Raw genomic sequence first — 115,343 nt, forward strand, 5'->3', positions numbered from 1 at the left:
TCCCCTGCCTGACAGGTGTAGGTTTTTTACGTTTTGTTCCTAAAACCCTGGTTTTAGGGTGTAAGGGTGTGGGGGTGTAAGGGTGTAGGGGTAGAAGAAATGATGATTAGAGCGTTAGTTTTACAGTCATTACTCATTGCTTGATTAAAAACCTACACTTGTGAGGCCTCCCCTGCTCCCCCTGCTCACCCAAGCGATTGATTATTTTTTTATTTGGAAGTCCCTAGGATCTTGGGGCAGGACGGCCGTATTTAAAAGTAGCCTTGACCAAAACCAATGCTAAGAATCAGCATTTATCGTTTTATTTACTTTCCGAAACTCAAAGCGAGAGCAATAGCCACTCTATGAACCAACTTTTTACCAGAATTGAAGATTTCTACGCACTGCTCCAAAATGGTATGCAGTTTTAAGTTTTGTCTTACTAGAGTGAACGATAAATTACCCTAGCGATCTAAAATGACACTGGTAATCGGCAAACAAATAAGTTCTGTTTATGGCGCGTCAACGCTCGATTTTTTCATTAATTCTGGTATTATTGGCCACATTTCTCATCAGTTGTGGTGGCCCTAATGTCGCAGTTGCACCTCCAACTTATACAACATCACAACTAGAGAAAATTCAAACATACGTTCCGGAAATTGAGGCTGTGCGCGATCGCGCAGAAGAATTGCAAAACTTAATCCAAAAAAAAGACTGGATATTTGTGAGCAATTTTATACATGGCCCCATCACGGAAGCAAGGTTGAGTATGACTTATGTCATTCCCAATCTTTTGCCCAAAGATCAACCCGCAGCACGTAAAATCACACGGGATTTGTTTAATCACCTAGTTAAAATCAATCAAGCTGCTGTCGATCGCGATTCTCTAGTTGCTTTAAATAACTACGAAGCTGCTTTCGACGACATTGACAAATTCCTGCAACTGGTTCCTGAGACAAGCACTCCAGGAGAAGCAAGCTAGGTACGAGGTAAGATAGACGGAAGTGGATGAGGGAGATGAGGAAGATGTTGCTCCCTTATCTCCCCCTACTTCTTCATCTGGCCTCAAAACAGCAATGAGTCATATAGTTATTATCGGTTGCGGTGTTGTTGGGGCGGCGATCGCTTACGAACTAAGTCAACTTAAAGAACTGAAAATCACAGTTATCGACCGTCAGGCACCTGCAAAAGCTTCTACAGGCGCTGCACTTGGTGTTTTGATGGGCGTAATCAGCCAGAAAGTCAAGGGCAAGGCTTGGCAGATGCGACAAACTAGCATCCAACGCTACGAAACTTTGATTCCAGAATTGGAAGCTTTAACAAATCGCCAAATCCCTTTTAATCGCCAGGGAATTCTCAGCCTTTGCAGTGAAGAAGATAATTTAGCAGCATGGGAAAACTTAGTGGCAATTCGTCACTCGCAGGGCTGGCGGTTAGAAATTTGGGACGCGGCGAAACTTAAAGATATCTGCCCTCAAATAAATAACGAAAAAATTACAGGCGCTGTCTATTCTCCCCAAGACCGCCAACTCGATCCAACTGCCTTGACGTTAGCTTTAGTTGAAGCAGCCCAGCACAAAGGCGTAACTTTCAAATTTGGTGTGACTGTTCTGGGTATGCCAACGCCCGAAAACAACAATCTGGAAGCACCTGCCAAATGTACTTTAGTTGAGACTACAGAGGAAAAAATTGCCGCAGATTGGATTGTAGTTGCCGCTGGACTGGGTTCTACGCCACTGACGACCCAGTTAAACCAGACGGTTAATATCCGTCCTGTGCTGGGGCAAGCGTTGCAACTAAGTTTGGGACATACATTAGGAAATCCCGACTTTCAGCCAGCCATCACTGGTAATGATGTTCATATTGTCCCTGTAGGTGGTGGAGACTACTGGGTAGGTGCAACAGTCGAGTTTCCCGCAAATGGGGATGAAATACCACCAAATCTAGAACTGCTGGAGTCTGTTAGACAACAAGCGATCGCATTTTGCCCAGAGTTAGCCACAGCAAACATTATCCGCACTTGGTCGGGATTACGTCCCCGCCCCGAAGGACGACCAGCACCTATTATCGATCGACTGCCAGGGTTTAGTAATATCCTCCTCGCCACCGGACACTATCGCAACGGCGTTTTACTTGCACCCGCAACAGCTCGTGCAATTCGTGAGATGATTATTCCTGGGAATTCTTAATAAAAAACGTCAGAATTCAGGAGTCAGAATTCAGGAGTCAGAATAGTTAAAGAATCAGGAAAACATTTGATAAATAAATGTGCTAATCATACTGGATTCCTTCTAAATTCTGGCTTCTGACTTCTGGGTACTGAATTGTTACAAAAAACCTTTTTATCTTTGCGCTTTTGCATAAGGCGCTGACATTCAAAACCCAGGAAAATAATAGCGTGTCTTTAACAGAACATAAAATCACAGTAGATTCTCTAGAATGGTTTTATCGGGAATCTTCACCAATTGGCAGAACTGACTTGTTGCCTGTAGTGTTACTACATGGTTTAGTCTCACAAAGTTACAGTTGGCGCAATATTTTACCAGCTTTAGCAAATCAGGGGACAAGAGCGATCGCGCCTGATTGGATAGGCTATGGCTTTTCTCAAATGCCAGAAAAACGAGATTTTGCCTACACTCCCGATGCATTTATTACAGCTTTAGAAGGATTTATTCAAGCATTAGAAATCGAGCGTTTTTCTTTAGTTGTGCAAGGATTTTTAGGCTCTGTAGGGCTACAATATGCCTTGCGTCATCCCGAACAAATTGCCAACATCGCTATTCTTAATACACCAATTTCAACTACTGCCAAATTACCCTGGAAAATCAAACAAATGGGTTTACCTTTAGCAGGTGAAGTGATGACACAAGACCCTCTATTAGTCGATCGAACTCTAGAGGGTGGTAGCCGTTATCGCATAGAAGATAAAGATTTAGATGTTTATCGAAAACCATTTTTGAAAACTTCGGCTGTGGGACGCGCTCTTTTAGCAAGCATTCGCAATTTGCAACTTGAGCAAGCAATGACAGAAATCGAATCTGGCTTCAAACAATGGCAACAGCCAATTCTTATTCAGTGGGGTATGATTGACCCTTGGTTATCTATAGACATAGCACAAAACTTTGCTGATTCTGTGCCAAATGCTGAATTAATAAAACTTAATAACGTCGGGCATTACCCTCAAGAACACTACCACAAAACGATTCTAGAAGACCTTTTGCCCTTTATACGTCGCTCTCAATCCAATTAACTTATAATTTTTAATTCCCTGAAGTCAAAGGATACGGGTAGTTTGAATTTGAACTAAGGAATAATTTATCGGCAAGAATTTGTCAATAAATTACTTACGATTGTCATGCTAATTAACACTTCTTCATTTATCTACAGTATTGGCATTTGTTAGCGCAAGAGGTTTTGCCGTAACCTGATAATGAGAGGACTTGTAGTAATTTAGGCAATTGCTAAGTCAGAACGAATTGATAAAGGCAGGTTACGATTCATGGCTTATTCCTGGTTTAAAGCGTTTCATATTATCGGGATTGTAGTTTGGTTTGCTGGGTTATTCTACTTGGTACGTCTTTTTATCTATCATATTGAAGCTGACCAAGAACCCGAACCAGCACGCACGATACTGAAGAATCAGTATCAGATTATGGAAAAACGCCTCTACCGTATCATCACTACCCCAGGAATGTTGGTGACAGTAGCAATGGCAATCGGTTTACTAACTACTGAACCGGATGTTTTAAAAGAGGGTTGGTTACACGTCAAACTCTTATTTGTTGCCCTTTTACTTGCTTATCATCATTATTGCGGTCGTCTGATGAAGCAGTTAGCAGCAGATGAATGTCGCTGGAATAGTCAGCAGATGCGTGCCTTAAATGAAGCACCCACAGTGATGTTGATGGTAATTGTGTTGCTGGCTGTGTTCAAAAATAATCTACCTACAGACATTACTGCTTGGTTAATTTTCGGCTCGATTATTCTGATGGCGGTAACTATTCAGCTTTATGCTAAAAAACGCAAGCGCGATAAAGAGAAGCTAACAGCACAGATAGGACAACCCCAACAACAAAGTTAGACAAGATTACCTGAGATATCCTACATTAAGAAATGTTGAAAAATAAATCTTATATCTCAGGCGTAAATATGTCCAGTAAACCAGTCCAATACAGTACTGAACCCTATTGAGTTATATCCAAGCCGATTCTGGGGGATGTAAGCAAAAAGAACAGAGCTTGTTTGTCATCTAAATCATGAGAGACAATAGGTATTTCCCCTAATTCAACCTCACGCGCACCCATAGTCGTCCTTCACCAGCTACTAGATCGTACCCCCCATCATGCAGTGGACGAAACAAAACTGGTTCCAAAATGCTATGCTCTGTGATTGACTGCACTAATTGGGACAGCTTTTCTGGGTCGAAGTAGCGACGTCTTTGTTTGAACTGTTCTTGCTCGGTCAGGACTTAATGCCCATTAGGCTTGCACTGTCCCTTCAGGCAGAACTTGAGATTTTACATGATCATGTTTTGCTCTCTCTCAAGTTAGGCAAACAAGCTTGTGGATACAAGGGAGATTGTTGGAGTCGGTGGGGAAGGTGACTTGCCCGTCTCTCCTACAGAACCGTGCATGAAACTTTCGCCTCACACGGCTCCTCAAGCTTATCCCCTATCTGTCTAGTTTCCTCTCTCTACCTTGCACCACTTCGTCGTGCTGCACGCTCCTCATTCTTGTGTATCTTTCTACGTCTGAATCGATGAATTGGGTGTTAGTCTTCATAAGATGTAAAAGCAGCTTCTGATATACTGCGCTTTTGTCTTCCTTCAGCTTGCCACTAAAATACTGGTCTAAACTTTCTTCAGTGTTACTATCCTTTGAGCGCTTGTTTATCATAGATGTCATATATACAGCCATATTCAAGCCCAATCCCCCTGCCGCAGTTGGGAGACCTAAGTTTGTTTGACCAAAGAAGGCCATAACAATACCAAAAGTATTGATAATTGCGCCTAGTACAGCAAGTTTTCCTAATAAGCCGAATAAACTTATTTTAGGTCTGTATGAGCTTTGATTTTCTTTTCTTTCTGCTATTTCAGAAAGAAGTATAATCTTATATATAAAATTATCTAAACTTAAAAGTTTATTTCTATATAAAGGATGAGCATTTTCATATGATTTATCACTATCAATAATATAAACAAGAGCATCTTGTTCGAGATTTTTAAAGCAAAAGGTATAGGTATGCAATTGCGGAACAATAACTAAATGAACAGGAAAACCAAAATTACCTATTTGATCGCGTAAGTGATTAATACTCTCATCAATTTTTCTAGCTAAATCTGATACAAATAACTCAGTTAAATAAGAATCATTTTCTGATTCTCCAACATGCACACGAGCAAAAGCTATTGCTTCACCCCTGAACTTGATTTGAAAATGCAAGTTACCTGTTTCCTTCACAAATTTTTTAAAAATACTATCAGTATTTTCATTCGCAGATTTCTTTAAAAACTTATTATAAGTATTAGTGCTTTTTTTGTTGGATGTAAAAAAAGATATAAGTTCTTCAACTGGCTGAGTTATCCAGATTTTAAAATTCTCACTAATCTTAATTTCTTCCTCCTTTAACTGGATATACTTGCTACTCTCTTCTTTAAGAATTTCAAGAGTCAGTTGTTTAATTTGAGTAGACAATTGGGTAGGTAAAGCCCTGTTATAATACTCTAGATTGTTTATGTCAAACATAATTTCCAGAACTCCTACTTAGTTTCAAATTGCCAAGTGTACTTCCAAATCAAGTCTTGATTATCGGAGTAGTGAGATAAAGTTTTATACCTAAGAAAACCAGACCCTTTTTGACTAGATGGGTCATTGACGCGAACAAACTCTTCCTTATTCGATATTTCATAACCTCTTATAATAACAACGTGTCCATTTTTCCTACTATCCATATAGCCAATTTGGATTGGTCTCAAGTGATCTATTTCCTTTCTAATATCTGAAAATGTAAGCTTACTGTCATCAGAATTTTCACTAGTTCTTAAAGTGCAGGTTATATTATATTTATTATATAAATATGTAAAATCATCTAATTGACACCAGTAGTTACAATCTTCTCCTTTTATATGAGAGCTACAACACTTAGGCCCAAATATTTTACGAAAAAATCCGTTAATAGGATTACGGTCATATAATAAATGTACCAATTCACACTGACGAGTAATTCTTTGTGTATTGTTATCAACATCTCCTCTATTGAAGGAATTACTCAAATAATTTACAATCATCAAGATACACGCTGCCCAGCACCATCGTTCTTTCTCTTGGTTCATTAGCTTTATAGGTAAATTATTGTTATTTCTACTACTTGGATTAGCTGTGCTTGACATCGCGGGTCTAATTATTGCTTTCAATTCATTTTTGGCTTTTTCCGGATTTAAATTACTAGTTACTTTACTTCGGTGTCGGTACTCCTACTACAGCCCCAAATATTACGAGGCTATTAAAAAGAGCGATCAAAATCCCTAAAAACCACTGGTCATAACGCGGAGATGGCTTTTCTTCCTTTAAATTAGAAATAGCTATCACAAGACCAAACAGAATACAAAACAGAAAGGGTATCCATTTACTGTTTGCCCACGAAATCGGAAGTTGCTGCAAAGATAACCATGCACCTTTTACTAATAAAACTAAACCTGGAAAGGTTAATGATTTAACGTTCGTAAAGATTGGTACTTTATCTTCAGTAAGTTGTTCCTCAAGAGGGTTTTTCTGCCCAAACCTTGGTTTTAACGAGATCATGGTTAGTTTTGCTAGCCAGTTTGTCATGTTGTTATGTGGTAAATACTTATAGTATGTAAAAAAATACTAGCACGTAGTATACTAGTGAAAATCTCTAATAAGTTGCGTTTTTTTAATTTATTAGGATAAAAATAGCCTAAAAGGAGGAAGTAAATACTATCTGATTGCACAATCGGCAGAAATCTAATGGATTCACCTGGTTCAATTACTAAGAGGCTATATCTAAAGAAATGTAAAGAGTAAAAATTAAGCGTTAGCATTCTAGGAGGATAGAGAAGAGATTAATTAATGATGTCAAAAACATGACACAAAAGGCGTATTCATAAAACATAAGTGATGTAGAATGGGAAATCATAAAACCGTTGTTACCACAAGCACAACACATAGGTCGTCCGCGAGAAGTGGATTTGCGCGAGATAGTGAATGGAATTTTTTATGTTTTGCATGAGGGATGTACGTAGCGAGGTTTCCCACATGATTTACCACTACAGCAAACAACCTATAACTATTTTCGGCTTTTTAGCTCCTAAATCCTTTTTAATATGTAATAAAATTTGACAAAAGAATGCGATTTACAATCCAAAATCTCAAATAGTATTTTTTGTGAAAAAAAATCTCCTGCTGTTATCTAGCAGCGAGGAGATTATAGAGTTAAAGTTCGTCAGGTGATCGGAATAGTTATTTATTTAATATTTATAGTAGCTAGCTTAATTCCTCCATTAGATAGAGAAATAGCTGGACATAATCCTCAAGTAGTATCCAATAAAAAAAACTCTTGCCTGTGAACAGCAAGAGTGTAGTGGTATGGTGTGAGGAGCAAACTGAATGTTTACTTAAATTCAATGTAACAACGGAATATGACATATTTGTCACAATGATATGAAAATTATGCGATCGCCTTCAAAAACCCAGCAGCCCCAGTTTGGTAAGAGAATCAAAGCATTTTTTCTAGGAACTGCTTAGCGCGATCGCACCGAGGATTGCGGAAAAACTCGCTAGGTGTAGTATCTTCTGCTAAACTCCCTTGGTCGAGGAACATAATCCGACTAGCGACTTCTCTAGCAAATCCCATTTCGTGGGTAACGATGGCCATCGTGATTCCAGTTTGTGCCAAAGCTTTCATCACCTCCAGCACATCCTTCACCATTTCCGGGTCTAAGGCAGAGGTGGGTTCGTCGAATAAAATCATCTCTGGTTCCATCGCTAACGCGCGTGCGATCGCTACCCGCTGTTTCTGTCCCCCCGATAATTTAGATGGATAGACATCTGCTTTTTCCTCCAAACCCACCTTAGCTAGTAACTCCAATCCCTTAGTTTGTGCTTGCTGCTTGCTTAACCCTCTTACCTTGATAGGTGCATAGGTGACATTTTGCAGCACACTCATGTGGGGAAACAAATTAAAGTGTTGAAATACCATTACCAAACGTTGGCGAACTTTGGCGATATTAACCTTCGGCTGAGTAATTTCTTGTTCGTGAAAGTAAATCCGTCCTGTGGTTGGGCGTTCTAGCAAGTTCATGCATCGCAGAAAGGTAGACTTACCCGAACCAGAAGGCCCCAAAATAGCAACGACTTCCCCCCGTTCGATTTGTGTGGAAATATCTTTGAGTACATCGAGTTTGCCAAAGGATTTACACAAAAATTCTGTGCGAATGACTGCATTACTCACTTTGCCTCAACCTCCTTTCTAAAGCAGATGCGCCAAAAGTCAGACCCATAACCAGAACGTAGTAAATTAAACCTGCAAATAACAAAGGTTCAAAATAAATATATTTATTTGCACCAACAATTTGGGCACTGCGTAAAATTTCGACTACACCGATGGTTGATACCAAAGCAGAATCTTTCAGTAGTCCAATGGTTTCATTAACTAAGGCGGGAAGAATGTTCTTCAATGCTTGGGGTAAAATAACATCCCACATCATCAACCGATAAGGCACACCCATAGACATCGCCGCTTCAGCTTGTCCTTTATCTACCGCTTGAATTCCACCCCGGATAGTTTCTGACATATAAGCCCCAGAATTGAGTGTAAAAGTTAGCACTCCTGCTTCTAAAGCCGAGATATCATAGCCTGTTAGCTGGGGCGTGGCGTAATAAACCAAAGCCAACTGTAAAAGCAGAGGTGTACCTCGGAATACGGAGGTATAGGCATTTGCAATCCAAGTAAGCGGCTTGATACCAATAATCTTTAACAGGGAAAGTACAGTTCCCCAAATTAACCCCAAAAATACGGATAATAGAGTGAACAATAAAGTTATAGGTATGCCCTTAAGAATAAAGGGAATATCTGGAAAGATTCTAGTGAAGTCGAGATTCAGTCCGCCTTTAGCAGGAGGTGAAGATGCAGCAGTGGTGGTGTTCGTAGAAAACCACTTGGTTGCTAGTTTTTCTAATTCACCCTTGTCTTTCATTTGTTGAAGGACTTTGTTAAAAGGTTCAACCAAGGAAGAATTTTTAGGAAAAGCGATCGCTGAGCCACTTTGCTCTTCTGAGGGAATCGCATTAAACTCTAAGTCTGGGTTAGCTTGGGCAAATCCCTTAGCTACAGTATCCTCAACAATTGCTGCATCAATTCGTCCAGATTTCATTTCCTGAATTATTTCTGGAACTTTGTTGAGTTGCTTGAGTTGCACGCCCGTCACTTTTTCGGCGATTTTCTTCGCATTTTGCTCTTGGATAGTTCCTAGTTGCACCCCGACCTTTTTCCCTGAAAGGTCTTTTGGCTGCTTTAGATTGCTACCTTTAGGAGCGACAATCGTATCTTTCGCTTCGTAATAGATAATTGAAAAATCAACATTTTTTTTGCGTTCTGGAGTGGGAGTCATCCCAGCCATCACAAAATCTGCGCGATTTGCCTGGAGTGCTGGAATTAATCCATTGAAATCAGACTCCATCACCTTCAGTTTGAACCCTAGTTGTTTCGCAAGGGTATTAGCAATATCAATATCAAAGCCAACTATTTGGCGATCGCCTCCTTTGGTGTCATAAAATTCGTAGGGAGGATAATCTGGCGAAGTAATCATTGTCAGGGTATCTTTGCCTACAGAAGTTGCTTGTAGGGGATTGCTACGATCGCCTGTAATCATACTGATTGCCACCATAGCAGCAAACAGGATTGTCAATAGCCATACTCTTCGTTTCTTCATTGACTTATTGATTATGCGATGCACCCTTAATATTGGAATAATTTTGGGAACTATATCACTGTAACTTTTGATTCTTTTTTCCGGAAACAGCCAAAAGCAAGCTGTATAGGGATATATACTGAACCCTCTATACAGAAAATGGGGCATTACATCTATGAAGCCCCGAATGCAAGAACAACTCTCTCCAAGCCGTTCCAGATATCTCTAGAGCGGCTTTTGCCTTTTATGGTTAATTCGTAATTAAATCTTAAACTTTACTGGGCAAATAAATTTACAAAATAACCTGAATGTTCTGTTGGCAACTGAAGTTCAGAGTTGAACCACCAACTCCGATCTGCCAATATGAAACGTGCCAAACTAGAAGAATTTCGGATTCCATAAAAATAAATAAAATCCCTAGACACAATTTTCTTAACATGAATTGATAAGAGAATGGGTCTAGAGATGTATTCTAAAGTAGTTACTTGATTATGAATGAGTACAAATTACTAAAGAACTAACTCAAGAATCAATTCAAAAGCTTAAGGTGATATCTAGCGAAGTAAATAAATCTGCGATCGCTTTTACTAAAACCTTCATAAAGCAATGCTTTCAGCAATTAACACCATAATTAATGCCTCTTGGCAAACAGCGCAATAGCGATCGCAAGCTTGAGGCGATCGCATTATTCATACTTCAATTATGTAACGCCAATAATTTTGAAGTTTTTAAGACTATGGTGTTTTAGGATATTTATTTATTTGAAAGTCTCTTGCCCAGCACATTCAATTCTGTATAAATTCTATGACAATCTACTTCTACAGTACTCGTGAAGAATATGGCTGTTTCTCCAACTTTTCGCCCCACGGCTTCGAGTTGGATAATTTATATTGGTATACTAGCGAACATTATTTTCAAGCACAAAAGTTCGTAGGGACGTTTCATGTAGAACAAATCCGTCTGGTAAAAAGCCCTAAAGATGTAGCAAGAATGGGGCGTGAAAGAAGCCGTCCTCTGCGTCCAGATTGGGAGCAAGTGAAAGACGACATTATGCGGAAAGCTGTGCTACGCAAATTTGAAACCCATGCAGATATTAGGGAAATTTTACTCTCTACAGGTGATGAAGAAATTGTTGAAAATTCACCTATTGATTATTACTGGGGTTGTGGAGCCGATGGTAGTGGTAAAAATCGTTTGGGAATTATTTTAATAGAAGTCCGAGAGATACTCCGCCAAGCTGATGGTGCAGAGATTGGGAATAGTACTGTAAAATAGTATGGTTACAGTGAATGTTTACTCTTGTAGATGCCTAAAATAGGTAATTAAGGGAAAGCAGTCTAAAGGCGTGAAATTAATCTTCATAGCAGCAGTTTTTAGTAGTGCGTTACCTTGCAATAGTGTTTTGCAACACTTAACTTTTAAAGGAACGCTCACCTAGACTTACGGTAAGTAGATTTTTACACTGCTTGAAAGTAGCAGTTTCCCATAGGAGTCAATCAATTATGTCTCTATCAAAAAAGATCGAGAAGTATTGCAAATGGTTTTGGGATGAATCTCTTGGTGGTGAATATGATGCTTGGGGTACTAGTACCTACTTTATGGAAGTGAGTGCTGATTTGTTTCCCGTAAGACAAATAGAGGTCTATGAAAATGGGAATGTATTGTTTTATGATGGCAACCACGTGGCAGATAATTTTGGAATGTTATGCGATAAACCCTTAGTTGAAGAGGACATCCGAGAATTTGGAATTAGCAAAGCGGAATTTGACCAAGTGTGGAATACACGAACACCAATGAATATGATGAAGCAGGCTGGCTGAAGAGTGTTGTTATTTGTGAGTTGTCAGTTGTTAGTTGTTCGCGCGAAAATCACACAACAAGGGCATAAAAAAGTTGCTTCCTTACTACGTACTCACTATTTTCAAGACAGCTAATCACGAGAAAAACACACAACAAGGACATAAAAATGTCTTTACTTTAAACCCTTACACCCCTACACCCATTTTCAAGTTAGTTTGTCCCCACCTAACTATCTTTGGTCGTCATCGATAGTCCAATTTCGTTCAGCCGTCCAATGGCGATCGCTTGATTGATAAACTTTCACCCCAACTAAACCAACAGTGGAAATTAACTGATTCACCTCATCTAGTGTGAGTGCGGCGTGGAGAGAATCACGAAATAATTTTTTCTGCTGAGCATCATATGCATTACCAAGACTTTCAACCAAGGCGTTCATTGTCACTTCATCAATTGGTCGAAATAAATCGCGGATGAAAATACCGCTGTTTGGTTTAGTAACGCGCTTCAATTCGCTAAAAAACGGCAATGGATCGGGTAAGTGGTGGATGAGGCTATTCGATATCGCCATATCAAATACTCCATCTTCATAAGGTAAGTGTTTGGCATCTACCAATTCCAGCCGAATTTGCTTTTGCAAACCAGCTTGTTCAAAATGTTGTGCAGCAATTTGCAGCATATTTTGAGCTAAATCAATAGCAATAAATTGCCATTGGGGACGCATTTGACACATCAAAACGGGAATGCGACCAGGGCCAGTACCAGCATCTAACACTAGACCTTGTGCTGGCGGGCCGAGGGCGATCGCTTCTTGAGCAAAAGCAGTATTTACCTCAGTGAAGTCCATCGCATCATACTCAATGGCTTCTTCCCAGCTATCCATAACTTCTGGTTCCAGCAGTCTTTGCATTGCCGATCTCTTTATCAATTCACTCATGAATCAACACTAGCAGGGGAATCATTCTTCATGAAAGATGGACTCTAGTTTTGGGAACACTAAATCTATCAATTATCAGCAAACGTAACAGGAATTGGTCGATGTCGAACGGTGAATCGAACCACAGAATCAAAAATACATTTCCCGTGCAACTACCTGCAACATACCTGAAGCAAATCAGGCGCAACACAATTACCCATGAATTTGACCAAAGTTCGCCAGAAGATGAGCTGCTTCCACAGGAAGATGACGAGCAATTATCGGAAGCATCCAAGCTACTGCGACTGGGAGTTCAACAGCAGCAAGCTGGTGAATTAATTGCTGCGTTGAAGTCGTTACAACAATCCCTAGAAATGTTTAGGGCGCTTGGGGATGTACAACAACAAGAGCAAGCACTTTCTTTTTTAGCACTGGTTGCTTACGCCTCTGGGGATTACAAGGGTGTGATTTTTTACTCCCAGCAGTGTCTAGCCTTGGAAAAGACTACTCCAGATTTACTAGTGCAGATGCAAGCACTTTCTCACTTGGGTAATGCTTACCGTCACCTAAACGACCATAACAAAGCAATAGAGTATTTAGAAGAGTGCTTGATAATAACGCAGAAATTGCAAGACAGGCGCAGTCAAGTTGCTGCATTGAATAATCTGGGATTGGTGTATAAAGCTTCGGGCAACTTTGTACGGGCAATTGCGTATCAAGAGCAAAGCTTAGAAATTGTCCGAGAACTGCAAGATAACTGGGGCATAGAACAAGTACTCAAAAATCTAGGTAATGCTTGGTATGCTTTGGACAATTACCCAAAAGCGATCGCTTACTACGAGCAGTGTGTCAAAGTAGCACGCACCCTCAACAATCCTCGCAGTGCTTCGCAAGTGCTGAAGAATTTAGGTAATGCTTGTTATGCGATCGGCGATTATGCCAAAGCCATTATTTATTATGAGGAGCGTTTACAACTCGCCAGAGAACTGAAAGACAAGCGTAGTGAAGAACAGTCTCTCGGCAGTTTAGGGGTTGCTTGTGAAGCTTTAGGTGACTATACCAAAGCAATTAAATACTATGAAGAACGCTTACTATTAGCTAGAACTATTAAAGACCACCGCATTGAAGAACAAGCCCTTGCGAGTCTCAAAGTCGCTTGCTACGCTTTGGGCGATTACGCTAAAGCCATGCAATATCAGCAGGGAACATCTACAAATAGTTAGAAATACTTGAGAACAAAAGGAGGAAATATACAGTAGCTGTAACAAAATTGCTTTGATAATAACTAAATTTTAGTTCAAATTCACTGATATAATAAAACTTATGCCCATATTCAGTATTCAGCAAACAAGAAATATGGCTTTTAACAGCTGGTGCTGAACCCAACATTACAATTTTCATGAGCAGTGAAATCCAACTCAGCCTCTTTGATGACTCGAATCCTAACCAAAAAGAGCTGATTCCCACAGACGCTAAAATTCCTATACTTCATGGAACTTACGCCAACATGACCGAGTTGGCACAGCATTGCAATCAGTGCCACCGCTGTGAATTAGGAGACACTCGTACTCATGCAGTTGTCGGTCGGGGTAATCTCCAAGCACTAATCATGATTGTTGGCGAAGCACCAGGTCAAAACGAAGATGAAACAGGTTTACCATTTGTAGGTAAATCAGGGCAGCTGCTAGAGAAAATTTTGGCATCTGTGAACCTGAGTACAGAAACCGATGTATACATTGCTAACATCAACAAATGCCGTCCACCCAATAACCGTGTTCCTACTACTGACGAAATGACGGCTTGTAAACCCTACTTGTCAGAGCAAATTCGCCTAGTCGATCCGAAAATTATTCTGTTAACGGGTGCAACTGCTCTCAAAGGTCTAACTGGTGATAAACGGGCGATTACTAAAATTCGCGGTCAGTGGATAGAGTGGGAAGGGCGTTTATGTATGCCGATTTTCCATCCTTCCTACTTGCTGCGTAACCCTTCTAAGGAAAAAGGCAGTCCTAAATGGTTGATGTGGCAAGATATACAGGCAGTGCGTGCCAAGTTTGATGAAATTCAAAACAAATAGAGAGGAGGTATAACATAGTGCAAACTGATGATAGTTTAAAGCAAAGGCTAGTTGAAAAAATTAGTCGAATGCCTCCCGAACAAATTTTGTTAGTTGAACACTTTGTAGACTCTTTAATCAATCATTCAAAGTAATACATGGGCTTATTGGAATAAATTATCTAATATAGATTATCCATCTTTTAAGTGTCTAAATGGTATTGATTCTAATACAAAACGATGGGAATTATGTCTTAATAAGTCAATACATGAACTTAATGAAGCAATTTATGAAATTAGAGAATTACCTTTAATGTATGTAGATGAAGATTTATTATCATTTTCTTCTTATTTAATGGAGTATTTTTCTCAAGGAATTGTAAAATTTAGAAATTTACAAATTTATATAGATAGTATAAGTTATATAGATCCTCTTAATTTAGCATATGCTTTTCTACATGGAATTACTTTAAACTTGCCTGCTATAAATGATATTCATAATAAACATGAATCAAAAGAATTGGAAAGGTCTGAGTTGATTTCAGAACTAATTAACTGGTCAAACAAATCTTCAGAAATACAGATAACAGAACAAAAGATTCGTAAAACTCTTTCGCAAAGATACGGTAAAGAATTCTTTGCTTTCTGGTAATCTGTTTTTATTTCTGGATTTTAGAATAGAAAAGCTTACGTAGTAGCGGTGGAATTATTAGCACATAAAAAATAATTAATGAAGAAAGAAATGCTTAACTGAACTGTATTGGATTTTAACTTCTTAAATTTGTAGTAGGCATACGTACACTTCCCGCCTGACAATCCCGCAACCAAGCTTTAACTCCTTGGGCAATATTACCATTACTGCTATCTCGTGGGGGCGATGGTGGTTCTTGTTTTGGATAAGAATCAGTTTGAGTAAACATCATCACCAATCGCCAACCATTTTTAGTTTTCGTCAACAACAGCCAGTGAAATTCTTGTAATTCCACTGCTTTTTGATTGATATACTGCCGTTCTAAGGTAGTAAAAAAAACTTGCTCTACTCCTGTGGCAGCACTTTTTTGCCCATCTGCGGTATATCCTCCTGGGTTAAGGGGCAAGGGCTGAAATTCAGGTTTTCCTGCCAGCAGCATATAGCTATAAACTTCACTGCTTCTGCTGCGACGGCGGGCACGTTGACTAGCACGATTGGCATAGCTAGGTAAATCACGCAATAGCTGAGTAGTTAATACTTCTAAACTTTGCTCAGAACAAGAAGACTTCACCTCCTTTACAGCCGGAGAGGAGATGAGGTTCTGCGAGAATGCTGAGTTATTGGTACTTATGATGACAAACCAGAAACTGCAAGCTAAAATCCACAATCCATAATTTTTCTTCCTGACTCCTGGCTTGAAAGTGGGTGTAGGGGTGTAAGGGTGTAGGGGTGTAAGGGAAAACCAGATTTTCATGCCACCGTGGTTAACTCTTCAGAAATCCTCTTCCAAGCTAAGTTAGGCTCAGCAGCAGCGGTGATAGGACGACCAATCACTAAGTAATCGGCACCAGCTTGGATAGCTTGTACTGGGGTGAGCGATCGCTTTTGATCTACTTTATCTGCCCAAGTTGGTCGTACCCCCGGACAAACTAGGAGAAAATCATTTCCACAAGTTTGCCGCAGCTGTAATACCTCTTGGGGCGAACAAACTGCCCCATCTAATCCAACTTCTTGAGCCATCAGTGCCATTTCTAGGATGTATTCTGGCAACTCTAAGGGAATTTTTAAATCAAAAGCTAGTTGTCTAGAAGAAATACTTGTCAGCAAGGTAATCGCAATTAATTTAGGTGGTTCTACACCTGTTTGTGATGCGCCTACCTGTACCGCCTCAGTGGCAGCTTTCAACGCATCTCTGCCAGCAGTAGCATGAATGGTCAGCAAATCTACTCCATACCTAGCCGCAGCCCGACAAGCACCAGCAACAGTATTGGGTATATCGTCAAACTTTAAATCTAAGAAAATGCGCTTTTGCCGCGACTTGAGTAGTTCCAGAATTGTTGGCCCGGAACTAGTAAACAATTCTAAACCGACTTTCCAGAAACCTACTTGCGGCAGCCGATCGACAAGGGCGATCGCACTTTCCACATCCGGCACATCCAAAGCTACAATAATTTGTTGTTCTGCGTTCATTGAAAGTTTTCTACTCCCCATTTAAGGTATCAGTCGGACAAACTTATTTTTACCAACTTGCAAAACTTTACCGTGCAATTCACTAGGCTGCTGGAAAGTGGTATCGACATTGGTGATGCGATCGCCATCTAAGCGTACTCCACCCTCTTGAATTTTCCGCTTGCCTTCGCCAGTACTTTTACACAAAGCAGTAGCACCGAGAATATAAGCTAACTTGGCGGGAAACTGTGACACCCCAGCTAAAGAGAATTCTGGCACTGCACCTTCTTTGCCGCCGGTTTTCGCTGCTTCTTTGGCTTCATTAGCTGCTTGCTCGCCGTGGTATTGTCTGACTACTTCCCATGCTAGAAGTGTTTGGCGATCGCGGGGATTTTCTGGCAGTTTGTCTAAAGGTAAATCCGTCAGCAGTTCAAAATACTGTTCTAGTTGATTATCTGGAACTCCTTGTAACTTCTGATATTTTTGTGCTGGGTGTTCCGACAAGCCCACATAATTACCTAAAGACTTAGACATTTTTTGCACGCCATCTGTACCAATCAAAATAGGCAACAGCAACCCAAATTGGGGCTTTTGCCCAAAATAACGTTGCAAATCTCTTCCCACAGCAATGTTAAACTTCTGATCGGTTCCCCCTAATTCCACGTCTGCCTCAACAGCAACAGAATCATAGCCTTGCATTAATGGATATAGGAACTCATGAATAAAAATTGGATTCTCTTTTTTATAACGTTCGGCAAATCCCTCCTTGGCTAGCATCTGCCCCACCGTCATAGTAGAGAGTAACTCCACAATTTTACCTAAATCAAGTCGGGAGAGCCATTCGGAGTTATAACGTACCTCTAGCCTGCTTGGTGTGTCAAAATCCAAGATAGGACGTACTTGATCGAGGTAAGTCTGGGCATTCTGCGCTACTTCTGCTTCTGTCAGCTGGCGACGCACCTCAGATTTACCCGTAGGATCGCCAATGCGAGCCGTAAAATCACCAATAATTAGCACCGCTGTATGACCAGCATCTTGAAACGCTCGCAGTTTTCGTACTGGTATGCTATGACCAAGATGAATATCAGCACCTGTAGGGTCAATTCCCAATTTGATCCTCAAAGGTCGGTTTGTAGTTTCTAAGCGTTTCTCTAAACTTTCAGTTTCACTGTCAGCATCAGTTGGTTGTGGGAAAATTTCTACTATCCCACGATGCAGCCAAGAAAATTGCGTCATACTAGTAGATTCGCTATTAACTACGTTTTTTACGTTAGAAGTTAGGTTGGTTATATTCACTGGCAACTTGTCCGTTCTCTCATCTGCCAAACTAATATAATTGCAAAAAATTAACCACCATACTTCATTCAATGAATTACATTTATATTTACTAGTGAGGAAGTGAGATCGCCGTGTCGTCTTCTAGGACTTTTGAAAATAAGCAGCCACAACGTCGGGCTTCATCGGGTTTTGATTTTTTGAAAGGAGTAGGTCAGGTAACTGGCGGTACTCTGTTATCAATCACGATGTTGACAAGCTCTATTGTAGCTGGAGGGCTAGTTGGTTTAGCTATCAGTTTCCGCAATTTGCCGGATGTAAGACAGCTACGTAACTTTTTGCCGTCGGAAACGACTTATATCTATGACATCAAAGGCAAACTGTTAACAAGTGTCCACGGAGAAGCTAACCGGGAAGTCGTACCTCTAGATAGAATTTCTCCAAATCTGAAACGGGCGGTATTAGCCAGCGAAGATAGTCATTTTTACTCTCACCATGGTATTAACCCCACTGGCGTTGGACGTGCTTTGGTAGTCAACGCGGTAGCAGGTGGTGTGCGGGAAGGTGGTTCTACCATCACCATGCAGTTGGTAAAAAACCTGTTTTTGTCTCAAAAACGTGCCTTTACCCGGAAGTTAGCTGAGGGTGTGCTGGCAATTCGTTTAGAGCAAATTCTCAGCAAAGACCAAATTTTAGAAATGTACCTCAATCAAGTTTATTGGGGTCATAACAACTATGGCGTTCAAACGGCGGCACGCAGTTACTTTGACAAAGCAGCAGAGACTTTAACCCTGGGCGAGTCAGCAATGATGGCGGGTTTAATCCAAGCGCCAGAGGAATTCAGTCCTTTTGTGAGCATGAAGCTGGCAAAACAGAAACAAAAGGAAGTACTGGGGCGAATGCTGGAATTGAATTGGATTAGCCAGCAAGAGTATGATGATGCTCTTAAGCAAGAAATCAAGCTTGGTAGAATTAGATCGTTTCAAGGTAGTGCCCTACCTTATGTCACCAATACCGTAGCACAGGAGCTGCGTAAGAAGTTTGGGGGTGAAGCCCTTACTAAAGGTGGGATGCGGGTGCAAACTACAGTTGATGCTGAATTCCAAAAAATGGCAGAACAAACTGTAGTTAAGTGGCACAAAACATTACTAAGTCAAGGATTATATAAAAATCAAATTGCCTTAGTGGCAATCGATCCGCGCACGCATTTTGTCAAAGCACTGGTGGGTGGCGTAGATCCCAAAGTCAGCGAATTCAACCGTGCAACCCAAGCTCAGCGGCAACCTGGATCTTCTTTTAAACCATTTGTATACTATACTGGCTTTGCCACTGGTAAGTTTGCCCCAGATTCAACGGTGGTAGATGCCCCAGTCAGCTATCGAGATGGTAATGGTTGGTACTTTCCGAGAAATTATGATGGTGGATTTAGTGGTGCGATGTCAATTCGTACTGCCCTAGCGCAATCGCGTAACATTCCCGTGATCAAGGTTGGCAAAGCTGTGGGAATGAATAGAGTCATAGAAACCTGCCGTACCTTGGGAATTATGAGTCCTATGGAACCTGTGACTTCTTTGCCTCTAGGCGCTATCGGTGTCACACCCTTGGAAATGGCTAGCGCTTATGCTACCTTTGCTAATTATGGTTGGCAGTCGCCCCCAACTATTATCACCCGTGTCACGGATAGTAGTGGCAATGTGTTGCTAGATAATACACCCAAGCCCCAGCTAGTTCTCGATCCTTGGGCATCAGCAGCAATTATTGATGTGATGCAAACAGTAGTTAGTAGTGGTACTGGCAAAGGTGCTGCTCTAGACCGACCAGTAGCTGGGAAGACGGGAACAACTTCTTCAGAAAAGGATATTTGGTTCGTGGGTACTGTGCCGCAGTTAACAACAGCTGTTTGGGTAGGTAGGGACGATAATAGACAATTGGCTAGTGGTGCTACAGGTGGCGGTATGGTTGCTCCCGTCTGGCGCGATTTTATGCAGAAAGCACTCAAGGGTGTCCCTGTGGAAAAATTTAAGTCACCTTCCAAGTTTCCCCGACCCAAGTCAAATTAGAGGTATTAGGGATTAGGGATTGGGAATTATTCCAGCACCCAGTCCCTTTCAAGGCTGGTTTTCTAGCTCAGTTTTCATCCTTTGCAGGGTTAAATGCATTTGGTCAAACATCTGTTGCGGAGTCACACCAAACTGACCAAGTTGAGTTTTTAGCTGTTCCATAGTCATTTGGGCCATGAAATCTTCTGATAGCTCGAAGCGCTTCATAAAGACGCGATAGCGATCCATCATGGCTTCCATCTGCTCAATAAACAGCTTTTTGCCTTCGCGGTCAAATTTGCCGTAGCTACTACCAAGCTTAATTAATGCTTGATAATCCTCAAACAGCTGTTTTGCTTCTTGTTGAACTATATCAGAATCAAAGAATCCCATATTATTTATATTCAACTGAGTAATGGCACTCAGCAGCTTATATTTTTGCCCTATTTTTATTTTAGTCTAGGAGACTGATCTAGAGAACAAGCTACGGTTTAAGTACGGTTTTTTACCTAGATTTCACCACTTGACTGGATCTGATTTCTGTTTTAAAAATAAATCTACTTAATAAAGCAGCAACGCCTACAGCTTTTCCCATAGATTTCGGATTGGTAGTTTCATGTGGATTAATTTTTAACTGGGTAGCATTTTTCAAAGCGAGTGACTGTTGCGGGTTCAGTTTTAATGCTTGACGCGTATAAACTTTTGCCATTCCTGGAAAATTCTGTCGCAGATGAACGAACCCTAGTAAGGCATAGTAATCACTGTTATTTGGCTCTAGCTTGATAGCATCGCGCAGTTCTCCTACGGCTAGTGCCCATTTGGCTTGCCTAGTATACTGAATAGCTCGCCGATAGTGATGTTGAGCGTAGTTTGTCGCTACTGGTTTAATATTTGTTGTTTGCTCTAATGTCAATTTCAGTGACTGGGATTTAACTTCATAAATGATAGAAGTTGGTGTTTTAGGAATTAATGGTTCAGGTAATTGCAAGCACAAGTATGCTAAGTTCAACTTACTTAACTGTTGAGTTATCTGATAGGCTTCGTGAAGCGATTTATATTGGGCTTCTGCGTAAGAAGCGATCGCTTCTTCATAAAAGACCTCAGCTTCCAGTGCAGACATTGCCATGAGTTCTCCAGCCACAGAACTTTGGAGAGATAACGTGTTTGGGTGCAAGGCGCGTGCCTCTAACCTTAGCGTTGCGATGGTTTCAGCGCGTTTTTGTGTCTGTTTCAACTGCTCGTAAGCTGGATTAATTAAACAGGTAAAAATTGTCTTCGCCAATTCCTGTTCTCCATTGTTGCTCTTAGTATGGCGATCGGGATGCAGCAACTTTGCTAAAGCGTGATAGCGTTTAAGAATCCGACGCTCATCAGCAGCCACAGAAATTCCTAGCACAGCATAGGGATCGGAAAGTTGTTTCAGCCATTTTGCTGAGAGAGCGCTCTGTGACATTGGATTAATATTTGCAGATAAGAACTTTAAGATAGCATCAAAGAAGACTGGGTATTAGTTGTCAGTTGTCAGTGGTTAGTTGTGAGCCAGCGCGGTCTTGAGGGTTTCCACGCCACTTGCTACCCTGCGGGAAGGCGTTCCGCCTACAACGGGGGGAACCCCCGCAACGTAGTGGCTCCCCATGAGCGACTGGCGTTAGCGACGCAGGAGCATCACCCGTAAGGGTCAGTTGTCAGTTGTCAGAAGGCACAGAGAAAAGGGAAAAGGTTAAAGGTTAATAGTATTGGGAAAAGGGTAAGGGGAAAAGGTGAGCCAGCACGGTGAAGCACTTGCTGTCTTGGTAGTCTCCGTCACGATGGTAAAGTGGCGTTAGCGAGTCCTCTCCCAAGGGGAGACGCTACGCGACCGAGCGTCGGAACGAACGTCACCCCGAAGGGGAATTAAATAAAGTTTTCCCCTTGCTCAAGACGAAGCTTGTCTCCCTTATCCCCAATTCCCTCATGAAAGGTTCTGTCTGAATTAATAGAATGGATTCATATGTTGGTTGCAAGCAGGAATTCTACAATGCTGAATTGATCGAGAGGCGTTGCTACTATGGCTATCTTATTGTAGGAACTTTGATAGTGGTAAATTTATCGAGAATATGTTAAATAAGCGCAAAAGCCGAAGTGTTGCTGCCGTTCTAGCTTTTTCTGGCACGCTGACAATTTCAGGATTACATAAGTTTTATTTAGGACAGCCGTTGTGGGGCGTATTGTATGTTCTGCTTTCTTGGACACCTATTCCCAAGGTAGCTAGCGCCATTGAGGGTGTCTGGTATTTAGCTCAAGATGAAGAAGCTTTCGATCGCAATTTTAATTTAGGTAAGTCAGCAGTAAAAATTTCACAACAAGCGAGTAATCAAGTAGGAGCGATCGCAGATGCTTTGCGAGAATTAGATGCTCTGCGTCAGGATGGACTGATTTCTGAGTACGAATTTGAGCAAAAGCGTCGCCAGTTGCTCGACCAAATTTCTTGAAGCAAAAATGATGAACAACTGGCTACCTTTGAATCTCAAGTTGCAAAAACTGCGTGCCAAACTCCTCAATGACCCCTACTATCGACTACAGTCTGGGGAAGAAATTCAGATAGCAGCAAAATTGGGTATCCGTATTGATGCTAATCAAGCAACTGTAGATGATTGGTTGCGTTTACCTGGTTTATCGATTCACCAAGCGCGATCGCTTGTGGAACTTTCGCGATCGGGCGTTAAATTTTACTGTATTGAAGATATCGCTGCGGCTCTGAGTATGCCAGTACAGCGACTTGAGCCATTAAATCCTTTGCTAATTTTCAGTTATTATGACAACGAATCTTTAGATAAACCTACGCAATTACTTAATCCAAACACAGCAACAGTTGAGCAGCTAGCTAAAATTCCCTTTATGGACTTGTCTCTCGCGCAAGCAGTAGTGCAAAATCGGCTATCAGCTGGACATTACCAGAACTTGGCTGATTTCCAGCAACGATTGCAGCTACCTGGTGAGGCGATCGCCCAGTTGATGTATTATCTCCGCTTTTAAGTAATGAATACTCACAACTGTCCATTCGCTCATTAAGAGATGACAAAAAGAATTAATCTTAAAACGGGTGTACAGATGAGCAGTGAACGAGGAAAAATCATATCAAGTTCGGATAATCATTTATGATTCAAAACTCTCCGCGTCCCCGCGTCTCCCGAAGTTTGCTCAAGGGGGGAACACATAAGAGCGACTTCTCTTTGGATGCAACTTCTTTCCGTGTCCCCCTGTAACTATTAACTATGCATCTTCAGGATTTAACTGCTTCAATTCCTCGGTGGTGTATGCCCCAATAGGACTCCAAAGGAGATAGGGAATAAGTAATAGTGTTGCTAGTCCAGAAATTGGCAAAACACATACTGCCAACACGATGGCTGAAATCAAACCGATTAATCCAATAATTTCACCAGTTTTGAGACTGCGAAACCTCAGCATTAGAGGTATGTAAGCAACAGTAATTATTTCTACCAAAAGGTATAAACCCATTAGTAGCCAGGTAATTACGCTTCCTGGATTTTTTTGCCAAATAATATTAGCTGAAGCGGCACCGCAAATAAAAATTACAGTCCAGATGAGCGGGATAAAAGGTTCAAAAACTAGCCATTGGGGGCGACTCAACTGTGCAAACCATTTGACATCGCGGGGCGTAATCAAAAAACTACCAATGGCAACTAAGAAAGTTACAGCTGCGATCGCTATCCAAGATGAAATCATATCTACACCCTTACCCCTATCTTTTGTCAATTCTTACACTGCAAGTTTGACAATTTAAGGTGTAGGTTTAATCAGTCGTTGGTTTGAATTTCAACATCTAAAATTACAGTAATTTTCAGGTATATGGACCACGGTTAGGCTAGGCAGTGGTGTAATTGCAAAACTGACAGCTAGACCTGTCACAATTAAGCAAGAAAACATTAATGTTTACATTCCTATCACCAGTCTGGTAGAAAGCTACTACAACTCTTTGGCAAAACCAGTTATCGCAATATTGTGAAGTATTTCACTTTGACGCAGATATCACCCAAAAGTTGGATGATAAATTTGTATTTACATCAATGGTGCGATCGCTTGGTTTAGCAGTATCCAAATCTTTCAAAATCACCTGTGCCAAACAAGTCTTAAATTTTGATTTTTCCGGGGAATCTCCAAATACATCCTCAAAAGCATTCCTTAAGACTCAGTACGGCATTTAGATTTAACTAAACTTCTTTGCTAGTTCCGTACCTTATTCAAGCTTAAACACATCTGCTAGTACACTGCTATCACCCACCAGCCTAGCTTTTGCTGGAGAGTCATAAACAACCAAAAGTGAAGGTATCCCAGTTACATCCTGAAATAGAGTCATACCTTCAGCATGGTCATCCCGATTTCCATAGGGAATTTCTTGTACAAGCTCTGGATTGTTGAGGACATTTTCTCGTAAATTGACACCATTTTTCAAACGATAAACTTGCACAGGCCCATCTAAATCCATTGTTGGCCCAGCTAAAATCAACAAATCTTCACCATGAACGAGTAAATCTCGAATTCCTAACCCATTCAACCAGATAAAATGCTTTTTATATCCCTTCTTTTCTTCTCCAATTTTTCGCAGTTTCATCAGCCCTGGGTTAGAATTTTCCAACTCGATTTCTAGAATGACAGCCCAACCCCGTACAACTGGCCCGCGTAAACCTAGAAAAATGCGGTTTTGATAAATGGCTAACCCTTCAATATCAAAGCCATTATCTTTTCCCGGAATTGCTGCTTTAATAAACAAACCCAAATGGGTGTCATTTGCTAAAGCTGCCATCAGCAAGTTACCTTGATTTGTTACCTCTAGTTTCGCAGCACTTAACTGTACATCTGAATTTTGAGGGTGTGGACAAGATGAAAATAACTTTCCATCCACAAGGGGAATTCTTCCAAGAATGTAGCGGTTGAGTTCTGATTCAATTTTTGCTAACCTTGAAATACTTTTTTTATCGTTATTATTGGGCTTAGGTTTTTTGCGTTTGTAGCTATGAGAACCAACTAACCATAAGTAATAATCAGCATAAGCCAATCCTTCAATATCAACTTCTTCATCCTCTGGTGCAGGTAAACCAATGAATTCTGCCACTCGAAATTGTTGATGGTCTGTAAATTTATCAGTATCAACTAAAGAAAGACGTTCAATCGTTGAAGTTTCATCTGACCCCAACCATAAATGATTATCAGAAGTCAGCAGTAAAGCTGAAAGATCTTCCCTGTGTTCTTGAAAATTCTCAGCAAACGTTAGGGAAACTTGATGCAGTAAATGCGAATTTGACATGTTAGCTAGTCTCTCAGGTTAGGAAGTTGTTAATCCTGATATTTTAGTGTGTGATTTAATACTCTGCAACGAAAAAATGTTTAATGACCTAACCTACATGCAACTCGGCAAGGTAAATATGTCATTGAAATTTATGATAGCACCTGTATAATTTTCATAAGAATATCAAGTATCAATGGTAATAAAAATACTTACACCCAAGGATAATGTTAAAAACAAATATCAAAAGATAGATGGAATTTTTTAACTAATGCTATTATGCAATAACCTGATTAAGTAGGTCATTGCTATCAATTATGAAATTAGCTACAGAATTATCAGTAAAAACTCTAGGAGACTACGCTTACCAGGCGATCCAAAAACACTTTAAGAAAGCCTCGAAGTGGGAAAAATCAGTTAAGAAAGATGAAGATCCGGAAGCACTGCATCAAATGCGAGTGGGGATGCGTCGCCTACGTACAGCCACAAGTAGGTTTGAAATAGCACTAAATTTGCCAAAGCCAGCCAGAGATAAAAATATCGGTAAAATTGCTCGTCGTCTTGGTAGCCTCAGAGACTTAGATGTGCTAAAAGAAGCTTTGGAAAAACTTTATCAACCACATTTGCCTCGCAAAGAACAGGAATCTTTGCAAACAGCTTTCGATGCTTTGGCTAAACAACGTAAAGATGCATTCTCTAATGTACAAACAACATTAAAGGACGAGTCTTACAAGTCTTTAAAACAAGCATTGGAAGAGTGGTTGGATAAACCAAGTTATCAACCCGTGGCTTCTCTACCAATTCAGCAGGTACTACCAGATTTATTGTTACCTGAAGTGAGTCGTTTCTTGCTACATCCAGGGTGGCTAGTTGGTACTCGAGTTGTGGATTCAGAGGTAACAGTCAACACCAACTGGAAAGCAGAAAAACTAGAACAACAATTGACAACTCAAGGTGACACTATTCATGATTTGCGCAAACAAGCTAAACGCGTGCGCTACCAGATGGAGTTATTTACTGACTTATATGGCGAGTCTTACGCTGCTTATATTGCAGAAGTGAAAAGTATTCAAGAGATTTTAGGTACGCTGCAAGACAGTGCAGTTATGAGTGAGTGGCTTGTGGATGTCTTCAAATCAGAAATTCACACATTACCAACACTTACTGCTTTATTAGCGGAAAATCGTTACAAATCGTGGCAACAGTGGCAACCTTTGCAGGAGAGGTATTTAAAAGCTGAAAACAAACACAGTTTTCATTTAACAATACTGCATCCCCTTTAGGAAGAAAAGATAAATTCTAGAAAATAAGTAAAGTGCGGACTATTTTTCTGTTCGCTGCTGAGCGCTTTTTGGTGACAATTATTTTCCACTAGATTTATCCAGAGTCACCAGAACCGAGATCGTTGCTGACTTGTTTCTTTATTTAGTGAGATGGAAACTAGCGGTGAGCAGACAAACTAATAGGAGCCTCAAGGGACAACACATAAACACTGCTCTGGGGAATCTGCACAACACGAGTATTTTCTGGGGAGCGCAAGCCAGCAAGTAATCCTACAGCGCTTCCCAGCATTGCTCCTCGGTCAAACTGATCCGGATCGCCTTGGTTCAAGAAGCCTAAGGTACTTCCGCCAATTCTACCCCAAATGGAACCATTTTCTACAGCTTTGTCATTAGCTCGCTTATGAGTAATAGTAGTGCCAGGAATTGTTTGACTTGATGCTTTGATCGAGACAATTCGACCATTAATCACCAAAGACTGCGCCAAAATTTTAGCACCTCCATCTGTTGGTTTGAGGACAATTGTTACAGGAGTGTTTTCAGCTGCTATGGTGTTACCTTGAGCATCTTTAATCGCATTAGCTAAAGGAACTGTGAGGGGATAATCCTTTTTTTGCCCAACATCTATGGTAACAGACGCGGGAAATGAGACAATAACCGCTGTATCTTGAGGAATGCTAATCTCTTCACTGATTGCTTGGGGCTGAGGTTGCGGCGCAGACTGAGTCGGAACTGGTTGGGCACTAGCTGGCAGTGTAACTGCACCCAACAAAGACATAGAACAGGCAAGATTCAATAACATCTGCGTTTTCATAACCGTTTCTCCCTTGGATGTGAGTAGTTTGTTCTGGGCTTGAACCCTTCACTCAATCAATAGGTCGATTATTGTTGGTTTATGCAGTCTGTTTTGAGAAAAATGCTAAATCTTTTGTACTTAGGCTATATTCCGTAGGTGCGATCGCCAAGTATTGTGATAATATTCTGCTTTGCTCTGGCGACTATGAACTAAAGATGCCAGAAGCTACAACTTATACCAATTCATCCCCAAAAACTATATTGAGTCAGACTTTCTTAATTACGAATTACGAATTTTTATTACCTATTATTGTCTTAAACTTATTTGCTGAACCTAAGGAATAATCTTCTAACCTGAAATCCGCAAAAGGTTTATTCTCTAACCTATCTTTTAAGGCTTCATCTAAAATTACACCTGCTGAATCTTTTTTAACACCAATAATAATTACACTTCTGTGATATGCAGTTAAATCTCGATTTACTTGACAATTATTCTGCTGAAATTTACCCAGATTTAATAAACGATAACCTTTAATACTGGGTGAATTACTAAATAGCTTTTTGGCTAAAAGTTGTACCTGCTTAGAACGCTCCAGAGCTATGCGTTGTGCGCTTGCTACATTACCCTCACAAGCAGATGTACCTAAAGAAATAATTTCACTAGGATTGTCCATTATATTCTGTATACCTTCTTGTTCTAATTTTAATTTTAAAACTTCAAGACTAATAATTTTATCTTTATATTTGATTTGGAAATTGCTGCCTAAAAGCCATTTATATTCTACTGACAAAACAGCTATATTAAATTTGGCAATTCTACCTTGACTATCCCTACCTTCTTTATAAGGAAAGTAATCAACCTTGCCTTTTCTTTGTGGGTATTGCCCGTAATTGGAAGATGTAACCAAATTTGGATAGCCTGTAGCTAAGCATATTACATTGAGTAATCCTAATGACACTAACAGCGCTGCAAATAGTGCTGGTAGAGGTAATTTTTCTGGCTGCTTTGCTAGTAAAGGTAAAGTTGTATGAGGTTTTAGCTGGGCTATCTGTTCAGTTTTAGAAATACCCAATGCTTTGATTCCAGCTTGATACTGTTCAACGTCTCCTACGCGCTGCAAAGCAGGACGGTTTCCCACCTCCGACATCATGAGCTTTTGTTCTAATTTAGAAGCGTCGATTTTTTCCATTGCTATGCAGTGCAACACCAAACCATTTCTTGTTTGATGCTGGAAATAGTCATAGACTTTAGGAATGCCAGGATGATTTATCTGTCCCAACACATCTGCCTCTTGCCGAAACAGTTCCACTGTTTTAGCGTCGTTTGCTAAATCTTCGTTGAGCACCTTTAGAATTATCGGCGTGTCTTGTTCGTATGCCTGATAGACTTTGCCAAAGCCAGTTTTGTCGCTCAACAATTCCATCACGCGATAACGCCCTAGCAATTCCAGTGGGGAACCACAATTTTGACAAAAACGGTTTTTATTATTGTTAGGGTTATTGGGTTGCGGACAAACTGGATTGATACAAAGGCTCATGACTGGCTGAATCTGTGGTACAAAGTAGCGATCGCTCACCTATATTCTTTTGCTAAGAAAGCTGCTACAGTCCGGTTAAATGACTCAGGACAGGTCAAAAAAGGCCAATGATTACCAGGAACTTGGCACAGACGTAAGTTTTTGAGATGGGTTTTGTAAGGTTGGAGTTGCCAATCTTGACGGTTAACGCCTTTTTCTGGTTGGATGAAGAGTGCAGGGATATCAAGGGGAATTGTAAAACCTGGGACTCGCATTACTTCCTCAAAAATCTCATCGCGGGCGGCAACAGTAAACTTGCTACCCCAACTACCATCTGATTTTTCTTCGATTCCTGCTTGAAAAACTTGCTGCTGTAAGGGAGTCCATTCTTGATATTGGCTTAACTGACGCGCTTGTTGTTCGGCTGCTTCGTAACTTGTAAACGGCCCCATGCCTTTGAGAAAAGGTAAGACGCGGTACAAAATCGGAAATGTCAACTTCAAAAAACTGGGCATCTTCCAGATAAAAATCGGGTCGACCAGAATCATACTCCGCAAACGCTTGGGGTTTTGCCTTGCCCAAATAGCAGCTAATTTACCTGTCCAAGAGTGACTTACAACATGGGCAGAAGACCATCCCAAATAATCCATGAGTGCTTCTAAATCTGCGATCGCACTTGCAAAACTGTAATCTTTCTCTGGCTTGCTGCTTTCACCATGACCGCGCATATCCGGCGCAACTATGTGATAGTCTGCCGCCAAGTAATCACCTAAGCTAGACCAAACAAGGGCGTTGTCAGCTAAACCATGTAACAGCAGCACAGGTTCCTGACTTTGGTGCCACTCTAAATAAGAAAGTTGAATATCAGACTTGAAAAAATTTTGACGTAGAGGCATCGTCATACATCCACCCTAGGGGAGATAATTTTGCGCTTATATGTTACAGCGAAAGCTTTTGCCTACCAAGGGTAAAAATAAAGCTATGAAGGTATCAATCACGCTTATTTGTTCGCGATAAATTCGAGGGCGATCGCTGGGATAAAAAAGCCTCAAATTCTTGCATTGTAAGAATTTGAGGCTTTTGCTCTGAAAAATTCCTGATTGATTACTCAATCACTGTTTTAGTTCGTCGCAAATAAGACATCAACCCAGTAGTTACTCGACTGATAGCTGGAGTTGGGAAATGCAGGGGTTGAACTATAGTTATAGACACCGTTACCCCCACTAACTCCATTGCCTAGAGCATGCAATGGTGGGCTATCTACGCCAGCGTTAGCAAAGTATCCCTCATCTACAGAGTAGTGTCCAACATTAGTGTGGTAGGACGCAACATAAGTAGTATTGGCAGTAATTGCTACGGGAGTAGTAAAGTTGACTTGCTGCCAACCTGATGCCGTCTCGTTGGTGAAAGTTGCTCTTGCTAACTGTGTACCAGTGCTGCTCCACAAAGTGCCGACGTGAGTACCCGTATTGCTTGTACTCTTATAAAATCGGATGCCAGTAATTGACCCGTTGACATCTGAGCGGAACTTGACACCAACCTCAATAGCAGTGTTATCGGGATCTGCCACCACAGCAGGAGTTATTGTATTATTCCAGATACTAGACGCTCCTGGTGGAGTTGTGGTGGCAGCCGCCGTAGTAAATGACCAAGTGAAGTTTGCTGCTAAAACATTGCCAGCTTGGTCTTTCACCCGTGGATCGGTACTTCCACCTCTGATGGTAGCAGTATAGGCTGTACTGGCTGTCAGTGGGCTGCTTGGTGTAAGCGTTGCCGTGCGGCTGTTAGTGTTGTATGTAACAGTGGCTGCTACCAGGACATTGTTCGCTCCCCGCAACTGAAATGTATTGGTATTAACTGTTGCTGAGTCTATAGCCTCGCTAAAGGTAGCCGTAACGCTCGATCCCACACTTACGCCTGTAGCACCGCTACCGGGAGTTGTTGCACTCACCGTCGGTGGGGTTGTGTCAGAAGGTGCGGTAGTTGTAAAGACCACATCGACCCAGTAGTTGCTTGACTGGTAAGTTGAGTTAGGGAAGGCTGGAGTCGAGCTATAGATATAGACACCATTAGCTCCATTCTCCCCATTGCGGAGAGCGTGCAATGGTGGGTTATCGACTCCAGAAGTATCAAAGAAGCTACTATCAGCAGCGTAACGCCCAACATTGGTGTGATAGGAAGCTACATAAACCGTGTTAGCAGTAATTGCCACTGGAGTATCAAAGTTGACTTGTTGCCAGCCCGAAGTCGTTTCGTTGGTGAAGGTTGCCCTTGCTAATTGCGTACCTGTGTTGCTCCACAAGGTGCCGACATGAGTACCTGTATTGCCAGTACCTTTATAGAAACGGATGCCAGAGATGTAGCCGTTGCCATCTGAGCGGAATTTGACACCCACTTCAATTGCATCAGTATCGGGATCTGCGGCTACAGTAGGAATCACCGTGGTATCCCAGATACTACACGGACAGGTGCGCGATCCAATTGTGACGGTAACACTTGCTCCGGGGGTCTCAATATTACCGCTATCATCGATCGCACGACTCCTGATGGTGACTGAACCGGATGTATTGGCTCTCCAAGTATAAGTCCAATTAGCGCGACCACTGGCAGGATGCCATGTCGTTCCACCATCTACTGATACCTCAACCCCACCTACAACGCCGCCACCCATATCAGTTGCGGTACCGGTAATCGTGACTTGTGCACCGCTTTGCACGGTTGCACCAGTAGTGGGTGAGGTAATTGTTGAGGTAGGAGTGGTTGTGTCGCCGGAAGCAGTGGCAGACAGCAAACCAGTCTGCAACGTGGCCGGTTGCACGCCCATATCAGCTAATAAGTTAACTGTTGCCTGCTGCATCTTTGGATTCGCAGGCGAACTACCTCGGTCGTGATTGCTATCTAAACCCCAAGACCACTGTATTGTTCCAGCACCAAAAACCAGTGCCCCACTACTGTGCTTATACAATGTCAGGTGGTGAATTGCTGTACCTGTAGTATAAGTAGACCCGTAGTCCTGTAGAATCTCGACATTATTAGCCGTAGTCGAGGACAAGCGAATCAAGCCAGGAGGTCGGAACCCGTTATCAGCGTCTTCATCCCATTCGTAACCCAGGGTACTAGCGGTTAGTGTGGTCGTGCTAGTTGCTGTAGCAATGCTGGTGTTACGCCAAAAGCGCATCTTGCCATCCGCCGCAGGTACTTGGATAGCAGTAGTTCCGCCATTGACCTTGAATATTGTTCCAGACAGGGCGTTCTCTGGACGACCACCATCAGCTGGGGGGCTAAAGCGTGGGTCGCGCCAAGTACCTGTCCAAGTAGGTGGGTCTTGCGGATCGATAACTGCATTAGCCTTCGTCTCCTTATATGTCACCAGAGTCCGATAGGGTTTTGCTGACGAATCAATACTGTTTTCCCAACGAGTTTTCCAAAAAATTTCGTTGCCACTAAAGAATGCCAGATGAGTGCCTAGATTCCGGGCAGCTTCGACGTTGGCTCGTTGCGTGTTCGACCAGTACTCGTCATGCCCGACCGACAGAAAGGCCTGATGATTGCGGATTAGATTACCACGGCGATCGCTATCCACACCAGTGAAGTAGCTGACATTGTAACCGTTAGCCTCCAACCAGCGAACCATTGGGTATTCAGCGTTAAATAACCAATCTTGACCGTTGTCAACTATGCGGGTGTTGAACGGACGGTTGTAGCTGACTTTGTATGCCCGACCAGCAGGCGATCCTGTATAAAGGCTATTCCCACCGTAGTCATTGTACGCCTGCCAAGTTGTATCAGAAGTCTGGAAAAGCAGATCGGAAGTGCTAGCATCGTCCCGAACAATAAAGACAATATGGCTTGCCCCTCCAGTATCCGAACGCACAACTTTCGCGAAGTATATCCCCGATGTGGCATCTGTTGGCACAGACCAAGATGCAGACACTGCCCAGTTACCGCAATCAATCAGTCCAGTTGTTGCATTGCTAAGGCAGCTCGGTTGGTTCTGTGCCTGTGTTAACGAACGTTGAACAGTTGCTACCTTACGGGCACCATTACCACCGTAGTAGCCCATGCGGTAGATATCAAGGCGGTAATTAGTAGCGTTAGTTTTAATCTTAAAAGAAATAGTCTCTCCTCGATTGATACTGATATCAGTGGCAAAGCCCTGGATAGTCGAGTCACCGATACCGCTGATATCCCATTGCGTGGAGGGGTTACCTGCTTTACAGTTCTCAGCAACTATCGAGTTGGCTGGAGAAGCACAGGGATCGGCCGCTAGCACCCTCTGCATCAGCGGTTGAAACCCCACGTTCAGCCCTACTGCCAAAACTATCGTTAGCATCATCAGGATCATCATGCGAATGAACCTGTTCATTTAGCCTCCTTCAAAGAACAATAAAAGGTATAAATGATAGAAAATTTATTCAGTTTTAAAAATTAGGCTAATAAATTTGGTTTAAAACCTGAATAAATCATGAAATAAATGCTTCCTTTCTTTATCTCTCGTCTTTCCAAACCTTCTCCTCCCCAGGGGAGGAGAAGGTTTCGCTCTTCCTACCAGCCAGTCAAACTTTTTCTAATGCTTATCCTCAAAGGAGACGGACACAAAGAAGCAACATAAGGTGGCTGGAGGATAGATGTGTGATTCCTGAATCAATGCACTAGTTTGTAGTAAATACAACATCGACCCAGTAATTGCTCGACTGATAGGTGTTGTTTGGGAAGCCACTAGCACCATACTTATAAATTCCATTGCCCCCACTCACCCCATTACGCAGAGCGTGCAGTGGTGGATTATCAACTCCAGCAGCAGCAAAAAAACCGCTATCAGCAGCGTAACGTCCGACATCAGCGTGATAAGAAGCTACGTAAACAGTGTTAGCAGTAATCGCCACTGGGGTACTAAAGTTGACCTGTTGCCAACCCGAAGCTGTTTCGTTGCTGAAAGTTGCACTACGTAACAACGTACCACCGCTGCTCCACAAATTGCCGATATGAGTGCCTGTGTTACCGCTTCCTTTATAGAATCGGATACCAGTAATCGAGCCGTTGACATCTGAGCGGAACTTGACTCCTACCTCGACAGCATCAGGATCGTTCTCCGATGGGTTTGTTGGAGTTGCCGAACTATTCCAGATACTCACAGAGGATTGTGTTTCTGCCGTGGTGAAAGACCAAGTATAGTTCGCAGCTAAGGTGTTGCCCGCTTGGTCTTTCACCCCAGTTGCTCCGCCTTTGACAGTGGCATTATAAGTCGTCAAAGCTACCAGTGGGCTGCTTGGTGTTAGCGTCACTGTGCGGTTGGCAGCGTTGTAGCTAACAGTAGCTGATACCAGCGCATTGTTTGGTCCCCGCAACTCAAATGTACTAGTATTAATCGTTGCTGAGTTAATTGCTTCGCTGAAGGTAGCCGTGACACTCGTCCCAGCGTTTACTCCTGTAGCACTGTTAGCAGGAGATGTTGAACTCACTGTTGGTGGGGTTGTGTCCGAACCTGTATTAGTTGTGAATACGACATCGACCCAGTAGTTGGTCGATTGATAGGTGTTGTCTGGGAAGCTAGTAGCACCATACTTATAGACCCCATTACCTCCATTTTCTCCATCGCGGAGAGCGTGCAGCGGTGGATTATCAATTCCAGAAGCCGCAAAGAAATTGTTATCAGAAGCATAGCGTCCCACATCAGTGTGGTAGGAAGCTACGTAAACAGTATCAGCTGTAATTGCTACAGGAGTATTAAAGTTAACCTGCTGCCAGCCCGAAGCTGTTTCGTTGCTGAAAGTTGCCGTCGCCAACTGCTGGCCACCACTACTCCACAAGTTACCAATGTGAGTGCCTGTGTTGCCGCTTCCTTTATAGAAACGGACACCAGTAATGAAGCCGTTGATATCTGAACGGAATTTAACTCCTAACTCGACAGCATTGGTATCAGAGGATGATGGGTTTGTCGGAGTTGCGGAACTATTCCAGATGCTTTGAGGGGGTAGCGTACTTGCAGTAGTAAATGACCAAGTAAAGTTCGCAGCTAAGGCGTTATCCGCAAAATCTTTCACCCCGGTTGCCCCACCTTTGATAGTGGCGTTATAAGTTGTTGAAACTGCTAGTGCGCTACTCGGTGACAGACTGGCAGTGCGGGTTGCTTCGTCATAGCTAACGGTAGCTGATACCAATGTATTCGCCTGATTTCGCAGTTCAAAGTTGCTGGTATTGATAGTTGCTGGATCGATAGCCTCGCTAAACGTAGCTGTAATAGTTGTGACGGTATTAATAGCTGTAGCACCGTTGGTAGGGGAAGTAGAACTTACTGTTGGGGGTGTCGAATCCTGAGTATATGTGACAACATAGGAGCCAGCATTACCTGGGAAGAAAGCATACTCAATGCCTTTAATTCCTTTTGGTGTGTAAATAACAGGGCTACCATTACGCGTAATGCTACTAATGGCTAAATCGCCAAAGCGATTTGGTAGCATTGCTTGCAGACCATTTGTACCTGTACCTTGGGTAATTGTAAAGTTTAGGGTGTTGTTGCTCCATGCCAACGAGCCAAAAGATGAACTGTTGCGACCGTCGAGCCATTTCAACAGTTGTTTGGCAGAGACAATCGGTATACTACGGGTTTGTGCAGAGGTAACTACCGCATTGGCAACATCTGAGGTGGGAGCATCAGTATGGGCATTAACATTGAAAATCCCGTAATACCCCTCTTCGCCAATGGCGCGATCGAGTAGAGTATCGATTGAGGAAGGGTATGTTTGTCCTGACTCATCAGTCAATTGGGTAGCCGAGTTATAGACATCAATCATTGTCCCGTTCTGGTTGGCTAAACGCATTGCCATACCAGAGCCTGTAAAGAATCCTGGGCGGTTATTAACCCAACTAGGCGGCCAATAGTAGTAGGTTGTGTCGAGCCTGATCCCGTGGTTAAGCTCAACTTGTGGTGTGGTAAACCAGTCACTCCATACAAGGCAGTGATGTCGTTCGGTGGTAGGGGCAGGAATGCTGGCGTACTTGTTGGTAAAGTCGCTCAATTGTTGTGTATAGAACGTCTCCAGCGTAGAGGGTGTGAAATTTCCACAGCCAGTATTGACATGCAACGATATCTCAAAGCCATCAGCGGTGTAATTGGCTGCCTGCTGGCTCGTCAGCGGCGAATTGGGATAGATATATGAGGTACCTCGAATACACTCCCAATCATCAACTGAACAACCGGCTGGACTGTTGGCTTTAAATTGATCGAACCGAGGTGCCGTTCCTCCATTGGCATGGTCGTCACCGGTCATGAGTACAACCGCCTTTTTACCATGTGGGAAATACCAAAAGCGCGGTAGCGGTTTTTTCTCAAGATTCATTTTAAGGATCAGGTTTGCCAGCAGGCGCTGTTGCTCATCGGCTTGAGGAATAGCCACCTTATTTAAATCAACCCAATCTGGTTTGACATCACCGCTGGCATTGCCAAAGAACAAGTCATCAGAACGGATAGGCGCGAAACTATCGCGTTCCTGCGCTGCCCAAGCTGAATTACCTTGGCGTGTGTAAATTACTGAACGCGCAAGGTCGTAGGTAAACGCAGCAGCCTGACCGCCATTGCTGCCGATGCTACGCAGTGTAACGGCAGGATTGGATGTAGTCGTTGTCGCGTTTGTGTAAAGATTAGCAATGCTGGAAGCACCGTTTAGTGTGTAGCGGTCAGCAGTTCCGTGGAATTGAATAGTCTGGTCTACAAGGCCATTACCGACATCTGTTGAGGTGTCTACACGCAAATAGGTATTAGAGAGCGTAGTTCCTGCATCAGTTAGCCCCAGCAAGCTAGCAAGTTGCTTGTCAGGGTGCATTGCGATTAAATTACCTCCACCTGTAACCCAATTGCTGAATGTTGTCACCTGAGCAGAGGTTAGCGCTGTCTCAGCAAGGATGACCAAATCGTAATTAGCAAGTGTAGCTGCCGAAACTGACGAGATATCGCTGACACTGAAATCGTTGAGTCCTTCATTTCGCAGAATCTCAGTGTAGTAGTTGCTAAAGGGGTTGGTAGCATTAGTTACTAACAAGATTGGCCCGCCAGGTGGTGGTGGCACAGCCGCGATAAGAGTTTTTTCACTAGGACTCAAGCTGGCTTTGTTGACTGAGCTAGCATTTGTCTGGTTTTTCAGACTCTTTTTAAGATCTAGATCGATGGGTGATACATCAGCTAGCTTCTTGATTACTTGGACAGTTCGCTTCAGTACACGAGTTTTCGAGTCCCAAACTTTAATCTCACCATTTTCGTCTGCACTGACTAAGTTAAGTCCATCAGGGCTAATAGTCAGACCTTTGATAGAGGCATTATGTCCGATTATGCTGGCGCTTAGGCTCCCAGTTGTTACGTCCCACTGATAAATCTTTTTATCATCACCACCAGCAATCACGGTCTTTCCATCCTTACTGAAGGCGACTGTCTTGAGCGTTTTAGCAGCTCCACGTAGAACCTTAAGCTGTTTGGGATTTTTTACATCCCCCACATCCCATATTCGAGTTGTGCCGTCATCGCTGACACTGGCTAAGATTTTTCCGGTCGGACTAAAGGCAACTTCGTTGACAGTATCGGCGTGTCCAAGCAGGGTTTGAATATTTCGACCTGTTTGTGTGTCCGACAGTTCGATCAGACCTTGCTCGTCTGCGCTAGCCAATATCTTGCTGTCTAAGCTGAAGGCCAATCCTTTAACAAAGCTTTTATGTTCCTCGATGATATATTTCAGTTTGTTGGTCACTGCGTCCCATACGAAGACTTTGGTATCTTGTCCTCCAGTAGCTAAGAGCTTCCCGTCTGGACTGACAGTAAGTGCTTCAATTGGATTTTCGTGTCCTGTGAGGTTCTGAGTTAGTTTGCCAGTTGCTGCATTCCACCGACGCAGTACGGAGTCCTTACCAACGCTATTCAGTACCCCATCTGAACTGAAGACGATTCCAGTGACGGGGGCTGCTGCTGAGGTAGCCGACAGAGTTAGTTTGTCCTTGCCAGTTGCTGCATCATAGGCGATGACCCGACCATCTTCAGTACCGGTGACCAGGGTATCTCCATTCTGGTTATAAGCGATCGCAGTAACTGCATTAGAATTTTTTGTGGATTTGGACGCGCTATCCTGAGCTGTAACATACTCATTGCTCTGACCTAAGAAAAATATCAGTAAGACTGTGAAGAGCGTACAGCAAAATAAAATGATGTATCTCAAACGTCGCTTCATCGTTTCATAATCCTTGCTTGATAGTCGTTATAAATTTGTGATTTTTAAACTTACAGCCTCCTAATATGTAAATCAACATGTTTGAAATCATCCATTCCGTAGGTTAAATCGGCAATTTTGGTATTTGTTATCAATCATGTCAAACAAGGATTTTAGTCATGACAGACGATCAAAAATGCTAAATTTCTGTCTTGATTGGGTGCAAGACAATTTATAAAATTCTGATTGTGACGATATAATCCACGGAATGGTTGGTATTTTTAATTGTTCACCACGCAAACACTTGCTTTGTAGAACTTTTGCTTCCAGATGGTTCTCAAATTGTTCTTTGCTAGTAGCGAAAACTTCGTGAAACTAACCAGAATGCGGATTGTTCTATTAACAGCATGACAGACTGATTCAAGACTGAATAAATCAGTCTGAACTGCTCCAAGACAATTGCTTATTGACAATCAAAATCGCCGATCCATCAATAGAAAATACCCAGCACAGCAGAGTATTTTTAATGGTTAAAGGTAGCGTAAACGCTTACTGAGAGCGGTTTACGAAGTTAGCACAGTGGCTTTTAGCCAGACATTGCTATGGAAAAGAGGAACATCATCCATTGTTAACAAGGTCTCATCTTTAATAAACTATCAAACTGTATAAAAGCCGCCATTAATAAGGAATACGAGGTCTTGTTACCCTTTATTGTTAGGTTAACTAGTAGATGTTTTTGAATAGGGAACCACAGCAAAGAGGTCTTTTTACTTAGAGACTGTTATCTTTGCTATTCACACTTAATGAAAGTTTTTATACTCGAATTATTAGTATAATTTTTTTCTAGTTAAATATACTTAAAGTTTTGATGAATTTTTCAACAAGGTTGATATTATGCTAATACACGGTTACTAGTATTACTTTATAGTGCTTTTGATAAATGGCTGTCTTCCATAGCAGCAATAACTGCCAGTCCAGCAATTTCATGTTCTTTGATTTGATACCACTTGTCCTCAATCCGATTCCACTGACAACACAATACAAGCATTTTTAGTTTATTTATCTACACCTAGCTTGAAAAAGTGCTAAAAGCGGAGGTAGGCAGCGCAAGTGTTTTGCTGTACTCAGAAATAATGGCTGGATAGCAGACAATGAAACCAGAAAAATGATTGAGTGAATCAGGATGCGACTGCAATCTCAGTTAAATTAACTTGATAACCAAGCTTTTCTAACTGCTTGACTAAGCGCTGTTTCTTAAGTTGAAGTTTTTCCTAACGCTCAAAATGAGAAGCGCCTAAGTCAGAGTAAGGCTCTCATCGTTCGCGCAATAAACAGTTCGAGCCTGAAAGTCAGCTTCAACCCGATACTCATTCAAGCACAACCAAATGTAGCAAGTGTGGAGAATCAGCGACGCAAAGCACGAAAGCTAGATTAGCTGACTTGAAAATACTACTTTGACCAATATCGATGCAGACTCCCCACTTCCTATTTTTATGTGTTCTGGTGTACGCAGTTTATGATGGCTACTTCTTATTTCTCTGATAGCATTGCGTAAATTTCCCGTTTAACCTGCTCTAGTAGCTCGCGCACTCGATTGATTCGCTCTACATTGCCACTACGAGCAACCTGTACAACAACAGCAGCTAACTCTCCTGTCACATTCCGCAACTCTATAAATTCTTGAGGTTTGCCTTTGACAAAGTTTTTGAAGGTATCCCAAGGAGAGTCTGAAGGTTCCTGTTGGACACGCTCAGCCAGGAGTTGTCTGCCTTCATCTGTAATTGTGTAAACCCGCTTGCCGCTTTCTTGTTCGCTCGTCAGATAGCCTCCTTCTTCGAGCATTTGGAGCGTTGGATACACCGAACCAGGACTGAGACGACGAAAACCACCATAGCGGACTTCCATCGCTTTGATCAGATCGTAACCATGACTGGGGCGCTCAGATAACAATTCCAGCAGCAGGAACTTGATATCACCCCGCCGAGTCCGATATTCGTCTCCCCAACCACGACCAAAAATTTCATCGCCAAAGTGCTTGCCACGCTCTCGATCGTGATGCCTGCCGTGCTGGAAGTAATGACTAACAGGCAATGACTCGTCCTGACTGACTCCTGCCCATGCAGGTGCTGGAAAGCGGAACCGAAAGTGTCTAAACATAGGTAAATTCTCAATCAACTTTCTTTAATATACGATATATCGCGATATATCGCTATGAAGTTTAGATTAAATTTTTCGATAGTTGTAGGACTTACGCAGTGAAAAAACTCAAGGGTTGGGACAAGGTGCGTGAGGGTGTAGGTAATACCGTTCGGTTAAGGACTGCGGCGAAGACAGTTCAGGTGGACTTTAAACACAATCCTCGATCGGAGACCAATCGAGGTGAGGGTTGTGGAAACCTTAAAAGATGCCAAGTAAATATGCTTTAGCTGACTTAGACTGTCAGGATCAGAAGGGAAAGAGTAAAAGGTAATTTCTTTTGAACTTCTCCTTTTGTTCAACTTCCCACGACAGGAGGTTTAATTTTGACGAAGTTGAAAGTTGGCATTAACGGATTTGGTCGTATCGGGCGGCTTGTGCTTCGCGCTGGCATGAATAACCCTAACATTGAGTTTGTAGGGATTAACGACCTAGTACCACCAGACAACCTCGCTTACCTATTAAAGTACGACTCAACCCACGGTAAGTTGAAAAATAAGATTGAAGCGAAGGATGACGGCATCGTTGTTGATGGGTATTTCATCCCTTGTGTGTCGGTAAGAAATCCGGCAGAATTACCTTGGGGAAAATTGGGTGTAGATTATGTTGTAGAATCTACAGGGCTTTTCACTGACCACCAAGGAGCAGCAAACCACCTTAAAGCTGGTGCAAAGCGAGTAGTAATTTCTGCTCCCACCAAAGACCCAGAACATGTTCCTACTTTGCTAGTTGGTGTTAATCATCACCTATTTGACCCCAGCAAAAATACGGTTGTCTCTAATGCTAGCTGTACCACAAACTGTTTGGCTCCCATAGCTAAAGTCATCAATGATAATTTTGGATTGACCGAAGGGTTGATGACCACAGTCCATGCCATGACTGCTACCCAACCAACTGTAGATGGGCCGAGTAAGAAAGACTGGCGGGGTGGTCGAGGTGCAGCCCAGAATATTATTCCTTCCTCCACTGGTGCAGCTAAAGCCGTAGCACTAGTTTTGCCAGAATTGAAGGGCAAGCTGACAGGTATGGCATTCCGAGTCCCCACTCCCGATGTCTCTGTAGTTGATTTAACCTTCAAGACTGCCAAAGCTACCAGTTATAAGGAAATCTGTGCTGCCATGAAAGAGGCTGCCGAAGGTTCGCTAGCAGGTATTTTAGGATACACAGCCGAAGAAGTGGTTTCCACTGATTTTCAGGGCGATAGTCACTCTAGTATCTTCGACGCAGGTGCTGGTATTGAATTAAACTCAAACTTCTTCAAAGTAGTTGCTTGGTACGACAACGAGTGGGGCTATTCAAATCGCGTAGTTGACTTGATGTTGTCGATGGCACAAAAAGAACAACTTGCCCCAGCAGTTGCCGCAGTTTGATTAATCAGGAGTTAGGAGTCAGGAGTTAGGAGTCAAGATAAACAAAGGACACCTAACAACTGACTACTGACAACTAACTAAAAACTTTTGGGATTTGGGACAAATGGTACATACCTGAACACAGGACTGTATAAAAAAGCATTTTCACTTAGGAAAGCAGTGATATGAAACACCTGCAATATGTAGCTACGCGATCGCAACCAGTGTCAGCATCCATATGGCAGGTTATTCCTTAACCTCCCAATCCCTATGCGTCGAACCAAAATTATCTGTACTGTCGGCCCTGCGACATCGGCACTTGAGCGGCTGCAAGCCTTGGTAGAAGCTGGAATGAATGTGGCGCGGCTGAATTTTTCTCACGGTGCTTATGAATTCCACGCCCAAACTGCTAAGTATCTCAGACAAATTAGTACTGAGCAGCAAAAGCCGATCGCCATCATGCAAGACCTATGCGGCCCGAAGATTCGCTTGGGCACTTTACCACCAGAAGGGTTAACAGCTGAAGCTGGCGATGAGGTGACTTTTGTATTACAGGAGAAAGGCGCTAGTCTGGACGAACTGCCTCTGCCATTGCCGACTTTGTTTGCGATGGTGCGACCTGGCGAACCGATTTTGATTAATGATGGTCGAGTAAAATTGATTGTCACCGATCGCGATGCTGATAAAATTCGGGCGCTGGTGAAAATTGGCGGGTTAATTTCCACTCATAAAGGAGTAAACCTCCCAGAAACTCCTTTACCTGTGAGTTCCATCACGGAAAAAGACTTGATGGATTTGCGCTTTGGGATACAGTTGGGTGTGGATTGGGTGGCAGTATCTTTTGTGCGATCGCCACAAGACTTAGAACCTGCCCAGCGAATGATTGAAGCTGCTGGTGCTTCGATTCGTTTGATTGCCAAAATCGAAAGAGCAGAAGCAGTTGAGCAGTTTGACTCTATCCTCAAGGTTGCCGATGGCATTATGATTGCCCGTGGCGATTTAGGGGTGGAAATGCCAATTCATGAAGTGCCGCTGATTCAAAAAGACATTATTCGCCGTTGCAATCAAGCTGGCAAACCAGTGATTACTGCCACGCAAATGCTAGAGTCAATGATTAGCGCTCCCGACCCCACCCGCGCCGAAGCAACTGATGTTGCTAACTCCATCTTGGATGGTACGGATGCGGTGATGCTCTCTGGTGAAACTGCGGTCGGACAATATCCTACTGGTGCTGTCCAAGTGATGCACAATATCGCCATACGCACGGAACAATCCTTGCAGGAAGGTAGCAGACATTCATGGTGTCATGACGCAGGTAGTCTCAGTGTCACAGAATCTGTGGCAGAAGCGGTGTGTCGCATCGCCTATGAAACAGGCGCGCGAGCAATTCTTTGTAACACCTCCTCTGGAAGTACAGCGCAACTAGTGTCGAAATACCGTCCGACTACACCAATTATTGCCCTTACCCCTGATGAAACTGCTTATCAGCAGCTAGCCCTTTCTTGGGGTGTGATACCCTTACTCATCCCACCCGTCTACAATGCGGAAGAGATGTTTACGAACGTAGTAAATACAGTCGTGGAGATGGGTTTGGCAAACGACGGTGATAAAGTGGTTATTACCTCTGGCGTGCCAATTGGTAAATCGGGCACAACAAGTTTAATTAAAGTGCATTCTATTGGACAGCCAATTACCGCATAGGACATCTAGAATGAGGCTGGGGCTTGTGAGCGCAAGCAAATTTAGGCAACAGTTAAGAAAAGTTGCCAAAATCAGAATTGTAAGGAACAGGAACGAGTTTCAAGAATAGGGAATGGGTAAATCCTAAACAAACATCGCGGAGTTTTTTATGTCTAAAAATTTACTAGAACAATTGCGCCAAATGACTGTTGTGGTTGCGGATACGGGAGATATCCAAGCAATTGAGAAGTTCAAACCTCAAGACGCTACCACCAATCCCTCGTTGATTACTGCTGCGGCGCAAATGCCAGAGTATCAAGAAGTTGTCGATCAGACTTTACTTCAAGCTAAGAAAGATGCCGGAGTCGAAGCTAGCCAAGCTGATGTGGCTTCTTTAGCTTTTGAGCGTTTGGCAGTTGCCTTTGGATTGAAGATTTTAAAAATCATCCCCGGACGAGTTTCTACAGAAGTAGATGCTCGCTTGTCCTACGATACAGAGGCTACTGTTACCAAAGCACGGGAAATAATTGCCCAATACAAAGCTGCTGGCGTTTCTCGCGATCGCATCTTAATTAAAATTGCCTCAACTTGGGAAGGCATTCGGGCTGCGGAAATTCTGGAGAAAGAGGGTATTCATTGCAACCTTACCCTCCTATTTGGATTGCACCAAGCGATCGCCTGTGCAGAAGCTGGCGTTACCTTGATTTCTCCCTTCGTCGGACGGATTCTCGACTGGTACAAAAAAGATACTGGACGCGATAGCTATCCTGCTGCTGAAGATCCAGGCGTTGTGTCAGTTACCCAAATTTACAATTACTACAAGAAATTCGGCTATAAAACCGAAGTTATGGGAGCTAGCTTCCGCAACATTGGCGAAATTACCGAACTTGCAGGTTGTGATTTATTGACAATTTCTCCATCACTGTTAGGGGAATTGCAAGCAACTATCGGGGAACTGCCACGTAAACTTGACCCCGCCAAGGTAGCAAATTTGGAAGTTGAAAAGATATCCATTGACAAAGCTACCTTTGATAAGATGCACGCAGCTGACCGCATGGCATCTGACAAACTAGCAGAGGGTATCAAAGGTTTTACAAAGGCATTGGAAGACCTCGAAAAACTTTTAGCAGACCGACTCAGCCGCCTTGAAGGAGAGGTAGTAGCTAGCCATTAGAAAGTAATAGTTATTAGTTAGTGGTTAGTATGACGACCAATAACCACTAACTATTAATAATTGATTAGTTGCCTCAATTGCGATCAATGTAGTCGTATATAGATTGGTCGTCTATATTGTGAGTCTCTATAAACTGGTCGCCGTCTGTTCCATGAGTCTCTATAAACTGGTCGCCGTCTGTTCCATGAGTCTCTATAAACCGATCGCCGTCTGTTCCATGAGTCTCTATAAATAACTCTTCCTCTATTGTGTGAGCCTCTATCAAATCTTCGTCTATCGTGTGAGTCTCTATCAAATCTTCGTTTACGATCTCTCTCAGCAATCAAAAGCTCTCCAGTTTTACCTTCAACTAGATTTGCCTCTGCTCCGACTTGCTGTTCATTGAGAGCATTACTTAGAGGACTAGCCTTCGCTTCAGCCAATAGGGGCGGACACACGAAGGCACATAATAATATTGCTATTGAGGATAGCTTTCTGAAACCTTTCATGTTTTTGGTTACACTAAACTTTTGGTGATAAGTTTATTAAACACCTTAAAGGTAATAAATCATATGTCAATACAGCTTTTTTTAACTTTAATCTAGATTTTTTTACCTTTATTTAAGTGTTATGTATAGCAAAATTATATAGCAATATCAGCCTCAAGATAGTTGCAAATTTTGTAAGATAGCTTATAAAAATAAGCCATATTTATTAAATTAAAAACTTTAACAATAAATAAATTGATATTAGCTGTTTATCTGTCTTTAAAAAATATTTACTATAGTAAGTTCAAGATTACAATTTGTATTTTTTCATCAGTAGTATAGCTATTTTGTTATGAAGATACTTGTACTCAATGCTGGCTCAAGCAGTCAAAAGAGTTGTCTGTATGAGATTGCAGACAAGGCTCTCCCGAAGGAAGCACCTCAGCCCCTCTGGGAAGGTAAAGTCAACTGGACGCAAGACCGGGGTGTAGCCGAAATTGAGGTCAAAACCGCTATGGGTGCAACGCTGCACGAATCTATCTATGGTGACTCTCGACGTGCGCACGTCGCCTATATGCTCTATACGCTCAGTCGCGGTGCTACCAAGGTGGTTAATCAGTTGTCAGAAATCGATGTCGTAGGACATCGTGTAGTACATGGTGGGCAAGATTACCGAGAACCAGCAATTATCACTGAGGATGTTAAAAAAGCGATCGCTCGTTGGTCTAATCTAGCTCCAGCACATAATCCAGCCGCTTTGGAAGGGATAGAAGCCATTGAGCAAAGCTTAGGAGAAGTCACCCAAGTAGCAGTTTTTGATACCGGATTTCATGCCACTCTACCCGATGCAGCAGCCATTTATCCCGGTCCCTATGAGTGGATAGACCAAGGTATTCGCCGCTACGGATTTCATGGCATCAGTCACCAATACTGTTCTGGACGTGCTGCTGACATCCTGGGTAGAGATTTAGCATCCTTACGGTTAATCACCTGTCATCTAGGCAACGGTTGCTCTTTAGCGGCCATTAAAGACGGTCGCAGCATTGATACAACTATGGGATTTACACCTTTGGAAGGATTGATGATGGGCAGTCGTTCTGGTTTAGTCGATCCGGGAATTCTAATTTATCTATTGCGGTATGCTAATTACTCCGCAGAAAGCTTGGACTATATGCTAAATAAAGCTTCAGGATTGCGAGGAATTTCGGGAGTATCAAGCGATGTGCCCAAGGTGATGGAAGCGATCGCTCAAGGTAACTACCGCGCTAAACTGGCTTTGGATATGTACGTCCATCGCTTGCAGTCTGGTATTGGTGCGATGCTGGCTAGTCTCAGGGGATTAGATGTTTTAGTGTTCACCGCAGGGGTAGGCGAACACTCTCCAGAAATTCGCCAAGCTGCCTGTGAAGCCTTTGAATTTTTGGGCTTAAAAATTGACTCCCAGAAAAATCAGCAGCAGCCTGTTGATGAAGATATTGCAACCCCTGATTCTACAGTACGGATATTAGTAATTCACACTCAAGAAGATTGGGCGATCGCTCAACAATGCTGGTATCTCCTAAAAAAGTAAAAAACAGTACACCTTGGCTCAATTTAATATTCATCCTTCATCCGCTATGTGAAGCCAATAAACGACGCATAATGAGTTTACCTACTTGAGGCCAGATAAAAGCTAAAAGGCGTTTGCAAACTGGCGGTACAAGGGGTGATAAAACCATCATAAATAATGCTTGATAACTATTAGTAGTGGCAATCTCGATCGCAGGAATCAGACAAGTGAGTTCCCATGCCAAGTAATCTAAATATTTAGAGTTAATAGCAGTACGTCTTTGCAATTGATTTAACAGCCCAGAACGGAAAGTAGCAAGTGATATAGTTGTTCCTAACCAAATAGCTAATGATAATGTCCAATTTGCTAGATGCAGATTAATAGCTAAAACACCCGCAGGTACAAGCGAAGCTAGTTCCCAAATTAGGAGATTAAAATTACTCCGAAAGTAGCTCATTACTTGTTCAACTAGCCAGTAATGAGCAGAGATAACTGTTGAAAATTGGGAATTCGTTTCTAAAAAATCTTTTTTAATTTTATGAAAAACATCGCCATTGAGAAAAATAGTACTTTGCAAAACTGGTTCTTTATCTGTATTAGTAACTTGCTTTTGTCTATAGTAAGAATTAAAAGTAAATTCAGTTTGTAATATTATTTCTTTACGAAAACTTTTATTGAGAATTAATTTTAAAATATTAAAAATAATAATACTGTAGAAAATCGGAATTTGTATTTTTGTATGATGATCTAAATCGGAATTTTGATTTTTTTCTCGTCTCCTACCTTTAAAGTTCTGAGAGTAAATATCTGCAATCTGTGGGAAACCCTCCCGAAGCACTTTCTCACTATAAAAGCGTCTAAGGATTTTTCTCTGCTTTTCTTTTTCCCATATTTGTGCAACTTCAATAGCAGGCTGTTTGCCAGTAATTCCTTCTTCATTTTCTGGCACAACATTATAACTAATACAAGTGTAGTACCAAAGAGGAATTAGTAGACTTGGTGGAATATACAAGGTACTACCTGTTTTTTGTGCCTGCTGAATCTGTTTAACAATAGTTTCGCTTAGATATAAATTATACTGCGATTCTTTGATCTGGATTTCAAAGCGATCGCCTTGAGGAACTTGCAAAATCAGAGAAATGGCAGCATCAGCTGAATTATGTTTTGTACTAACTGCGTCCATTAGAAGATAAATTCGCAATACCCTGTACTAAATTAATCAAGAAACTGAATGTTCCACGCCACTGTTTTTCTCCAGCAATTACTCCTTCGTTATGTGCTTTCAAGATTAAATTTTTAGCCTCTTCAGATAATGCAAACAGGTCTTTATGATATCTCGTAATAATATCTCCATCTAACTGCATCACAGTTTGGGCATAAATAATATCAATTTCCGTACTATGAATGTCTCCACTATCAAGTGCAGCTTTGAGTTCAGACATTTTACGCAAAGTCCGCACAAACCTACCATTATTCAAAATTTGTTGAATTTCTTTGCGATTTTCTCGCCATCTTTCTTGTTTTTTTAAATTATCTTCTGAATTTAGATCGTCCAAAATAGGAGATGGAGGAGGTAGTATTGGTTGAGCTAGTGAAACATATTTTGGATCTGTTTCAACTATTTCTCCATCTTTTTGTTTTTTTAGCCATTCTAGACGATTCTGATACCTTTCTATTTTTTCTTGCTGCTCTGAATTCAAACTTTCTTCGGAATCAATGAGAATGTAAAAATATTCTCTTTCTAGTTGTGCAAATAAATTTTGATAGCGCTGATGCAGTTCTTCAGGAATCCCTTTTTCCTCAAAGTAATCTTTATCATTTATAGAATAGATTCCTTGATACGCCTGCCAAGCATTAAATTTTGCAGCACTAATTTTATCCACAACCATTGTATTCACTTCCAACGCTGTGATATCTTCAACTAATGTCTGTACAGATGATACTAATTTGTCTAATAAGTTTCTGGCTTTGTTTTGAGCTTGAATACTATTTGTAGTTTTAGTTGGCACTATATTACCATTAGACATAGTAAAATCCCTAAAGTTATGAGTAGCAATCCAAGCCGATTAACCTACAGATTGCTTGAGGTTCCTGTAGGTATTTGAGTTTATCTATCAGTACAAAAAAGCCTAAAAACGAGATCCAGATTCTTGTGTGTTTTTACGAGATTTCGACATTTCTACCAAAATGTCATAAATTTTATGTACGGTTTCTATATTCTTTTGAATAATCTCCCGACTTTCTTTAACTTGACTTAAATGAAATTCCCGAAGTTCTGCATAAGGGCCACCGCCAACAAATTGACTTCCAACTTCATTTTGGATATCACCATTTACCATATTAATTATGGTATGCATTCGATTGCCTGATTTGGGAACTTCTTGTCTATTTAGTAGTTCGTTACCTAAGTCAGGAGAAGGTTCTGAAACCCAAGTTGTGATTTCTAATTCAACAACTCCAACTATTGCTTTCTTGATAGCATCAGCAATATCATCAAAATTAAATCCTTTTCTATCGGCATTCAGATTAGTAACTATTGTTTCAAAATCACCAACTTTTGTTGTAATAGCTTGGCCGTTACTTTCCCTGTTTTCTGTAAGAGTAGATTCCATAATATTCTGGTAGTTGCAAGTTTGAATACAAATAAAATCTAATTCTATATCATGTTGTCAGCATCCGCAATTTTACTTAAAAAAAGTAAGTAAACTCAAAACAACTTAATGATTGGAGGGATTGGTTGTGAATCCAATTAGGGAATTTTAGGAGCCATAAATCTTTCAAAATAAGCTATTTGAGCTTCTACTACTGAAATATAATAACTATTGCTTAATGTATAAATTAGTACTTAATATTTGGTTGGAGTCTACCCAATTAGATGTATTCTGTTTCGCTTGGATTGAAGAAAGTGAAGAGTAAAAATTTGCATAGTTTAATTAGTTGAAACAATTATCAGCTTTCCATATTTTTCTACTAAGGAAGAATGAAAATTACTTTTACTGTCCCTTGTGACTTGTTCCCTATTTGCAAAATAAATATAGTGCATACAATGAGGTAATCATACCAACAAAGACAAAAAATATGTGGTTATTATCTCGTCAAGCCGTTTTCGGGTCTTTTATAGTCTGTTTATGTATGTTAGGAATTGGACTAATTCAATTTCCCAAACTGCAAAAATTACTAGATAGCCAACAAGTTACCTCCTTGGAAATTTTAGAAAAAGATGTCAAAGCAGAAAATCTTAGGCTCAATTTTCTTAAAACAATGCCTAGTTTTGGTTATGATAACTTGATTGCAGATTGGGTGTATCTCAATTTTTTACAATACTTTGGCGATGAGGACGTGCGTGCCAAAACAGGCTATAGCCTCAGTCCAGAATATTTTGAAGTAATTATAGAACGCGATCCTCGATTTTTAGAAGTTTATTTAAGTCTTTCTACTAGTACTTCACTATATGCTGCTATGCCAGAAAGAACTATAAATCTGATAGAAAAAGGTTTAAAATCGCTATCTCCTCAAGTAGAGGACAAAGCTTATTATGTGTGGCGTTATAAAGCAATTGATGAGTTATTATTTTTAGGAGACTCTCAAGCTTCCCGAAAATCTTTTTTAATGGCGGCAAAGTGGGCTAGTCAGTTTTCTGATGAAGAAAGTAAGTATGTAGCAGCTACTTCCTTGAAAACTGCTGAATTTCTCAGTCAAAATCCTAACAGTAAATACGCACAAATAGCGACTTGGGCAATGATATTAAGTAATCAAGTAGATAAATATACTCGTCAAAGAGCAATTAACGCAATCGAAGCTTTGGGAGGAAAGATAGTGACAACTCCAGAAGGTAATCAAAAAGTTATCTTTCCTCCAAAAGATTGAATTATAAGTAGAGACGCGATTAATCGCGTCTGTACAATAGTCAGTGGTCAGTAGTCACAGAAAAAATAACTAATAATTAACAACTGATAACTGACAAATGACAAATGACAAATCAAATTTTTTGGTACAACGGCAAACTAATTAAATCTCAAACCCTTGAATTAGATATTAACGATCCGGGGTTGCTCTATGGGGCAACGATTTTTACAACGCTACGAGTTTACAACAACTCGCTTGATAGTAGTTTAACTAACTGGCTCTTGCATTGCGATCGCCTCCTGTTTTCTTTGCAATCTTTTGGTTGGCAGCAACCAGACTGGAACCGCGTCCGTCAAGGTGCAGAAATTCTCTGCATGCACTTCCCCATTCTTAGAATCACCCTATTTCCCGATGGACGAGAATGGATAACTGGGAGGTTGTTACCACAAGATTTGACAGAAAAACAAAACAATGGCATTACCACAACTTTGGCAACATCAGAACTTTATCGCTGTTTACCCTCTCATAAAACTGGAAACTACCTCAGCGCTTGGTTAGCAAAAACTAGCGCCCAACAGTTGAATGCTCAAGAAGCGATTTTAGTGGATGCCGCAGGCAATTGGCTAGAAACTACCACAGGCAACCTCTGGGGGTGGCACGATGGCAATTGGTGGACACCGCCGCTAACAGCAGGAATTTTACCGGGAATTGTGCGATCGCAACTAATTAATTGGCTGCGAAACCAGGATTTAGTAGTGCGGGAAGAACCTTGGACTGGAGAATTAGTTCGGGGTTTTGAAGCGATCGCCTACACTAATAGTGTGGTAGAAATTATCCCCATCCATACCGTTCGCCAGCCTACAGAATCGTTACAATATAATCCCCACCATCCGATTTTTCAGCAAATAAGGGTTTTTTTAGCATGACAGGAGTGCCATTCTGTTATACCTTAAGATAAGTTAACATAATTCTTAATAATGCCTTTCTCTTTTAGAGACGCTACGAGAACGCACAAAAAATACAGGAGGATAGACCTCAGTGAATAAACGATGGAGAAATGCGGGGCTGTACGCGCTGCTGTTTATTGTTGTAATTGCCTTAGGAACAGCATTCTTTGATAAGCAACCTCAACAAAGAGATCAATGGCGGTATAGCCAGTTTATTCAAGAAGTTGAAAAAGGCAGAGTCGAAAAAGTCAGTTTGAGTGCAGACCGGGCTACAGCTCTGGTTACACCTAAATATGACCCCAATAAAAAGTTAGTAACTTTGGTCAACGACCCAGACTTGATCAATACTCTCACTAAACAAGGCGTTGATATTTCCGTTTTACCCCAAACCGATGAAGGTTTTTGGTTTAAAGCATTAAGCAGCTTATTTTTCCCTGTATTACTTTTGGTTGGCTTATTCTTCTTGCTACGCCGCGCTCAAAGTGGCCCGGGCAGCCAAGCTATGAACTTTGGCAAGTCCAAAGCCAGAGTCCAAATGGAACCCCAAACTCAGGTAACTTTTGGCGATGTCGCTGGTATTGACCAAGCCAAGTTGGAATTAAACGAAGTAGTAGACTTTTTGAAAAACGCCGATCGCTTTACCGCAGTTGGTGCAAAAATTCCTAAAGGTGTATTATTAGTCGGCCCTCCCGGTACAGGTAAAACCCTCCTAGCTCGTGCTGTCGCTGGTGAAGCTGGCGTACCATTCTTCTCCATCTCCGGTTCGGAATTCGTAGAAATGTTTGTGGGTGTGGGTGCATCCCGCGTCCGCGATTTGTTTGAGCAAGCTAAATCCAATGCTCCCTGTATCGTCTTCATTGATGAAATTGACGCTGTAGGTCGGCAACGGGGTGCTGGTTTAGGCGGCGGTAACGACGAACGCGAACAAACCCTCAACCAATTGCTTACAGAAATGGACGGCTTTGAAGGTAACACTGGCATTATTATTATTGCCGCTACCAACCGTCCTGATGTACTAGATGCAGCACTGTTGCGTCCTGGTCGCTTTGACCGTCAAGTTGTCGTAGACCGTCCCGACTATGCCGGACGCAGCGAAATCCTCAAAGTTCACGCCCGTGGTAAGACCTTGGCGAAAGATGTGGACTTGGATAAAATTGCCCGTCGCACTCCAGGGTTTACAGGTGCAGATTTGTCCAACTTGTTGAATGAAGCCGCAATTTTAGCAGCGCGGCGCAATTTGACAGAAATTTCCATGGATGAAATCAACGATGCCATCGACCGCGTGCTAGCCGGGCCAGAGAAGAAAGACCGGGTAATGAGCGAAAAACGCAAAACCCTAGTGGCATATCACGAAGCTGGTCACGCTTTAGTTGGTGCTTTGATGCCAGACTATGACCCAGTACAAAAAATCAGCATCATTCCTCGCGGTCGCGCAGGTGGTTTAACTTGGTTTACCCCCAGTGAAGACCGGATGGACACTGGTTTGTACAGCCGTGCTTATCTAGAAAATCAGATGGCAGTGGCATTAGGCGGTCGTATCGCCGAAGAATTAATCTTTGGTGACGAAGAAGTTACCACTGGTGCTTCTAACGATTTGCAACAGGTAGCGCGAGTTGCCCGTCAGATGATTACAAGATTTGGCATGAGCGATAAACTCGGCCCAGTCGCCCTTGGTCGTCAGCAAGGCAACATGTTCCTCGGTCGGGACATCATGTCAGAGCGCGATTTCTCTGAAGAAACCGCAGCTGCCATTGATGAAGAAGTCCGCAAACTTGTGGATGTAGCCTACCAACGCGCTAAAGATGTGTTGGTAAGTAACCGCCACATTCTCGATCAACTAGCGCAAATGCTGGTTGATAAAGAAACAGTAGATGCTGAAGAATTGCAAGAAATTCTGTCGAATAATGACGTGAAAACTGCTGCATTCGCCTAACGATTGTAGAGACGCGATTAATCGCGTCTAATGGTAAAATTTGGGGTAATTCTGGAACTTTCTAGAGTTACCCTAATTTTTTGCGATCGTTTAATCAAAAATGATATTAATTTCGACTTAATACTTGTGTCATTGTCGCGCTTCGTTAGATATTATTATCTTACGCGTACATAAATTTGATAGAACCTTTTAATTCAATTTTTCAATTAATAGAAAAAATTACACATTATGTTCTCAAGAGAAACTGACCAGCGTTGCTAATACTGCTTGTTATTTGTTTTTAGACCAAGTACTTCAGAAGAAAATGGAGAAAAAACAGATATGTTAATTTATATAAATATGACTTTCAGAATGCTTTTGAAGAACCTCTTCAGGGTAAAGTTCTCAACGCTAAAGTCTTAAAACTTGAAACAACTAAATGGGATCAAGAGAAAGTGCAATCTTGTTGATTAACTGCTTATTCCATCAAAATCAATCGCAGGGAGGTTAAACGAACTTACCACGGCAAAGGTCAATTGTTCATTGTTTTATCCTATACCATTAATACCTTTTGCAAAGATTTTTGTAACTAACTAAACTATATGTATGCTAATACATTTGTATGCTAATTAAGGTTGCGATCGCTACCACCATAATTGTGGCTATACTATTCAACTGTTCATCAGCAGATTGCTTTGCCTCATCCCAATTTTGGGACTCTGATAAATAGTATTTAAAGCTACTATTTCTTGAGGTAAAAATTTATTTTTTAACTTAATTAATGTGACATTTTAATTAAAATCATTTTTGTCTAAGCTAGATAAACTTTAAGTTAACTTTACTAAAAATTCAAACTTAATAAACAATATCCCTCCGGAAAAGCAAACTTTTCTAGGAAAATAAGAATGTCGGGAAACTTGAATACTTAAGTAGCCATTATGAACTGCGTACACTTGAACGAATGAAAATTTATCTTGCTGACTCATCGACTTTTACCTAGCACTCAACACTTTTAAGTCAGAGTCACGATAAAAATGTTTAGACAATACTTTACTGACCATAGTCTCAGAGTTTTAGGTAAATATGCTTAACACAGGTTTATTCAAATCCTTTACCCAACCAGTTGTGGGTGTGGCTTTATTGACAGCTTTTAATGCTGTTGTTCCGTCTGCCAGCCTAGCTCAGGGACAACCAGTCTTTCCTAGTACACAACCAGTCTTTACTAATACTCAAAACTTTCCAGAAAATACACCACCAATATCGCCAGCCATACAAGCAGTAGATACAAATTATTTATTAGGAGGCGGCGATCTCATCCGTGTAAACGTATTTGAAGTACCCGAATATACAGGTGAATATCAAGTTCCTCCAGGCGGAGCGATTAACTTACCTTTAATTGGCAGTGTACCTGTCCTCGGTCTAACAACAGAACAGGCTGCTGATGAAATTGCTAGAAGATACGCTCGCTTTCTCAAACGTCCCTTGATCTCAGTCAACCTTTTATCGCCTCGTCCCATAAATGTTTTGGTTGCTGGAGAAGTAACACGTCCGGGAGCTTACACTTTGAGCTTAAGTGGAGGCGCAGGCAATAATCCAGGCGTTCAATACCCAACTGTGCTAGCTGCCTTGACAACAGCTCAGGGAGTTACTTTGGCAGCAGATGTATCTCAAGTTAAATTAAAGCGTAAGACAGGACGCTCTTCTGAGCAAATTGTGACTGTCAATTTAAAAGACATTATCCAAACAGGTAATACAGCACAGGATATTACTTTAAGGGATGGAGACACCATCATTGTGCCAACTGCAACTACCTTCAACATAGCAGAAGCACGCAATTTATTTGCAGCTAACTTTGCTGCCAGTCAAACTACACCCCGTACAGTAGCAATCATTGGTGAAGTTAATCGACCCGGATCGTATCTTGTCTCTCCAGGTACTACCCCAGGTGGCACAGAAGGGGCAGCGGGTGGAGCTGCCGGCAGCGGTTTGCCAACTATATCACGGGCTGTTCAATTAGCTGGGGGAATTACCTCACAAGCTGATATTCGCAATATCAAGCTACGACGACCTACAAGAACTGGCACAGAACAAACAGTAGATATCAACCTCTGGCAATTATTACAGAGTGGTGATGTCAATCAAGACATCATCGTACAAGACGGAGACACAATTGTTGTTCCTACCGCCACAGAAATCAATCCCGCAGAAGCCACTCAATTAGCTACTACTACTTTGTCTCCTACAACCATTCAGGTTGGTGTAGTCGGTGAGGTAAAAAGACCGGGAGCCGTAGAAGTTCGACAAAATAGTTCTTTAAATCAAGTATTGCTTGCTGCTGGCGGCTTCAATGATTCTAGAGCTCGTAAGGCGACTGTAGAATTGGTTCGCCTTAATCCTAATGGCTCTGTCACCAAACGCGAAGTAAAAGTTGATTTCTCCCAAGGAATCAACGAGCAAACTAATCCCATACTCCGCAATAATGATGTTGTAGTAGTTAACCGTTCAAGATTAGCCAAATTTGGCGATGGTCTCGGTACTGTACTCAATCCTCTAGGCAGTTTATTAGGGGTGTTCAGGGCTATATTTACTGGTTTTTAGAGGTCGTTTCTAAATCTAACGAAGATGTTTCGTTTGAAGTTGCTTGCGATCGCTAGTTAGTCACAGCAGCTTCAAACCTAAAACAACAATTAATTGATAAATCAGGAATCAAAAACAAAGCCCAGCTATTTCATAATTAAAAAGCTGATATCGTATCATAATTTATTATTTAATTTTTTCCTTAAACAAATTTACATAATTATTTAGTTAGCAATCATACTATTACCAGCTGAGTCTAAGTCGTCATATAGTACTGAACTCACATATCCTACCTGTCTCAACAAGGGGACGCAAAGACGCAGAGCGTTCAGTTTGGTCAGGTCGGGAAACCATGTGCGGCAGTTCCTCTTTGGGGAAACCACCAAGACCAGACTGCCTCACCGCAGTGGCTCCCTTTGGGAGAAGACTCGCGCTTCGCTGCGCTATCGCAACCGACGGGAACCGCCAGGATTGCGACTGCCTCACCGCTACGCTAACACCACGCAATTGGCTCCTCAACGTACTGTCTCCCCAACGGACTGCTCACCGCAACGCAGTGGCTCTAAAATCTCAGATCCAAAATGGTATAAGTTTGAACTTTCAGAGAGTCCATATAAATTACAACTGGTAGGTAAGTAAACTTAATTACAAAAATACTCCTTGCCAGTATGTAATCAAGGTGCTTTAATAACGATCGCGTTCTGCCAAATAGTCCTGTTGGCAAAAGATGCACAAACCCATAGAGCCTTGTTATGAGACGTAGCTGCTGTGTTCATAAAATTACAGACTCGACACATTAGACTGAAAGGAACGACAAGGTAGTACCATGTCCTTTAAACTAAAATTTCTCTAAAAGCTAAACTAATTGGAGCATATATGGAGCCAATCATTGCTATTGTCTTAGCCCTTGTAGGCTATGCCTTAGGATCTGCAAAAATTATTAACGAAGGAAATGAAGCTTTAGTCGAACGCTTAGGGCGATATCATCGCAAACTTACACCAGGTCTTAACTTTATAGTTCCGCTAGTTGATTCCATTGTCATGGAAGATACTACACGAGAACAAATTTTAGACATTAAGCCGCAGAACGTGATTACAAAAGATAACGTTTACCTAGAAGTTGATGGCGTTGTCAACTGGCGAATTACCAATATGGAAAAAAGTTTTTACAAAATCGATGATATTCAGATTGCATTGACAACCCTGGCTCAAGTTGAACTCCGTGCTAACATTGCCGATAGAACTCTATCGCAAACTATTGCTTCTAGAAACGAGGTGAACCAATCCCTGTTACGGGTCTTAAACGATACAAGCGCAGAATGGGGAGTTCAAATTATTCGGGTGGATATTCAGAGCATTACACCGCCTGAGAGCGTACAGAAGTCAATGGCAGAGCAGCAAGCTGCTGAAATCAGAAAACAAGCTACTATCAGTACAGCAGAAGGAGATTTGCAAGCTGCGATTAAGAGAGCAGAAGCGACTAAGGAATCTATTCGCATACTTTCGCAAGCTATAACTTCCAAGCCAGAAACTAGAGAAATTCTCAAATATCTTGTAGCTCAAGAACATCTCGAAGCTAGCCAAAAACTTAGTGCCAGTACTAATGCTAAAATCGTCTTTCTCAATCCAGCATTATCAGAGGGGGCATTAGATCAGATGATTGGCGAGGCCGCAAGTCATGAAATTGATGACAATGGTTCTGAGAAAAGTTCTATTTAGTCCCAAGGCAATACCCACTCCGATACTCAATAACAATAGGTAGTATTAATGGAGATTGCTGTAACAGACCTTTGGTAAGGACTTTTAATCCAAAATCCAAAATTGATATACTGTGAGTTTTCAACCAGGTTGTGGCAACTGTCGAAACAGTGCATCAGCAACCAGTGAAACATCACGCATTTCTTGAACATCATGAACTCGTAATATATCAGCGCCATTAAAAATAGCAGCACAACACGCCGCTGCTGTTCCCCAAACTCGTGCTTTTGGCTCTGGTTGGTTTAAAATGCGACCAATAAAACTTTTACGGGATGCCCCAACTAAAATAGGGCAGTTGAGCGCTCTTAATGACTGCAAGCGGCGAAAAATTTCTAAATTTTGCTCATAATTCTTAGCAAAACCAATACCAGGATCGATGATGATTTTCTCTCGGTCAATGCCTACAGCAGTCGCCGTCGCTATTTGCTTTGCTAGGAAACTATAAATCTCCCCCATTAAATCTTGATAATCAGTCATTTGTTGCATCGTCAGCGGTGTTCCCCTGATATGCATCAAAATAATCGGCACATCTAAACTTGCGACTGTTGGCAGCATCTCTGAGTCAAACGTCCCGCCAGAAATATCATTAATAATATCCGCTCCAGCTTCTACAGACGCTTTGGCTACAGCAGCCCTAGTTGTATCCACAGAAATCGGCACTGAAATTTTTTCTCGTAGCACCTGCAATACAGTTAGTACCCGGTCGAGTTCTTCTGCAAGAGTTATTTGTTCTGCCCCTGGCCGAGTTGATTGACCACCTACATCGATAATGTCAGCTCCAGCAATCACCATTGCTTGCGCTTGTGCCAAAGCCGCAGAGGCAGTTTTAACCTCACCTCCATCACTAAAACTATCAGGGGTTACATTCAAAACACCCATTAAGTAAGTACGCTGTCCCCAATCGAAACAGCGTCCTCGAATTATCAAATTGCTGGACATAAATATGCTCTTATTTGGAGAGACCAAGGAGCAGGCGAAGCAGGGAAAAAGGGGACACAGAGAAAATTATTTAACAATTCTCTCCTCTGCCCCTTTGCCCCTCTGCTCCTCTGCCTCCTGACTCCTGACTCCTCATACATGAGATTAGTGATAGTTCACAATCCGAGCGAAACTTTCTGGTTCTAGACTCGCTCCTCCCACAAGAACACCATCAATTTCTGGTTGAGCCATAATCTCATCAATGTTACTTGGCTTTACTGAGCCACCGTATTGAATTGGTACATTTGGATTCTTCAGCTGACTGCGAATTAAGCCAATTACCCGATTTGCCTCCTTTGTTTCACAGGTGTCACCAGTACCAATCGCCCAAATCGGTTCGTAGGCAATCACTAAATTTTCCTGATCGACATTGATTAGCCCTTTGTCCAACTGGCTGATAATCAGTGACTCAGTTTCTCCAGCATCTCGTTGTTGTTTAGTTTCGCCTACACATAGAATCGGGGTAAGACCAAACTTTTGAGCACCTTTGAGGCGCAGATTAACGGTCGCGTCCGTTTCACCAAAGTATTGCCGACGTTCGCTATGACCGACAATTACATAACGTACACCAATTTCTGTTAGCATCGGGCCAGAAATCTCACCTGTATAGGCTCCAAATTCTGCCCAATGGACATTTTGTGCCCCCAGTTGTACGCGGCTACCATGTAAATTTCTGGATAAAGCACTGAGGTCAGTGAAAGGAGGGCACAACAGTATTTCTCGCTCTTCAGGCGTTTCCTGTAAATGAGGCAGAAATCCTTGTAAAAACTCTTCGGACTCTGCCTGAGTCTTGTACATTTTCCAGTTACCAGCAATAACGATTTTACGCACAGGCAATTTAGTCAAGTTCCTAACGCTACTAGATGCATTTTTCAGTTTAGGACTTTTTGGGAGTCAGTTGTCAGTTGTTATTCTTCCTCTGCTCCCCTGCCTCCTCTGCTCTCCTAACTCCCCAATCTCACCAATACACTGCTAAAAATAACTAGGATAAGAAATAGGGTGAATCTCAAATCCCAAATCTCAACTTGCAAATTGATATGACTTCGACTTTGCCCTTGCCCGATCCTCATCAAAGTGATTCAGCTAACACTGATGCAAATTCTCTCAACTGGGAGGAAGAACTAGATAGTGCCATTTTCAGCTTTGAAGACATTCAAAAGGAACTCAACTATAAACAAGCACAAACGGCGCTGCGGAACTTAGTAGCCAATCTCGACCTCACCCCCCAAGAAAAATCTGGTTTAGAGGGGGAAATTGCTGATTTGGAAACCATGCTGGGTAAGTTGGATCGCATGGTAGTACAGATTGCTGCTTTTGGTATGGTAGGACGGGGTAAATCTTCTCTACTTAATGCCTTGGTTGGACAAACGGTGTTTGAAACTGGGCCTTTACATGGTGTCACCCGTGCTGCACAACGAGTTAATTGGAGTATTAATGAGGAGGCAGTTGGGGAAACTGAACGTGCTGCCTTGCGGGTTACTCTTCCTGGAATCGGTCAATCTCAAGTGGAATTAATTGACACTCCTGGGTTAGACGAGGTGGATGGCGATACTCGCGCGGCATTAGCTGAACAGGTGGCAAAGCAGGCAGATTTAATTCTGTTTGTGATTACTGGTGATATGACAAAGGTCGAACATGAAGCCTTATCGCAGTTGCGGGAAGCAGGTAAACCGATTGTTTTGGTGTTTAACAAAGTAGACCAGTATCCAGAAGCCGACCGGATGGCAATTTACCGTAAAATTCGAGATGAAAGGGTGCGGGAGTTAGTCACACCCCTAGAAATTGTGATGTCTGCGGCATCACCACTGGTGAAAACGGCAATTCTGCGTCCTGATGGTACTAGGGGCGTGCAGTTGCGTACAGGTAGTGCCCAAATCGAGGAACTGAAGCTGAAAATTTTAGAGATTCTGCACCGTGAAGGTAAAGCTTTGGTTGCTCTCAACACCATGCTTTATGCTGATAGCGTAAATGAGCAATTGGTGCAGCGAAAACTAATGATTCGCGAACAGAACGCCAATCAGTTAATTTGGAAGGCTGTAATGACAAAGGCAGCTGCGATCGCTCTCAATCCTATAACTGTAGTAGATATACTGAGCAGTGTAGTAATTGATATAGTTCTGATTTTGGGTCTATCTAAACTCTATGGCATTCCCATGAGCGAAAGCGGTGCAGTACAGTTGCTACAAAAAATCGCCTTGAGTATGGGCGGTATCGGTGCTAGTGAACTAGTGGCAAACTTGGGCTTGAGTGGGCTAAAAACATTACTTGGCATCTCTGCATCTGCCACTGCTGGGGCTACCCTTGGCCCGTATATATCGGTGGCACTCACTCAAGCAGGTGTAGCTGGTGTTTCTTCTTATGGCATTGGACAAGTTACCAAGGTTTATTTAGCCAATGGAGCAACTTGGGGAAATGATGGTCCCAAAGCTGTCATTACTAAGATTTTGGCAACCCTTGATGAGACTTCTATTCTTAACCGCATTAAAGATGAATTGCAACTGAAGTTAAGATTCAAAAGATAAAAAATAATGGCTCTTTCAATAGCTCGTGGCATTGATCTGCGGTAGCAAGCATCTTCCACAGTGATAGGATGTCCAACATGGGCGAATTGTAGCTTTGGGGAGGGGTTTGCCCATGTGTTGCATTCTTTTTTAAAATTAATATTACTACATTTTTACTCGGTTAATCATCATGCCGAAATTCTATCTTCACCGAACTGGGAAGATTCTGACTGCTATTCTACCCCTTTGTCAAACAAACGGCTTTCCCTCAAGGCAAACATAAGCCCAGTCTACTTCAAGGGAAAATTATTCAAGATGTTCAAAACAGTGCAATGTCGATGTATAGGATGATTTATATTGCATTAGCTCCGCTCGCCGTAGGCATCGCTGACCGTGAGCGGTTACGCCATCGCTCGTCTGATTCGGGACTAGCAGCAATTGAGTAAACCTTTAGATCGACTCAAATAGGCGTACAGGAACGTTCAAAAAATGTCAACTTTATTATATTTTGTAATTGGTTTTTTTGTGCTTTTGGTGATTGTAATTGCGGCTTATCTCCTGACTGCCCGCAAGTATCAATCCTCAGCCACAGTCGCTAATTCCTACGATCAATGGACTCTTGACGGCATCGTAGAGTTTTATTGGGGGGAACACATTCACCTCGGTCACTACGGTTTACCACCGCGACGAAAGGATTTTCTGGCTGATTTAAACGCTGTCACTTTATGTGATATCTGCGGTTTGAACTACCTCCTACACATCGCAAAATTAATCAACAAACAACATACTTTAAACTGAGTTCGGGATAAGGAAAAGGACAGGTAGTAAGCTGAAAATTCAGAGTTTTAAGATATAACACAAAATTGACAATGTAAATTAGTAGCTAGTATCAATTTACGAGCATTACAGCTACAAATCAATCTCCCTTATTATCCCCTGCTCCTTGCCTCTGTGCCTCTTTGTCCCTCTATCTATACTTAAGGATGCTGTAGATGGTTGCCCAAATCCAAGAATTAGATGCCCTACATTGGGTGAAAACTCGTTCCTCTCTTGACTCTACCCAATCTACATTCCTAATGTGGACAGGTAAAATTTATAGTTTTATTCCCACAGAGAAAAGAAAGCTTCTGTTCAAGATGCTGGGTTTGAGTATTAGTAGGTGCATTCCTACAGCGGAAGATAGCTGGAATTTTACTTCTAGGGAGCTAACTTACTATCTTGACCCTGAGACAGGTGAAATGCTGCGAAAATGGGAAAATCCTTGGACAGGTGAGATCCTACCAGTAATACACGTTGCCAATAATCCGGTACAGGGTAAGTTTCAGGGTAAATTTCCTGCCCATGTAGAGGGAGATACTACAACCTTTGTTTTTGATATTTTTCCCACTTACCCGAATATCCTGGCAGAAGATCCGAAATTTGCTGAATACAGTCCCTATGCAACATATCAAGCAGCGGAATTATTTAAACTAACAGTGCCAACCGCAGATTTATTCAACTCAGAACTTCTTTCAGTTTCTCAACTCAGACTGAGTTGGGATAGGATTGGTCAGTGGCTTCCTTGGATGAAGATGGGCGATCGCTCTGGTAATCTCATCTATAGTGCTAGTGGGAGTAAAGTAGGTGGTTTAACAGAATTGCCCCAGTTGCTGCAAGATGAAATTAATAACCGCATTCCTTTATACAAGCAAGCTCCAAAAGCTTACTTAGATGGCGAAGATATGACCTCTTGGCTGTACTTCCAAAAACACTTTCAGGCTTACTTAGCTGGCGAAATCTTCCCACTTCCCGAAACAGAAGATTTTTGAACTGGGGACTGGGGACTGAGTTAGGAGAGACGCGATTAATCGCGTCTGTACAAGAGTTAGGAGTTAGAGTTTTATCTTTATCCTCCCCTGCCCCCGTGCCCCTCTGCCCTCGTGCCTCCTGTCCCTCCACCTCCAGTCCCTCATGCATGTGGAAATTTTTCTCCTATAGAAAGGCACAAATCATACCTAAAGGTAGATCGGTACTTCAGCTATTTAACAGAAAATCTAACATAACGTCCGTTATATAGCCGATTAGCAAATGCGATCTCCTATATATCAAATCACCAAGCTTAAACAGACAGCAGCGCTTAGAAAACTAGAAATAAGCAAACTGATTTGTGAACTTCGACAATTGACAATATTCAGCCAAGAGCAACTTACAACTGTATTAGGTGTTGCTGACGGTACAAGCGATCGCCGGGAAAACGGCCATATACAACCATCTCCATTAGCACTCAAGCAAATTAAAACAGTATCAGAAGATTTGGGAAATTCGCCAGAGCTAAAGTTGCACAAACGCAGCCAACATCTCCTCACTAAATATTTTTTAGAAGCGGAGTAGAGATTGTGACGGGTGAAGCAAAACAGATTGTTTCCACAGTGAATTTTCAATCACTATTTGAATCATTACCTGGTGCATATTTGGTGTTGGCACCAGACTCACCAAAGTTCACAATTGTGGCAGTCAGCAATACTTACCTACGGACAACTAATACCAGACGAGAGGAAATTCTTGGATGCGGTATCTTTGAAATTTTTCCTGATAATCCTGACGCTCCCTTGGCGACTGGGGCGCAAAATCTGAGGCGATCGCTCTTTACAGTGCTGCAAAATCAGAATGCGGATGTCATGGCGTTGCAGAAATACGACATTCCGCGTCCAGAATCAGAAGGCGGTGGGTTTGAAGAACGGTACTGGAGTCCAGTAAATTCGCCTGTTATAGAAGCAGCTAACAAAGTCGCTTACATTATTCATCGTATCGAAGATGTGACAGAATTTGTGCAACTTCAGCAAAAGCACAACGAACAGGAGCGGGAAAATCAAGCATTGCGAGTCCGCGCTGAGGAAATGGAAGCGGAAATTTCTTCTAGAGTCCAGGAATTAAAGGAGGTCAACCGACAGGGACAAGCTGCAAATCAACCAGTAGCGGAATTAGATCGCACCAAAAACATTTTCTTGAATATTGAAACTGGACAAGTTCAGACAGTTGACGAACCAAAGGAGCAATTTTTAATTCTAGATAGCAAGTGGCGCTATACCTATGTCAACGATCGCGTAGTGGAAATAGTCGGAAAACTTAGAGAAGACTTGCTGGGCAAAAGTATCTGGGAATTGTTTCCCGATCTCGTCGGCAGTGAATTTTACACCCAAGCCCATCGGGCTGTAACCGAGCAAAGACCCGTACAATTTGAATATTTCTATCCGCTATGGAATCGCTGGTTTGAGAACCGCATCTACCCCACTAACAATGGAGTCTCAATTCTTGTAACAGAAATCAGCGAACGCGAACGAGCCGAAGCAACGCGACAGCGCAGTGAAGAACGCTACCGAGCTTTTGTTGACCAAAGTTCGGAAGCTATCTGGTGCTTTGAAACCGAATTACCATTACCGATTGACTCACCTGAAGAGGAGCAAATCGAACATTTCTATCGGCATTGCTACTTAGCAGAATGCAACCAAGTAATGGCGCAAATGTACGGCGCGTCCTCTGCTGGTGACTTGATTGGAGCAAGGGTAGCAGATTTGCTAGTACAATCAGACCCCCGTAACCTGGAGTATTTGCGTGCCTTTATTCGGTCTGGTTATCGACTGGTGAATGCGGAATCCTATGAGGTGGATCGACAGGGCAATCCAAAAGTGTTTTTAAATAATCTGGTCGGTATTATTGAGGATGGAATGCTGCTACGAGCTTGGGGTACTCAGCGCGATATTACAGATCGCAAACGAGCCGAAGCAGCATTGCAAGAAAGTGAAAAAAGATTCCGTCAGATGGCACAAACCATTCAAGATGTCTTCTGGATTACGGATTTCGATCGGCAGCAAATTCTTTATGTCAGTCCTGCCTACGAACAGATTTGGGGACAATCCTGTGAAAGTTTGTACCGCAACTTCGGGCAATGGATTGAAAGTATTCATCCAGAGGATCGAGAACTGGTGCAAAGTGCTGCCAATCAATGCATGGAAAATGGGAATTTGAGTATTGAATATCGAGTTGTGCGTCCGGATGGTTCGGTGCGGTGGGTACGCGATCGCGGTTACATCCTTCAGAATGAACCGGGACAAACTCGGCGCATCGCTGGCATTGCCGAAGATATCACCGAACGCAAACATATAGAAGCTGCTCTGCAACAAAGTACGACGATTCTCAATGCCATCAATCAAACTTCACCCACTTTGATTTATGTCAAAAACCGAGAGGGACAAATACTGATGGCAAATCCAGCAATGATTCGGTCCATCGGTAAACCAGAGACAGAAATTATTGGCAAAACTGATATTGAGTTTCACATTAATCGAACCGAAGCCGAACAGATCGTAGAGAACGATCGCCTGATTATGCAAACCGGACAATTACTGGTATTTGAAGAAATCCTGGAAGTAGCTTCAGGTAGGCGCACTTATCTTTCGACAAAATCGCCTTACCGAGATAGCCAAGGCAATATTATTGGATTAATTGGCATTGCATTTGATATTACTGCTCGCAAACAAGCCCAACAAGAACTCCAGCAAACCTTACAAACCTTAAGCACACTGATTAAAGCTTCGCCACTGCCGATTGTTGCGATCAAACTTAACATGACGGTACAGCTTTGGAATCCGGCAGCAGAGCGGTTATTTGGTTGGAGTGAAACTGAGGTTTTGGGTCAACTGATTCCAATTGTTCCAGAAGAAAAACAAGAAGAATGCCGTCAGGTAAGAGCAGCTGTGGCCAAGGGAGAAATTTTTGCTGGTGTAGAAACTTATCGCCGTAAGCGTGATGGTTCAAGGGTATTCGTTAGTATTTCAGCAGCTCCGCTCTACGATGAATCTAGCAGCATCAATGCGATCGTGCTGATTTTTCAAGATGTTACCGCCCAAAAAGCTGCCGAAGCCATCCTGCGGCAAAGTGAAGAACGCTATCGGTATTTAGCAGAATCGATCCCGCAACTAGTGTGGACTGCCAACGCTGATGGAATGCTCACCGATGTCAATCAACGCTGGTTAAAATACACGGGATTAACCCTTGCCCAAGCTCAAACCGCAGGCTGGCAAGCGATTATACATCCTGACGAACTACCTACTCTCAGCCAAAATTGGGTAGCCGCGCAACAAGCCGGTACAAACTATCGAGCCGAAGGGCGGATGCGACGAGCAGATGGGGCGTATCGCTGGCATTTGCACCAAGCGGTACCGTTGAAAAATGCCCAGGGTCAGCCAATTAAATGGTTTGGTACAGCAACAGATATCGAAAATCAAAAACAACTAGAGCAACAGCGCCAGCAGCTACTAGAACAAGAGCAACTTGCTCGTGCCGAAGCCGAAACAGCTAACCGCATCAAAGATGAATTTTTAGCTGTTTTGTCTCACGAGTTGCGATCGCCCCTTAATCCAATTTTAGGTTGGACAAGTCTATTGCGTCATGGTAGGTTAGATGCTGAAAAAACGGCTTACGCACTAAAAACCATTGAACGCAATGTAAAATTACAGGTGCAACTGATTGAAGATTTGCTCGATGTCTCTCGCATTCTGCGGGGTAAACTCAGCCTCATCATGATTCCTGTGAATTTAGCATCGACAATCGCAGCTGCTAAAGAAACTGTGCAGTTGGCGGCTCAAGCCAAATCAATTCAAATTCAGACAGTCCTCGATCCAAATATCGGGCAAGTTTTGGGAGATTCTGCTCGTCTACAGCAAGTGATTTGGAATTTATTGAGTAACGCCGTGAAATTTACTCCATCAGGCGGACGGGTGGAAATTCGGCTGTCACAGTTACTGGTGACTGGGGGACAAGAGGGACAAGGTGGACAAGGGGACAAGAAAACAAGGGGAGTAACTACAGACTTATGCCTAATCCCCATTTCCCCTAATCCCCAGAGGGGGCCCCAAGTTCCCCAATCCCTAATCCCCAACTATGCTCAAATTCAAATTAGCGATACGGGTAAAGGCATTCATCCTGACTTTTTGCCGCACGTGTTTGAGTATTTCCGTCAGGAAGATGGTGCAACCACCCGTAAGTTTGGGGGGTTGGGGTTAGGGCTGGCGATTGTCCGTCACTTAGTCGAACTACATGGTGGTACTGTTCGAGCCGAAAGTCCAGGAGAAGGGCAAGGGGCCACTTTCACTGTCAAGTTGCCGCTGTTAAAGCAGGATAAAACTATAAAAGATGAAGATAATTCTTCACCTCCCACACCTGATGCCTCACCCCTTGCTGGTATACGAGTGCTTGTAGTCGATGATGATGCGGATACAAGAGAGTTAATAGCCTTCATCTTAGAGCAGGCTGGAGGGAGCGTTACCAGAGCAGTTTCGGCGATGGAAGCACTCGAAGTTATGATACAGACTAAACCCCATGTGCTAGTAAGTGACATCGGGATGCCCGATATCGATGGCTACATGCTAATGCGACAAATTCGCGCCATGCTACCAGAACAAGGTAGCCAAATTTTAGCGATCGCTCTCACTGCCTACGCTGGGGAAATGAATCAGCAACAGGCGCTTGCCGCAGGGTTTCAATACCATATCGCTAAGCCAGTAGATGCCAACCAGTTAGTGCAAGCTATCACAAGTTTTCTGGGCGTAAAAAAGACTTAACCAAGAAATTGAAAGACAAGGGGACTTCCAAAGAAAAATATCCAATCGCATTGATGAAACAGGAGGATTATGAAAGTATTGAACGTTGGTGGGAAATAATTTTTAGTGCCTATCTTTTAGTTAGCATTCAAGCAACCTATTGTTAACTCGATCCCCAATCAAGCCCAACATATACTTCCGGGCGTTGCATAACAGTGGGATGAATTGGAGTAAGCAGGGGAAGCAGGGGGAGAATTTTAGAAGTTGCTAAATCATCCCGTAACTATGCAACATATACTTCCGAATTATCGTCCTCAACTGACTCGAATATTTCTCAACATAGTCAACATTCTAATTGGGAGTCTGGTACAACATGGAAGAGTGCTTGGAATAACCTGAGATTGATTAGTCAACCCTATATCTTTTACTGTTTAATTCGACCTTGGCTAACAGTATTTAACATTCCTGGTATGAAACGTTGCTTTTTGAAATTAATTGACTTCATGAATGATTGACTTCATGAATGATTTTCGGGCTTCTCTGGTCAGTTTTCCTCTTACTAGTTGAATATTTACTACTTTTTTATCTTCCTAAAGTAACAAAAGAAGGGTTATATCATAATATTAAAGCCCCTTTTTTAAGGGGCTTGGAGAAATCATCTATCTATAATCTTGGTTTTGAATATTACGCAGACGTGCAGCATCACGAATATTGTAGTCAGAACGAGTAAAGCGATCGAGTTGCTTTTCAAAGAAATCTCGATTGGCTTGTAGGTGTTCGGGATTGGGGTCGTCTAAAGGATGTAAAAGTGCTGTTCGCAAAGCTTGAATTACCGCAGAAGTTACACAGTACATTGACCTTTGAAAACTAATACCTAGCTGAATCAACATATCATCTTCACCACGGCAATATTTGCTATAGTAATCAACAAGATAAGGTGGCAGGAAATGCAACATGTCTTGCATTAACAATGTCGGCGGAATGCCAGCCGTACCTACTGGAAATACATCAGCATAGAGAATGCCATAGTGGAAATCTTTCTGGTCTTCTGGTATTTGACGCGCTTGAGCATTATAAGATTTTGTCCCCCGAAAAGGAGCAGTGCGGTAGAAAACAGCTTCTACATAGGGTAATGCTGCTTCATACAGCCACGTAAAACCCTTGGATTTAGGAACAATTTCGTAGCATTGACCGCGAATATAAACATGATGGTAAATCGGACGATCTGCGATCGCAAATATCCCATTGACTATAAAATTCATTGCCTCTGGAATGCTGGCGATTGTACCTTCATCATAGCGATCGGACATTTCAAAAAATACAGGTGCCATGACTTCCCAGAATAAGCCCAGATTAGCGTAGTAAGACATCTGGCGGCATTGTTCTAAAAACATATCTGGGAACAGCTTGTAAAGTCCCAGCATTACCGGGTTACCTTGGAAGTATGCTTTAATTGCCCTATCGGCATTGGCTTTGTATTCTTCAGAATCTAAGTAAGGGTCAAATTTTCCACCCATACCTCTATGCCACAGCATCGCCCGCATACAAGCTTCGGCAAATTCCATGTTAATGCGATCGTGGAACAAATGATGTAATAACTTCGGCATTTTGAAGGTTTCACCTTTCTCAAGAAATGCCAAAAGTTCTGGATGGGCAGTGGCTTCGCCGCGCCAAACTCGTAAATCGGCATCATCGCCAGCGTAATGATTATGCAGTTCTAAATACTCTTTGGGCAAGAAGTATTTAAAGAAAGGAAACGGGTCTAAAAATACATGTTCGGCAATATAAAGCAAGTCACGCCAGTAAAAGTCCATCGGCACTGCATAAGCTTTATATAAACCGATGATTTGCATTAAATTTTCTGGAGTATCCGGCAACATTGCACCGCCAGCTTCTAAGCGATGAATGACTTCAGCAAATTCATGTTTGGAAGGAGGTAATTTAGTTACTGTCATATTAATCGATAGTTGGTGTAATTAATTGTTGACGTATTTTCAAAGCATGGAAAATGTTCAAAACATCTGTAGTCAGTTGTTTTCTAATAGCCACTGACAACTGACTACTGACTATTAACTACTTGAGAGATTACGGTTTTTTCCGCTGGGAGAATTGCCGCTACCATTGCTGTAGTTGTCGGTTCACTCCAACGCACCAACCAAGTGGGTTGTATTCCCAAAAAGATGATAAAAGCTGCCAAAATTAAGGCTGGTATTTTTTCAGACCACAAGACTTTCGGATAGTAGGCTAAGTTGTTATCGAGTTTGCCAAAACAGGTGCGATTGAGGAGGATAACAAAATACACTGCGGTTAAGCCAGACGCTACTACACACAACAGTGTGGAGATGGGAAAGACAGAGAAACTACCTTGGAAGACGATAAATTCAGCGATGAATCCTGTTAAACCGGGAATACCAGCGCTAGCCATGCCGCTTAAAACTAGTAAGGCGCTAATCAAAGGTAAACCGCGTATGGGACTCATTAAGCCGTTGAGTTTATCTAACTCGCGGGTGCCGACTTTCGCTTCCACGACTCCAACTAAGTGGAAAAGAATTGCCAGGATGAGTCCGTGGCTAAACATTTGGGCGACAGCACCGACAAGTGCCAGGGAAGTACTAGCAGCACTAGCTAGCAATACATAGCCCATGTGACCGATGGAACTGTATGCTACCATGCGCTTGATATCTTTTTGGGCGATCGCAACTACTGCCCCATAAATGGTGCTAACTGCTCCCCAAATTGCCAAGGTCGGTGCGATAATGCTCCAAGTTTCAGGAAACATGCCCATACCAAACCGCAATAGTCCGTAAGTTCCTAACTTGGCTAACACCCCACCCAAAAGAATGGCAATTGGTGCTGAAGCTTCAACATAAGCATCCGGTAACCAAGTATGGAAGGGAACCAGGGGAATTTTAATTCCAAAACCTAACACTATCCCCGCTAGTAAGAGGATTTGCATTCCTGTTGATAGGGTTTGGGTAGAGACTGCATCACAAGCAAAACTGGTAGAACCAGTTAGCCACACCATACCCAAGAAGGTTGCCAGAATTAAAGCCCCCGAAACAGCGGTATAAATTAGAAACTTGATACCAGCGTAAGCCCGCTTTTCTCCTCCCCAAATGGATATCAGCAAATAGAAAGGAATTAATTCTAGTTCGTAGAACAGGAAGAATAGTAGCAAATTCTCTGCTAAAAATGCACCCGCAACGCCGCCATTCACCAATAAAATCATTGAGTAGAATAGCCGAGGGCGTTCGATTTGTTTACTACTGCTGTAAATAGCAATCCAGGTGAGTAGGCTATTTAATACCACCATCAAAATTGATAGCCCATCAACTCCTAATTGATAGCTCAAACCTAGGGTTTCATTCCAAGGAAGATATTCTTGAAATTGCATTCCTGGATTTTTGATATCAAATTTTAACAGAATAAACAAATTCCAGAGTAAGACGATTCCAGAAAAGTATAATGCTCCTAAACGAATACCATTTGCCGGAATCTTTTTAGGTAGTAATGCTATAATAGCTGCCGCGCAAATGGGGAGCAAGATTAAAACACTCAACATGGCAATTTGGAGTTTGGTAAAAGTTGATTTCTGACGGTAGACTGTTAGCGGTTAACAGTCTACTTTGATCAATGTGCAATGCTTTTGGCGTAAAAGCGTAATAGATAACTAATGAAATAAGACACAAAAGTTAACTAACTAGGCTGATTTTGCCAGTATCTAAATCGTAATAGCCACCAACTATTTTTAGTTTTTTAGCTTTGATTAATTCCGATAGCACGGATGAAGATTTAAGCGTTTCAATTTGTGCCAAAATGTTAGCTTTACAGGCCTTTTCTAATCTATCTCCTGATTGGTCTTTATAACTTTCTACATTTGGTTTAATTGCTTCTATCAATTTGCCAATTTGTCCGGGTACTGAACCACCTTTGATAGCGGCTTCTACCGCCCCACATCTTTCATGACCTACTACCAGAATTAGCTTGGATCCTAATATTAAACTACCAAACTCTAGGCTGCCAATTTGCTGTGGTGTGGCGATATTACCCGCTATACGGCAGACAAATAAATCTCCCAGACCTTGGTCAAAGACAATCTCGGAAGGAACTCGTGAATCTGCACAACCGAGAATAGAAGCAAACGGCTTTTGACCTTTGGCGACTTCCTGCAAACGTGTAAGGTTTTGGTTAGGATTTTTACGTTTTCTTTTGACAAAGCGATCGTTACCATCCAACAATTCTTGCAATGCTTTATCGGGGGTAAACTCATCTTTAGCTGGAGTTTCTTCGGCTATAACTAAGTTAGAACTAACTCCTGCTGTGACGACTCCTGTAGCGATCGCACCTGCACTGTATTTGAGTAAATTTCTTCTGGAAAGATAGTTTGTAGTCATTGGATTCTCCTTACTGGATCGAAAAAGTAGAGATTTAATTACAAAGAATTCAAGAGTCAGAATTCAGTATTCAGTATTATTTTTGGAAGGTTTGCAGATGAATATCCGGGTTTCATTTCCTTATTAATTGATTCTGAATTCTGTATTCTGGATTTTGCCTTCTAAATTCTGTATGCTTCAAAACATCAGATTTAAAAACAGATTTCCCCAGTATTGCCAAGTCAGAAATCCTCCTAATATACCTACTACTAAGAGAATTGTGAAAGCATAAAACTGCGTTTGTCCGGTAGTGCTGTACTTGAGACTTTCGCCACTGAACAGCGAAAACAAACCAACCATATTCACGATGCCATCGACTACGAAGCGGTCAATCATATCGACAAGTTTGGAAAGTTGGGCAACGCCGAAAATAATAGTCATGCGATAGAGTTTCGGCGTGTAAAAGTCGTATGCCAGCAAATCTTGTAAACCTTTCCAAGGTAGGCGAATCGGTTTAGGAATATTGCTTAAATAAATCACGCCAGTGACGCTACAACCAAAAAGAGTTGACCAAATTAACAGTAGTGCGACATCTTTGTTAAGGGTTACCCAACTGGGTAACAGTGATAAGCTTTGCAACACTAAGGGAAGATGCAGAGTAAAGCCAAGTAAAATCATCATTGGTAAAACCATCGGCCAGTGAACTTCAGGCGATCGCTCGCTCATTTGTTTAGCTTTACCGCCAAAAAGTAAAGCGAATTCTCTGGTTAAACTCACGGCTGTTAAAGCATTTACAGTTATGATTACTCCGACTAACCAAAGGTGAGTTTCCCATAGCCCATCTGCTAGTTCCATCAAGGCCCAAAAGCCACCGAGGGGAGGAAAACCAATTAATCCCAAGGTTCCCACGATAAAGGCTAAGCCCGAAATCGGGCGACGCTTCCACAATCCGCCTAATTGAGTTACGTCTTGAGTGATGCTATTCCAGATAATTCCGCCGGTACTCATCACCAGCAAAGCTGCGGCTATGGCATTAGAAAGTACCAACAACAAAGCGGCTTCGTCTTGCTGCATTCCCACAGCAATGAACACTAAACCCATGTAGGCACTTACAGAATAAGATTGGCAGCGTTTGAGATCGATTTGGGCGATCGCAATTAAAGAAGCACCCACCGCTGTCACCGCACCAATCGCCACCATCGCTGAAGAAACTATCGGCGACAAATTTAACACAGGTTGGAGTTTAATCAGCACCCACGCACCACTAGCAACTACCACCGAGTTCCGCAAAATTGTACTGGGAACAGGGCCTTCCATTGCCTCATCCAACCACAGGTGCAAGGGAAACTGGGCGCATTTACCCATCGGCCCGGCAATTAATGCTAAACCGACAAGCGTTATTACTGTTGGGTTGACGTTTGCAGTAGTCGCCCACTCTGCTAATTCTGTATAATTCCAAGTTCCAGCCAGGGGCCATAATGCCAACACCCCCATCAGTAAGAATAAGTCTCCCACCCGCTTGGTTAGAAAAGCATCTCTCGCACCCGTGACTACCAATGGCTGACTAAACCATAACCCCACTAGTAAATAGGTTCCCAGAGTCAGGACTTCCAGAATTACATAGCTGAAGAACAGGTTATTACATAGTGCCAGGGCACACAATCCCGCTTCAAACAATCCCAATAAAGAATAGAAGCGTCCCCAACCCCAGTCCATTTCCATGTAACCTATGGCATAAATCTGCGCTAGCAAATTTAAGCCAGTGACTACCGCGATCGCACCGACACTCACTGAGGAAATTTCTAATGTGATGGTCAAGTTTAAACCAGCTGTAGATAGCCAAGGAATAAATACTTCTTGGGCTGGTTGATTCCAAGTTGCTTGTAATGCTAAGGCAGCATGAACAAATGCCAAAAATGTCATTACCAAGTTGAGATAACCTGCTGGTCTTGGCCCGGTTTTATAAATTAAACCCGGCGACCAAGGCACGGCTAACAATCCACCTATTAAGGCATAGCAAGGAACTAGCCAAACAGTCTCCAATAGAAACTGAGCCATTAACTTACCTCTAGATTTTCATCAAAAATTTGCGATTTTGAATCAAGCAGCGTTGATCCCAGTCGATCCCGCTATTGCAGATATTGCAAATTTATCTTTGTTTAATTTTGTTAAAAAACAGCTTACCTTTATATTTGCCAAAAGGGAATTACTATACCTAAATAAATCTGAGATATTTACTCTAAATAATTCTTATATAACGTGACTATTTGATTACTGAATAATAACTATTATTCTTTATCTATGAATAATGTATTGGTGCAATCAATAGAAATCATTGATTTTAGCAATTGACATAAATGACAAAAGACGCAATCAGTTGCGTCTGTAAAGGTTGGCTAAATGTAATTTATATTTGGGTAGTTTTGTCAATCTGCCATTGGTATATGGCGATAGCAGGTGCGGAATTTAGTTGGCTAATGGGGGCGGGTTGCATATCTCGGTAGTCCAGCAGTTGGACGAGGATGAGGTAGGCGATCGCTAAGATAATAGAAATTGCACCTGTTATAATGGCAACTATTTTTGAGCGGTTCATAAATATTTCCTTTAAACTAATCTAAATCGGGTTCCACACCAAGCGAACGTAATTGTGCTATCAACCTTTGTGTGCGTTGTCTTTCTTGTTCAGCCCGTTGTCTTTCCTGTTCAGCCCTTTGTCTTTCTTGTTCCACAGAAGTAGATACCCAGTTGTCTGTGCCATCGTACCAGCGCAACCAAGGCTGTTCGACATCTTGATAACTGCCGTGCCACACACCCAAACCTAATTTCAGTTCCGGTATCCAAAAGCGCGATTCAGACAGGGCTACCTCAGCATAACGCCCCCCATCTAATTTAAACATCCTGAACTCATATTTGTAGCGATCAAATACAGCGTAATAGGGAACGCGCAAAATTTGTTCGTATACTTCCCATTTTCCTGGTGGTTGTTCGATATCCCGTAATGTCTGTCCTAAATCTTCAGTTTCAGTCCCAGGAGATAATAGTTCTACCACCACATAAGGATCGACTCCCTCTTGCCAAAGCACGTAACTTAAGCGTAAATGCCGTTGTTCGTAGAGACGAGGAACACCCAAGACAGCAAACCAATCTGGTCGCTTATACCACAGTGGATGCTGCGGATCGTAGTAAAGATTCAAATCGCTAGCAACAAAAATGCGATCGCTAGGGTAATTTGGTGGACAAAAAGTTTCGTCTAACAGACGAGGTTGCAGTATATGAAACTGATCGGGCAAACCTGGTTCCTCTGGGTCTTCACTAGGAAGATCGTACATGGTAGGTAAGACATCTTTTGGGGAACGTGGCGGGTCAGTTTGATACATTATCAAGCAGTCCTGACGATGAGACTCTCAGTTCTATTATGAAACTTTGTTCGTATAGCCGCGAATTCCATTATCCACATTGCTACAGACCACTTACTTACTGATATACATCGCTGCGATGGGCTATCAGCAGAATAGTAATTAGAAGTTGCGCTTCATCTATCTGATAGACAACCCGCCAGTCGACAACTCGATAACGTAAAAGTCCTGCAAAGGAACCCTTAAGCCGTTTAATATTGGGATGCTCGTAAGGATTCTCTCGCAGTTGATCGAAGCAACGATTCAGACGTTCTGCTAGCGATGCATCTACTTCCTGATAAAACTTCTGGGCTTTGCGAGTTAACAGCAGTTCATACATGGCGACGCACGCTATCAAACGGCACCACTTCCCCAGTTTCAGCTTGCTGCAAAGCTTCATGCAAAGCTTCTTCAAAACCAGGAATATTTAACAGTTCTGCCGTTGCCTCATTTTCTTCTCTTTCCTCCAGATAAGCCATAAAATCACTCACTACCCGCAGCTTTTCTGGAGACAGTCGCCGTAAACGTTTCTCGGCTTCCTGAAGAATAGCAGCATTATCTTGCTTGGATTCCATTGTCATTTATATACCTAACGCTCTTTATTATCGATTTATTTCCTTATTTATATGCTAAAAGCAGCGAGTCAACAGATTTAGCTCTAAGTTATACGATGCCAAAATCAAAAGTCTTCTAGAGCGAACTCTAAACTGGAGCAAAATAGAAAAAAGCAACGAACCATTGCTATGAAAACCAAATAAGCTATATTTGACGCAATTGAACAACTGCCAGAGCAGCACCTTGCAGAGGTGTTGCAGTATGTTCAACAAATTGCACAAAATGTTAAATCACCAACATCAAACTCATCCACCGAAAGCAGCGATCCTCTTGCAGACTTTATTGGTGCAACATCTCACGGTTCTCTAGCTGCTAACTTAGACAGCGAATTCTCTCATCTATTGTTACAGTTTGCAGGTATTCTCAGCGACGAGGAAGCAGCACAGTCGCAGTCTTTAATTTATCAGGAATTTGAGTAAATTGACTCTCATGGCAGCTCAACAATCAGCCTTTGAACCTCGGCGATGAGCCTCTGAACCTCAACGTTGCGCCTTTTATCCTCGAAGTTGCGGCTTTAAGCCTCGAAGTTGCACCTTTGAGCCTCAACGTTGCGGCTTTTATCCTCAAAGTTGCGTCTTTAAGCCTGGACATTGCGGCTTTAACCCTCGAAGTTGCGTCTTTAAGCCTCGAAATTGCGGCTTTTATCCTCAAAGTTGCGGTTTTGACTGTCGAAGTTGCGGCTTTAAGCCTCAACGAACAAATCTATCTCACTATTCCTGAACATATAAGCTTAAGCGTGTAGTAAAATTTGCTCACCTGTGTAAACTGGAACATGGCTTTAGACTTCTCCGGTCAAAATCTCCGAGGACGCAACTTCAAAGGTAGACAAGACCTTGCGGGTGCAAACTTTAGCTATGCCGACATCCGAGGGGCAAACTTCACCAACGCTAGTCTGAGAGGAGCAAACTTCAACCATGCCAAAGCAGGACTGCAACGACGTTGGGTAATTGGTTTAGTTCTTGTCTCATTCTTCTTGTCGGGATTGTTAGGATTTCTCTGGGCTTTCAATGCTTACTTAGTGTTGCAAATATTTAACTCATCCAACATAGGGAACCAGATTACGAGCTGGGTTGCTTTAATCATATTAATTGCTTTTTACTTCATCACAATCCGTCAAGGATTCACAGCTAGTTTAGGAGGCGTTGCTTTCGCTTTCGCTATCGCCGCAGCCTTTGCCTTCGCCACCGCTGGAGCCGAAGCTATCGCCATCGCTGGAGCCGGAGCCTTTGCTGGAGCTATCGCCATCGCCGGAGCTGGAGCCTTTGCCGGAGCTATTGCCATCGCTGGAGTCGGAACTTTTGCCGGAGCTATCACTAGCGCCGGAGCCGGAGCCTTTGTCGGAGCTATCGCCAGCGCCGGAGCTTTTGCCGAAGTCTTCATCTTTGTCGGAGCCTTCGCCGGAGCGATCGCCGGAGCCGGAATGTTACTGAGCATTTACATCGCTTGGCAGGCGATGAAAGGAAACGAAAAACATTCCCTAGTTCGTAATGTTGCTATTGCCTTTGCAGCTACAGGAGGTACAAGCTTTCGTAACGCTAACTTAACCAATGCTAATTTCTCCGAAGCTAGACTCAAAAGTACAGATTTCCGCAACACTATACTCACCCGTACTTGTTGGCATCAAGCCAAAATGCTTAACCGTGTTCGCCCTGGTTTCGCTTATCTGCAAAAGCCACAAGTACGTCAACTGCTGGTTACAGGACAAGGACAGAACAAAAACTTTGACCGTGAAAACCTACGAGGTATTAACTTACAAGAAGCTAACTTAGCAGATGCCAGCTTTATTGGTGCTGACTTTAGCGAAGCCAATTTACAAGATGCCGATTTGTCAAGAGCAAAGCTCAAGCAAACGCAACTAGACGGTACAGATTTAACAGGTGCAACCCTCACTGGAGCTTACATTGAAGATTGGGGTATTACAAATACAACTAAATTGCATGGGGTAAGGTGTGAATATATCTTTATGCGCTTACCCACCAAAGAAGACCCCGACCCTCTCCGCAAACCCGATAACAAGCAAGAGGTATTTGCAGACGGCGATTTTGCCGACTTTATCAAGCCAATTTTTGATACCCTCGACCTTTACCACAATCAAGGCGTTGACCCGCGTGCTGTTGCCATTGCTTTCAAAAACCTCGCACAAAACCATCCCGAAGCCGAGTTAGAAATCGTGGCAATGGAGAAGCGCGGCAATGATAAATTCTTACTCAGAGCTAAAACCGTAGCAGGTAGTGATAAATCTCAACTAAGTGCAGAATACTTTGATGACTATAATCAACTCAAAGCTTTATCGCAGAGTCAGCAATTATTGCTTGTAGAAAAAAGCGATCGCATTCGTAGTTTAGAAAATATGATAACGACTGCACTCCAGCAGCCCAAATATTATACCCAAGGAGATACCAACGTGTCTGATATCAGCGGCATCAACATTCAAGGCAGCAGTAATGTCAGCGGTATCGCTGGAGGTAGTTCTGTTGCGAATCTCGGAACCATCAGCGGCAATGTGAGTATTGCCATCAATCAATTGCCTGATTCACCAGAAGCAGATAAACCAGGAATTAAAGAATTGTTGTCGCAGTTGCAAGATGCAATTACACAGTCCTCACATTTGCCAGAAGAAGACAAAGCCGAAGCATTAGAACAGGTGAAAGCTTTAGCACAAGCAGGTCAAAATCCCCAAGAATCGACAAAGCAAAAGACTGCAAAAACAGCAATCACCATGTTGAAAGGTTTATTTTCCGGCTTACCCGCAGTTGCCACATTAGCTGAAGCTGCTAATAAATTATTGCCTGCGATCGCCAAGCTATTTGGTTTGAGCTAAAGATAAAAATTTCCCGTCCCCACTCCCTATTCCCCCTCAAATTTCTCTCCGCATCTCTACGTCTTCGCGTCTCCACATCCCCAAATTTCCACCGACTACATTACCGCTCTTTGAACTGGCACACGAGGTATTTTTGACGAAGGTCATTAAATGGTAGGTTTATCGTGGCTCAAGTTCAGAGTCAATAAACAAAGTTAATTGAGAACGGATATTGCCTTGAGGATTAAAGTTTTGAAAGTTTCAAGCGATCGCAATGCAATATCTTCAGGTCTTGTAAATTCAGTATTTCTTGCCAAAATACTCGATCCGCTCAGAAATTGAGTTTTGGACTAATGGCAAAAGTTTGTTCGAGCAGACTAAAAATCTTATTTTTAGCTGTTTAGAATCGAATTTAGCCTTTGGTGCGGTATTTACTCTATTAAAAAGCGGCAATCTTCTACAGGCTTTGACAATCAGTCTATTTCTCTCGAAAAATATCTGAACTAATTCGGAATCAAGAAACTGGCTATTGTAGATCTCTATGTTCCTGATAAAGTTAACTTCAAGACAAAAATGTTAATTATTTTTTAAAAATTGAAATGCAAAAAAATAAGACATTCAAATTAATGACAAGTAGAATTTTTCATTTGCATCGCCCGATCGGGTGAATCTAATGGGTGAAGAGCGAATTGCTTTATCAATGGTAGTGTGAGCTTATCGTCCAAAATTCGGCAAAAACTTGAGTTTTGAACTTTTTTTATTCCAAGCAATATATATCAAACCTTTGACGGAGCCTTGAACGATACATACTTGGTTATTGTTTAAGTAAGGCGCAGAGGAGACAGTTAATTTTCTAACAGGAGTGGTAGGGTGCTTAGCAACATTTTTAAATTATTTTCCGCACGTCAGTTGCCAATTACCTTTTTTGGCTTACTTTTTACCCTTGGTATTGTGGGTGAGCAGACTAGGCCCGTGCTGAGTAACGAAATACAAAAGGTACCGACATCCGCCACATTGACTACCAATTTCTCAGAATCGACAAATCAAAGTGAAGAAAGTGACAATAGTAACAAAACTCCTCTGTTGTCGCAGTTAAGAGAAGTTAGAGAGCAGAGAAGTCAACTGCGTATGGCTTCTTTTGATAGTGAGGCTTATGTCAGTGAGAATCTAGAAGAGAACTTTCAACAGCAGCCAGAACTAGTTTCTTCTGCAACTTTATCGAAGAATGTAAAAGCAACACCCACAACCACGACAGCAATGGTTGTGGACAATCAAAAAGCTACAAAAGAGCCAGGAGTTAAGCCAAGAGCGAATTTCCCTACAAAAGATGGGGTTTATCTCTATGGTCAATCACCACAACCAAATCAGCTTGGCCAAGGATATGTCCTATTTCAAAAGCAGCAGGGTAAGGTAACAGGTGCATTATATATGCCCCAGTCAGAGTTTAGCTGCTTCCAGGGCACACTGGACAAATCAGGAGAGTTGGCAATGACGGTTACTGGCTCACCAGATGAAAGCAATTCCAATGATGTCGCTACAGCCAATAGACTACCTAGCTTTAATGAAGATGAGCTAAACACCTATGCTTACTCGGTAGCACTGCAAGATTATCATCGGCTCAATTCTATTAGTACTAATGACCAACGCATGTTGCAGATGTGTAATCAATCTTCCGCAGGTATCTACACAAAGCTAGTCAAGTAAAAGACTTTCAAGAACTGGTGACTGATGGCTGATGAATGATGAATTATGGATTTTAACTGTTTTCATAACTCGTCATTTATCATTAGTCAATAATTATTTAAGCGGACATGATATCAGTTGTCCGCTTAAATAATTATTGCGAATGCAACAATTGCTTTGTTCCACTCGCAATGACATATAATAAGTGACTTGCCGGACATGATATGACAACTAACATCAATACTCAATCCCTGGTTGCGCTTTAACACCTTGATCGCGAAAAGGATGCTTAACTAGAGTCATTTCTGTCACTAAGTCGGCTCGCTCAATTATTGCGGGTGGTGCGCCTCTACCTGTAAGAATAACGTGTTTGTTAGGTGGTTTTTCTGCTAGGCCAGCTAACACTTCTTCAACTTCTAAATAACCCATTTTGAAAGCAATATTGATTTCATCCAACAGCACTAGCTGAAAGTCAGGATTGCGGATGTATTCTAATGATTTTTCCCAAGCAGCGTTGGCTTTGTCAAGGTCGCGATCGCGGTCTTGGGTTTCCCAGGTAAAGCCTTCACCCATAGCGTGAAATTCTAGCTGGTCTTGCCAATGGCTGAAAACCGCTTTTTCAGCAGGTTCCCAGCCTCCTTTAATAAATTGGACGATCGCTACTTTATATCCATGACCAAGCGATCGTAACACCATCCCCAACGCCGCAGTAGTTTTGCCTTTACCGTTACCAGTATTTACAATAATTAATCCTTTTTCTGGCACAGCTTGTGCTATCCGCCGCTCCTGCACTTCTTTACGTCGCTGCATTTTCTGGCGGTACTGCTCATCGGTTAGCTCAGGTAGATTTGAGGACATTACTTCGTCAATTAAACGTTCAATCTCTTTATCTGAGTTTAACTCTTCTGGTGTATCGCTTTTCATTAACCTATAGGGATACTGAAAATAACTGTTACAACTGAATACAAGCAAGCACAATTTTGTTGTTTATACAATTTTACATAAAGTGTTTTTTGTAAATGTCCAGCAATATCACTTTGAAAAACGTTGATACTGTAATAGCTTTTTTATCATTATTTTTAGATCGAGAGGCAAAACTATATGATATACAAACCTGAGGGGGCGGCATGAAAGCTAAAAGGTAGACAAAATAAGCTCCATAGCCCTCATATCTCGTAAATAATACTCTAATTTGATACGATTTAATCTTATTAAGCTTTGAACAATACCCCAGTAATTATCTATGAAACTCACCCAAGTTTGACTATATAAACCAACATAAAAACTGCTATGTCTTCTTGTCAATCGTCCATATTCTTTGACTCTAGCAACATATTTTTGAATGCCAATACGCTTAATTTTCTGTCCTTAAAAGGTGGCCATACTATAAATAAAAGATATTAGTAAAATTCTAGAGGGGAGACAGGCGCTCCACAGCCAATACAGTTCGGTTAAGCTCTAAGCGGTATTGAGTATAGAAAAAGTGAGTGTTTCTAATTTTGCTCCTTGACCAATATGTATCGGCTTGTTTGAAGGAAACTTAGCTCTAGTTTTTTTGACAACACGGGGATTACTTCTTCCTTCGGGTTCTGGAATCTGCTCATCCAAAATTTCCCTTACAAGCCAGGTGAAAAAAAGGGTATTTCTTCAGGTTGTAGACGTTGAAATTTGGGAACAGCCCGACGGACAATATTAAGCGTCCCAGAAAAGCTCAATCGGAAAGGAGATATTTGAGCGCGATCGGCAACTTGGAACATGAGGGAGCGCACAGCTCAATGTCCAGGAAGCTAGCCATAAATCTCCTGAACAACTTCACGTGGATTGAAAGAACGAATCAGAGTTTTGCGTCCTAAAAGATGAACTCCAAATACCCTTGCATTCGTCACAGTATCTGGAATATCAAATTTAGTCTAGGTTTCTGGGTTTGGCTCTGTATCATTATTTTTGGGAAATGGTATCAGAGGGTCTGTGGTTACGGGACTCGGCTTGGGTTTCGAGATAGCTGTTTCTGTCTGGGCTATGGCTTGCTCATCTAGTAAGGAAGCATCTGCAAGTGTGCTTAATGGGTTGAGGTTGAAGCTTGAGAGCGCTTGCTGTGTTATTGATTGCTACAGACTTTTAGTACATAACGACAGCAAGACAATTAATAGCCTTTGCCTAGTTTAGAATTAGCTAATCTATAATTTTTAATTTGCTGAGGTAGCTTTTCTAATCGCTGCAAAATTACTTCAGTAGTTGCTGGACGTTGGTTGAAGAACTATATTAGAAGGCTTTATATCTCGATGAAAAAAATTGCAACGGTGTACTTCATGAAGAATTTTAACTAGTTGTTTCAACCATCCCCTACAACATAAATCAAGTACAGCAAGCAGATAAAAATTAGTTTGCCTAATAGCAATTGCTGCTTGCTGTTTTTAGCTCACCAATTTTACATCTTGCCGTGTTGCATCACTTCTTGCAGATGATGGCGAATTTGTTGTGCTTGCTCCATATCAGATTGCCGTAATTTTTGGAACAATTCTACACAAGGCTGAGAGTTAGCTTCTTGTGCATCCTTGATATAAGTATCGTATGCCTTCACAGCTTCAGCTTTATTGTGCAACACAGTAATAAAATCGTACTCTAGGTTGCTAATGGGTTCTTGAGAATGTCCGTTACCTGTAGTCATAAATTTTCCCTGTCTAAGGTTTCTGATTAATTTTTACTTACTTGAATAGAGTTATTCATCTCCCCAAAAGCGTAGAAAAAAACACAAAGGCTGCTTACGCAGCCTCAATCAATAGTAGTTCTAGATTGCGACTCATGGCTGAGTTTATCTAGCTAAAGAATGACCATCTATTGGCTTATTTGTAACAGAGAAACCCATGTATCGTTCACAAACTAGAACTTCATATGAAGAATCACACAACGGTGGTATGAAAATATCTCTTCCCCACTCCCTTGTACAGACGCGTAGACGCTCGTAAGAGCGGCTTCTCGTAAGAGTATAATCGCGTCTCAACTCAGCACTTTTACCCTAAAGGTTGATGCTCATCATAATGACGTGAATACTGAAATTCCAGTTCGTTGTGCCGTTCTTGACTTCCTTTATGGACAATAGGGCATAACTTGGTGTTTGCACTTATGCAATCCATGTGTGGGGTTTTAGCACACACTATTAATAACCCACCCAGAATTAATAATAAGCCACAAATTGCAGCCGTATGAATTCCTGAAATTTCTAACGCACCGTGAACAACTACTTCCCGTAGTACAGATACAATTGTGACTTCAACTGCTACCCCAACAGCAATGCTATGCTCTTGCAAATAAACCATTAAAAGTCGAAATAACTCAACCAAAATCAACACAAATAGTATTTTTGCAGTCACAGCTTTGTAGTCTAGTGGCTGCGTGAGGGCAATAAGTATTCCCCACAACTGTAGCAGCATGACGGCAAATAAACCCAAACAGAGGATAATCACAATTAGGTCTTGAAAAGCCTCCATGTTGCGAACAATTGCATGGCGATCGAGCCAGCGATCGCAAAATAAAAATCGACTCTTGAAGCGCTTTTGCATGTACGTTTCCATTTCAATTGGGACTAGTTCATTGGACAAAAGGGTGTAAGGGTGTGAGGGTGTAAGGGTCTTAATCACCTACACCCCTACACCCCATACCCCTCCTGAAACCACACCAGCCAATTCACCCAATAATCTTATGTTACGCAATCCGCAAGCGATCGCGCCTCAGCGAGGATAGTAATTTAAATTTTGTGCTTGTTGCAACAATTGTGCGGCATTATTTGCCCATTGAGGATTATTTTGAGCATTGTATAAATCTCTGGCATATTGAAATACTTGCGCTGCTTCTGCAAACTGCTTTTGCTGCATAAAAACTAATCCGGCACCATAATAAGCATTAGGATAGTTGGAGTTAGCTTGGGCTGATTTTCTAAAAGCTTCTAATGCCTCTTGTAATTTGCCTTTACTAAACCAAATTGTCCCCAGATTATAATGAGCTTCTGGATATTTAGGATTAATTTTTAATGCCTGACGGAATGCTTCTCTTGCTCGATCGAGTTTGCCTTGCTGGAGATAACATATACCCATATGATAGGGAGGCTCAGGCGCATTTTTACTATATTCCATTGCTTTTTTAAAGGACGCGATCGCTTTTTCCCAATTCCCCTGCTGCTCTCGTACCAACCCTAAGTTATAGTGAGCAAAACCCAGTTTTGGTTCGAGTTGCAGCGCTCGTTGTAAGTAATCGTTCGCTTGTTGTAAATTATTTCCTTCTAACAATGCTCCGCCTAAATTGGCAAAGGCTAATGCAAAATTGGGATCGGCTTGGGTTGCTCGATAAAATGCTTCCGCAGCTGGTTTTAATTGCCCCGTTTGTCGCAGTGCTAGCCCTAAATTATAATGTGCTGCCGCTAACTTAGGATCTAGTTGGGTTGCTTGGTTAAAAGCAGCGATCGCATCTTGCGCCCTTCCCGCTTGAATTAACTGTAACCCTTGGTTTAACCAGTCTGTGGCAGTTTGACTTCTAGATTGTACCAGCCTTGCGGAGGGGCGGAGGGGCAAAGGAGTAGGGGGAGCAGGAGAAGCAGGGGGAGAGAGGAGATTACCTGCCATTAATAGCAAACTTATAATCCCTACTATACGATATTTATATAATGATAATCTCATTGATTCTTTGACTTGCAACAGTTTAAGTTACGTTTACTTCATACAAAGTTTTTTTACCAATAAGGTGTTCACAAAATTTATTACATTCTCCATCAAATTTTGTAATACTTAACTTTTCTTAAGCTAATTCTTACGACAAACTACAATTTTTTTTGCTTGTAATTAAAAAGAGGATAATGGCAAGTTAAGGAAGGGATAACCTTTCCCCCAGAGAAGAATTATCGATCCTTGCAAACACAGAATCATGCGGGTAAGAGTGACTTACCGCAAAGGAGGTTTTATGAACGAAAAAGTAAAATCGGGTTCGCGGAATGTTGCAATTGTTGGTCCTTATTTGAGTGGAAAAACTACATTACTAGAAAGCTTGTTATCTGTCACAGGGGCGATTTCCCGCAAAGGCAGTGTAAAGGATGGTAACACAGTCGGAGATAGTGCAGCAGAATCGCGCGATCGCCACATGAGTGTAGAGATTAGCGCGGCTAGCACCGACTATGAAGGGACTCGTTTCACCTTTATTGATTGTCCGGGTTCGGTGGAATTTGCCCAAGAAACATACAATGCTTTAATGGGAGTTGATGCGGCAATTGTAGTTTGCGAACCCATACGCGATCGCGTCCTCACCCTTGCTCCTCTATTTAAATTCTTAGACGATTGGGAAATTCCCCACCTTGTCTTTGTCAACAAAATGGATCGGGCAAATATTAACGTCTTGGAAACATTACATGCCATCAAAGCAGTTTCCAGTCGTCCTCTGGTAGCGCACCAATATCCCATCATGCAAGGGGAACAACTCACCGGCTTTATTGATATGGTGAGCGAACAGGCATACGCATATCATCCAGGCGCACCTGCTGATCCCATACCTTTTCCCGAAAACTTAAAAGACGAAGAACATGCAGCACGGGCAGAAATGCTCGAAGCCTTAGCAAATTTTGACGACCATTTACTCGAAGAACTTTTAGAAGATATAGAACCACCTCAAGAAGAAATTCTCAAAGATTTAAAAATGGAATTAGGGGCAGATTTAGTAGTGCCCGTCTTCTTTGGTGTAGCAGAACAAGATTATGGTGTTAGACCTTTGTTAGAAGCTTTGCTAAGGGAAGCACCCGAACCAGAAACCACAGCAGAACGTCGCTTAAAAAATTCAAAAGGCAACACACCCTTAGCACAGGTACTCAAAACTTATTACACTCCCCAAGGTGGCAAACTTTCTTTAGTGCGTGTTTGGCGGGGTAAATTAACCGATGGTATCGTCCTAAATGGCATTCGCGCTGGTGGAATCTATCGCCTCATGGGACAACAACAGCAATCAGTTAATGAAGCTGGTGCTGGTGAAATTGTGGCCTTGAGCCGTTTAGAGGGCATCAAGACAGGAGAGATACTTTCTACAGAGCAATCGGCGCTGGAATTACCCAAAGCTGAACAATTGGAACCAGTGTATGCTCTGGCCATTACACCAGAAAAGCGCAACGATGAAGTAAAACTCAGCAGTGCCATTACCAAACTGTTAGAAGAAGATCCTTCCCTGGCTTGGGAACAGCACGGCGACACCCACGAAGTTATCCTCTGGGGTCAAGGCGAAATTCATTTGCAAGTTGCCCTAGACAGACTGCGCCGCAAATATAACTTGCCGATGACAACCCACTTGCCACAAGTACCTTACAAAGAAACCATTCGTAAACCTGTGGCATCAGTTCACGGACGCTACAAGCACCAAAGCGGTGGTCACGGACAGTTTGGCGATGTTTTCCTGGATATCAAACCTCTACCACGCGGTGAAGGTTTTAACTTCAAAGAAACCATTGTTGGGGGTGTCGTTCCCAGACAGTACATTCCTGGGGTGGAAATGGGTGTGCGGGAGTTTCTAGTACACGGGCCTTTGGGCTTCCCCGTCGTGGATTTGGCAGTCACCCTAACCAACGGTTCTTACCATAGCGTCGATAGTTCCGAACAAGCCTTTAAGCAAGCTGCCCGACTGGCAATGCAAACGGGGATACCCCAGGCGCAACCTACCCTGTTAGAACCGATTTTGCGCGTCGCAGTGACAACACCCAGCGAATTTACTTCCAAGGTGCTGCAATTATTGAGTGGCAGACGGGGACAAATTTTAGGCTATGAGGGCAGAAACGATTGGCAAGGCTGGGATAATATAGCTGCATACTTGCCGCAAGCAGAGATGCAAAACTTTATTGTAGAGCTGCGATCGCTAACCCTCGGTGTTGGTTCTTTCCACTGGGAATATGACCATCTCCAAGAAGTGCCGGAAAAACTAGCCGAACGTGTCCTTGCTAGCAACGGCAATGGTAATGGTAACGGCAAGTAATTTGAGATTTGAGATTTTGGATTTATCTAGAATCTAATCTATTTTCTTTGTAGGGACACTCTTGATGGGTGTCCTTGCTTGTAGTTTATTTAAACATTCACGAATATCAAAGACTCTCGCGCGAGTATCAAAGACTTGTTCACGAATATCAAAGACTCTCGCGCGAGTATTAAAGACTTGTTCACGAATATCAAAGACTCTCGCGCGAGTATTAAAGACTCTCGCACTAATATCAAAGACTCATTCACGAAGCTCAAAGCTTCATTCACAAACTGGGATTAGTATAAAAACCTGATATACTCTCAGTAGTTTCTAGATGTGGAGTGATGGCGCGATCGCTTCGGGTAGCCTCAGAGTATCTTGAAAAAGTTAAGTCAGCACTTCAGCATAATGGCTATCCTAGCCAGCAGTCTTTAGCTTATGAAATAGAAATTTCTCTCTCCACAGTCGAAAGCTTTCTCAATGGTCAACCTGTTGACTATCTGAATTTTGTAGAACTTAGCCAGAAATTAGGGCTAGACTGGCAAGAAATTGCATACAAAGAACCAGAAACTCAACTACCTCGAACCTTGAGTGCAGAACAACAATTTAGATTAGAGAAGAAACGAGACGGACTTCAAGAAGCGTGGAATATCCAACACGAAAAAGTCAGCCGGATCAGGAGAGGGTTAGTAATTGAGACTGGAACGACAAATGAGTTTCAATTAGAACAGCAGTTGGAACGAGAAAAAGCTAAATTAGCAAATCTGGAAGCTGAACTTAATCAAATTGAAGCAGCACTGCAATTAGCTTTACAAACCCAAATATTAGAAAACCAAGTTCAATCTCCACTTAAACTCCAGCAAACAAATAAAGAAGCATCACCCTTCATCACAGGCGCACCCATCACCCAGCCGCGTTACTTTTTTGGGCGAGACAAGGAACTGAAACGCCTTTTCAACTTACTCAAACGCCATCCCCTGCAAAACGCTGCCATTATCGGTAAAAAACGCAGTGGTAAAACCTCTCTACTGCACTACTTAAAAAATATCACCACCACGCCAGTAGAACAGCTGCGTCCTGAGCAAAAATCTGATTGGCTATCGCATCCAAAAAATTATCAATGGGTATTCGTAGACTTACAAGACACACGAATGCAAAGCCGAGCAGGACTGTTAAAGTACATCCTAGAATCACTGAAGATGGAAGTCCCGACACCTTGCGATTTAGATCGTTTCATGGATGTAGTCAGCGATAATTTGTCTTCTCCCACAGTCATCTTATTGGATGAGATTAGTGTTGGCTTGCAACGCTGTTCAGAATTAGATGATGGCTTTTGGGAGAGTTTGCGGTCTTTGGCAACTAACCACACAGGCGGAAATTTGGCGTTTATCTTAGCTACCCCCGAATCACCCATTGAACTGGCGCGAAACACGGGACATAGTTCGCCTTTTTTCAATATTTTCGGCTACACCGCATATTTGAAAGCATTGACTGAGGCAGAAGCGCGAGAATTGATAGCGAGTTCGCCAATTGCTTTCACTGATGAAGATGTAGAGTGGATTTTGACACAAAGTTGCTGCTGGCCACTGTTATTGCAAATTCTGTGTAGAGAAAGATTATTTAGTTTAGAAGAAGGAGAGAATGATGATAATTGGCGTGAGGAAGGGTTAAGACAAATGAAATCATTTGCTCATTTATTAGATCACAAATAGCAGAGTAACTATGAAAGCACACCGAATTGAAACAAAATTAACTAAAAATGGAACTTTAATTCTTGAGGATTTACCATTTCAGGAAGGCGAAGCAGTAGAAATCATTATTTTAGAACGTTTTCCCAAACCTTCAGAATCTAATCCTTATCCTTTACGGGGAACAGTTATTCACTATGAAGATCCATTTGAGCCTCCTATACCTATAGAGGATTGGGAAGTCTTGCAATGATAAATCTAAATTGTCATTGCGAATGGAGCTAAGCGGAATGAAGCAATCGCAATGCCTCGCAGTGACCGTAAATATTTTTGTCCATCTACTTATAATTTTGCAGCGACAAATATCACAAAAATTTGTTATGACTGAGTTTCTATCACAAAGAAAGATTAGAAATGAGCGAGCAATATTATTTGTATATCATGACAAATAAATATAATACTGTCCTATATACAGGAGTAACAAACAATTTACAAAGGAGAGTTTATGAACACAAAGAGAAAATAATAGAAGGATTTACTAAGAAATACAACATTACTAAATTAGTTTATTACGAGGTATTTGAAGATGCTTATACAGCAATTAGTCGAGAAAAACAAATTAAAGCAGGCTCCAGACAAAAGAAAATTGATTTAGTCAATAGCATCAATCAAGAATGGAAAGACTTATATGATGGATTGTAAATTTTACTGGTGTGATTGCGATCGCACTAAAATGCAGCGTCGTAATCCTAGTCTTTGCGATTGCTTCATTCCGCTAGCGCTGCATTCGCAATGACAGAGTGTGTCATTGCGAGGAGGAACGACGAAGCAATCCCAGCCTTTGCGATCGCTAGGACATAGAGTTTTAAATAGGAGTGCAAAAACGTTGACCTCGCCACAACTACCCCCCAACGCCTACACCGATGAACCCCAGCAGCACCCCAACTTAATACTCGGTAGCCTGCAACTATTGTTCTGGCTTGTTTTCCGTCCTTCAGCTTGGCGTAACCATCTCAAGCGCATCGACCCTATTTTAGACACTGACTCCTCTTTGATGAGCTTGTTGAGACAAGGGCTATGGCGAAACCTTGCTTTGTGGAAGTTCTTCATCCAGGGATACTTCATCTTACCTATCCTATCTAACTTACTGCTGGGCTTAGTGCTGTGGGCATTGGGTGAACCAATCGCAAATGTAGCTTTTCGCGTGGCGGTAGGCGTGGCGTTCGGCGTGGCGTTCGGCGTGGCGTTCGGCGTGGCGGGAGGCGTGGCGGGAGGCGTGGCGGGAGGCGTAGCGTTCGGCGTGGCGTTCGGCGTGGCGGTAGGCGTGGCGGTAGGTGTGGCGGGAGGCGTGGCGTTCGGCGTGGCGTTCGGCGTGGCGGGAGGCGTGGCGTTCGGCGTGGCGGGAGGCGTGGCGTTCGGCGTGGCGGTAGGCGTGGCGTTCGGCGTGGCGGGAGGCGTGGCGTTCGGCGTGGCGTTCGGCGTGGCGGGAGGCGTGGCGTTCAGCATGGGGGCAACTATTAACTCTTGGCGGCCTGTTCTATCCTTTCCATTTTTCACCGTCTGGAATTACCTCCTCTATAGATTAGACAAAGGAAGTAATAGTAAAAGCCCTTGTTTATTGCGCTATCACTCCGCCTTCTGGGATGAGTGGCAGCGTTTACATCTGCCCGTCTTGGATAATCATCTCCTCTTTGTAATCGCACATAACCCAGTTGAAGGCAAAGCCGCCCTAGAATATCTAAGTACCAGTCCCCAACGCTGGGCAGCGCAAGCTGCACAAATTGAACTGAATGCACGCAGTTTAGAAGCTTGTACAAATGTAGAAGCTATCCGTCAAGTTCACCACAATTTGGTTATTGGTGAATTACAAAACCCAGCTAGCCCTCTGTTACGTCTTGCCCAACGTATCAGCCAAGATGTAGATGCTGCTCTCAATCAAGCAAGTGCTTACAACCAGCGCTTACTTCTCAGAGATGTTGCAGATAAATTAAATCTACAGTTGCAGGATTTCACTCGTAACAGCGATAAATACACTATTCGTTTCCGTCCAATAGCCAAAAGTTGGTATGAGATAGTAACTAACTACGCAGAAGAACTAGCTAAGATTACCGAACTCCGCCAAGAAATTGACTCACCTTACATCATTGGCGTACCTTTGACACTAGAGCAAGAAATTTTCACAGGGCGTGATGACATCGGTTTACGCATCGAGCAATTATTGCGCGATCGCCGTCGCCCACCTCTGCTACTCTATGGTCAGCGACGTATGGGTAAAACTTCCCTGCTCAACAACATCGGCAAGTTATTACCTAATACCATCATCCCCATGTTTGTAGACTTGCAAGGCGCGCCCTCATCAGCCAGTGACTATACAGGGTTTCTCTACAACCTTGCCAGAGGAATGATAAATTCAGCCCAAAAACACAGCTTTACCTTGCCACCCCTCAGCCGGGAAATTCTTGCCAACGATCCCTTCACCCGCTTTGATGAATGGTTAGACGAGGTAGAGCAGAGACTCGAAGAAAATACAGCATTACTGATGCTAGATGAATTCGAGGTGTTAGACAGTGCCATAAGCAAAGGTCGCTTTGACGAACAAGATGTCTTGGGAATGCTGCGTCACCTCATCCAACATCGTCCCCGCTTCAAGGTGTTACTGGCTGGCTCCCATACTATCGAAGAATATCAATGCTGGGCTAGTTATCTAATTAACGTCCAAGTAGTGCATATCTCTTACCTCAAAGAAGAGGAAGCACGGCAATTAATTGAACGTCCCGTTAAAGATTTTACCCTCCGCTACGAACCGGACGCTGTTGAGCGAGTTCTGCAACTCACCCGCTGTCACCCATTTTTAGTACAACTACTCTGCGCGGAAATTGTCGTTCTCAAAAACGAGCAAGATCCCTCTATCCGGCGATTAGCAACCTTAGCCGATGTCGAAGCAGCGATACCGGAAGCTTTGCAAAGTGGGGGCTTTTTCTTTGCCGACATTCAAAACAACCAAGTAGACACCACCGGACAGGCTATGTTACGTTTTATCGCTGCTCAAGGGGAAGGGGCTATAGTCAGCCGCCAAACTCTATTGCAAGAGTTCTCTAGTGCTGATATTACTCTCAACTTGCTGTTGCAACGTGAGTTAATTGAGGAAGTTGGCGACAGCTATCGCTTTCAGGTGGAGTTGATTCGCCGCTGGTTTACCCGCTAGAAGCTGCTTGCCTATATGTATCAACCTGAAAGTAAAACGGTATTAGGTGATAAGTAGATGAACAAAAATATTTACAGTCATTGCGTTGGCGCAGCTTTCCCGGTACGAAGCGAAGCAATCCCAGCCCTTGCGATTGCTTCATTCCGCTTTGCTCCATTCACAGTGACGTTGTGTAATTAATTCTGTTCGACTACTGAGGTGTTGTTCTAACCAATCCTCTAAATCAGCCAGTACCTCTTGATAATTTAGATCGTTCTGAAGCTCGTGATAGGCTTCAGGATAAACTATTCGCAGCTTATCTGCGTAAGTTACCTGCTGATAAAAGATTTCGCCTCCCTCTGGCAGCGTCACTCGGTCTGCGCCACCGTGGAGAATCAATAGCGGCAATTGCCAATCAGTGACATGGGCATTAACCCAAGCGGCTGTGGCAAAGAATTCTGTTGCCAGACGGGCACTGCCTAACGTATGGCGTAGTTCATCTTGGGCATAGGCAGCTAAAACCTTCTCATCTCGCGAACCGGCAGATAAATCCATACCAGTACTCAGGGTGAAACGCGGCCAAACTCGTGAGAGTAGATATCCTAAGATGAGGCGGGTTTTTGACACTCCAACTTTCCCTAGGGCTGGCGCTAAGGCAATTACACCTTGCAATGCAGATGCTTCTTGTGGATAACGTAGAACGTAGTCTAAAACAATCACTGAGCCTAAACTATGACCCAAAATAAAAATAGGGCTTTCTGGTTGCTGGATTTTAATTAACTGGAGAAAAGCTTGCAAGTCTTCGCGGAACTCAGCCCATGAGTTGATATGACCTCGCTGACCTGGTGAATGTCCATGACCGCGCAAATCGAAGCTGTAGACAGCATATTCCTTGGGTATTAGATGTTCAACTACGTTACCGTATCTTCCACTGTGCGCTCCGATTCCATGCACAATAGCTAACACTGCCTTCACCTTAGCCTCTGGATACCAGCTTTGGTAATACAGTTCCAGTCCCTCAACACCTCTAAATGTGCCTTCTTTGTGAGACACTTTGCAAACGCTGTGGTCAATCATACGGTTAATTCTTGACGTTTTTTCCCAGCAGACTACTAGCTTATCAAGATACATAGCTTCTAGCTGTGGGAGGAATCACTGGTAACTTTAGTTGTTACACATCGAAATATGAACAAAACAATTAAATTTTAAAACCACAGCTTATAACCGTAGGTTATTTCATATTTTGCGCTCAAGAATTATGATTTGTTCATGAATTCAAGGTGGATGTTATCAAAAGTTCTTCTAGCGAATCTTTTCGGGAAGACCTAGCTGATGGGGTAACTTCCCAAATTCATGCCGATGAAAAAACAACCAACCTGACATCTAACTATCAGCAGGAAAATGGTAGACCGTCAGAAACTTTGATACCTTTAACTGCTGCAAGCATCAAGCGGGTGCAAGAGGGTGTGGCTGCGGCAGGCGATCGCGCTGTTCGCCATACAATAGAATCAATTCTCCATCGTCTGGAAGCCATCGATCGCGAGCATCCAGAACCTAGAGTTCATGCTATCGTGCGGCGGTTTGTATTGCGATCGCTCATTCATATCCTTTTTAGGGTACAGGTCGAACACCTCGACAAGATTCCTCAAGAACCAGCAATTTTAGCAGTCAACCATCTCCACCACATCGATCCTTTGCTACTGCTGGCAGAACTACCCACCCAACCCCACTATTACATTCTGGGTGATGCTCGCACCCTTTATAACAAGTGGTGGAAGCGCCTCATCTTACGTTTGGCGGGGGGTGTCATTCCATTAGAACGGATATGGAAAGAAGAAGTCGCCGTCATCGCAGCAGCTAAAGCAGGACGGCAAGACCTTGTTGATTTAGCTACAACAATTGAAAAAACTGTACCCACAGGCGGAGATATACAAACACTGCGACAAATAGACCGCATTGTGTTGGGAATTCTGGCTAGCGGGGATGGGATGGTTCTCTTTCCCGAAGGAAGACTGGGAAACACAGAGAGTAAATTGCATCTCCCCCTCAAGCGAGGGACTGTAATTTACGCCTTACGCGCTGGAGTACCGATAGTACCAGTCATCCTCATCGGGACTCATGACCTTTATCTAGGCAAAAAGTTAATTATTCGATTTGGTGAACCTTTGCATTTTTCTCAAACCACCAGACCGAAGCGACAAGAAGTAGACTTAGCTTTGGAGACATTACAGAAGGCAATGCTTGATTTATTACCAAATGATTATCAGGAAAAAGCAGGAGTAAAACTATTTCGTTATTTCCTCAATCACATGTTGTGGTAAGTAGAAGGCAGAAGGCAGAAAGTAGAAAGTAGAAAATTAAAAACTTCATTTTCTCTACAAACTTTTTCATTCGTTATTGGTTCATGTCGTTTATAACAGCTACTTCAAAGGTTATTTCTCTAAAAAGTTTGTAATTTTGAAATTTGAAGTTCCTTCCCAACAGTGGTTCAAAAATGCACTAACCTGAGCATTTGCTGAATCAGCCAATTCTCTAGAAGCGTTAAACTGCACTGCTGTCACAATGTATTCAAAAATAATTACAAACTGTTTTTGAGGTGAAATTCTTTCAACTACAATCGTTTCACCTACCTTGGGAATTTGAGGTAGATTCACCACAAATGTCTCAATTTTCGGTTTATCTAATGGATTTTTGAAATTGAAGTATTTACAGTAAACAATAATTTTCACGTAGAAAACCACCAATAACGTTTAACAATTTAATATTCAAACTTCCAAGTTTGAAAACTAAAAATTAAATTATAGCGGTTCTTGACTACCTGTAATACGTTAGTCGTTAAGTAGTCAGGAGGTAGAATAATGATATCTCCTGACTCTTGAATTGTAAAAATATTTGAAATTGAAAGTTCAATGTCTACTAGCTTTCTTTCCTCCTAATAGCCCTTGGAAAAAATAAAAAATATTTACAAATATCTTTTCGAGCCAGAGCATAGCACGATCGAGCCATTCTAAAAGTAGCTCTAGAGGGTGCTTCTCATAGCCCATTGAAATTGCTTTAGTTTCTATCCAATCCGGCTTTGCCTCAACTTCAGTGCCTAGGCGATGCTGTTGAGAAATTTCTCCATTATGACTCTCACTTCTAGATCGAGAAATACTAGCTGTTGTTTGTCTAGCAGAGGTTATTTTTCCAGATGTTCTTTGAGTTGAGGTGCGATCGCGGACTGATTTTTGATTTTGCACCAATCCAGATTCAGATTTCGGTCGTTGTATCAACTTTTTGGGCGGAAATATCGGTGTTGATAGACCGGGAGCTAGAGGAGGATTTATACTTGAGGACGGTATGACTAACTTGTTAGCAACCGTCCCATTACCAAACAAGTCATCCCAATTTAGCCAAGGATCTACTGCTAAATCATCATTCTGTAACTGATTACTTTTGGGCAGAAATACAGAACGGCGATAAGCTAAAAGTTTAGCTTGTGACTGTCCATGAGGGTCGCTCGTCTCTAGTTTTTTGCCTTTGCTAACACCAAAAAAATAATTTAGCGCCGCTTCAAGTAAAGCCTGAAAATCCAGTGTATGAGGTTCCAAATCATCAGCAGTAACTGTTATGTTTCCTCTATCAGCTAACTGTTCTTTTCCATAAATAAATATGTTTAGCTGAGTTTGGGCAACTTTAACAATTTCCTGGCTGCGCTGTTGCACGGGTATGATAGCATTTGCTTCCAACTTGGCAACAAACGTGTCGATAAATGCTAACATCCTGTCAGTATTAAGTAAATCTTTTGGTGTACCTTCAGCTAAGGCTGGCGTGTTATCTGTATTTCCGCCAGTAAGCTTTATCAATAACTGGTTAATTTCCGGTAATAAATTTGTTTGTTTAGCTTCAGCCAACCGCCAATAATGCCAGTAGTTAGCAACTTCACTAATAATTCTGTCTTCTAATTTTGACTGTTGTTGGGGTGTCAAAATATCCAGAATCTCATTGTTGGCGCAGACGAGTACCAACTTACGATTCTCCAAATTTGTGGCAATTCCCTGCACCACTAAAGGATTATGCTTGAGAGCATCCTCTGCCTTTGAGGAGTTGAGACTTCCTGCTAAGTTATCTGTAATTGTTAGGGATTGAGAAAGACTAGGGTTGGTTGTGGGATGAAAAAATTTTTGCCACCAAGACACTAAGGTAATTGGGGACTGGAGAACTCGGAACCCTCTCTGGGGATTAGGGACAATTGGGAACTTGGAATCCTCTCTGGAGATTAAGGGCAATGGGGACTGGGATGAAAAACTTACATCTTTTTTTCCAATCCCTAGTTCTAGAGTTTTTAAGGAAGTAACAGTAGACGGCAAATTCTGGACTGACTCTAGTACACGCTGAATGGCGATATCAGGATTTGGGGGAGTTTCAGGCTGGAACTCGTTATCATTTGGTTGTAACTTCAGCCGGGATTGTGATTCTTTTGCAGATAGTGTTTTCCCTGCCGATTCAACTGACTGAAACAGTTGATATACACGGGCAAGTAGTACTTCCACACTCCATTTACTGGCAACTTGCAAATGCCGAAAGGTGTGTTCCCACTTTTCTGTCAACCGCCGAGATTGCTGGTGGACAAAGTTAAAGAGTCTGCTTTGATAACGACCAGAAGAACCAGAAGACATGGTGATGATTTTTTAGTTTGAGTCTTGTTTAGTTGTGAGACTCCCGCCAAACAATAAAAACTACAATCTGTTAATTATCGTAAGTGCCCTCATCTTAGCGAAAATATGACCTCTATTGGATCTCAATCTCATACTGAATTCATCTTGCAAGCAATTGAGCAATTACGCTCTTGTTCTCAAGTTAATATTCAATCTACTTGGTTATATCAAGAATCTAACCAAGCGATCGCTGATGTTATTGCATCTGATTTGTCTGATTGGCAACCAGCCCAGCTAAATGCCAAAGGTCATATTGCTTGGACAGGCGGCAAAAAAATGCTATGGCTGGTGCAAAGATTAGTAGTTCCCCAAGATTTACAGAGTTATTCCCTAGCAGGGTTGTCTTTGCGACTGGCACTGGTTTGGTGGGCAGATGCTGCGGAGATTTACGTGAATGGCAAGTTGGTGCTAGAGGGAGATTTATTTGATTGTTCGCCAAGAGTGCTTCTCAGTCGAGGGGTAACACCTGGTGAAGAATTTATTGTGGCTTTGCGGTTAGTGAGTCCGGGACATTGTGATGGTGCTTTAGTGCGATCGCTCCTTATTTATGAATCTATAGATGATAATAAGCCCGATCCGGGGTTTGTGGCTGATGAGTTGGCGGTGACACAACTTTATTTAGAAAGGTTTGCGCCGGAGAGGTTAGCTGTTTTAGCGGAGGCGGTAGGGGAAATTACGAACCGCCAAGACGCAAAGGACACAAAGGAAGAATGTGAAAGGAAACTTTCTGCTATTCGCCAACACCTCTCTCAATCCCAAATCCCAAATCTAAAATCTAAAATCTATTTGTTGGGTCATGCTCACTTAGATTTAGCATGGCTTTGGCCTGTGAATGAAACTTGGAATGCAGCCCAAAACACTTTCGCATCGGTTCTCAAGCTGCAAGAAAATTTTCCTGAGTTAATTTTCTGTCATTCGACTCCAGCGCTATACGCTTGGATTGAAGAACATCGCCCGGATTTATTTCAGGCAATTCAAGAGGCGGTAGCTGCTGGACGTTGGGAAGTAATCGGCGGTTTGTGGGTGGAACCGGAACTCAATCTGATTGCTGGTGAATCGATCGCCCGTCAGCTATTGTATGGTCAGCGCTATATTCAAGAAAAATTTGGCAAGCTTTCGACTATTGTCTGGGTTCCGGATACTTTTGGCTTCTGTGCAACTTTACCGCAGTTTTTCGCTAATGCAGGTATTGAGTATTTTGTCACGCAGAAGTTGCGGTGGAATGATGCTAATAAGTTTGATTATGGAGCTTTTTGGTGGCGATCGCCCGACGGTAGCGAAGTGTTTAGTTTGATGTCTGCACCCATTGGTGAAGGTATCGACCCGGTTAAAATGGCATCTTACTCTCTGGAATGGCAAGCCCAAACCAAGTTACCAGAATCTCTTTGGCTTCCTGGTGTCGGCGACCACGGCGGCGGCCCTACACGTGATATGTTAGAAATCGCCCAACGCTGGCAAAAGTCTCCTGTCTTCCCAGAAATAGAATTTACTACCGCTGAAAAGTATTTACAGCAAATCAGTGGAGTAAAAGCAGAAAGTGAAAACTTCCCCGCGTCCCCTACCTTTCCTACTTGGAACGATGAACTATACTTAGAATTCCATCGCGGTTGCTACACTACCCACGCAGATCAAAAGCGTTGGAATCGTCGTTGTGAAGGATTATTATATGAGGCTGAATTATTCGCTACTTTAGCAACCATTAGTTGCGGCGTGACATATCCCAAAGCCGAAATCGAAGCCGCTTGGAAGCAAGTATTATTTCAACAATTTCACGATATTTTACCTGGTTCTTCGATTACCCAAGTATATGTAGATGCGTTACCCGAGTGGCAGCAAGTCGAACAAGTAGGAACGAAGATATTACAAGAGTCACTGCTAGCGATCGCATCTCACACTACCATACCAGAACCACCACACCCTGAAGCCCAACCGATATTCATCTTTAATTCTCTCAATTGGGTGCGATCGCAGGTAGTGGAAATTGTATTCCCAGACCTAGAACTTGAGCAAAGCTTTGACTGGCAAATTTGCGACCCACAGGGAAATGAGGTATCCTCTCAAGAGCGTTTTATTGGGCCAAGACGTAGACGCACTGGTGAAACGCCCATAATGTCAGTTTCTTTTTTAGCAAATGAGATTCCTGCTTGTGGTTATCGTATCTTTTGGCTTTGTCCGTGTAAACCTTCGTTGCAATCCTCTAACCCCCTTGGAGAAGAGTATGTTCTAGAAAACGAATATCTACGAGTTACAGTTGACCAACTAACAGGTGATTTATCTAGCATCTTTGACAAAATTCATCAGCGCGAAGTTCTTAGTGGTTTAGGTAATCAACTGCAAGCTTTCCAAGATAGTGGACAATACTGGGATGCGTGGAATATCGATCCAAATTATGCCCAGCATCCTTTACCACCCGCTAAACTATCATTTATTTCTCATCTAGAACAAGGAATGTTACGCAGTCGCGTGCGTGTAGTGCGAACAATAGGTCAGTCAGAATTTCGGCAAGATTATATCCTAGAAAAAGGGTCTGCTGTTCTCAAAATTAAAACACATGTTGATTGGCAAGAAAATCAGGTTTTAGTGAAAGCTGCTTTTCCTCTCACCGTCGAATCAGACTTTGCTACCTATGAAATTCCCTGTGGCGCTATTCGTCGCCCAACTAAACCCCAAACCCCCGCAGAACAGGCAAAATGGGAAGTCCCCGCTTTACGTTGGGCTGATTTGACTGGGGAGACAGAACAGGGTATGTACGGTGTAAGTTTACTCAATGATTGTAAATATGGTTACGATAGTCAGCCAAATCAACTACGTTTAACACTACTACGTAGTCCTAATTGGCCAGACCCAGAAGCTGACCGAGGCGTTCACGAATTTACTTATGCTTTGTATCCCCACACTAATAGCTGGGAAACAGCCCATACTATACGGTGTGGCTATGAATTGAATACACCATTGCAAGTAGTAGTGAATCCACCAAACATTCAACACCCAGTACTCAGCACTCCTGAAGGATTGAGTTTCTTGGATTTGTGCGCTGAAAATTTAATCTTGATGGCTTTGAAGCCATCTGAAGATGATCCTCAAGAATTGATTCTCCGGTGTTATGAATGTCACGGAGAAACAGCAGAGTTATCTTTACAAAGTGATTTAGGTTTGAATCTAGGAGATACAGTAGATTTGTTAGAGCGTTGCTCCTCGATCGCTGAATTCTCATCAACGAAACAAATCTTGACGATACAGCCTTGGAAAATCGCTAGTTTCAAACTGATACCAGCGGATAATTCCGTAGGTAAATGAGCTAATGGTCAGTGGTCAGTAGTTTTTGCTACTGACCACTGTATGGGTGCAAAGTCTTGCGTCCCTCCTGACTAATTACTCTTGATTCATCTAGTCTTCGTGGTCTTCAAAAGGGTCTGCCAGTTGCTTGCTAGGAGGTCCAAAGGAAGTATAAATGGCAAAGCCTGTGATGGCAACCAGTATGACACCTACGGAAATGCTAAGAACTATTGCGGGTTCCATAAATTAGAGATAGATTATGAGTGCTATTCTTATAGAATATTACAGAAGATTAAAAAAAGCTTTGGCAACTAATCTTAGGTGAACTATGGCACAACGGACTAGGTTGGGAGATATCCTGAGACCTCTGAATTCTGAGTATGGTAAGGTCTCCCCAGGTTGGGGTACGACCCCTGTAATGGCTGTTTTTATGCTGCTATTTTTCGTGTTTTTGCTAATTATTCTGCAACTTTACAATAAGACAATCTTGGTTCAGGATGTTCTTGTCGATTGGCGGAGTTTAGGCAACTAACTGATACACAGCGATTAAGCTGGCGTAATCAGCAAACCTACACCCGGCTTGTCCGGGTTTTTTTATTGGAGGTTAGTTGGTAGTTGTCAAGTGTTTTTTGCTTTACTACTGACCCTTAACCAACGATCGCTAACTATTGACTAGACTACATATGTGAATTGATGCAACGATTTGAGATACAGGAGACACAAAAATGAACATATTTGGTATCGGTCTGCCAGAAATGGCTCTAATTATGGTAGTAGCATTGTTAATCTTTGGACCGAAAAAGCTACCAGAGATTGGGCGTAGTTTAGGCAAAGCAATTCGCGGTTTTCAAGAAGCTTCTAATGAATTTCAAAGCGAGTTCAAGCGGGAAGCCGAACAACTGGAACAAGCTGTGAAAACTACTGCTGAAATTGAACCCAAGCAAATCGAAGCAGTAAAATCCGAGCAAGATACCGCTGGTTCCTCCCAAGCGACTTAGGATGCAGCGAATTGATTAATTGTAGGTAAATGACAGAAGCTGTTACGCAACCAGCTATAGTGATTCCCCAACTAATTGTCGGGTTGGGGAATCCAGAGCCTAAGTATGAGCAAACACGTCACAATATTGGCTTTGCTGCTGTAGATGCTCTCTCGCGGTTTTGGCAAATTCCCATAGCGGAAAATCGCAAGTTTCAGGGTCAGTATGGCGAAGGTATGGCACCGGGTGGAGGTAAAATCCGTTTACTGAAACCACTGACCTATATGAATCGCTCAGGACAGTCAATACAAGCCGTGACGAGCTGGTATAAATTACAACCAGAATCTGTGCTGGTGATTTATGACGATATGGACTTGCCTTTGGGAAAGACTCGCCTACGCTTATCTGGTTCTGCTGGCGGACATAATGGCATGAAGAGTGCGATCGCACATCTTAGCACCCAAAACTTCCCCCGTTTGCGAATCGGCATTGGTAAACCCAAAGATGCCGCTAATGCTGATAACTCCGAATCTATTTCCCATGTGCTAGGAAGATTTTCTGCTGCTGAAACTCAATTAATGTCTCTTGTACTTGAGTTTGTAGTTGAGTGTGTAGAACTAAGCCTGAAACAGGGAGTAGAAAAGGCAATGAATCGTTGTAATAGCCGCACTATAGAAAACGAGCAATAATCTGTTGTCAGTATTATTCTCCTTGTCCCCATATCTTTGCGTCCCTGCTCAAAACAAGATACCCGCACCCTAGTCAGGGTGCGGGTATCTTGCTTAATTTTATGTAAAAATAACGACAACGTGGTATTGCTTCTTTAAGGGCATCTCCTTTCGCAACGCCACTACCAAACCGAATAGGTTTATTTAAAACGTCGTTTGCGTCTAGCTGCCACTGCCTTGCGTTTACGCTTTTCCAACGGTGTTTCAAAGTGCCGATGATATTTCACGTCAGCTAGTATACCAGCTTTAGAAACCTGGCGTTTAAACCGCCGCAGAGCTGAATCTATTCCTTCGTTTTCTCCTAGAACCACTTGGGTCATTCTTGCTTTTTCCTCAGAATCGATAGTTTCCATTGTAATAGTAGCCTCAAACTTAGCCAAACTCCCCCTATGCAAAAGCCGGGATGAAAGGCGATTCATTTGTTTGAGGCAGGTTATGTGTACTTCTTGTTCGTGAAATTGGCAGTTAGCTAAAAACTAATGCCAATGCCCTCATGCACTCGCAGCGGCAGTAGAAAATATAGAAGAATTATAATACTAAATTTCTCTGACTGCACTAAAATCCAGAAAAACGGGTAATCTTGAGTACTAACAAAAATGAGCAATTGCTATTATTCCTACTTATTTTAAAAATTAATCCTGCCTTCATTTAATAATTTATATCCAACTGCTAATGCAGTGAAAGCAATAAAGAAATTCCATAAACTAGTTGGTCTTAAAATAACTCCGCCACTTAAGAAAACTAGCACAATGCCAATGCTTAATAAAATCCATCCTAAGTTACCAGTATCTCTGCGAAAAAAGACTAATGCGAAAATACCAGCCATGATTGCCAAAACCGATCCACTAGCAGGTAAGCTGCGGTAAAAATATGAATAATAACCGCTAACAAATATGATATTCTGACCAAAAAAGTAGATGCCTGTAAAAAGTAAAATAATTCCTATAAGTTTGATTAACAGACGACCCATAAGATTTTTGTATTTTTAATGGCTGAGTATTTTCACAAGATCGTACTTTCATTTTTAAATACTAGTGGATATGTTATTAAATTTTAATTAAGTGAATATACTGAAATAAAAATCTAGATTATCTTAGGGGAATAGCAGCATGAGTTATCAAATGCTACCAACCTACTCAGGTTTAAGAACTATAGATAGAGCTAATTGATAAATTTGGCGACGGGTAAGAGAAGTAAATTTTGCTAATTGACGGCTAGCTTGCGATCGCGATATCCCTTGACTAATTAACTGTTGTAGTTCGGCTTTTAATTGTGCTTCCGTCAGTTGGGTTTGGCTGGGTGGAGTTCCCGCCACCAATAATGTATATTCACCCTGGGGTTCGCGTTGGCTGTAATGAACGATCGCCTCAGCAATTGTCCCCCGCCAAAATTCTTCATACAATTTAGTTAATTCCCGTGCTAGAACAATTTGGCGATCGCTTCCCCAAACTTCTGCTAAATCTTGCAAAGTTTCTCGTAAGCGGTGGGGCGACTCGTAGAAAATCAATGTGCGGGATTCTGTTTGCAGAGATTCTAAATGTTCTCGCCGTTGTTGAGCTTTCGGTGATAAAAAGCCTTCAAAGACAAACCGATTTGTTGGTAGTCCAGCTGCACTCAAAGCGGTAATTGCTGCACTAGCACCAGGAATGGGAACTACTGTTATCCCCGCCTCAATACAAGCTTTTACCAGTTCATATCCAGGATCGGAAATTCCAGGCATTCCAGCATCGCTGACAAGAGCGATCGCTTTACCATTAGTTAGATGCTCTAATAATTCTGGAACCCGGCTATTTCGATTATGTTCGTGGTAACTCAATTGGGGTGTTTTAATTTGAAAATGCTGTAGCAGTTTCCCCGTGTGGCGCGTATCTTCCGCAGCAATCATATCCACTGTTTGTAATATCCGCACTGCCCGAAAGGTTATATCTTCTAGGTTGCCAATTGGTGTGCCAACAACGTAAAGTGTTCCTGGTTTTGGTTCGGTCTGCATAGGCGAAAAGTGGCGAGTTAAAAGTTATGGTTATGAGTTAGGAATTAGGAGTTAAAAGTAATAACTCATAATGCTAGTACCAACACTAATAAAAACTGACAAATGACAAATGACAAATCTTTTCGTGGATTATTTGTGGGTTTAGTTACCTTAGATTTAATTTATCTTGTTGATTCTGCTCCTAAAAATAATCAGAAGATTGTTGCTACTGACTATACTGTGGCAGCAGGTGGGCCAGCTACAAATGCAGCTGTTAGTTTCTCCCATCTCAGTTATCAAGCTCAGATATTGGGTGTGGTGGGTTCTCACCCAATGACGCAGTTAATTCGAGGCGATTTGACTAATTATAAAGTTGCGATCGCTGACCTTGAACCCAGTACTAGTACAGCGCCCCCTGTCTCCTCTATAATTGTCAGCCAAGCTACAGGCGAACGGGCTGTGGTTTCCATCAATGCTGTCAAAACTCAAGCTAGCAATGCATCTATTCCACGAGATATTTTGCAAGATATTGATATTGTATTAATTGATGGACACCAGATGGTAGTGGGAATTGCGATCGCTCAAATGGCTAAAGCTATGAACATCCCAGTAGTTATTGATGGTGGCAGTTGGAAACTAGGCTTTGAGAAAGTTTTACCTTTTGTGGATTATGCTGTTTGTTCGGCTAATTTTTATCCCCCTAACTGCCAGACTGAGAAAGAAGTTTTTGCTTATCTGAGTGCATTTGACATTCCCTACATCGCCATTACCCATGGGGAAAAACCAATTGAATATTTGAGTTGCGGTCAAGCTGGTGCTATAGAAGTGCCCCGTATTCAGCCTGTTGATACACTGGGGGCTGGAGATATTTTTCACGGTGCTTTCTGTCATTACATTTTACAGGAAAGTTTTACTGATGCACTGGTACTGGCAGCTAAGATAGCCGCTGATTCTTGTGGATTTTTTGGCACGCGCCGCTGGATTCAAAGTGCTGAGGAGCCAGAGTTAAGTTAGACAAGGCTAAATTAATGAAAGATTTACAAGAAATATTAGCGATCGCGCGGGAAGTGGGTTGGCAAGCAGCAGATATACTAAGGTCGTACTACCACGGAACTGCAAAAGACCCCAGCCTCAACGTACAATATCAACAGAATGAGCCTGTAACTGTTGCGGATGTGGCTGTGAGTCAATACATTTTGGATAAGCTACAAGCAGCTTTGGGTAATGAAGATTTTGCCTACATCAGCGAAGAAACCTACAAATCGCCTAGAGACACAACGCCTTATAACCCTACTTGGGTGTGGATTATTGACCCTTTAGATGGTACGCGAGACTTTATTGACAAAACTGGAGACTATGCAGTTCACATTGCTTTAATCAAGGAAACACGCCCAGTCTTAGCAGTGGTGGCATTGCCTGAAGCCGAAAAGTTGTACTACGCTACTAAAGGCGGGGGTACATTTGTGGAAACCCATGACGGATCTATTCCTTTACACCTTTCGTCAGGCAAACGAGTTGAGGATTTGACTGTAGTCGTTAGTCGCTCTCACCGCAATGTACGGCTAAATTATTTACTCCAACACCTGCCTTGTCAAAATCAAAAAGCCGTTGGTAGTGTAGGTTGCAAAATTGCCGCCATTCTCGAACAACAGGCAGATGTCTATATTTCCCTTTCCCACAAGACTGCCCCCAAAGACTGGGACATAGCTGCCCCGGAACTGATTTTGACAGAAGCTGGGGGAAAGTTTACCCACTTTGACGGTACTTTGTTGCAGTACAACACAGGTGATATCAATCAATGGGGTGGTTTGCTTGCCAGTAACGGCCAGTATCATGAGATATTATGTAGAGAAGCAGAAAGGGTATTAGCATTAACCAATGACTAAAAGCTAATACAGCACTCCGTTGCGGTGAATCAGCGCTCTTGGTAGGGTTTCTCTTTGCAGTGCTGGACTCACCGGACTATCTCAAGAATTAACTGTAGCAGTACGAGAGAATTAGTGTGTAAATCCGCTGCTTTGTGAGAGTCTATTGTGATAAAATTGTTTCACCGATAAAAAATCCTTAAATTTTACGGTCTAATTTTCAAAATCCAAACTTCTAGCCAATAGATAAGTGTCACTCATTTGCATTTAAAAGAGTGACATAAGCCATTTGTTGGCAGATTTTCAAACATACCCTATAAAGTCTTATCTTTGAAAGCTACTGCGTGTGAGAAGATATTCTAGGGCTGTGCTATACTGTTGGATATAAGGATTATTTTCGGTTGAGTTACTCGTTTTGGTTTCTAAAAAGCGTCTCTCCGAATTTAACTCTCTTCAATCTCTAAATTCGGAGACATTTTATGTCAATTTACGTTGGAAATTTATCCTATCAGGTCACTGAAGAGGACCTGAAGAGGGCTTTCGCTGAGTATGGAACAGTTAATCGGGTTCAACTACCTACCGACCGAGAGACAGGTCGTCCACGTGGGTTTGCTTTTGTAGAAATGGAAACAGAAGCTCAAGAAACTGCTGCCATTGAAGCACTTGATGGTGCTGAGTGGATGGGACGCGATCTGAAAGTGAACAAGGCTAAACCTCGTGAAGAAAGAAGTTCTCCTCGTGGTAGCTGGGGTGGCAACAGTGGCCGTAGTAATCGTCGATACTAAGTTTTAACTTGATAATTTAACATCTAGAGTCTCCAGCAGGTAAAGCCAAAGGCTCGATTCTGCTGGAATATTTTATTTTGTCTCTAGTCTTCAACTATTCATCCATATTGGGGAGGAATGAGAATGACACAAGTAGTTTTGGGGGAGAATGAAGGTATTGAGTCAGCTTTGCGAAGATTTAAACGTGAAGTTTCTAAAGCCGGAATTTTCCAAGATATGAGGAAAAAGCGTCACTTCGAGACGCCATTAGAAAAAGAGAAACGTAAAGCAGTTGCTAGGCACAAACAAAGTCGTAGGAACCGTTCTCGCTACAGATAACACCTCAAAAATAATTTCCTCTGCGACTTCGTGTAGTAGTCCGTAAGTAATTAGGCAAACACAAATCAACTGAATGTTCGTAGTAGCGCTCTTATGAAAAGACAGCGCTACTGCGGAATACGTATTTAAATCTATAAATATATAAATACAACTACTTTCTGAAGTTGAATTTTCTATGCCAGAATTCAAAGCAATCTAGATGTATCTTCATGTATACTCACAAAGTATCGTAGATGCAGCTTGTATAAAAGCTCTGGCTCTGGATTTTCAAGAAAAATGTTACGCGTTTATCATCTTTTGTTTGGTGCTATTCTACTGGTTTTAATGCCATTGGGAGTTAAATTTGTTCTCCCCTACTTTTCTACTACGAGAGTGGAAAAACCCAATCCTGTAACAACGGCGACTCCAAGTATTTCTCCTCAAACCACTCCTTCAATAACTCCCAATCAGGTAGAGGAAAATATTTGGAAGAAAATTTTAGGTGAAATTGCTACTCCCAATGGTTGGCAAGTTGCTCCTTGTCCGGGAAATGCACCTTTGTTGTGTGTCTCCTCAAAAGGAGAAATTTTAGGTACGGTTGAAATTGGGGTTTACCCAGTAAAAAACAATCCAGATTTTCAAAAAAATCTCACAGTAGCTGGTATTTCACTCAGTTCCAAGGTGGACTACCAAAGTCCCAAATACCAAACCCAAGTATCACAAGCACTCAGAGATTGGGTTGCAGATTTATACGCTACTTTAGCGAAAGACCGTCAGACTAGCTATGGAAACAAAATTGTTTTTTCAGCCTACCCACCGCAACAGTCATCAGTTGGTAAACTTCAGGGAATAAGCTACGGGTTTATAGGACTCAAACAAGAAGGCGGAGTACAAGAGCAACATATTGGTCATGTTGCCTTTGATGGTACAAAGCTTTACGTAATCAATACAGCTTTTGACCCAGGCTCTGTAACAGGTAAGTTCGAGAAACTGGAAAATTTGGCAATTTTTCAACCTTACTTATCTGCGATCGCGGCAAATTTGAAGTTGCCCATCTAGCCAGCATAGTTGATTACTGGCAGCACTCAATCGTCAGGCTTAGTCTGGCGATCGCTTTGTAGTGACCGATCTCAACTTTGGGTTTTAAATTACCAGCTTTATTAAAAGGCTGCTTCTTTACTCTCGAGGTTTAAAATTTTTACTTTTTCTTTAAAATTCTAGAAGTAAATCACACCAAGTTTTCATAATTTGTCATCGTTAATTATGCTTAGTTTTGAGGGCAATATTGAAAATATTTTTTATTGTATGATTTGTTACTTAAGTTTTTATATCCAATTGCATCTGCTATTAGATATAAAAATGTCTACGCCATAAGATAGAAGCTAAAATTGTCAGTCCTTTTTTTGCAATTCTGCGTCAAAAAAGATGTTTTATCATCCTGTATATGTTACGATTTCATGACATATACGTATAAATACTTAGTTAAATAGCTATTAATAATACAAAAAATACTATTTCATAACGTTATTTGAAAAATTGATTAAACCTTTTCCTAGTTTCCTTGAAGGCAATATATCTAATTTTTAAGAGATAAAACAGCAAGTATAAATACTGAAATATAGTTGGTAGTTATTTCAAGAAAAGTAATATTTATAACACTATATATATATTATTTAGTTTTTATTAAAAAGTTAGAGAAAATTACGGATATATTTTTTCATAAAAATGTTAAAAAATACTGAAGTAAGTTAAGTTCCGTCATGCAAACGTAACTAAACGCAATCTATACCAGATTGCACATACAGTAACCCTATATGAGTTGTGAAAATACTTTTTTGAAATAAACGCGCAGCGGCAAGCCGCAAATTAATCTCAAGGACGCAAAAGGCGCGAAAAGAGTGAAGAAAAGATTTCACAGTTAATTTAGGATTAGTTAGCAGGAAATGTGAATTTTATACCCTATAAGATGTGTGCAAGAGTCAGTTTTTGTCAAAGTTAAAGCACTCAAATATGAGGCGCTAAAACGTTGAAATAAGTAAAGTTCCCTCAAGCGCCATTCATCAAGTTTCAGTAATACAAAAGCATAGTTTCCCGACAAATATCGGCTTTTTATCTGCATTATCCTTTGGCAATTTGTTTTGCAGATTTAAACAAATATCTCCAAATAGAGTTCAGTTTCAGTTAGAGTTCAGTGCTTACAACTTTCTGTCATAGCTAAAACCTAGATATGGTGTTACTAGAATTTCAATTAGGAGTTGAAATCATTAATAATGCCATTTTACAGGATTTGCAGATAAGAGAGTGACGCTATTATCTGCTAACCGCTATCAGGAAGCAAATTGATTCTGTTTCTCTGTAAAAAATGGAGTTTTTATGAACAATTTAATTTTACCGGATTTATACTGCCCATTTTCACCTCAGATTAATAAGGATGCTGATGTTTTAGAAGATTATGCGTTTGAATGGGTACTGCGCTTCAACCTCTTACGAGATGAATCAGTTTATCAGCGTTTCAGCAAAGCAAAATTTTCTTGGCTTGCCGCAAGTACTTACCCTGACTGCCAACTTGAACAACTGAAAATTGCAAATGACTGGTTGAGCTGGTTATTTATTTGGGATGACCAGTGGGACATGTCAGATTTAGGAAAAAAACCTGAATTGCTCAAGAGTTATTACAAAAGGTTTCTGGAAATCTTCAATGGAGCAGAACTAACGAGTGAGGATATACCTCTTACTTATGCCTTAAGAGATATACGGCAGAGAATGCTGGTAACAGGGAGTGCAAAATTATTGCATCGTGTCGTTTGCAGCTTTGAAGACTTCTTTGATGGATGTGTTTTGGAAGCAACCAACCGCGCTCAGGGAATTATACCCAACGTTGAAAGCTATACTCAGCTACGAAGATTAAGCGTGGCAGGGGATCTAATTCTTTTGTGGATTGAATTATTCAATCCATTTATGATTCCCGATATTTTACGAAAGCACGACATCGTTAAAAAACTGCAAGAGATGACAATTAACATTCTTGCCTGGTGCAACGATATTTTTTCTGCACACAGAGAAATGGCAAGTGGAGATGTTCATAACCTAGTATTGGTACTGCATTATCAACAGCAACTTCCTTTGGAACAAGCCATTAAGCGTGCTGCCCAAATGCACAATCAAGAAGTACAAAAGATGATGAATTTAGAAGCAACTATTCCATCTTTTGGAGAAGAAATAGATATTCAACTTGCAAAATATATATCAGGATGTCATGCCTGGATACGTGGCAACCTCGATTGGTATTCTCACTCTGGTCGCTATCAATCTACAGAAAAGCTGGATTTAGCTGTTGGTATGGCTCCAGCAATCATAGTTTAATACTTCGGCAATTTCGCAAGGAAAAATTTTCATGCAACTACCCAATCGTATTAAAACCCCTTCTTTGCTCCAGAAGATCCAATGGATTTTTGATCCTATGGGATATATGGAAAGCTCAGCGCAGCAATATCCTGACCTTTTCACTGGTGAAGTAGTTGGTTTTGGTAACACCCTGGTATTTGTGAGCCATCCTCAGGCAATGCAGCAAATTTTAACCAGCCAGAGAAACAAGTTTGCAGCCGATGGTAAGCTCAACCAAATTTTACAACCCATACTAGGGGAGTATTCACTGATCATGTTAGGAGGTTCTCCCCACAAACGGCGGCGACAACTTTTAATGCCCTCGTTTCATGGAGACCGGATGCGAGCCTACGGTCAGCTATTTTATGATATCGCCGCAAAAGTCTTTAGTCAGTTACCAATAGACCAGACCTTCCAGGCTCGTGATGCGACGCAGCAGATTTCACTACAAGTGATCTCACAGGTTCTCCTTGGCTTGCATGAGGGAGAACGTTGCCAACAACTCATGCAGTTAATGGTGTCGATGTTAGATGTCTTTGACTCGCCGCTGACTTCTAGCTTCTTGTTGTTACCCTTTCTCCAACAAGATTTAGGAGCTAAGAGTCCTTGGGGGGGTTTTGTGCGCCAACGGCAGCAAGTAAATGAATTGCTCCACGCTGAAATTGTTGAACGTCGCCAACAACCCGATCCAGATCGCATTGATATCCTCTCGTTGTTGATGGAAGCAACAGATGAACACGGACAACCGATGACTGATGAAGAGTTGCGCGATGAAATCAAAACCCTGATGTTTGGTGGATATGAAACCGCAGCAACAGCAATGGCTTGGGCATTGTATTGGATTCACCGCAAGCCTGAAGTCCGGGAGAAACTGCTCGAAGAATTGGATACACTCGGTGATTCCCCTGACCCCATGAGCATTTTCCGGCTACCTTATCTCACCGCTATCTGCAATGAAACCTTGCGGATCTACCCGATTGTGATGTTGACTTTGCCCACGTTAGTGCAAGAACCCGTGGAAATACTGGGATATTCATTAGAGCCAGGTACAGTAGCAGTTGGCTCCATCTATCTTATGCATCAGCGTGAGGATCTATATCCCCAACCCAAGGAGTTTCGACCAGAGCGCTTTCTAGAACGCCAATTTACTCCCTATGAATTTATGCCCTTTGGTGGTGTTCGTCGCTGTATTGGTGAGGCGATGGCTATGTTTGAAATGAAGGTAGTATTGGCAAAAATTCTGTCTACTTATGAACTAGCACTAGTCGAACGGCGGCCAGTACGGCCTCAACGTCGAGGTGTTACCCTTGCACCGACTAGTGGAATCAAATTGGTAATTACAGGGCGGCGCGAGCGTCGTCAGTCTCCGGTGACTACACCCATCCCCTTAGCGGTTCACTAGTATCATGTCCGGTTGATGACTTATCTATTAAAGTTGATGCAAGGACGCAGGGATGCGGAGAACCGAGAATTGCGCTGGTGTGGGTTGGGGAAAACCCTTATTATTGACCCCACCAGCATTATCGGGTGTAAATTACTAATACAACCATCTCACTGTTGCATTGGGATCTCAATCACAAACTCAGTCCCCTTTCCAATAGTAGAATCACAGGTTAACTGGCCCTTGTGTTTATCCACAACAACTTGATAGCTAATTGATAACCCCAATCCCGTACCACTGCCAATGGGCTTAGTGGTAAAAAATGGATCAAAAATTTTCTGACATACTTTGGCAGTCATGCCACGACCGTTATCAGCAATCCGAATCCTCAACGTATTCGAGTCTTTTAGCTCAGTGCAAATGCGAATCTGCGGTTTAATCAAAAGTCCACAGTCAATAGTCCCCAGTCCATTGACTATTGACTGTTGACTATTAAGTAATGACTCCTCCAAAGCATCGATCGCATTACTGAGGATATTCATAAATACTTGATTCAATTGACCAGCATAACAACTCACTTCTGGGAATTGGCCATATTTCTTAATCACCTCAATTTCCGGGCGATCGCTCTTTTCCTTGAGTCGATGTTGCAAGATCATTAAGGTGTTATCAATGCCTTCATGAATATCTACTGGTTTCATTTCCGATTCATCTAGGCGGGAAAAATTCCGTAAGCCTAGAACAATATTCCGAATGCGTGAGCTCCCGACCTTCATGGAATCGAGAATTTTGGGCAAGTCTTCTGCCAGGAAATCCACATCAATCTCTAAAGCTTTATCCTCAACTAGAGCCGAAGGATTGGGGTATTCCTGTTGATAAATAGCGATCAAATCCAGCAAATCTTGCACATACTCACTAGCATGAGTAATGTTGCCATGAATAAAATTTATCGGGTTATTGATTTCATGAGCGATTCCCGCCACCATTTCCCCTAAGGAAGACATTTTTTCACTTTGAATCAATTGGCTTTGGGTACTTTGCAATTCTGAGAGTGCTTGTTCTAAGCGTTGATTTTTGTCGTTAAGTTCCGTTGTTCTCTGGGCTACTTTCTCCTCTAATGTATGGTTAGATTCCTCTAAGTGTTGATTCGCTTGGGTCAAATTGTTATAGAGGATGGCATTCTCTAGAGAAATCGCGGCTTGAGTGGTAAGGAGTTTCAGAACTTCGACACGATCGCGTGTAAATGCCACCGTCGTCAGATTATTTTCCAGGTAAAGAATACCCAGTAATTTACCTTGATTGATAATTGGGATACACAGTAGACTCTTGGGTTGCTCGCGAATAATATAGCGATCGCTAGAGAGGAAATCCACACCTTTGACATCGTCAATGACAAAAATTTCCTTGGTGCGTTTAACGTAGTTAATTAAAGTAATGGGGACATCGCCACTGGAGTCTAGATGAGTTGATGGAAATTCTGTAGAGATGCAGTCCAAAGTCGAATTGGAACTAACTGCGGTGACACTTAAGCCCAAGCGATCGCCTTCACTCAAAATCAGCGCAGACTTAGATGCGCCAGCGTTTTCCATCACTACTGCCATTAAGGTAGAAAGTAGTTGCTCTAGTTCGATTTCTCCAGATAGCGCTTGCGAGGCTTTCATCACAGATGCTAAGTCCAGCATCTGAGAAATGCTGGTGTTAGAACTGACAACTGTTTCGTGAGTAATAAGACTAGATAGGGATATGCTTGGTTCAGTGGTAGTTTTATCTCTGTGTGTGAGTTTCAGTTTTTCTTGCTGGATGATGTGAGCAAGTAATTGAGGATAGCGTTGTTGTAAGTCGTCAACTTTGGCTTTTGCTCCCCAGCGGACGTAGCAATAGTAGGCATCCGTCAGGTAGGTTTGAGCAATTTTCTGTTTGTTCCATTCAAGATAGAACTTAGCAGCTAGTTCGTGCGCTAGTGCTTCTTCGTTGATGTACTCGTTTTCTTTAGCAAGGGTGATGGCGCGATCGTAATCATCCATTGCTGGGAGATATTGACCGAGAATTCGATACCGCTCCGCCTCCACTAAGTAAAATTTATGCAAGTAATTCATCGGGGCGTGATGCGCCCAGTCTTGCATCTTTTCTTGATTGGCTTGTACTCGATCGAGAATGCGCTTTTGCTCAGAATCGTCTGCATCAGCATAGATTGCCAACTGTGCCAAAGAATCGTAAAAATGGAAAAAAGGAATAACCAGTTGTCCTGTACCACCACCTAAATACTTTTCTGCCAAAATGCTGTTTTCAACAGCTTGAGGAAACTCATAAAATAAGTAACACAGATGTAGTTTGTTGACATATGAATATAAAAGCCCTATGACATCATTGGCTGCAAGGTGAATCGGTAGCATTTTTTCCTCGTCGTAAGCTTCACCAATTAAACGACTAGGATTTTCCACAGCCCCTGACAAGTTCAAGATAGTCTGCCGATAGATTTCATTCCAGTGAAATACTGTTTCTTGCTTGATTTTACGGATGGCATGGCTGTAATTTGACATCTCTGATTCCAGCCCTGTCAGTTCTTTAGCAATAAAATATGCAGAGTAGGAATAATTGTTAATAGAATAAGCTGCATATTCTAAATCTCCCATTTCTAGTCCAGCAGAGTAGCACTCTAACAGAGGCTTCAATATTTCCCTACTATGTTCCTTCCAATGTCGAATAACTGTATTAAAGACCATCATGGTCTTAATGGTAACTTTTTCAGCATTACACTTAGTCAATAGACTGAAAGCCAGTTTGCCGAATTGATAACCAGACTCAATGTCTCCCATAGCGCAGAGTACAAATCCGTAACTAACATAGGCAAAGGCAGACAATAGTACATTGCCATGTTGGAGCGATAAGTTAACTTGTTTAAAAATAATCAGCAGGAACAGGTTAGGATTAGTTTGATAGGAAAGAGATGTTGCACTCGATAGAATACGCATAATTGCCATTATTTGGGCTTCCCTCATCTCTGGCAAATCAATTAAGTCTTCAATGCTCCTCCCAATGAGATTTGATGTTATTTCTGCCATTGCTAGCTGAACATCAGACTGGCTGGCATTTTCAGGAAACCCCACCCCCAACAACTTCAAAAATGATAATGCAGTGTTCACTGCTTCTAGTGCTTGATTTTGCGCCCCATAAGCTTGAATTTTGACTTCATAAAGTTTCACTTTCTCTAGCAGTGTTTGAGCTTTTTGCAGTGCTACCTCTGCTAATTGCTCCATTTGCTCAAAGTCGCCAGCTAGGTATGCTGCCTCTGCTGCTGTTTCATACAAAGCTAGGGTTAATTCGTATTTGGTCTCCCAAGTATCACCTGTAAGTAGTTTAATTCCAGTTGTTAAATACTTGAGCGCGGCGGGATAAGCTGTTGATGCCAAAGCTTTACGTCCAGAAGTTAGATTCATCTGAGCTAGCTGCTCGCGATCGCTTGGAATATTGATTAATGGTACTGCTATATTGAACTGATTTACCAGTTCAAAAATCTTGTCTTCCCGTTCTAAAACTGGGGTATTGTTCAACAGTAGTTGCCC

The 115,343-nt window shown here is 42.1% G+C and carries 99 protein-coding genes and 3 pseudogenes (1 of these 102 running past the window's edge); 52 read left to right on the plus strand and 50 right to left on the minus strand.

All coding sequences use genetic code 11. The features are described 5' to 3' along the window. Positions 1–493 precede the first annotated feature (493 nt). From psbQ to hemJ, 4 genes are all read left to right on the plus strand, one after another. On the plus strand, positions 494–961 hold the full coding sequence (psbQ, locus tag RMY31_RS33515) for a photosystem II protein PsbQ (protein ID WP_322658370.1): 468 nt from the start codon (positions 494–496) through the stop codon (positions 959–961). 94 nt (positions 962–1,055) lie between these two features. After that, positions 1,056–2,168 (plus strand): FAD-dependent oxidoreductase, encoded by a 1,113-nt coding sequence (locus tag RMY31_RS33520; protein WP_322658404.1) that lies wholly within the window; start codon positions 1,056–1,058, stop codon positions 2,166–2,168. 209 nt (positions 2,169–2,377) lie between these two features. Next, the gene (locus RMY31_RS33525) at positions 2,378–3,229 is read left to right on the plus strand and encodes an alpha/beta fold hydrolase (RefSeq protein WP_322658369.1); all 852 of its coding nucleotides are present in this window, start codon (positions 2,378–2,380) and stop codon (positions 3,227–3,229) included. Positions 3,230–3,478: 249 nt separating this feature from the next. Continuing rightward, positions 3,479–4,060 (plus strand): protoporphyrinogen oxidase HemJ, encoded by a 582-nt coding sequence (hemJ, locus tag RMY31_RS33530; protein WP_322658368.1) that lies wholly within the window; start codon positions 3,479–3,481, stop codon positions 4,058–4,060. A gap of 198 nt (positions 4,061–4,258) precedes the next feature. Here hemJ and RMY31_RS33535 read toward each other — a convergent pair whose 3' ends face one another. The 4 genes from RMY31_RS33535 to RMY31_RS33550 form a co-directional block, all read right to left on the minus strand. Beyond that, positions 4,259–4,378 carry a ParB N-terminal domain-containing protein gene (locus RMY31_RS33535; protein ID WP_322658367.1) on the minus strand — a complete coding sequence of 40 codons (120 nt, stop codon included), beginning with the start codon at positions 4,376–4,378 and terminating at the stop codon, positions 4,259–4,261. Between the two features lie 271 nt (positions 4,379–4,649). Next, positions 4,650–5,723: a hypothetical protein gene (locus RMY31_RS33540; protein WP_322658366.1), complete on the minus strand. Its 1,074-nt coding sequence runs from the start codon at positions 5,721–5,723 to the stop codon at positions 4,650–4,652. Positions 5,724–5,737: 14 nt separating this feature from the next. Further along, a complete protein-coding gene (locus RMY31_RS33545) occupies positions 5,738–6,367 on the minus strand; it encodes a C39 family peptidase (RefSeq protein ID WP_322658365.1) in 630 nt (209 codons plus the stop codon). A 64-nt stretch (positions 6,368–6,431) separates the two neighbouring features. After that, a complete protein-coding gene (locus RMY31_RS33550) occupies positions 6,432–6,806 on the minus strand; it encodes a hypothetical protein (RefSeq protein ID WP_322658363.1) in 375 nt (124 codons plus the stop codon). Positions 6,807–7,108: 302 nt separating this feature from the next. Here RMY31_RS33550 and RMY31_RS33555 point away from each other — a divergent pair, with 302 nt between their 5' ends. Then, positions 7,109–7,240 (plus strand): transposase, encoded by a 132-nt coding sequence (locus RMY31_RS33555; protein ID WP_409879279.1) that lies wholly within the window; start codon positions 7,109–7,111, stop codon positions 7,238–7,240. A gap of 473 nt (positions 7,241–7,713) precedes the next feature. Here the strand turns inward: RMY31_RS33555 and RMY31_RS33560 are convergent, their stop codons facing one another. Together RMY31_RS33560 and RMY31_RS33565 are read right to left on the minus strand one after the other, a co-directional pair. Beyond that, positions 7,714–8,448 (minus strand): amino acid ABC transporter ATP-binding protein, encoded by a 735-nt coding sequence (locus RMY31_RS33560; protein ID WP_322658362.1) that lies wholly within the window; start codon positions 8,446–8,448, stop codon positions 7,714–7,716. Beyond that, the gene (locus tag RMY31_RS33565) at positions 8,441–9,928 is read right to left on the minus strand and encodes an ABC transporter permease subunit (protein ID WP_322658360.1); all 1,488 of its coding nucleotides are present in this window, start codon (positions 9,926–9,928) and stop codon (positions 8,441–8,443) included. Before RMY31_RS33565 ends, RMY31_RS33560 begins: the two co-directional genes overlap by 8 nt. 783 nt (positions 9,929–10,711) lie before the next feature. Between RMY31_RS33565 and RMY31_RS33570 the strand changes: the two genes are divergently transcribed. After that, positions 10,712–11,182 (plus strand): NADAR family protein, encoded by a 471-nt coding sequence (locus tag RMY31_RS33570; RefSeq protein ID WP_322658359.1) that lies wholly within the window; start codon positions 10,712–10,714, stop codon positions 11,180–11,182. Between the two features lie 227 nt (positions 11,183–11,409). Next, positions 11,410–11,727 (plus strand): hypothetical protein, encoded by a 318-nt coding sequence (locus RMY31_RS33575; RefSeq protein ID WP_322658358.1) that lies wholly within the window; start codon positions 11,410–11,412, stop codon positions 11,725–11,727. A 209-nt stretch (positions 11,728–11,936) separates the two neighbouring features. Here the strand turns inward: RMY31_RS33575 and RMY31_RS33580 are convergent, their stop codons facing one another. Next, positions 11,937–12,614: a class I SAM-dependent methyltransferase gene (locus RMY31_RS33580; protein WP_322658357.1), complete on the minus strand. Its 678-nt coding sequence runs from the start codon at positions 12,612–12,614 to the stop codon at positions 11,937–11,939. Positions 12,615–12,742: 128 nt separating this feature from the next. Between RMY31_RS33580 and RMY31_RS33585 the strand changes: the two genes are divergently transcribed. The 3 genes from RMY31_RS33585 to RMY31_RS33595 all read left to right on the plus strand — a co-directional run bounded on the left by RMY31_RS33585 (position 12,743) and on the right by RMY31_RS33595 (position 15,327). Further along, positions 12,743–13,843, plus strand: a complete 1,101-nt coding sequence (locus tag RMY31_RS33585) for a tetratricopeptide repeat protein (protein WP_322658356.1) — start codon at positions 12,743–12,745, stop codon at positions 13,841–13,843. Between the two features lie 176 nt (positions 13,844–14,019). Next, complete coding sequence (locus RMY31_RS33590) at positions 14,020–14,697, plus strand: uracil-DNA glycosylase (protein WP_322658355.1); 678 nt, start codon at positions 14,020–14,022, stop codon at positions 14,695–14,697. A 291-nt stretch (positions 14,698–14,988) separates the two neighbouring features. Then, positions 14,989–15,327, plus strand: a complete 339-nt coding sequence (locus RMY31_RS33595; RefSeq protein WP_322658353.1) for a hypothetical protein — start codon at positions 14,989–14,991, stop codon at positions 15,325–15,327. Between the two features lie 115 nt (positions 15,328–15,442). Here RMY31_RS33595 and RMY31_RS33600 read toward each other — a convergent pair whose 3' ends face one another. The 3 genes from RMY31_RS33600 to tyrS are packed head-to-tail and all read right to left on the minus strand — an operon-like array spanning position 15,443 to position 18,051. Continuing rightward, a complete protein-coding gene (locus tag RMY31_RS33600) occupies positions 15,443–16,120 on the minus strand; it encodes a hypothetical protein (RefSeq protein ID WP_322658352.1) in 678 nt (225 codons plus the stop codon). Beyond that, a complete protein-coding gene (gene pyrF, locus RMY31_RS33605; protein ID WP_322658351.1) occupies positions 16,117–16,836 on the minus strand; it encodes an orotidine-5'-phosphate decarboxylase in 720 nt (239 codons plus the stop codon). The genes RMY31_RS33600 and pyrF overlap by 4 nt, the downstream gene beginning before the upstream one ends. Positions 16,837–16,857: 21 nt before the next feature. Beyond that, positions 16,858–18,051, minus strand: a complete 1,194-nt coding sequence (tyrS, locus tag RMY31_RS33610) for a tyrosine--tRNA ligase (RefSeq protein WP_322658350.1) — start codon at positions 18,049–18,051, stop codon at positions 16,858–16,860. A gap of 173 nt (positions 18,052–18,224) precedes the next feature. Here tyrS and RMY31_RS33615 point away from each other — a divergent pair, with 173 nt between their 5' ends. Further along, the gene (locus RMY31_RS33615) at positions 18,225–20,150 is read left to right on the plus strand and encodes a transglycosylase domain-containing protein (RefSeq protein ID WP_322658349.1); all 1,926 of its coding nucleotides are present in this window, start codon (positions 18,225–18,227) and stop codon (positions 20,148–20,150) included. 48 nt (positions 20,151–20,198) lie between these two features. On the opposite strand, the gene RMY31_RS33620 is transcribed toward RMY31_RS33615, so the two are convergent. Together RMY31_RS33620 and RMY31_RS33625 are read right to left on the minus strand one after the other, a co-directional pair. Next, positions 20,199–20,522, minus strand: coding sequence for a DUF1825 family protein (locus RMY31_RS33620; protein ID WP_322658348.1), 324 nt, complete (start codon positions 20,520–20,522; stop codon positions 20,199–20,201). A 112-nt stretch (positions 20,523–20,634) separates the two neighbouring features. Next, complete coding sequence (locus tag RMY31_RS33625) at positions 20,635–21,582, minus strand: DnaJ domain-containing protein (protein WP_322658347.1); 948 nt, start codon at positions 21,580–21,582, stop codon at positions 20,635–20,637. Between the two features lie 81 nt (positions 21,583–21,663). Here RMY31_RS33625 and RMY31_RS33630 point away from each other — a divergent pair, with 81 nt between their 5' ends. The 3 genes from RMY31_RS33630 to RMY31_RS33640 all read left to right on the plus strand — a co-directional run bounded on the left by RMY31_RS33630 (position 21,664) and on the right by RMY31_RS33640 (position 23,144). Next, positions 21,664–21,804: a hypothetical protein gene (locus RMY31_RS33630; protein ID WP_322658346.1), complete on the plus strand. Its 141-nt coding sequence runs from the start codon at positions 21,664–21,666 to the stop codon at positions 21,802–21,804. Positions 21,805–22,225: 421 nt separating this feature from the next. Further along, entirely contained in the window at positions 22,226–22,600 is a 375-nt protein-coding gene (locus RMY31_RS33635) for an NINE protein (RefSeq protein WP_322658345.1), read from the plus strand. Between the two features lie 10 nt (positions 22,601–22,610). Next, a complete protein-coding gene (locus RMY31_RS33640) occupies positions 22,611–23,144 on the plus strand; it encodes a ComEA family DNA-binding protein (protein ID WP_322658403.1) in 534 nt (177 codons plus the stop codon). 237 nt (positions 23,145–23,381) lie between these two features. Here the strand turns inward: RMY31_RS33640 and RMY31_RS33645 are convergent, their stop codons facing one another. Then, entirely contained in the window at positions 23,382–23,855 is a 474-nt protein-coding gene (locus RMY31_RS33645) for a TspO/MBR family protein (RefSeq protein ID WP_322658402.1), read from the minus strand. 184 nt (positions 23,856–24,039) lie between these two features. Here RMY31_RS33645 and RMY31_RS33650 point away from each other — a divergent pair. Further along, positions 24,040–24,312, plus strand: a pseudogene (locus RMY31_RS33650) (ATP-grasp enzyme); the annotation flags it as partial. A 54-nt stretch (positions 24,313–24,366) separates the two neighbouring features. On the opposite strand, the gene RMY31_RS33655 reads toward RMY31_RS33650, so the two are convergent. Then, positions 24,367–25,434: a DUF3616 domain-containing protein gene (locus tag RMY31_RS33655; RefSeq protein WP_322658344.1), complete on the minus strand. Its 1,068-nt coding sequence runs from the start codon at positions 25,432–25,434 to the stop codon at positions 24,367–24,369. A 296-nt stretch (positions 25,435–25,730) separates the two neighbouring features. Here RMY31_RS33655 and RMY31_RS33660 point away from each other — a divergent pair, with 296 nt between their 5' ends. Next, entirely contained in the window at positions 25,731–26,696 is a 966-nt protein-coding gene (locus RMY31_RS33660) for a CHAD domain-containing protein (protein ID WP_322658343.1), read from the plus strand. Between the two features lie 157 nt (positions 26,697–26,853). Here the strand turns inward: RMY31_RS33660 and RMY31_RS33665 are convergent, their stop codons facing one another. The 7 genes from RMY31_RS33665 to RMY31_RS33695 all read right to left on the minus strand — a co-directional run bounded on the left by RMY31_RS33665 (position 26,854) and on the right by RMY31_RS33695 (position 40,353). Continuing rightward, on the minus strand, positions 26,854–27,507 hold the full coding sequence (locus RMY31_RS33665) for a hypothetical protein (RefSeq protein ID WP_322658342.1): 654 nt from the start codon (positions 27,505–27,507) through the stop codon (positions 26,854–26,856). Between the two features lie 268 nt (positions 27,508–27,775). Further along, positions 27,776–29,065, minus strand: a complete 1,290-nt coding sequence (locus tag RMY31_RS33670) for a 4-Cys prefix domain-containing protein (RefSeq protein ID WP_409879222.1) — start codon at positions 29,063–29,065, stop codon at positions 27,776–27,778. Then, positions 29,062–29,901, minus strand: a complete 840-nt coding sequence (locus RMY31_RS33675) for an alpha/beta hydrolase (RefSeq protein WP_322658400.1) — start codon at positions 29,899–29,901, stop codon at positions 29,062–29,064. Before RMY31_RS33675 ends, RMY31_RS33670 begins: the two co-directional genes overlap by 4 nt. 224 nt (positions 29,902–30,125) lie before the next feature. Then, the gene (locus RMY31_RS33680) at positions 30,126–33,371 is read right to left on the minus strand and encodes a DUF4082 domain-containing protein (RefSeq protein WP_322658341.1); all 3,246 of its coding nucleotides are present in this window, start codon (positions 33,369–33,371) and stop codon (positions 30,126–30,128) included. Positions 33,372–33,657: 286 nt separating this feature from the next. After that, entirely contained in the window at positions 33,658–38,217 is a 4,560-nt protein-coding gene (locus RMY31_RS33685; protein WP_322658340.1) for a DUF4082 domain-containing protein, read from the minus strand. Positions 38,218–39,118: 901 nt separating this feature from the next. Further along, the gene (locus tag RMY31_RS33690) at positions 39,119–39,244 is read right to left on the minus strand and encodes a hypothetical protein (protein WP_322658339.1); all 126 of its coding nucleotides are present in this window, start codon (positions 39,242–39,244) and stop codon (positions 39,119–39,121) included. Positions 39,245–39,726: 482 nt separating this feature from the next. Next, a complete protein-coding gene (locus tag RMY31_RS33695; RefSeq protein ID WP_322658338.1) occupies positions 39,727–40,353 on the minus strand; it encodes a PadR family transcriptional regulator in 627 nt (208 codons plus the stop codon). 365 nt (positions 40,354–40,718) lie between these two features. Between RMY31_RS33695 and gap the strand changes: the two genes are divergently transcribed. The 3 genes from gap (at position 40,719) to RMY31_RS33710 (ending at position 44,595) form a co-directional block, all read left to right on the plus strand. After that, a complete protein-coding gene (gene gap / locus RMY31_RS33700; RefSeq protein WP_322658337.1) occupies positions 40,719–41,762 on the plus strand; it encodes a type I glyceraldehyde-3-phosphate dehydrogenase in 1,044 nt (347 codons plus the stop codon). A gap of 249 nt (positions 41,763–42,011) precedes the next feature. Further along, the gene (gene pyk, locus RMY31_RS33705; protein ID WP_322658336.1) at positions 42,012–43,442 is read left to right on the plus strand and encodes a pyruvate kinase; all 1,431 of its coding nucleotides are present in this window, start codon (positions 42,012–42,014) and stop codon (positions 43,440–43,442) included. Positions 43,443–43,590: 148 nt separating this feature from the next. After that, complete coding sequence (locus tag RMY31_RS33710) at positions 43,591–44,595, plus strand: transaldolase (protein WP_322658335.1); 1,005 nt, start codon at positions 43,591–43,593, stop codon at positions 44,593–44,595. Between the two features lie 73 nt (positions 44,596–44,668). Here RMY31_RS33710 and RMY31_RS33715 read toward each other — a convergent pair whose 3' ends face one another. Continuing rightward, a complete protein-coding gene (locus RMY31_RS33715; protein ID WP_409879225.1) occupies positions 44,669–44,917 on the minus strand; it encodes a hypothetical protein in 249 nt (82 codons plus the stop codon). Between the two features lie 497 nt (positions 44,918–45,414). Between RMY31_RS33715 and RMY31_RS33720 the strand changes: the two genes are divergently transcribed. Beyond that, complete coding sequence (locus RMY31_RS33720) at positions 45,415–46,632, plus strand: acetate kinase (RefSeq protein ID WP_322658333.1); 1,218 nt, start codon at positions 45,415–45,417, stop codon at positions 46,630–46,632. Between the two features lie 37 nt (positions 46,633–46,669). Here the strand turns inward: RMY31_RS33720 and RMY31_RS33725 are convergent, their stop codons facing one another. The 3 genes from RMY31_RS33725 to RMY31_RS33735 all read right to left on the minus strand — a co-directional run bounded on the left by RMY31_RS33725 (position 46,670) and on the right by RMY31_RS33735 (position 49,223). Further along, positions 46,670–47,794: a hypothetical protein gene (locus RMY31_RS33725; RefSeq protein ID WP_322658332.1), complete on the minus strand. Its 1,125-nt coding sequence runs from the start codon at positions 47,792–47,794 to the stop codon at positions 46,670–46,672. After that, a complete protein-coding gene (locus RMY31_RS33730) occupies positions 47,781–48,638 on the minus strand; it encodes a hypothetical protein (RefSeq protein ID WP_322658331.1) in 858 nt (285 codons plus the stop codon). The genes RMY31_RS33725 and RMY31_RS33730 overlap by 14 nt, the downstream gene beginning before the upstream one ends. Positions 48,639–48,740: 102 nt before the next feature. Next, positions 48,741–49,223 (minus strand): hypothetical protein, encoded by a 483-nt coding sequence (locus tag RMY31_RS33735; protein ID WP_322658330.1) that lies wholly within the window; start codon positions 49,221–49,223, stop codon positions 48,741–48,743. Between the two features lie 466 nt (positions 49,224–49,689). On the opposite strand from RMY31_RS33735, the gene RMY31_RS33740 reads away from it, so the two are divergent. The 6 genes from RMY31_RS33740 (at position 49,690) to RMY31_RS33765 (ending at position 57,612) form a co-directional block, all read left to right on the plus strand. Beyond that, on the plus strand, positions 49,690–50,478 hold the full coding sequence (locus RMY31_RS33740; protein ID WP_322658329.1) for a hypothetical protein: 789 nt from the start codon (positions 49,690–49,692) through the stop codon (positions 50,476–50,478). A 104-nt stretch (positions 50,479–50,582) separates the two neighbouring features. Next, the gene (locus tag RMY31_RS33745) at positions 50,583–51,383 is read left to right on the plus strand and encodes an aminotransferase class IV (protein WP_322658328.1); all 801 of its coding nucleotides are present in this window, start codon (positions 50,583–50,585) and stop codon (positions 51,381–51,383) included. A gap of 112 nt (positions 51,384–51,495) precedes the next feature. Then, positions 51,496–53,337, plus strand: a complete 1,842-nt coding sequence (gene ftsH3 / locus RMY31_RS33750; protein ID WP_322658327.1) for an ATP-dependent zinc metalloprotease FtsH3 — start codon at positions 51,496–51,498, stop codon at positions 53,335–53,337. A gap of 1,062 nt (positions 53,338–54,399) precedes the next feature. Next, positions 54,400–55,914, plus strand: a complete 1,515-nt coding sequence (locus tag RMY31_RS33755; RefSeq protein ID WP_322658326.1) for an SLBB domain-containing protein — start codon at positions 54,400–54,402, stop codon at positions 55,912–55,914. 333 nt (positions 55,915–56,247) lie between these two features. Beyond that, positions 56,248–56,532 carry a hypothetical protein gene (locus RMY31_RS33760; protein ID WP_322658324.1) on the plus strand — a complete coding sequence of 95 codons (285 nt, stop codon included), beginning with the start codon at positions 56,248–56,250 and terminating at the stop codon, positions 56,530–56,532. A 237-nt stretch (positions 56,533–56,769) separates the two neighbouring features. After that, positions 56,770–57,612, plus strand: a complete 843-nt coding sequence (locus tag RMY31_RS33765; RefSeq protein ID WP_322658323.1) for an SPFH domain-containing protein — start codon at positions 56,770–56,772, stop codon at positions 57,610–57,612. Positions 57,613–57,732: 120 nt separating this feature from the next. Here the strand turns inward: RMY31_RS33765 and folP are convergent, their stop codons facing one another. Beyond that, positions 57,733–58,590 carry a dihydropteroate synthase gene (folP, locus tag RMY31_RS33770; protein WP_322658322.1) on the minus strand — a complete coding sequence of 286 codons (858 nt, stop codon included), beginning with the start codon at positions 58,588–58,590 and terminating at the stop codon, positions 57,733–57,735. Between the two features lie 144 nt (positions 58,591–58,734). Further along, a complete protein-coding gene (gene tpiA / locus RMY31_RS33775; RefSeq protein ID WP_322658321.1) occupies positions 58,735–59,460 on the minus strand; it encodes a triose-phosphate isomerase in 726 nt (241 codons plus the stop codon). A 206-nt stretch (positions 59,461–59,666) separates the two neighbouring features. Here tpiA and RMY31_RS33780 point away from each other — a divergent pair, with 206 nt between their 5' ends. The 5 genes and pseudogenes from RMY31_RS33780 to RMY31_RS33800 all read left to right on the plus strand — a co-directional run bounded on the left by RMY31_RS33780 (position 59,667) and on the right by RMY31_RS33800 (position 67,729). Continuing rightward, entirely contained in the window at positions 59,667–61,151 is a 1,485-nt protein-coding gene (locus RMY31_RS33780; RefSeq protein WP_322658320.1) for a GTP-binding protein, read from the plus strand. A 468-nt stretch (positions 61,152–61,619) separates the two neighbouring features. Beyond that, a pseudogene (locus tag RMY31_RS33785) lies at positions 61,620–61,835 on the plus strand (SAM-dependent methyltransferase); the annotation flags it as partial. A 287-nt stretch (positions 61,836–62,122) separates the two neighbouring features. Further along, complete coding sequence (locus RMY31_RS33790) at positions 62,123–62,938, plus strand: DUF1838 domain-containing protein (protein WP_322658319.1); 816 nt, start codon at positions 62,123–62,125, stop codon at positions 62,936–62,938. Positions 62,939–63,197: 259 nt separating this feature from the next. Further along, positions 63,198–63,500, plus strand: coding sequence for a transcriptional regulator (locus tag RMY31_RS33795; RefSeq protein ID WP_322658318.1), 303 nt, complete (start codon positions 63,198–63,200; stop codon positions 63,498–63,500). A gap of 5 nt (positions 63,501–63,505) precedes the next feature. Continuing rightward, positions 63,506–67,729, plus strand: coding sequence for a PAS domain S-box protein (locus RMY31_RS33800; RefSeq protein ID WP_322658317.1), 4,224 nt, complete (start codon positions 63,506–63,508; stop codon positions 67,727–67,729). A gap of 638 nt (positions 67,730–68,367) precedes the next feature. Here RMY31_RS33800 and RMY31_RS33805 read toward each other — a convergent pair. The 8 genes from RMY31_RS33805 to RMY31_RS33840 all read right to left on the minus strand — a co-directional run bounded on the left by RMY31_RS33805 (position 68,368) and on the right by RMY31_RS33840 (position 76,057). Further along, on the minus strand, positions 68,368–69,663 hold the full coding sequence (locus tag RMY31_RS33805) for a CO2 hydration protein (RefSeq protein WP_322658316.1): 1,296 nt from the start codon (positions 69,661–69,663) through the stop codon (positions 68,368–68,370). Positions 69,664–69,767: 104 nt separating this feature from the next. Next, entirely contained in the window at positions 69,768–71,270 is a 1,503-nt protein-coding gene (locus RMY31_RS33810) for an NADH-quinone oxidoreductase subunit M (RefSeq protein ID WP_322658315.1), read from the minus strand. 130 nt (positions 71,271–71,400) lie between these two features. After that, on the minus strand, positions 71,401–72,102 hold the full coding sequence (locus RMY31_RS33815; RefSeq protein WP_322658314.1) for a carbonic anhydrase: 702 nt from the start codon (positions 72,100–72,102) through the stop codon (positions 71,401–71,403). Between the two features lie 177 nt (positions 72,103–72,279). Next, entirely contained in the window at positions 72,280–74,139 is a 1,860-nt protein-coding gene (locus RMY31_RS33820; protein WP_322658313.1) for an NAD(P)H-quinone oxidoreductase subunit F, read from the minus strand. 349 nt (positions 74,140–74,488) lie between these two features. Then, complete coding sequence (locus tag RMY31_RS33825) at positions 74,489–74,674, minus strand: hypothetical protein (protein WP_322658312.1); 186 nt, start codon at positions 74,672–74,674, stop codon at positions 74,489–74,491. A gap of 16 nt (positions 74,675–74,690) precedes the next feature. Further along, positions 74,691–75,458, minus strand: coding sequence for a Uma2 family endonuclease (locus tag RMY31_RS33830; RefSeq protein WP_409879235.1), 768 nt, complete (start codon positions 75,456–75,458; stop codon positions 74,691–74,693). A 97-nt stretch (positions 75,459–75,555) separates the two neighbouring features. Further along, on the minus strand, positions 75,556–75,816 hold the full coding sequence (locus tag RMY31_RS33835; RefSeq protein WP_409879237.1) for a type II toxin-antitoxin system RelE family toxin: 261 nt from the start codon (positions 75,814–75,816) through the stop codon (positions 75,556–75,558). Next, positions 75,809–76,057, minus strand: coding sequence for a hypothetical protein (locus RMY31_RS33840; RefSeq protein WP_322658309.1), 249 nt, complete (start codon positions 76,055–76,057; stop codon positions 75,809–75,811). The genes RMY31_RS33835 and RMY31_RS33840 overlap by 8 nt, the downstream gene beginning before the upstream one ends. 225 nt (positions 76,058–76,282) lie before the next feature. Between RMY31_RS33840 and RMY31_RS33845 the strand changes: the two genes are divergently transcribed. From RMY31_RS33845 to RMY31_RS33860, 4 genes are all read left to right on the plus strand, one after another. Further along, the gene (locus RMY31_RS33845) at positions 76,283–76,510 is read left to right on the plus strand and encodes a hypothetical protein (protein WP_322658308.1); all 228 of its coding nucleotides are present in this window, start codon (positions 76,283–76,285) and stop codon (positions 76,508–76,510) included. Positions 76,511–76,542: 32 nt separating this feature from the next. Further along, positions 76,543–76,833 carry a hypothetical protein gene (locus tag RMY31_RS33850; protein WP_322658307.1) on the plus strand — a complete coding sequence of 97 codons (291 nt, stop codon included), beginning with the start codon at positions 76,543–76,545 and terminating at the stop codon, positions 76,831–76,833. Positions 76,834–76,863: 30 nt separating this feature from the next. After that, positions 76,864–78,912, plus strand: coding sequence for a pentapeptide repeat-containing protein (locus RMY31_RS33855; protein WP_409879239.1), 2,049 nt, complete (start codon positions 76,864–76,866; stop codon positions 78,910–78,912). Positions 78,913–79,761: 849 nt separating this feature from the next. Next, a complete protein-coding gene (locus RMY31_RS33860; protein WP_322658680.1) occupies positions 79,762–80,595 on the plus strand; it encodes a hypothetical protein in 834 nt (277 codons plus the stop codon). Positions 80,596–80,811: 216 nt separating this feature from the next. Here RMY31_RS33860 and cobO read toward each other — a convergent pair whose 3' ends face one another. The 7 genes and pseudogenes from cobO to RMY31_RS33895 all read right to left on the minus strand — a co-directional run bounded on the left by cobO (position 80,812) and on the right by RMY31_RS33895 (position 85,244). Further along, positions 80,812–81,498, minus strand: a complete 687-nt coding sequence (gene cobO, locus RMY31_RS33865; RefSeq protein ID WP_322658679.1) for a cob(I)yrinic acid a,c-diamide adenosyltransferase — start codon at positions 81,496–81,498, stop codon at positions 80,812–80,814. Between the two features lie 210 nt (positions 81,499–81,708). Then, positions 81,709–81,996, minus strand: a pseudogene (locus RMY31_RS33870) (IS4 family transposase); the annotation flags it as partial. A gap of 36 nt (positions 81,997–82,032) precedes the next feature. Further along, the gene (locus RMY31_RS33875) at positions 82,033–82,182 is read right to left on the minus strand and encodes a hypothetical protein (protein ID WP_322658678.1); all 150 of its coding nucleotides are present in this window, start codon (positions 82,180–82,182) and stop codon (positions 82,033–82,035) included. A gap of 8 nt (positions 82,183–82,190) precedes the next feature. After that, positions 82,191–82,343, minus strand: a complete 153-nt coding sequence (locus RMY31_RS33880; RefSeq protein ID WP_409879242.1) for a hypothetical protein — start codon at positions 82,341–82,343, stop codon at positions 82,191–82,193. A gap of 659 nt (positions 82,344–83,002) precedes the next feature. Then, entirely contained in the window at positions 83,003–83,242 is a 240-nt protein-coding gene (locus RMY31_RS33885) for a hypothetical protein (protein WP_322658676.1), read from the minus strand. 343 nt (positions 83,243–83,585) lie between these two features. After that, the gene (locus RMY31_RS33890) at positions 83,586–84,134 is read right to left on the minus strand and encodes a phosphate-starvation-inducible PsiE family protein (protein ID WP_322658675.1); all 549 of its coding nucleotides are present in this window, start codon (positions 84,132–84,134) and stop codon (positions 83,586–83,588) included. Positions 84,135–84,302: 168 nt separating this feature from the next. Then, positions 84,303–85,244 carry a tetratricopeptide repeat protein gene (locus tag RMY31_RS33895; protein WP_322658674.1) on the minus strand — a complete coding sequence of 314 codons (942 nt, stop codon included), beginning with the start codon at positions 85,242–85,244 and terminating at the stop codon, positions 84,303–84,305. A gap of 280 nt (positions 85,245–85,524) precedes the next feature. Here RMY31_RS33895 and RMY31_RS33900 point away from each other — a divergent pair, with 280 nt between their 5' ends. The 5 genes from RMY31_RS33900 to RMY31_RS33920 all read left to right on the plus strand — a co-directional run bounded on the left by RMY31_RS33900 (position 85,525) and on the right by RMY31_RS33920 (position 92,442). Continuing rightward, positions 85,525–87,567, plus strand: coding sequence for an elongation factor G (locus RMY31_RS33900; protein ID WP_322658673.1), 2,043 nt, complete (start codon positions 85,525–85,527; stop codon positions 87,565–87,567). Positions 87,568–87,893: 326 nt separating this feature from the next. After that, positions 87,894–89,261: an ATP-binding protein gene (locus RMY31_RS33905; RefSeq protein WP_322658671.1), complete on the plus strand. Its 1,368-nt coding sequence runs from the start codon at positions 87,894–87,896 to the stop codon at positions 89,259–89,261. Between the two features lie 10 nt (positions 89,262–89,271). Continuing rightward, positions 89,272–89,490: a hypothetical protein gene (locus tag RMY31_RS33910; protein WP_322658670.1), complete on the plus strand. Its 219-nt coding sequence runs from the start codon at positions 89,272–89,274 to the stop codon at positions 89,488–89,490. A gap of 161 nt (positions 89,491–89,651) precedes the next feature. Continuing rightward, the gene (locus RMY31_RS33915) at positions 89,652–89,939 is read left to right on the plus strand and encodes a GIY-YIG nuclease family protein (protein ID WP_322658669.1); all 288 of its coding nucleotides are present in this window, start codon (positions 89,652–89,654) and stop codon (positions 89,937–89,939) included. 184 nt (positions 89,940–90,123) lie between these two features. Next, positions 90,124–92,442: an AAA family ATPase gene (locus tag RMY31_RS33920; protein WP_409879246.1), complete on the plus strand. Its 2,319-nt coding sequence runs from the start codon at positions 90,124–90,126 to the stop codon at positions 92,440–92,442. 138 nt (positions 92,443–92,580) lie between these two features. On the opposite strand, the gene RMY31_RS33925 is transcribed toward RMY31_RS33920, so the two are convergent. Further along, positions 92,581–93,498: an alpha/beta hydrolase gene (locus RMY31_RS33925; RefSeq protein WP_322658667.1), complete on the minus strand. Its 918-nt coding sequence runs from the start codon at positions 93,496–93,498 to the stop codon at positions 92,581–92,583. 299 nt (positions 93,499–93,797) lie between these two features. On the opposite strand from RMY31_RS33925, the gene RMY31_RS33930 reads away from it, so the two are divergent. Next, positions 93,798–94,742: a 1-acyl-sn-glycerol-3-phosphate acyltransferase gene (locus tag RMY31_RS33930; RefSeq protein WP_322658684.1), complete on the plus strand. Its 945-nt coding sequence runs from the start codon at positions 93,798–93,800 to the stop codon at positions 94,740–94,742. 111 nt (positions 94,743–94,853) lie between these two features. Here the strand turns inward: RMY31_RS33930 and RMY31_RS33935 are convergent, their stop codons facing one another. After that, on the minus strand, positions 94,854–95,150 hold the full coding sequence (locus RMY31_RS33935) for a hypothetical protein (RefSeq protein WP_322658666.1): 297 nt from the start codon (positions 95,148–95,150) through the stop codon (positions 94,854–94,856). Between the two features lie 177 nt (positions 95,151–95,327). Then, positions 95,328–97,079 (minus strand): hypothetical protein, encoded by a 1,752-nt coding sequence (locus tag RMY31_RS33940; RefSeq protein WP_322658665.1) that lies wholly within the window; start codon positions 97,077–97,079, stop codon positions 95,328–95,330. A gap of 105 nt (positions 97,080–97,184) precedes the next feature. On the opposite strand from RMY31_RS33940, the gene RMY31_RS33945 reads away from it, so the two are divergent. Next, a complete protein-coding gene (locus tag RMY31_RS33945) occupies positions 97,185–100,415 on the plus strand; it encodes an alpha-mannosidase (RefSeq protein ID WP_322658664.1) in 3,231 nt (1,076 codons plus the stop codon). Between the two features lie 90 nt (positions 100,416–100,505). Here the strand turns inward: RMY31_RS33945 and psbN are convergent, their stop codons facing one another. Next, on the minus strand, positions 100,506–100,637 hold the full coding sequence (psbN, locus tag RMY31_RS33950) for a photosystem II reaction center protein PsbN (RefSeq protein ID WP_322658663.1): 132 nt from the start codon (positions 100,635–100,637) through the stop codon (positions 100,506–100,508). 85 nt (positions 100,638–100,722) lie between these two features. On the opposite strand from psbN, the gene psbH reads away from it, so the two are divergent. The 3 genes from psbH (at position 100,723) to pth (ending at position 102,060) form a co-directional block, all read left to right on the plus strand. Further along, positions 100,723–100,926, plus strand: a complete 204-nt coding sequence (psbH, locus tag RMY31_RS33955; RefSeq protein ID WP_322658662.1) for a photosystem II reaction center phosphoprotein PsbH — start codon at positions 100,723–100,725, stop codon at positions 100,924–100,926. 193 nt (positions 100,927–101,119) lie between these two features. Next, complete coding sequence (locus RMY31_RS33960; protein WP_322658661.1) at positions 101,120–101,392, plus strand: TatA/E family twin arginine-targeting protein translocase; 273 nt, start codon at positions 101,120–101,122, stop codon at positions 101,390–101,392. Between the two features lie 29 nt (positions 101,393–101,421). Then, positions 101,422–102,060 (plus strand): aminoacyl-tRNA hydrolase, encoded by a 639-nt coding sequence (gene pth, locus RMY31_RS33965; protein WP_322658660.1) that lies wholly within the window; start codon positions 101,422–101,424, stop codon positions 102,058–102,060. A gap of 179 nt (positions 102,061–102,239) precedes the next feature. Here pth and rpsU (RMY31_RS33970) read toward each other — a convergent pair whose 3' ends face one another. The 3 genes from rpsU (RMY31_RS33970) to rsmI form a co-directional block, all read right to left on the minus strand. After that, positions 102,240–102,419 carry a 30S ribosomal protein S21 gene (gene rpsU, locus RMY31_RS33970; protein ID WP_008226419.1) on the minus strand — a complete coding sequence of 60 codons (180 nt, stop codon included), beginning with the start codon at positions 102,417–102,419 and terminating at the stop codon, positions 102,240–102,242. Between the two features lie 305 nt (positions 102,420–102,724). Beyond that, on the minus strand, positions 102,725–103,069 hold the full coding sequence (locus tag RMY31_RS33975; RefSeq protein WP_322658659.1) for a hypothetical protein: 345 nt from the start codon (positions 103,067–103,069) through the stop codon (positions 102,725–102,727). A 162-nt stretch (positions 103,070–103,231) separates the two neighbouring features. Further along, positions 103,232–104,089 carry a 16S rRNA (cytidine(1402)-2'-O)-methyltransferase gene (rsmI, locus tag RMY31_RS33980; protein ID WP_322658658.1) on the minus strand — a complete coding sequence of 286 codons (858 nt, stop codon included), beginning with the start codon at positions 104,087–104,089 and terminating at the stop codon, positions 103,232–103,234. Positions 104,090–104,191: 102 nt separating this feature from the next. On the opposite strand from rsmI, the gene RMY31_RS33985 reads away from it, so the two are divergent. The 7 genes from RMY31_RS33985 (at position 104,192) to RMY31_RS34015 (ending at position 111,801) form a co-directional block, all read left to right on the plus strand. Continuing rightward, positions 104,192–105,082 carry a sugar kinase gene (locus tag RMY31_RS33985; RefSeq protein ID WP_322658657.1) on the plus strand — a complete coding sequence of 297 codons (891 nt, stop codon included), beginning with the start codon at positions 104,192–104,194 and terminating at the stop codon, positions 105,080–105,082. Between the two features lie 14 nt (positions 105,083–105,096). Beyond that, entirely contained in the window at positions 105,097–105,954 is an 858-nt protein-coding gene (locus RMY31_RS33990; RefSeq protein WP_322658656.1) for a 3'(2'),5'-bisphosphate nucleotidase CysQ, read from the plus strand. A gap of 458 nt (positions 105,955–106,412) precedes the next feature. Continuing rightward, complete coding sequence (locus RMY31_RS33995) at positions 106,413–106,718, plus strand: RNA recognition motif domain-containing protein (RefSeq protein WP_322658655.1); 306 nt, start codon at positions 106,413–106,415, stop codon at positions 106,716–106,718. Between the two features lie 123 nt (positions 106,719–106,841). Further along, the gene (gene rpsU / locus RMY31_RS34000) at positions 106,842–107,036 is read left to right on the plus strand and encodes a 30S ribosomal protein S21 (RefSeq protein ID WP_096551447.1); all 195 of its coding nucleotides are present in this window, start codon (positions 106,842–106,844) and stop codon (positions 107,034–107,036) included. 276 nt (positions 107,037–107,312) lie between these two features. Then, positions 107,313–108,074, plus strand: a complete 762-nt coding sequence (locus tag RMY31_RS34005; protein ID WP_322658653.1) for a hypothetical protein — start codon at positions 107,313–107,315, stop codon at positions 108,072–108,074. 1,314 nt (positions 108,075–109,388) lie between these two features. Beyond that, positions 109,389–110,378 (plus strand): terpene synthase family protein, encoded by a 990-nt coding sequence (locus tag RMY31_RS34010; RefSeq protein ID WP_322658652.1) that lies wholly within the window; start codon positions 109,389–109,391, stop codon positions 110,376–110,378. A gap of 31 nt (positions 110,379–110,409) precedes the next feature. Next, positions 110,410–111,801, plus strand: a complete 1,392-nt coding sequence (locus tag RMY31_RS34015; protein ID WP_322658651.1) for a cytochrome P450 — start codon at positions 110,410–110,412, stop codon at positions 111,799–111,801. Between the two features lie 149 nt (positions 111,802–111,950). Here the strand turns inward: RMY31_RS34015 and RMY31_RS34020 are convergent, their stop codons facing one another. Continuing rightward, on the minus strand, positions 111,951–115,343 hold the 3' portion of the coding sequence (locus RMY31_RS34020; RefSeq protein ID WP_322658649.1) for an AAA family ATPase. It continues 2,238 nt past the right edge of the window; only the last 3,393 of its 5,631 coding nucleotides appear in the window; its start codon lies beyond the right edge, outside the window; it ends in the stop codon at positions 111,951–111,953.

Origin of the sequence: Dendronalium sp. ChiSLP03b (genome assembly GCF_034531165.2) — a bacterium.
Lineage (GTDB): Bacteria > Cyanobacteriota > Cyanobacteriia > Cyanobacteriales > Nostocaceae > Dendronalium > Dendronalium minutum.

Coding starts and splice junctions, on each gene's coding strand:
- rpsU (WP_008226419.1), bottom strand. CDS start 102,419: ATGACCCAAGTGGTTCTAGGAGAAAACGAAGGAATAGATTCAGCTCTG.
- RMY31_RS33620 (WP_322658348.1), bottom strand. CDS start 20,522: ATGGGATTCTTTGATTCTGATATAGTTCAACAAGAAGCAAAACAGCTG.
- RMY31_RS33795 (WP_322658318.1), top strand. CDS start 63,198: ATGCGATCTCCTATATATCAAATCACCAAGCTTAAACAGACAGCAGCG.
- RMY31_RS33960 (WP_322658661.1), top strand. CDS start 101,120: ATGAACATATTTGGTATCGGTCTGCCAGAAATGGCTCTAATTATGGTA.
- RMY31_RS33625 (WP_322658347.1), bottom strand. CDS start 21,582: ATGTCACAGAGCGCTCTCTCAGCAAAATGGCTGAAACAACTTTCCGAT.
- folP (WP_322658322.1), bottom strand. CDS start 58,590: ATGTCCAGCAATTTGATAATTCGAGGACGCTGTTTCGATTGGGGACAG.
- RMY31_RS34010 (WP_322658652.1), top strand. CDS start 109,389: ATGAACAATTTAATTTTACCGGATTTATACTGCCCATTTTCACCTCAG.
- RMY31_RS33900 (WP_322658673.1), top strand. CDS start 85,525: ATGAACGAAAAAGTAAAATCGGGTTCGCGGAATGTTGCAATTGTTGGT.
- RMY31_RS33990 (WP_322658656.1), top strand. CDS start 105,097: ATGAAAGATTTACAAGAAATATTAGCGATCGCGCGGGAAGTGGGTTGG.
- RMY31_RS33985 (WP_322658657.1), top strand. CDS start 104,192: ATGACAAATGACAAATCTTTTCGTGGATTATTTGTGGGTTTAGTTACC.
- RMY31_RS33580 (WP_322658357.1), bottom strand. CDS start 12,614: ATGCAAAGACTGCTGGAACCAGAAGTTATGGATAGCTGGGAAGAAGCC.
- cobO (WP_322658679.1), bottom strand. CDS start 81,498: ATGAAAAGCGATACACCAGAAGAGTTAAACTCAGATAAAGAGATTGAA.
- RMY31_RS33590 (WP_322658355.1), top strand. CDS start 14,020: ATGAGCAGTGAAATCCAACTCAGCCTCTTTGATGACTCGAATCCTAAC.
- RMY31_RS33885 (WP_322658676.1), bottom strand. CDS start 83,242: ATGACTACAGGTAACGGACATTCTCAAGAACCCATTAGCAACCTAGAG.
- RMY31_RS33790 (WP_322658319.1), top strand. CDS start 62,123: ATGGTTGCCCAAATCCAAGAATTAGATGCCCTACATTGGGTGAAAACT.
- RMY31_RS33945 (WP_322658664.1), top strand. CDS start 97,185: ATGACCTCTATTGGATCTCAATCTCATACTGAATTCATCTTGCAAGCA.
- RMY31_RS33820 (WP_322658313.1), bottom strand. CDS start 74,139: ATGGCTCAGTTTCTATTGGAGACTGTTTGGCTAGTTCCTTGCTATGCC.
- RMY31_RS33710 (WP_322658335.1), top strand. CDS start 43,591: ATGTCTAAAAATTTACTAGAACAATTGCGCCAAATGACTGTTGTGGTT.
- RMY31_RS33730 (WP_322658331.1), bottom strand. CDS start 48,638: ATGTCTAATGGTAATATAGTGCCAACTAAAACTACAAATAGTATTCAA.
- RMY31_RS33725 (WP_322658332.1), bottom strand. CDS start 47,794: ATGGACGCAGTTAGTACAAAACATAATTCAGCTGATGCTGCCATTTCT.
- psbN (WP_322658663.1), bottom strand. CDS start 100,637: ATGGAACCCGCAATAGTTCTTAGCATTTCCGTAGGTGTCATACTGGTT.
- RMY31_RS33690 (WP_322658339.1), bottom strand. CDS start 39,244: ATGCTTGTATTGTGTTGTCAGTGGAATCGGATTGAGGACAAGTGGTAT.
- RMY31_RS33550 (WP_322658363.1), bottom strand. CDS start 6,806: ATGACAAACTGGCTAGCAAAACTAACCATGATCTCGTTAAAACCAAGG.
- RMY31_RS33905 (WP_322658671.1), top strand. CDS start 87,894: ATGGCGCGATCGCTTCGGGTAGCCTCAGAGTATCTTGAAAAAGTTAAG.
- RMY31_RS33805 (WP_322658316.1), bottom strand. CDS start 69,663: ATGACAGTAACTAAATTACCTCCTTCCAAACATGAATTTGCTGAAGTC.
- pyrF (WP_322658351.1), bottom strand. CDS start 16,836: ATGAACGCAGAACAACAAATTATTGTAGCTTTGGATGTGCCGGATGTG.
- RMY31_RS33545 (WP_322658365.1), bottom strand. CDS start 6,367: ATGTCAAGCACAGCTAATCCAAGTAGTAGAAATAACAATAATTTACCT.
- RMY31_RS33685 (WP_322658340.1), bottom strand. CDS start 38,217: ATGAAGCGACGTTTGAGATACATCATTTTATTTTGCTGTACGCTCTTC.
- RMY31_RS33565 (WP_322658360.1), bottom strand. CDS start 9,928: ATGAAGAAACGAAGAGTATGGCTATTGACAATCCTGTTTGCTGCTATG.
- pth (WP_322658660.1), top strand. CDS start 101,422: ATGACAGAAGCTGTTACGCAACCAGCTATAGTGATTCCCCAACTAATT.
- RMY31_RS33895 (WP_322658674.1), bottom strand. CDS start 85,244: ATGAGATTATCATTATATAAATATCGTATAGTAGGGATTATAAGTTTG.
- RMY31_RS33925 (WP_322658667.1), bottom strand. CDS start 93,498: ATGATTGACCACAGCGTTTGCAAAGTGTCTCACAAAGAAGGCACATTT.
- rsmI (WP_322658658.1), bottom strand. CDS start 104,089: ATGCAGACCGAACCAAAACCAGGAACACTTTACGTTGTTGGCACACCA.
- RMY31_RS33755 (WP_322658326.1), top strand. CDS start 54,400: ATGCTTAACACAGGTTTATTCAAATCCTTTACCCAACCAGTTGTGGGT.
- RMY31_RS33740 (WP_322658329.1), top strand. CDS start 49,690: ATGTGGTTATTATCTCGTCAAGCCGTTTTCGGGTCTTTTATAGTCTGT.
- RMY31_RS33830 (WP_409879235.1), bottom strand. CDS start 75,458: ATGTATCAAACTGACCCGCCACGTTCCCCAAAAGATGTCTTACCTACC.
- RMY31_RS33540 (WP_322658366.1), bottom strand. CDS start 5,723: ATGTTTGACATAAACAATCTAGAGTATTATAACAGGGCTTTACCTACC.
- RMY31_RS33855 (WP_409879239.1), top strand. CDS start 76,864: ATGGCTTTAGACTTCTCCGGTCAAAATCTCCGAGGACGCAACTTCAAA.
- RMY31_RS33915 (WP_322658669.1), top strand. CDS start 89,652: ATGAGCGAGCAATATTATTTGTATATCATGACAAATAAATATAATACT.
- RMY31_RS33825 (WP_322658312.1), bottom strand. CDS start 74,674: ATGAACCGCTCAAAAATAGTTGCCATTATAACAGGTGCAATTTCTATT.
- RMY31_RS33910 (WP_322658670.1), top strand. CDS start 89,272: ATGAAAGCACACCGAATTGAAACAAAATTAACTAAAAATGGAACTTTA.
- rpsU (WP_096551447.1), top strand. CDS start 106,842: ATGACACAAGTAGTTTTGGGGGAGAATGAAGGTATTGAGTCAGCTTTG.
- RMY31_RS33890 (WP_322658675.1), bottom strand. CDS start 84,134: ATGCAAAAGCGCTTCAAGAGTCGATTTTTATTTTGCGATCGCTGGCTC.
- psbH (WP_322658662.1), top strand. CDS start 100,723: ATGGCACAACGGACTAGGTTGGGAGATATCCTGAGACCTCTGAATTCT.
- RMY31_RS33995 (WP_322658655.1), top strand. CDS start 106,413: ATGTCAATTTACGTTGGAAATTTATCCTATCAGGTCACTGAAGAGGAC.
- RMY31_RS33720 (WP_322658333.1), top strand. CDS start 45,415: ATGAAGATACTTGTACTCAATGCTGGCTCAAGCAGTCAAAAGAGTTGT.
- RMY31_RS33735 (WP_322658330.1), bottom strand. CDS start 49,223: ATGGAATCTACTCTTACAGAAAACAGGGAAAGTAACGGCCAAGCTATT.
- hemJ (WP_322658368.1), top strand. CDS start 3,479: ATGGCTTATTCCTGGTTTAAAGCGTTTCATATTATCGGGATTGTAGTT.
- RMY31_RS33665 (WP_322658342.1), bottom strand. CDS start 27,507: ATGAAAACGCAGATGTTATTGAATCTTGCCTGTTCTATGTCTTTGTTG.
- RMY31_RS33840 (WP_322658309.1), bottom strand. CDS start 76,057: ATGACAATGGAATCCAAGCAAGATAATGCTGCTATTCTTCAGGAAGCC.
- RMY31_RS33640 (WP_322658403.1), top strand. CDS start 22,611: ATGAACAACTGGCTACCTTTGAATCTCAAGTTGCAAAAACTGCGTGCC.
- RMY31_RS33520 (WP_322658404.1), top strand. CDS start 1,056: ATGAGTCATATAGTTATTATCGGTTGCGGTGTTGTTGGGGCGGCGATC.
- RMY31_RS34015 (WP_322658651.1), top strand. CDS start 110,410: ATGCAACTACCCAATCGTATTAAAACCCCTTCTTTGCTCCAGAAGATC.
- RMY31_RS33595 (WP_322658353.1), top strand. CDS start 14,989: ATGTATGTAGATGAAGATTTATTATCATTTTCTTCTTATTTAATGGAG.
- RMY31_RS33675 (WP_322658400.1), bottom strand. CDS start 29,901: ATGCCTCTACGTCAAAATTTTTTCAAGTCTGATATTCAACTTTCTTAT.
- RMY31_RS33585 (WP_322658356.1), top strand. CDS start 12,743: ATGTCGAACGGTGAATCGAACCACAGAATCAAAAATACATTTCCCGTG.
- pyk (WP_322658336.1), top strand. CDS start 42,012: ATGCGTCGAACCAAAATTATCTGTACTGTCGGCCCTGCGACATCGGCA.
- RMY31_RS33570 (WP_322658359.1), top strand. CDS start 10,712: ATGACAATCTACTTCTACAGTACTCGTGAAGAATATGGCTGTTTCTCC.
- RMY31_RS33815 (WP_322658314.1), bottom strand. CDS start 72,102: ATGACTACAAACTATCTTTCCAGAAGAAATTTACTCAAATACAGTGCA.
- RMY31_RS33780 (WP_322658320.1), top strand. CDS start 59,667: ATGACTTCGACTTTGCCCTTGCCCGATCCTCATCAAAGTGATTCAGCT.
- RMY31_RS33765 (WP_322658323.1), top strand. CDS start 56,770: ATGGAGCCAATCATTGCTATTGTCTTAGCCCTTGTAGGCTATGCCTTA.
- RMY31_RS33680 (WP_322658341.1), bottom strand. CDS start 33,371: ATGAACAGGTTCATTCGCATGATGATCCTGATGATGCTAACGATAGTT.
- RMY31_RS33695 (WP_322658338.1), bottom strand. CDS start 40,353: ATGTTTAGACACTTTCGGTTCCGCTTTCCAGCACCTGCATGGGCAGGA.
- RMY31_RS34005 (WP_322658653.1), top strand. CDS start 107,313: ATGTTACGCGTTTATCATCTTTTGTTTGGTGCTATTCTACTGGTTTTA.
- psbQ (WP_322658370.1), top strand. CDS start 494: ATGGCGCGTCAACGCTCGATTTTTTCATTAATTCTGGTATTATTGGCC.
- RMY31_RS33940 (WP_322658665.1), bottom strand. CDS start 97,079: ATGTCTTCTGGTTCTTCTGGTCGTTATCAAAGCAGACTCTTTAACTTT.
- RMY31_RS33835 (WP_409879237.1), bottom strand. CDS start 75,816: ATGTATGAACTGCTGTTAACTCGCAAAGCCCAGAAGTTTTATCAGGAA.
- RMY31_RS33660 (WP_322658343.1), top strand. CDS start 25,731: ATGAAATTAGCTACAGAATTATCAGTAAAAACTCTAGGAGACTACGCT.
- RMY31_RS33745 (WP_322658328.1), top strand. CDS start 50,583: ATGACAAATCAAATTTTTTGGTACAACGGCAAACTAATTAAATCTCAA.
- RMY31_RS33645 (WP_322658402.1), bottom strand. CDS start 23,855: ATGATTTCATCTTGGATAGCGATCGCAGCTGTAACTTTCTTAGTTGCC.
- RMY31_RS33655 (WP_322658344.1), bottom strand. CDS start 25,434: ATGTCAAATTCGCATTTACTGCATCAAGTTTCCCTAACGTTTGCTGAG.
- RMY31_RS33810 (WP_322658315.1), bottom strand. CDS start 71,270: ATGTTGAGTGTTTTAATCTTGCTCCCCATTTGCGCGGCAGCTATTATA.
- RMY31_RS33635 (WP_322658345.1), top strand. CDS start 22,226: ATGTTAAATAAGCGCAAAAGCCGAAGTGTTGCTGCCGTTCTAGCTTTT.
- tyrS (WP_322658350.1), bottom strand. CDS start 18,051: ATGACGCAATTTTCTTGGCTGCATCGTGGGATAGTAGAAATTTTCCCA.
- RMY31_RS33600 (WP_322658352.1), bottom strand. CDS start 16,120: ATGAAAATCTGGTTTTCCCTTACACCCCTACACCCTTACACCCCTACA.
- RMY31_RS33575 (WP_322658358.1), top strand. CDS start 11,410: ATGTCTCTATCAAAAAAGATCGAGAAGTATTGCAAATGGTTTTGGGAT.
- RMY31_RS33975 (WP_322658659.1), bottom strand. CDS start 103,069: ATGGGTCGTCTGTTAATCAAACTTATAGGAATTATTTTACTTTTTACA.